Source organism: Streptomyces sp. NPDC026673, from assembly GCF_040638135.1.
In the GTDB taxonomy this organism is placed as follows: Bacteria; Actinomycetota; Actinomycetes; order Streptomycetales; family Streptomycetaceae; genus Actinacidiphila.
The window spans coordinates 1-113,796 of record NZ_JBEZXR010000003.1; the positions used below are offsets into that span (position 1 = coordinate 1).

General features: G+C 74.2%; 97 protein-coding genes and 2 pseudogenes (1 of these 99 only partly in view). 37 read left to right on the plus strand and 62 right to left on the minus strand.

Annotated features, from left to right (window positions below):
* Positions 1-480: 480 nt before the first annotated feature.
* Positions 481-930 carry a PTS glucose transporter subunit IIA gene (locus tag AB0F62_RS03055; protein WP_361791519.1) on the plus strand — a complete coding sequence of 150 codons (450 nt, stop codon included), beginning with the start codon at positions 481-483 and terminating at the stop codon, positions 928-930.
* 79 nt (positions 931-1,009) lie between these two features.
* Positions 1,010-2,680: a phosphoenolpyruvate--protein phosphotransferase gene (ptsP, locus tag AB0F62_RS03060; protein WP_361791521.1), complete on the plus strand. Its 1,671-nt coding sequence runs from the start codon at positions 1,010-1,012 to the stop codon at positions 2,678-2,680.
* Between the two features lie 64 nt (positions 2,681-2,744).
* Here ptsP and AB0F62_RS03065 read toward each other — a convergent pair whose 3' ends face one another.
* Both AB0F62_RS03065 and AB0F62_RS03070 read right to left on the minus strand, forming a co-directional pair.
* Positions 2,745-3,680, minus strand: coding sequence for a hypothetical protein (locus AB0F62_RS03065; protein ID WP_361791523.1), 936 nt, complete (start codon positions 3,678-3,680; stop codon positions 2,745-2,747).
* A gap of 31 nt (positions 3,681-3,711) precedes the next feature.
* Positions 3,712-5,061, minus strand: a complete 1,350-nt coding sequence (locus tag AB0F62_RS03070; RefSeq protein WP_361791525.1) for an MFS transporter — start codon at positions 5,059-5,061, stop codon at positions 3,712-3,714.
* Between the two features lie 48 nt (positions 5,062-5,109).
* Between AB0F62_RS03070 and AB0F62_RS03075 the strand changes: the two genes are divergently transcribed.
* Positions 5,110-6,429: an aminotransferase class I/II-fold pyridoxal phosphate-dependent enzyme gene (locus tag AB0F62_RS03075; protein WP_361791527.1), complete on the plus strand. Its 1,320-nt coding sequence runs from the start codon at positions 5,110-5,112 to the stop codon at positions 6,427-6,429.
* A 32-nt stretch (positions 6,430-6,461) separates the two neighbouring features.
* Here the strand turns inward: AB0F62_RS03075 and AB0F62_RS03080 are convergent, their stop codons facing one another.
* A complete protein-coding gene (locus AB0F62_RS03080) occupies positions 6,462-8,477 on the minus strand; it encodes an acetoacetate--CoA ligase (protein WP_361791529.1) in 2,016 nt (671 codons plus the stop codon).
* Between the two features lie 221 nt (positions 8,478-8,698).
* On the opposite strand from AB0F62_RS03080, the gene AB0F62_RS03085 reads away from it, so the two are divergent.
* Positions 8,699-11,053 (plus strand): glycoside hydrolase family 31 protein, encoded by a 2,355-nt coding sequence (locus AB0F62_RS03085; RefSeq protein ID WP_361791531.1) that lies wholly within the window; start codon positions 8,699-8,701, stop codon positions 11,051-11,053.
* Between the two features lie 64 nt (positions 11,054-11,117).
* Here the strand turns inward: AB0F62_RS03085 and AB0F62_RS03090 are convergent, their stop codons facing one another.
* The gene (locus AB0F62_RS03090) at positions 11,118-11,627 is read right to left on the minus strand and encodes an NUDIX domain-containing protein (RefSeq protein WP_361791533.1); all 510 of its coding nucleotides are present in this window, start codon (positions 11,625-11,627) and stop codon (positions 11,118-11,120) included.
* A 203-nt stretch (positions 11,628-11,830) separates the two neighbouring features.
* Here AB0F62_RS03090 and AB0F62_RS03095 point away from each other — a divergent pair, with 203 nt between their 5' ends.
* Positions 11,831-13,279 carry a VWA domain-containing protein gene (locus AB0F62_RS03095; RefSeq protein WP_361791535.1) on the plus strand — a complete coding sequence of 483 codons (1,449 nt, stop codon included), beginning with the start codon at positions 11,831-11,833 and terminating at the stop codon, positions 13,277-13,279.
* Here AB0F62_RS03095 and AB0F62_RS03100 read toward each other — a convergent pair.
* Genes AB0F62_RS03100 through AB0F62_RS03115 form a run of 4 tightly spaced genes read right to left on the minus strand, consistent with a single transcriptional unit; the run spans position 13,210 to position 17,529 of the window.
* On the minus strand, positions 13,210-14,517 hold the full coding sequence (locus AB0F62_RS03100; protein WP_361791537.1) for an adenylosuccinate synthetase: 1,308 nt from the start codon (positions 14,515-14,517) through the stop codon (positions 13,210-13,212). The genes AB0F62_RS03095 and AB0F62_RS03100 overlap by 70 nt on opposite strands.
* Before the next feature lie 38 nt (positions 14,518-14,555).
* Positions 14,556-15,548, minus strand: coding sequence for a hypothetical protein (locus AB0F62_RS03105; protein WP_361791539.1), 993 nt, complete (start codon positions 15,546-15,548; stop codon positions 14,556-14,558).
* Positions 15,549-15,592: 44 nt separating this feature from the next.
* Positions 15,593-16,618: a molecular chaperone DnaJ gene (locus AB0F62_RS03110; RefSeq protein WP_361791541.1), complete on the minus strand. Its 1,026-nt coding sequence runs from the start codon at positions 16,616-16,618 to the stop codon at positions 15,593-15,595.
* A complete protein-coding gene (locus tag AB0F62_RS03115) occupies positions 16,615-17,529 on the minus strand; it encodes an NUDIX domain-containing protein (protein WP_361791543.1) in 915 nt (304 codons plus the stop codon). The genes AB0F62_RS03110 and AB0F62_RS03115 overlap by 4 nt, the downstream gene beginning before the upstream one ends.
* Before the next feature lie 156 nt (positions 17,530-17,685).
* Between AB0F62_RS03115 and AB0F62_RS03120 the strand changes: the two genes are divergently transcribed.
* The 4 genes from AB0F62_RS03120 (at position 17,686) to glpK (ending at position 21,788) form a co-directional block, all read left to right on the plus strand.
* The gene (locus AB0F62_RS03120) at positions 17,686-18,147 is read left to right on the plus strand and encodes a zinc ribbon domain-containing protein (protein ID WP_361791545.1); all 462 of its coding nucleotides are present in this window, start codon (positions 17,686-17,688) and stop codon (positions 18,145-18,147) included.
* Positions 18,144-19,340 (plus strand): lipid-transfer protein, encoded by a 1,197-nt coding sequence (locus tag AB0F62_RS03125; protein ID WP_361791547.1) that lies wholly within the window; start codon positions 18,144-18,146, stop codon positions 19,338-19,340. Before AB0F62_RS03120 ends, AB0F62_RS03125 begins: the two co-directional genes overlap by 4 nt.
* Positions 19,341-19,492: 152 nt before the next feature.
* Positions 19,493-20,224: an MIP/aquaporin family protein gene (locus AB0F62_RS03130; RefSeq protein WP_361791549.1), complete on the plus strand. Its 732-nt coding sequence runs from the start codon at positions 19,493-19,495 to the stop codon at positions 20,222-20,224.
* 7 nt (positions 20,225-20,231) lie between these two features.
* Positions 20,232-21,788 (plus strand): glycerol kinase GlpK, encoded by a 1,557-nt coding sequence (glpK, locus tag AB0F62_RS03135; RefSeq protein ID WP_361791551.1) that lies wholly within the window; start codon positions 20,232-20,234, stop codon positions 21,786-21,788.
* A 76-nt stretch (positions 21,789-21,864) separates the two neighbouring features.
* Here glpK and AB0F62_RS03140 read toward each other — a convergent pair whose 3' ends face one another.
* The 4 genes from AB0F62_RS03140 to AB0F62_RS03155 all read right to left on the minus strand — a co-directional run bounded on the left by AB0F62_RS03140 (position 21,865) and on the right by AB0F62_RS03155 (position 26,289).
* Positions 21,865-22,470, minus strand: a complete 606-nt coding sequence (locus AB0F62_RS03140; RefSeq protein WP_361791553.1) for an ATP/GTP-binding protein — start codon at positions 22,468-22,470, stop codon at positions 21,865-21,867.
* Positions 22,471-22,830: 360 nt separating this feature from the next.
* Positions 22,831-23,223, minus strand: a complete 393-nt coding sequence (locus tag AB0F62_RS03145) for a DUF742 domain-containing protein (protein WP_361791555.1) — start codon at positions 23,221-23,223, stop codon at positions 22,831-22,833.
* 10 nt (positions 23,224-23,233) lie between these two features.
* Positions 23,234-23,656, minus strand: a complete 423-nt coding sequence (locus AB0F62_RS03150; RefSeq protein ID WP_361791557.1) for a roadblock/LC7 domain-containing protein — start codon at positions 23,654-23,656, stop codon at positions 23,234-23,236.
* Positions 23,653-26,289 carry a nitrate- and nitrite sensing domain-containing protein gene (locus AB0F62_RS03155; RefSeq protein WP_361791559.1) on the minus strand — a complete coding sequence of 879 codons (2,637 nt, stop codon included), beginning with the start codon at positions 26,287-26,289 and terminating at the stop codon, positions 23,653-23,655. Before AB0F62_RS03155 ends, AB0F62_RS03150 begins: the two co-directional genes overlap by 4 nt.
* Before the next feature lie 324 nt (positions 26,290-26,613).
* Between AB0F62_RS03155 and AB0F62_RS03160 the strand changes: the two genes are divergently transcribed.
* Positions 26,614-27,054, plus strand: coding sequence for a hypothetical protein (locus AB0F62_RS03160; protein WP_361791561.1), 441 nt, complete (start codon positions 26,614-26,616; stop codon positions 27,052-27,054).
* Between the two features lie 69 nt (positions 27,055-27,123).
* On the opposite strand, the gene AB0F62_RS03165 is transcribed toward AB0F62_RS03160, so the two are convergent.
* The 9 genes from AB0F62_RS03165 to AB0F62_RS03205 form a co-directional block, all read right to left on the minus strand.
* A complete protein-coding gene (locus AB0F62_RS03165) occupies positions 27,124-31,839 on the minus strand; it encodes a hypothetical protein (protein WP_361791563.1) in 4,716 nt (1,571 codons plus the stop codon).
* A gap of 73 nt (positions 31,840-31,912) precedes the next feature.
* Positions 31,913-32,794, minus strand: coding sequence for a hypothetical protein (locus AB0F62_RS03170; RefSeq protein WP_361791565.1), 882 nt, complete (start codon positions 32,792-32,794; stop codon positions 31,913-31,915).
* Between the two features lie 40 nt (positions 32,795-32,834).
* A complete protein-coding gene (locus AB0F62_RS03175; protein WP_361791567.1) occupies positions 32,835-34,385 on the minus strand; it encodes a hypothetical protein in 1,551 nt (516 codons plus the stop codon).
* A gap of 44 nt (positions 34,386-34,429) precedes the next feature.
* Positions 34,430-38,032, minus strand: a complete 3,603-nt coding sequence (locus AB0F62_RS03180) for a hydantoinase B/oxoprolinase family protein (RefSeq protein ID WP_361791569.1) — start codon at positions 38,030-38,032, stop codon at positions 34,430-34,432.
* Positions 38,033-38,036: 4 nt separating this feature from the next.
* Positions 38,037-39,038, minus strand: a complete 1,002-nt coding sequence (locus AB0F62_RS03185) for an SGNH/GDSL hydrolase family protein (protein WP_361791571.1) — start codon at positions 39,036-39,038, stop codon at positions 38,037-38,039.
* On the minus strand, positions 39,035-40,201 hold the full coding sequence (locus tag AB0F62_RS03190; RefSeq protein WP_361791573.1) for a glycosyltransferase: 1,167 nt from the start codon (positions 40,199-40,201) through the stop codon (positions 39,035-39,037). Before AB0F62_RS03190 ends, AB0F62_RS03185 begins: the two co-directional genes overlap by 4 nt.
* A complete protein-coding gene (locus tag AB0F62_RS03195; RefSeq protein WP_361791575.1) occupies positions 40,198-41,319 on the minus strand; it encodes a glycosyltransferase family 1 protein in 1,122 nt (373 codons plus the stop codon). The genes AB0F62_RS03190 and AB0F62_RS03195 overlap by 4 nt, the downstream gene beginning before the upstream one ends.
* A gap of 149 nt (positions 41,320-41,468) precedes the next feature.
* Positions 41,469-41,954, minus strand: coding sequence for a DUF6461 domain-containing protein (locus AB0F62_RS03200; protein WP_361792017.1), 486 nt, complete (start codon positions 41,952-41,954; stop codon positions 41,469-41,471).
* A 197-nt stretch (positions 41,955-42,151) separates the two neighbouring features.
* The gene (locus AB0F62_RS03205) at positions 42,152-43,576 is read right to left on the minus strand and encodes a HEAT repeat domain-containing protein (protein ID WP_361791577.1); all 1,425 of its coding nucleotides are present in this window, start codon (positions 43,574-43,576) and stop codon (positions 42,152-42,154) included.
* Positions 43,577-43,923: 347 nt separating this feature from the next.
* Here AB0F62_RS03205 and AB0F62_RS03210 point away from each other — a divergent pair, with 347 nt between their 5' ends.
* Positions 43,924-45,405, plus strand: a complete 1,482-nt coding sequence (locus AB0F62_RS03210) for a SpoIIE family protein phosphatase (RefSeq protein WP_361791579.1) — start codon at positions 43,924-43,926, stop codon at positions 45,403-45,405.
* Between the two features lie 277 nt (positions 45,406-45,682).
* Here AB0F62_RS03210 and AB0F62_RS03215 read toward each other — a convergent pair whose 3' ends face one another.
* Positions 45,683-47,158, minus strand: coding sequence for a hypothetical protein (locus AB0F62_RS03215; protein ID WP_361791581.1), 1,476 nt, complete (start codon positions 47,156-47,158; stop codon positions 45,683-45,685).
* A gap of 394 nt (positions 47,159-47,552) precedes the next feature.
* On the opposite strand from AB0F62_RS03215, the gene AB0F62_RS03220 reads away from it, so the two are divergent.
* The gene (locus AB0F62_RS03220; RefSeq protein WP_361791583.1) at positions 47,553-48,647 is read left to right on the plus strand and encodes an aminoglycoside phosphotransferase family protein; all 1,095 of its coding nucleotides are present in this window, start codon (positions 47,553-47,555) and stop codon (positions 48,645-48,647) included.
* A 320-nt stretch (positions 48,648-48,967) separates the two neighbouring features.
* Complete coding sequence (locus AB0F62_RS03225; protein ID WP_361791585.1) at positions 48,968-50,983, plus strand: peptidoglycan recognition family protein; 2,016 nt, start codon at positions 48,968-48,970, stop codon at positions 50,981-50,983.
* On the opposite strand, the gene AB0F62_RS03230 is transcribed toward AB0F62_RS03225, so the two are convergent.
* The 7 genes from AB0F62_RS03230 to AB0F62_RS03260 form a co-directional block, all read right to left on the minus strand.
* A complete protein-coding gene (locus AB0F62_RS03230) occupies positions 50,946-51,446 on the minus strand; it encodes a hypothetical protein (RefSeq protein WP_361791587.1) in 501 nt (166 codons plus the stop codon). The two genes, AB0F62_RS03225 and AB0F62_RS03230, sit on opposite strands and share 38 nt — an antisense overlap.
* Before the next feature lie 49 nt (positions 51,447-51,495).
* On the minus strand, positions 51,496-54,378 hold the full coding sequence (locus AB0F62_RS03235) for an AAA family ATPase (RefSeq protein WP_361791589.1): 2,883 nt from the start codon (positions 54,376-54,378) through the stop codon (positions 51,496-51,498).
* Positions 54,379-54,846: 468 nt separating this feature from the next.
* Positions 54,847-55,086, minus strand: coding sequence for a DUF397 domain-containing protein (locus AB0F62_RS03240; RefSeq protein WP_361791591.1), 240 nt, complete (start codon positions 55,084-55,086; stop codon positions 54,847-54,849).
* Positions 55,087-55,194: 108 nt separating this feature from the next.
* Positions 55,195-56,373 (minus strand): thiolase domain-containing protein, encoded by a 1,179-nt coding sequence (locus AB0F62_RS03245; RefSeq protein ID WP_361791593.1) that lies wholly within the window; start codon positions 56,371-56,373, stop codon positions 55,195-55,197.
* Positions 56,370-57,455 (minus strand): thiolase domain-containing protein, encoded by a 1,086-nt coding sequence (locus AB0F62_RS03250; protein ID WP_361791595.1) that lies wholly within the window; start codon positions 57,453-57,455, stop codon positions 56,370-56,372. The genes AB0F62_RS03245 and AB0F62_RS03250 overlap by 4 nt, the downstream gene beginning before the upstream one ends.
* On the minus strand, positions 57,452-58,402 hold the full coding sequence (locus AB0F62_RS03255; RefSeq protein ID WP_361791597.1) for an OB-fold domain-containing protein: 951 nt from the start codon (positions 58,400-58,402) through the stop codon (positions 57,452-57,454). Before AB0F62_RS03255 ends, AB0F62_RS03250 begins: the two co-directional genes overlap by 4 nt.
* 20 nt (positions 58,403-58,422) lie before the next feature.
* The gene (locus tag AB0F62_RS03260) at positions 58,423-59,226 is read right to left on the minus strand and encodes a crotonase/enoyl-CoA hydratase family protein (RefSeq protein ID WP_361791599.1); all 804 of its coding nucleotides are present in this window, start codon (positions 59,224-59,226) and stop codon (positions 58,423-58,425) included.
* 193 nt (positions 59,227-59,419) lie between these two features.
* Between AB0F62_RS03260 and AB0F62_RS03265 the strand changes: the two genes are divergently transcribed.
* Positions 59,420-61,051 carry an acyl-CoA synthetase gene (locus AB0F62_RS03265; protein WP_361791601.1) on the plus strand — a complete coding sequence of 544 codons (1,632 nt, stop codon included), beginning with the start codon at positions 59,420-59,422 and terminating at the stop codon, positions 61,049-61,051.
* Between the two features lie 25 nt (positions 61,052-61,076).
* On the opposite strand, the gene AB0F62_RS03270 is transcribed toward AB0F62_RS03265, so the two are convergent.
* Entirely contained in the window at positions 61,077-62,309 is a 1,233-nt protein-coding gene (locus tag AB0F62_RS03270; protein WP_361791603.1) for an ankyrin repeat domain-containing protein, read from the minus strand.
* Between the two features lie 172 nt (positions 62,310-62,481).
* On the opposite strand from AB0F62_RS03270, the gene AB0F62_RS03275 reads away from it, so the two are divergent.
* From AB0F62_RS03275 to AB0F62_RS03295, 5 genes are all read left to right on the plus strand, one after another.
* Positions 62,482-63,003 carry an isochorismatase family protein gene (locus AB0F62_RS03275; RefSeq protein ID WP_361791605.1) on the plus strand — a complete coding sequence of 174 codons (522 nt, stop codon included), beginning with the start codon at positions 62,482-62,484 and terminating at the stop codon, positions 63,001-63,003.
* Entirely contained in the window at positions 62,994-63,659 is a 666-nt protein-coding gene (locus AB0F62_RS03280) for a phosphotransferase (protein WP_361791607.1), read from the plus strand. Before AB0F62_RS03275 ends, AB0F62_RS03280 begins: the two co-directional genes overlap by 10 nt.
* Positions 63,660-63,696: 37 nt before the next feature.
* Complete coding sequence (cpt, locus tag AB0F62_RS03285; RefSeq protein WP_361791609.1) at positions 63,697-64,239, plus strand: chloramphenicol phosphotransferase CPT; 543 nt, start codon at positions 63,697-63,699, stop codon at positions 64,237-64,239.
* Positions 64,240-64,455: 216 nt separating this feature from the next.
* On the plus strand, positions 64,456-65,043 hold the full coding sequence (locus tag AB0F62_RS03290) for a cysteine dioxygenase family protein (protein ID WP_361791611.1): 588 nt from the start codon (positions 64,456-64,458) through the stop codon (positions 65,041-65,043).
* On the plus strand, positions 65,040-65,465 hold the full coding sequence (locus tag AB0F62_RS03295) for a rhodanese-like domain-containing protein (protein WP_361791613.1): 426 nt from the start codon (positions 65,040-65,042) through the stop codon (positions 65,463-65,465). Before AB0F62_RS03290 ends, AB0F62_RS03295 begins: the two co-directional genes overlap by 4 nt.
* Here AB0F62_RS03295 and AB0F62_RS03300 read toward each other — a convergent pair.
* From AB0F62_RS03300 to AB0F62_RS03320, 5 genes are all read right to left on the minus strand, one after another.
* Positions 65,431-66,132 carry an alpha/beta fold hydrolase gene (locus AB0F62_RS03300; protein ID WP_361791615.1) on the minus strand — a complete coding sequence of 234 codons (702 nt, stop codon included), beginning with the start codon at positions 66,130-66,132 and terminating at the stop codon, positions 65,431-65,433. The two genes, AB0F62_RS03295 and AB0F62_RS03300, sit on opposite strands and share 35 nt — an antisense overlap.
* 81 nt (positions 66,133-66,213) lie before the next feature.
* On the minus strand, positions 66,214-67,035 hold the full coding sequence (locus AB0F62_RS03305) for a universal stress protein (protein WP_361791617.1): 822 nt from the start codon (positions 67,033-67,035) through the stop codon (positions 66,214-66,216).
* A gap of 82 nt (positions 67,036-67,117) precedes the next feature.
* Positions 67,118-68,686 carry an acyl-CoA synthetase gene (locus AB0F62_RS03310; RefSeq protein WP_361791619.1) on the minus strand — a complete coding sequence of 523 codons (1,569 nt, stop codon included), beginning with the start codon at positions 68,684-68,686 and terminating at the stop codon, positions 67,118-67,120.
* 13 nt (positions 68,687-68,699) lie between these two features.
* Positions 68,700-69,803, minus strand: coding sequence for a nitronate monooxygenase family protein (locus AB0F62_RS03315; RefSeq protein ID WP_361791621.1), 1,104 nt, complete (start codon positions 69,801-69,803; stop codon positions 68,700-68,702).
* A 54-nt stretch (positions 69,804-69,857) separates the two neighbouring features.
* Complete coding sequence (locus tag AB0F62_RS03320; RefSeq protein ID WP_361791623.1) at positions 69,858-70,484, minus strand: hypothetical protein; 627 nt, start codon at positions 70,482-70,484, stop codon at positions 69,858-69,860.
* Between the two features lie 48 nt (positions 70,485-70,532).
* Between AB0F62_RS03320 and AB0F62_RS03325 the strand changes: the two are divergent.
* A pseudogene (locus AB0F62_RS03325) lies at positions 70,533-70,631 on the plus strand (LysR family transcriptional regulator); the annotation flags it as partial.
* Between the two features lie 6 nt (positions 70,632-70,637).
* On the opposite strand, the gene AB0F62_RS03330 reads toward AB0F62_RS03325, so the two are convergent.
* From AB0F62_RS03330 to AB0F62_RS03385, 12 genes and pseudogenes are all read right to left on the minus strand, one after another.
* On the minus strand, positions 70,638-72,659 hold the full coding sequence (locus tag AB0F62_RS03330; protein WP_361791625.1) for a tetratricopeptide repeat protein: 2,022 nt from the start codon (positions 72,657-72,659) through the stop codon (positions 70,638-70,640).
* Positions 72,660-72,735: 76 nt separating this feature from the next.
* A complete protein-coding gene (locus AB0F62_RS03335) occupies positions 72,736-73,602 on the minus strand; it encodes an oxygenase MpaB family protein (RefSeq protein WP_361791627.1) in 867 nt (288 codons plus the stop codon).
* 140 nt (positions 73,603-73,742) lie between these two features.
* Positions 73,743-74,198: a hypothetical protein gene (locus AB0F62_RS03340; RefSeq protein ID WP_361791629.1), complete on the minus strand. Its 456-nt coding sequence runs from the start codon at positions 74,196-74,198 to the stop codon at positions 73,743-73,745.
* A gap of 225 nt (positions 74,199-74,423) precedes the next feature.
* On the minus strand, positions 74,424-74,798 hold the full coding sequence (crcB, locus tag AB0F62_RS03345) for a fluoride efflux transporter CrcB (RefSeq protein WP_361791631.1): 375 nt from the start codon (positions 74,796-74,798) through the stop codon (positions 74,424-74,426).
* Positions 74,795-75,142, minus strand: coding sequence for a DUF190 domain-containing protein (locus AB0F62_RS03350; protein ID WP_361791633.1), 348 nt, complete (start codon positions 75,140-75,142; stop codon positions 74,795-74,797). The genes crcB and AB0F62_RS03350 overlap by 4 nt, the downstream gene beginning before the upstream one ends.
* Positions 75,139-75,612 (minus strand): CrcB family protein, encoded by a 474-nt coding sequence (locus AB0F62_RS03355; RefSeq protein ID WP_361791635.1) that lies wholly within the window; start codon positions 75,610-75,612, stop codon positions 75,139-75,141. The genes AB0F62_RS03350 and AB0F62_RS03355 overlap by 4 nt, the downstream gene beginning before the upstream one ends.
* A 364-nt stretch (positions 75,613-75,976) precedes the next feature.
* A pseudogene (locus AB0F62_RS03360) lies at positions 75,977-76,252 on the minus strand (N-acetylmuramoyl-L-alanine amidase); the annotation flags it as partial.
* Positions 76,253-76,342: 90 nt separating this feature from the next.
* Entirely contained in the window at positions 76,343-76,756 is a 414-nt protein-coding gene (locus AB0F62_RS03365) for a hypothetical protein (RefSeq protein WP_361791636.1), read from the minus strand.
* Between the two features lie 207 nt (positions 76,757-76,963).
* Positions 76,964-78,154, minus strand: coding sequence for an acyl-CoA dehydrogenase family protein (locus tag AB0F62_RS03370; protein WP_361791638.1), 1,191 nt, complete (start codon positions 78,152-78,154; stop codon positions 76,964-76,966).
* A gap of 89 nt (positions 78,155-78,243) precedes the next feature.
* Complete coding sequence (locus tag AB0F62_RS03375) at positions 78,244-79,107, minus strand: biotin-dependent carboxyltransferase family protein (protein WP_361791640.1); 864 nt, start codon at positions 79,105-79,107, stop codon at positions 78,244-78,246.
* Positions 79,104-79,733: an allophanate hydrolase subunit 1 gene (locus AB0F62_RS03380; protein ID WP_361791642.1), complete on the minus strand. Its 630-nt coding sequence runs from the start codon at positions 79,731-79,733 to the stop codon at positions 79,104-79,106. The genes AB0F62_RS03375 and AB0F62_RS03380 overlap by 4 nt, the downstream gene beginning before the upstream one ends.
* Entirely contained in the window at positions 79,730-80,494 is a 765-nt protein-coding gene (locus AB0F62_RS03385; RefSeq protein WP_361791644.1) for a 5-oxoprolinase subunit PxpA, read from the minus strand. The genes AB0F62_RS03380 and AB0F62_RS03385 overlap by 4 nt, the downstream gene beginning before the upstream one ends.
* 232 nt (positions 80,495-80,726) lie before the next feature.
* Here AB0F62_RS03385 and AB0F62_RS03390 point away from each other — a divergent pair, with 232 nt between their 5' ends.
* From AB0F62_RS03390 to dhaM, 4 genes are all read left to right on the plus strand, one after another.
* Positions 80,727-81,437, plus strand: a complete 711-nt coding sequence (locus tag AB0F62_RS03390) for a GntR family transcriptional regulator (RefSeq protein ID WP_361791646.1) — start codon at positions 80,727-80,729, stop codon at positions 81,435-81,437.
* Between the two features lie 424 nt (positions 81,438-81,861).
* Positions 81,862-82,854: a dihydroxyacetone kinase subunit DhaK gene (gene dhaK / locus AB0F62_RS03395; protein ID WP_361791648.1), complete on the plus strand. Its 993-nt coding sequence runs from the start codon at positions 81,862-81,864 to the stop codon at positions 82,852-82,854.
* 22 nt (positions 82,855-82,876) lie between these two features.
* On the plus strand, positions 82,877-83,548 hold the full coding sequence (dhaL, locus tag AB0F62_RS03400) for a dihydroxyacetone kinase subunit DhaL (protein WP_361791650.1): 672 nt from the start codon (positions 82,877-82,879) through the stop codon (positions 83,546-83,548).
* Complete coding sequence (dhaM, locus tag AB0F62_RS03405) at positions 83,545-83,943, plus strand: dihydroxyacetone kinase phosphoryl donor subunit DhaM (protein ID WP_361791652.1); 399 nt, start codon at positions 83,545-83,547, stop codon at positions 83,941-83,943. The genes dhaL and dhaM overlap by 4 nt, the downstream gene beginning before the upstream one ends.
* Positions 83,944-84,008: 65 nt before the next feature.
* Here the strand turns inward: dhaM and AB0F62_RS03410 are convergent, their stop codons facing one another.
* Together AB0F62_RS03410 and rpmG are read right to left on the minus strand one after the other, a co-directional pair.
* A complete protein-coding gene (locus AB0F62_RS03410) occupies positions 84,009-84,266 on the minus strand; it encodes a type B 50S ribosomal protein L31 (protein ID WP_361791654.1) in 258 nt (85 codons plus the stop codon).
* Between the two features lie 58 nt (positions 84,267-84,324).
* The gene (gene rpmG / locus AB0F62_RS03415) at positions 84,325-84,489 is read right to left on the minus strand and encodes a 50S ribosomal protein L33 (protein WP_319664230.1); all 165 of its coding nucleotides are present in this window, start codon (positions 84,487-84,489) and stop codon (positions 84,325-84,327) included.
* A 153-nt stretch (positions 84,490-84,642) separates the two neighbouring features.
* Between rpmG and AB0F62_RS03420 the strand changes: the two genes are divergently transcribed.
* Both AB0F62_RS03420 and kstD read left to right on the plus strand, forming a co-directional pair.
* A complete protein-coding gene (locus tag AB0F62_RS03420) occupies positions 84,643-85,734 on the plus strand; it encodes a PP2C family protein-serine/threonine phosphatase (RefSeq protein WP_361791656.1) in 1,092 nt (363 codons plus the stop codon).
* Positions 85,735-85,917: 183 nt separating this feature from the next.
* Complete coding sequence (kstD, locus tag AB0F62_RS03425; protein ID WP_361792019.1) at positions 85,918-87,621, plus strand: 3-oxosteroid 1-dehydrogenase; 1,704 nt, start codon at positions 85,918-85,920, stop codon at positions 87,619-87,621.
* A gap of 13 nt (positions 87,622-87,634) precedes the next feature.
* Here kstD and AB0F62_RS03430 read toward each other — a convergent pair whose 3' ends face one another.
* From AB0F62_RS03430 to AB0F62_RS03440, 3 genes are all read right to left on the minus strand, one after another.
* Complete coding sequence (locus AB0F62_RS03430; RefSeq protein WP_361791658.1) at positions 87,635-88,177, minus strand: PadR family transcriptional regulator; 543 nt, start codon at positions 88,175-88,177, stop codon at positions 87,635-87,637.
* A gap of 26 nt (positions 88,178-88,203) precedes the next feature.
* The gene (locus tag AB0F62_RS03435; protein WP_361791660.1) at positions 88,204-90,225 is read right to left on the minus strand and encodes an NADPH-dependent 2,4-dienoyl-CoA reductase; all 2,022 of its coding nucleotides are present in this window, start codon (positions 90,223-90,225) and stop codon (positions 88,204-88,206) included.
* A 95-nt stretch (positions 90,226-90,320) separates the two neighbouring features.
* On the minus strand, positions 90,321-90,905 hold the full coding sequence (locus AB0F62_RS03440; RefSeq protein WP_361791662.1) for a TIGR03086 family metal-binding protein: 585 nt from the start codon (positions 90,903-90,905) through the stop codon (positions 90,321-90,323).
* 73 nt (positions 90,906-90,978) lie between these two features.
* On the opposite strand from AB0F62_RS03440, the gene AB0F62_RS03445 reads away from it, so the two are divergent.
* Both AB0F62_RS03445 and AB0F62_RS03450 read left to right on the plus strand, forming a co-directional pair.
* On the plus strand, positions 90,979-91,788 hold the full coding sequence (locus AB0F62_RS03445) for a helix-turn-helix domain-containing protein (protein ID WP_361791664.1): 810 nt from the start codon (positions 90,979-90,981) through the stop codon (positions 91,786-91,788).
* 925 nt (positions 91,789-92,713) lie between these two features.
* Positions 92,714-93,001, plus strand: coding sequence for a hypothetical protein (locus AB0F62_RS03450; RefSeq protein WP_361791666.1), 288 nt, complete (start codon positions 92,714-92,716; stop codon positions 92,999-93,001).
* A gap of 18 nt (positions 93,002-93,019) precedes the next feature.
* Here AB0F62_RS03450 and meaB read toward each other — a convergent pair whose 3' ends face one another.
* From meaB to AB0F62_RS03470, 4 genes are all read right to left on the minus strand, one after another.
* Positions 93,020-94,003: a methylmalonyl Co-A mutase-associated GTPase MeaB gene (gene meaB / locus AB0F62_RS03455; RefSeq protein ID WP_361791668.1), complete on the minus strand. Its 984-nt coding sequence runs from the start codon at positions 94,001-94,003 to the stop codon at positions 93,020-93,022.
* Between the two features lie 4 nt (positions 94,004-94,007).
* Entirely contained in the window at positions 94,008-96,209 is a 2,202-nt protein-coding gene (scpA, locus tag AB0F62_RS03460) for a methylmalonyl-CoA mutase (RefSeq protein ID WP_361791670.1), read from the minus strand.
* Positions 96,209-98,113, minus strand: a complete 1,905-nt coding sequence (mutA, locus tag AB0F62_RS03465; protein WP_361791672.1) for a methylmalonyl-CoA mutase small subunit — start codon at positions 98,111-98,113, stop codon at positions 96,209-96,211. The genes scpA and mutA overlap by 1 nt, the downstream gene beginning before the upstream one ends.
* Positions 98,114-98,210: 97 nt before the next feature.
* Positions 98,211-98,969 (minus strand): potassium channel family protein, encoded by a 759-nt coding sequence (locus AB0F62_RS03470; RefSeq protein ID WP_361791674.1) that lies wholly within the window; start codon positions 98,967-98,969, stop codon positions 98,211-98,213.
* 199 nt (positions 98,970-99,168) lie between these two features.
* Between AB0F62_RS03470 and AB0F62_RS03475 the strand changes: the two genes are divergently transcribed.
* A complete protein-coding gene (locus AB0F62_RS03475) occupies positions 99,169-101,226 on the plus strand; it encodes a phosphocholine-specific phospholipase C (protein ID WP_361791676.1) in 2,058 nt (685 codons plus the stop codon).
* A gap of 31 nt (positions 101,227-101,257) precedes the next feature.
* Here AB0F62_RS03475 and AB0F62_RS03480 read toward each other — a convergent pair whose 3' ends face one another.
* Both AB0F62_RS03480 and AB0F62_RS03485 read right to left on the minus strand, forming a co-directional pair.
* Positions 101,258-101,635 (minus strand): nuclear transport factor 2 family protein, encoded by a 378-nt coding sequence (locus AB0F62_RS03480; RefSeq protein ID WP_361791678.1) that lies wholly within the window; start codon positions 101,633-101,635, stop codon positions 101,258-101,260.
* A 2-nt stretch (positions 101,636-101,637) separates the two neighbouring features.
* On the minus strand, positions 101,638-102,099 hold the full coding sequence (locus tag AB0F62_RS03485) for an Lrp/AsnC family transcriptional regulator (RefSeq protein WP_361791680.1): 462 nt from the start codon (positions 102,097-102,099) through the stop codon (positions 101,638-101,640).
* 93 nt (positions 102,100-102,192) lie between these two features.
* On the opposite strand from AB0F62_RS03485, the gene AB0F62_RS03490 reads away from it, so the two are divergent.
* The gene (locus AB0F62_RS03490; protein ID WP_361791682.1) at positions 102,193-103,044 is read left to right on the plus strand and encodes a TIGR03619 family F420-dependent LLM class oxidoreductase; all 852 of its coding nucleotides are present in this window, start codon (positions 102,193-102,195) and stop codon (positions 103,042-103,044) included.
* Positions 103,041-103,475 (plus strand): nucleoside deaminase, encoded by a 435-nt coding sequence (locus AB0F62_RS03495; protein WP_361791684.1) that lies wholly within the window; start codon positions 103,041-103,043, stop codon positions 103,473-103,475. The genes AB0F62_RS03490 and AB0F62_RS03495 overlap by 4 nt, the downstream gene beginning before the upstream one ends.
* 34 nt (positions 103,476-103,509) lie before the next feature.
* Here AB0F62_RS03495 and AB0F62_RS03500 read toward each other — a convergent pair whose 3' ends face one another.
* From AB0F62_RS03500 to AB0F62_RS03510, 3 genes are all read right to left on the minus strand, one after another.
* Entirely contained in the window at positions 103,510-104,556 is a 1,047-nt protein-coding gene (locus tag AB0F62_RS03500; RefSeq protein WP_361791686.1) for an ABC transporter permease, read from the minus strand.
* A gap of 2 nt (positions 104,557-104,558) precedes the next feature.
* Positions 104,559-106,133 (minus strand): sugar ABC transporter ATP-binding protein, encoded by a 1,575-nt coding sequence (locus AB0F62_RS03505; RefSeq protein ID WP_361791688.1) that lies wholly within the window; start codon positions 106,131-106,133, stop codon positions 104,559-104,561.
* Positions 106,134-106,202: 69 nt separating this feature from the next.
* A complete protein-coding gene (locus AB0F62_RS03510; RefSeq protein WP_361791690.1) occupies positions 106,203-107,255 on the minus strand; it encodes a sugar ABC transporter substrate-binding protein in 1,053 nt (350 codons plus the stop codon).
* Positions 107,256-107,487: 232 nt separating this feature from the next.
* Here AB0F62_RS03510 and AB0F62_RS03515 point away from each other — a divergent pair, with 232 nt between their 5' ends.
* From AB0F62_RS03515 to AB0F62_RS03540, 6 genes are all read left to right on the plus strand, one after another.
* On the plus strand, positions 107,488-108,828 hold the full coding sequence (locus tag AB0F62_RS03515; protein ID WP_361791692.1) for an enolase C-terminal domain-like protein: 1,341 nt from the start codon (positions 107,488-107,490) through the stop codon (positions 108,826-108,828).
* Positions 108,825-109,592 carry an SDR family oxidoreductase gene (locus AB0F62_RS03520; protein ID WP_361791694.1) on the plus strand — a complete coding sequence of 256 codons (768 nt, stop codon included), beginning with the start codon at positions 108,825-108,827 and terminating at the stop codon, positions 109,590-109,592. Before AB0F62_RS03515 ends, AB0F62_RS03520 begins: the two co-directional genes overlap by 4 nt.
* Before the next feature lie 14 nt (positions 109,593-109,606).
* Positions 109,607-110,599 (plus strand): aldo/keto reductase, encoded by a 993-nt coding sequence (locus AB0F62_RS03525; RefSeq protein WP_361791696.1) that lies wholly within the window; start codon positions 109,607-109,609, stop codon positions 110,597-110,599.
* Complete coding sequence (locus AB0F62_RS03530; protein ID WP_361791698.1) at positions 110,596-110,907, plus strand: L-rhamnose mutarotase; 312 nt, start codon at positions 110,596-110,598, stop codon at positions 110,905-110,907. The genes AB0F62_RS03525 and AB0F62_RS03530 overlap by 4 nt, the downstream gene beginning before the upstream one ends.
* Positions 110,904-111,758 (plus strand): amidohydrolase family protein, encoded by an 855-nt coding sequence (locus AB0F62_RS03535; protein WP_361791700.1) that lies wholly within the window; start codon positions 110,904-110,906, stop codon positions 111,756-111,758. Before AB0F62_RS03530 ends, AB0F62_RS03535 begins: the two co-directional genes overlap by 4 nt.
* A gap of 79 nt (positions 111,759-111,837) precedes the next feature.
* Complete coding sequence (locus AB0F62_RS03540) at positions 111,838-113,478, plus strand: PucR family transcriptional regulator (protein WP_361791702.1); 1,641 nt, start codon at positions 111,838-111,840, stop codon at positions 113,476-113,478.
* A 36-nt stretch (positions 113,479-113,514) separates the two neighbouring features.
* Here AB0F62_RS03540 and AB0F62_RS03545 read toward each other — a convergent pair whose 3' ends face one another.
* Positions 113,515-113,796: the final stretch of an NCS1 family nucleobase:cation symporter-1 gene (locus tag AB0F62_RS03545; protein WP_361791704.1), read on the minus strand. It continues 1,251 nt past the right edge of the window; the window shows 282 of its 1,533 coding nt (coding positions 1,252-1,533); the start codon falls outside the window, past its right edge; it ends in the stop codon at positions 113,515-113,517.

Sequence of the window (113,796 nt, forward strand, 5' to 3'; positions counted from 1 at the left end):
CATATCTGGCGTTGACTTTTGGCACGCTGTTGAGTTCTCAAGGAACGGAAGCTTCCTTCGAGACCGTTTCACCGGCCCCTCCGGGCTTTCCCTTCTGTGTTTCCAACCTTACCAGATCCGTTTCGCGTTTCCGCTCTTCGTTTCCGGCCCCCTGCTGGAGCGGGGTTTTTGTCTCCGGGCTTTCGCCTTTCGACGTCTCCGACTTTATCAGACTCTTTCGGGCCCGATTCCCGCCGGCGGGAATTTCCTGCTTTTGCGTTTCGGCCTTTCGGCTTTCGCGCTCCCAGACTTTAGCAGATGCTTTCCGTCTGATTTACCGCACCGCTGTGAGGGCACACGTTTCCGTGGCGTTCTCGTCGCGGGGGTTGTGCCAACGTACTGGAGGAGCCCGGTCGGAGCAAATCGGCGGTGCCGTGGTGTGCCCGCGCTCGCGGGGGTGGCAGACTGAGTGGTCTGGACCACTTGCTTGGAGGCTTCATCATGACGACTGTCTCGTCGCCCCTGAACGGGCGCGTCATCGGGCTGGCCGCGGTGCCCGACCCCGTATTCTCGGGGGCCATGGTGGGGCCCGGAACGGCGATCGACCCCGTGCGTGAGCCGTCGGTGGCCGTGTCGCCGGTGGACGGTGTGGTCGTGTCGCTCCACGCGCACGCCTTCGTCGTGGTCGACGCGGAGGGGCACGGAGTGCTCACTCACCTCGGTATCGACACCGTGCAGCTGAACGGCGAGGGCTTCGAGGTGCTCGTCAACAAGGGCGACACCGTCGTGCGCGGCCAGGAGATGGTGCGCTGGAACCCGGCGGCCGTGGAGGCGGCGGGCAAGTCCGCGGTGTGCCCCGTGGTGGCGCTCGAGGCGACGGCCCAGGCGCTGACCGGTCTCGTCGAGGACGGCGAGGTGACCGCCGGGGCCGCGCTCTTCTCTTGGACGTAGCCTTTCGGCAAGGCCACTCCCGACGCATATACACAGGCAACGCGGTCGCGAGCGTCCGCGACAACCGGAGACGGGTGAGATGGAGACAACGCTGCGAGGCGTCGGTGTCAGCCACGGTGTGGCGATCGGCGAGGTACGGCACATGGGAACCGCGGTTCTCGAGCCCCCGGCCAAGCAGATTCCCGCCGACGAGGCGCCGCGCGAGCAGGCGCGGGCGCGTCAGGCGGTCGATGCCGTGGCCAACGACCTGATCGCCCGCGGCAACCTGGCGGGCGGCGAGGCGCAGGCGGTGCTGGAGGCCCAGGCGCTGATGGCGCAGGACCCCGAGCTGATGGCCGACGTGGAGCGCCGTATCGCGGTGGGCAGCTCGGCGGAGCGCGCGGTGTACGACGCCTTCGCCTCCTACCGGGCGCTGCTGGCCAACGCGGGCGAGTACCTGGCGGGACGGGTGGCGGACCTGGACGACGTCCGCAACCGGATCGTGGCCCGGCTGCTCGGGGTGCCGATGCCGGGTGTGCCGGACAGTGACGAGCCGTATGTGCTGATCGCACGCGACCTTGCGCCGGCGGACACGGCGCTGCTGGACCCGTCGCTGGTGCTCGGCTTCGTGACCGAGGAAGGCGGGCCGACCAGCCACAGCGCGATCCTCGCGCGGGCGCTGGGCGTGCCGGCGGTGGTGGCGCTGCCGGGCGCCACCGAACTGGCGGAGGGCACGGTCGTCGCCGTCGACGGCAGCACCGGCGACATCTATGTCGACCCCAGCCGTGACCGGCGGGCCGAGCTGGCGAAGGCCGCGGAGGAGCGCAGGGCCGCGCTGGCCGCGTCCTCGGGGCCGGGTGCCACGTCGGACGGGCACAAGGTGCCGCTGCTGGCGAACATCGGCGGCCCCGCCGATGTCGAGGCCGCCGTGAAGGCCGGCGCCGAGGGTGTGGGCCTGTTCCGTACCGAGTTCCTCTTCCTGGACGACTCGAAGAAGGCGCCGTCGGAGGAGAAGCAGGTCGAGGCCTACCGGCGGGTGCTGGAGGCCTTCCCCGAGGGCCGGGTCGTGGTGCGGGTGCTGGACGCGGGGGCGGACAAGCCGCTGGAGTTCCTGACGCCGGCGGACGAGCCGAACCCGGCGCTGGGCGTGCGCGGTCTTCGTACGCTGCTCGCCCACCCGGACGTGCTGCGGACGCAGCTGACGGCGCTGGCCCGGGCCGCCGAGGGCCTGCCGGTGTACCTCGAGGTCATGGCGCCGATGGTGGCGGACCGGATCGACGCCAAGGCGTTCGCCGACGCGTGCCGGGAGGCCGGTCTGCACGCCAAGTTCGGGGCGATGGTGGAGATCCCGTCGGCGGCGCTGCGGGCGCGGTCGATCCTTCAGGAGGTCGAGTTCCTCTCGCTGGGTACGAACGACCTGGCGCAGTACACCTTCGCCGCGGACCGCCAGGTCGGTTCGGTGTCGCGGTTGCAGGATCCCTGGCAGCCGGCGCTGCTGGACCTGGTGGCGGCGGCCGCCGAGGCCGCGCGGGCCGAGGGCAAGAGCTGCGGGGTGTGCGGTGAGGCGGCCTCCGATCCGCTGCTGGCGTGTGTGCTGACGGGTCTGGGTGTGACGAGCCTGTCGATGGGCGCGGCGTCGATCGCCTATGTGCGGGCGACGCTGGCGAAGTACACCCTGGCGCAGTGCGAGCGGGCGGCGGCTGCCGCTCGGGCGACCGATACGGCCGAGGAGGCGCGCCGCGCGGCGCAGGCGGTGCTGTCCGGGGAGTGACCGCTGCCCGTCCTCCCGAGGGGCGTCCCACCAGTGGGTGGGACGCCCCGTGGTGTTCCGGGGATCAGCCGTCCTCCGGGGGCGGGAGGACGAATCCGGGGCGGTGGAGGACTCCGGGCTCCGGGGGGACGGGGTCGCCGGACGCGGCGTCCGTGCAGTAGGCGTTGAACACCTGCGCCTCGGTGAGGGGTTGGAGCCAGCCGTCGCGCAGGGTCCAGCCGCGGACCTCGTCCGGACGGCCCGGCGGGCTGCCGCGCCCGTCGCTCGTGCCGCTGCGCAGGACGACGCCTCCTGGGCTGTCCTCGGCGATCCCGGCGGCGAGGACGGTGCAGCAGACCAGGGCCTCGGCCTCGACGAGGTGGACCATGCCCTGGTCGTCGCAGCGGGCGTGCAGGGCGGCCAGGAGGGTGCCGCCCTCGGCGGGCACGCTGCACACCAGGTGGTGGTGGCCCGGTCCGGCGGCTTCGAGGAGGCGCATCAGGGCCTGGGAGGCGCGGTCGAAGGAGGTGCGGGCGAGGTCGTCGCCGCAGCCCGCGCACTCCCCGGCGGCGGCCAGGATGCCGGAGGCCCGTTCCCAGGTGGCCTGGCGGCCCGCCTCGTACTCGAGCTCGGTGACGAGGAGTTCGAGGGGCTGGCCCGTGTAGGGGACGGTGGGGCCGGCCGTGGTGACGTCGGCGGCGTACCGCGTCCGGGTGCGTGAGCTGTCGGGTTCGTGGCCGGTGTCGGCGCAGTACTCGGCGTACTCCCCGGGGTCGAAGGGACCGACGCGGACGTGGATCCCGCGGGAGGCGAGGGATCGCAGGAGGCCCTCGATCTGCCGCAGGTAGGTCGCGTGGTCGTCGAAGGTGAAGCTGCGGTAGGCCCGCATGGCGGCGAAGTCACCGGGATCGGTGAGGACGGCGACGGTGGTCGGCGCCTCGCGGCGCAGGGCGCGGCGGCCGGTCCTCGCCGCGCGGCGGGCGGGGCGGCTGGTCTGCTTGCGGTGCTTGGTGTGTGCCATGACGGCTCCCCCTCGGTACGGCGGTCAACTGTCACTCACCGTAATCGACGCCACTGACAGTGACCGTTCCGTTGGGGACCGCGGGGGTCTTCGGGGCGGCGTCCGCAGGGCGTTCCCGCTGGTCGAGCCGGTCCAGGCGGCGGCGCACGAGGGCCCGCTGGCCGACGGACACGGCGGCGAGCCCGGTGCCGAGGCCGAGCCAGCCGAGCGGCCCCGCGGCCATGACGGCGGAGGTGAGGAGTACCGGGCCCGCCGAGCGCTGGGCCGACTGCGCGAGTCCGTGGACGCCCAGATAGGCGCCCTGGGAGCGTTCGGGGGCGAGTGCCAGGGACAACTCCCAGGAGATCGCGGCATGGACGATCTCCGCGGCGGTGAAGGCCGTGGCGGCGACGACGAGGGCGGCTATCGCGATCCCCTCCGAGTCCGCGGTCGAGACGGCCATGGCCACTCCCGCGACGAGGAAGGCGGCGCCGAGCAGTGGCAGGGAGGCGGCCGCCTTGCGGGGCTCCTCGCCGAGGCGGCTGAGGCGGACCTGGAAGAGCACGACGAGGATGTTGTTCAGGACGAAGAGCAGGGCGACGAGGCTGTGCGGCGCGACGGTCGCGGTGGCGATCCACAGGGGCAGGCCGACGTTGAGCGCCGTGTCGTCGAGGAGGAGCAGGGTCTCGGTGGCGGTGTACGCGAGGTAGCCGCGGTCGCGCCAGGGGCTGGTGGCCGGGGCCTCGCTCCGGGGCGGTGCCCCGCCGACGGCGGTGGACGCGGCGGTCACCACCCGCGTGGGGGACGGGGGTTCGGCGCAGCGCAGGACGAGCAGGGCGGCGCCGGCGAAGGAGAGGGCGTCCCCGGCGAGCATGACGCGGTAGGCGGTGTCGGTGCCGACCGCGAGGGCGACGGCGGCGGCGAGTCCGCCGAGGCCGAATCCGATGTTCACGACGGTGCGCTGCAGCGCCTGGTAGCGGACGCGGTCCGGGCCCGCGACGCGCGCGGCGTACAGCTTGGTGAGGACGGAGGCGGCGCGGTCGCCGAGGCTGCCGAGCGCCGCGATGGGCAGCAGCAGCCAGAACGTGCCCGTGAGCAGGATCCCGAGGGCGGCGGCGGCACGCAGGGCGTGGACGGCGGGGAGCAGCCGGGTGAGCGGGACGCGGTCGGCGACTCGGCCCGCGACGGGCGTGCCGGCGACGCCGACCGCGCCGGCCACGCCGAGCAGGAGGCCGATCTGGTGCGGGGCGAGCCCGGCCACATAGGTGTAGTAGAGCGCCGAAGTGCCGTACCAGAGGCCGGATCCGGCCTTGTCGGTGAGGCTGACCCACAGCAGGCGGCGGCCGTCGCGGCCGCCCGGTATGAGGTCCTCGATGTCGCTGCGGCTGCGAGGGAATCGCATGCACTGCCCCCTTGACCCCGAAGTTTGTATCGGTACATACTTTCGAATGTGGCAGCACAATATGCGATCAGCGGCACGAGCGCCAAGGCCATTGCCGCGTCCGTCGAACGGGGCGTGGCCGACGGCGCGTTGTCCCCCGGGGCCGCGCTTCCGCCGGTGCGGACGCTGGCCGAGCGGCTGGGCGTGAGCCCCGGCACGGTGGCGACCGCGTACAAGGAGTTGCGCGGGCGCGGCATCGTCGTGACGCGCGGGCGCGGCGGCACCGTCGTCGCGGAAGCCCCGGCCGTGGCCTCCAGAAGGCCGCCGAAGGTGCCGGCCGGACTGCGGGACCTGGCGGGCGGGCATCCGGATCCGGCGTTCGTGCCGGAGCTGCCGCCATCGGTGAGTGTGGAGCCCGGGGTGCGGTCGCACCGCGCGGCCCCGCGCCTGCCGGAGCTGGAGGAGCTGACCCGCGCGTGGTTCGACCGCGACGGGGTGCCGGCGCGGGACGTGACCTTCGCGCACGGTGCGCTCGACTGTGTCGGCCGCCTGCTCTCCGTCGAGTCGCGGCCCGGCGACGCGGTGGCGATGGAGGATCCGGGCTACCACCACCTGCTCGACCTCGTGCCCGTGCTGGGGCTGCGCATGCTGCCCGTCGCGGTCGACGACGAGGGCATGCGGCCCGACGCGCTCCGCGACGCGCTGCGGGCCGGGGCTCGGGCGGTGGTCTGCAGTCCGCGCTCCCAGAACCCCTACGGCGGCTGCTTCTCGCCGGAGCGGCGGGACGCGCTGCTCTCCGTCCTGCGGGAGGCGCCCGACGTGCTGGTGGTGGAGAACGACCACGCCGCGGAGATCGCGGGCGTGCCGCTGAACAGCCTGACCTCGGGAGGGCTGCCGCGCTGGGCACAGGTGCGCACGGTCACCAAGTACCTGGGTACGGACCTGCGGTGGGCGGCCCTGGCCTGTGACCCGACGACACTGGCCCGGCACGACGGGCGGCTGCTGCTGACCTCGGGGTGGATCAGCCATGTGCTGCAGGGGATGGTCGCGCGGCTGATGACGGACGCGGCGGCGCAACTGCTGGTGGCCGGCGCCCGGAACGCGTACGCGGAGCGCCGGGTGGCGCTCATCGGCGAACTGGGGCAGCTCGGGATCACCGCGCACGGGGCGAGCGGGCTGAACGTGTGGGTGCCGGTGCGCGACGAGGCGGCGGTGGTGAACGGGCTGCGGTCGCGCGGGTGGTGGGTGGCCGCGGGGGCGAGGTTCCGGCTGGCGGCCGGGCCCGGGGTGCGCATCACCACCGCGGAACTGCGGCCCGCGGACGCGCGTGCGCTGGCCGCCGACTTCGCCGGCGTGCTCGGGGAGTTCGGTGCGACGTACGGGGGGTGAGGCGAGCCGGGCCCGCCCCACCCCGGCGGCGCTCAGCCCCGCGTGCGGGCCAGCTCCTCGTAGAACCTGAGCAGGTCCAGGTTGTCGACCGAGCCCGGGTTGACGGCCTTGTCCAGGGGCGTGCCCTGGAGCAGCTTCTTCACCGGGACCTCGATGCGCTTGCCGGTGAGGGTGTGCGGGATGCCGGGGACCGGGACGATCTCGTCGGGGACATGACGGGGGGAGAGCTGCTCGCGGATGGTGCGCTTGACCTTGTCGCGGAGGGCGTCGTCGAGGACCGCGCCCTCGGCGAGCTGGACGAACAGCGGCATCCAGTAACCGCCGTCGGGCTGCTCGACGCCGATGACGAGCGACTCGCGGATCTCCGGGAGCCGTTCGACGGCCTCGTAGATGTCCGCGGAGCCCATGCGGACGCCCTGGCGGTTCAGCGTCGAGTCGGAGCGGCCGTGGATGACGACCGTGCCGCGCGAGGTCAGGGTGATCCAGTCGCCGTGCCGCCAGACGCCGGGGAACATCTCGAAGTAGCTGTCCCGGTAGCGCGCGCCGTCGGGGTCGTTCCAGAAGTGGACGGGCATCGACGGCATGGGGTTGGTGACGATCAGCTCGCCGACCTCGTCGGTGACGGGCTTGCCGTACGCGTCCCACGCCTGGAGGTCGGTCCCGAGGCAGGGGGCCTGGAGCTCGCCGATGTACACCGGGAGGGTGGGGACGCCGCCCGCGAAGCAGCTGCAGACGTCGGTGCCGCCGCTGACGGAGGCGATCCAGACGTCCTCCTTGACCTCGTCGTGGATCCAGCGGAAGCCGTCCGGCGGGAGCGGGGAGCCGGTGGTGGCGACGCACTTGACGGCCGGCAGGTCGTGGTCGCGGCCGGGGTGGACGCCGGCCTTGCGGCAGGCGATGACGTACGCGGCGGACGTGCCGAAGACGGTGGTGCCGGTGCGCTCGGCCACGCCCCACTGGGCGCCGGTGTCGGGGAAGCCGGGGCTGCCGTCGTACAGGACGATCGTGGAGCCCGCGAGCAGGCCGCCGACGAGGAAGTTCCACATCATCCAGCCGGTGGAGGTGTACCAGAAGAACCGGTCACCCGGCCCGAGGTCGAGGTGGAGGCCGGTCTGCTTCAGGTGCTCCAGCAGGATGCCGCCCTGGGACTGGACGATGGCCTTGGGCAGGCCCGTGGTGCCGGAGGAGTAGAGCACCCACAGCGGGTGGTCGAAGGGGACCTGCTCGTAGACGGGCTCGTGGTCGCCGGAGACCACGGCGTCCCACTCCAGGGTCCCCTCGGGGGCGGGAGTGCCCAGCAGCGGGATGTGGACGACGGCGCGCAGCGAGGGCAGTTCGGCGCGCAGCTCGGCGACGACGCCGGTACGGTCGTGCTCCTTGCCGCCGTAGCGGTAGCCGTCGACGGTGAACAGGACGACGGGCTCGACCTGCTGGAAGCGGTCCAGGACGCTGCGGGCGCCGAAGTCCGGGGCGCAGGAGGTCCACACGCCGCCGACGGCCGCGGTGGCCAGCAGGGCGACGACGGCCTGCGGGATGTTGGGCAGGTAGCCGCTGACCCGGTCCCCGGGGCGGACGCCGAGGGCGCGCAGCTCGTGGGCGAGGGAGGCGACCTGGCGACGCAGTTCGGCCCAGCCGGTCTCGCCGATCTCGTGGCGCTCGTCGAGGTGGAGCAGCGCGGGCGCCTGCGCGCGGGCCTCGTCGTCGGCCGGGCGCAGGGCGTGCTCGGCGTAGTTGAGGGTCGCCCCGGGGAACCACTTCGCGCCCGGCATGGAGGCGTCGGCGAGGACGGTCTCGTACGGGGACGAGAAGCGCACGTCGAACCACTCGACGACGGAGCGCCAGAAGGTCTCGGGCTCGCGCACCGACCAGGCGTGCAGCGCGTGGTATCCGGCGACGGGGTCCGCGAGGTCGGCGGCGGGCGCGCCGTGGTGCTCGGCGGCCCAGGTCTGGAAGCGCGTCACCTGGGCACCGGAGACACGGTCCGGGCCGGGCTGCCAGAGGGGCTGCTCGGTCGCCGGGTCGGCGGTGGACTCAGGTGTGGTGCTCATGGGGCGACTCCCGGACGGTACGCGACGCTGCGTGATGTGCGGCTGGACCCCGGCCGGGCGGAATGTCCCCGGTCGCGGCTGGGCAGGACGATGCCACGTGATCGTCTCGGGCGCCAGGGCACACCCCACACATTCGGGGGTGGAACCATGTGCCGGGCCGCCAGGTGGAAGGTGGCCGGCCGGCGGCGGGGGCGGCCGGGAACGGTGAAAGGGTGGGCCTTATGGATGCTCGGGACCTGGTGCGACAGGTACGGCAGGTCGGATCGGCGAACGGGCTGAGGGCGGTGCGTGCGGCATGGCGGCGGCAGCGCACCGACGCGAGGGACCTGCCGCGGCGCGGGCCGGAGCGGGCGAGGGTGCCGGGACCTGCCGAGGGCGCGGATCCGCTGCCGGGCGGCGGGGTGGTCCGCTTCGCCCGGTCGAGCCTTCGGGTGCGGGTCGCGGTGGGCGGCGCGGTGTTCTGCGGCTGGGACGGTGCCGAGCCGGAGCCGTCGTACGCGCTCGACGGCGGGTGTCCCGACGCCGACACGCGGGCGGTCATCGAGCCCGACAAGGACGGCTGGCGGGTGGTGTCGGAGCGGATCACCGTCCTGGTCTCCCGCCACGGGGCGGTGGAGTTCCGCACCCCTGGCGGTCTGCTGCTGCGGCGGGACCTGCCGCCGCGCTGGTGGGATCCGCTGACCGCGACGGAGGGCGCGGAGCCGCGCTGGGTGCAGCGGTCGGAGACGGCCGCGGACGCGGCGGTGTTCGGGCTCGGCGGGCGGGCCTCGGGACCGCGGCTGGGCGAGGGGACGTACCGGCTGTGGAACACCGACCCCGGCGGTGCCTTCGAGCCAGAGACCGATCCGCTCTACATCACGATGCCGGTGCAGCTGGTGGTCGCCGACGCGGGCGGCCATCTGGTGTTCCACGACAACACCTGGGACGGCCGGGTCACCCTGCGCGACGGGGAGGAGGGCGCGGGTTCCGGCCACGACCGGCCCGGCGGCTGCGAGGTGCGGATGGACGGTGGCCCGCTGCGCTACTGGGTGATCCCCGGCACGCCCGCGCGGATCCTCGCCTCCTGGACCGCGCTGACCGGGCGGCCCGCGCTGCCCCCGCGGTGGGCGCTGGGCTACCAGCACTCGCGCTGGGGCTTCGGCACGGCGGCGGAGGTGCGGCGGGTCGCGGCCGGTTACCGCGAGCGCGAACTGCCGCTGTCGGCGCTGCACCTGGACATCGACCACTACGACGGCCACCGGGTCTTCACCGTCGACCGCGAGCACTTCCCCGACCTGCCCGCGCTCGCCGAGGAGCTGCGCGGGCACGGGGTGCGCCTGGTGTCGATCGTGGACCCGGCGGTCAAGCTGGAGCCGGGGAACCCCGTCCACGACAGCGGGGCCGCGGCCGACGCCTTCGTACGCGACGCGCAGGGGCGTCCGGTGCGCGGCGTGGTGTGGCCGGGCGACGCGGTCTTCCCCGACTTCACCGACCCGCGGGTGCGCAAGTGGTGGGGCGGGCTCTACGCGGAGCGGCTGACGCAGGGCTTCGCCGGGGTGTGGCACGACATGAACGAGCCGGTGTCCTTCGCCGCGTTCGGGGACACCACCCTCCCCCGGTCCGCCCGGCACTCCCTGGAGGGCCGCGGCGGAGACCACCGCGAGGCGCACAACGTGTACGGGCTGGCCATGGCCCGGGCCGGGCACGAGGGGTTGCGCGAACTGCGCCCGGACGCCCGGCCGTTCCTGTTCTCCCGCTCCGGGTGGGCGGGCATGCAGCGGTACGGCGGGACGTGGTCGGGCGACGTGTCGACGGGGTGGCCGGGGCTGCGCTCCTCGCTGTCGCTGGTGCTGGGGCTCGGCCTGTGCGGGGTCCCGTACTCGGGCCCGGACGTGGGCGGCTTCACCGGGAGCCCGTCGCCGGAGCTGTATCTGCGCTGGTTCCAGATGGCCGCCTGGTTCCCGTTCTTCCGCACCCATTCGGCGCTCCACGCGGGGCACCGTGAGCCGTGGGAGTTCGGGCCCCGGGTGCTGGAGGCCGCGGGGGCGGCGATGCGCGAGCGCGAGCGGCTGATGCCGTACCTCTACACGCTGGCGCACACCGCACGGCACTCCGGGGCGCCCTATGTGCGGCCGGTGTGGTGGGGCGATCCGGAGGACCGCAAGCTGCGTGCCTGCGGGGACGCCTTCCTGCTGGGGGACGCGCTCCTGGTGGCCCCGGTGCTGGAGCAGGGGGCGACGGAGCGGGCGGTCCGGCTGCCGCGGGGCCGGTGGTACGACACGGCGACCGGTGCGGCGTACCAGGGGCCCGGGCAGGTGCTGCTGCCCGCGCCGCCGGAACGGATCCCGGTCCTGGCGCGGGCGGGCGCCGTGGTGCCGGTGGCGGAGGAGGACGGCACGGTGGCGCTGGAGGTCTGGGCGCCGGCTCCCGGGCGTACCGGGGGCGGCACGCTGATCACCGACGCCGGGGACGGCTGGGCCGACCCGCGGGTGGAGCGCTTCACCTCGCGGGTGGCGGACGGGGAGGTCGTCGTCGTCCGTGAGGAACACGACGAGGTGGGGTACCCCGTGCGGGTGCGCGGCACGGTCGACGGGTAGCGGCCGCTCAGCGATGGGCCGTTCCGTGGCGGCGGCGCAGTAGTGGCGGTTCCGTGGCGGCGGCTCAGTAACGGCCGTCGAACCAGTTGCGCACCGCCTCGGTGTGCAGCGGGAAGGCCAGTTCCACGGGGGCGAGGATGAGTTCCCGGCCGTCGGTCTCGTCGGTGACGGCGGCGGGCGGGAGGTCCTCGGCGGCGCGCTCGGGCAGGAGGCCGAAGACCAGCAGGTGCCCGGTGTCGCCGCTGAGGGCGTCCGCGAGGCGGACGTCCCCGGCGGCGGCCTTGATGCCGGTCTCCTCGTCGAGTTCGCGGACGACCGCCTCCTGCCAGGTCTCGCCGAGATCGACGAACCCCCCGGGCAGCGCGAGCAGTCCGCGCCGCGGCTCGATGGCCCGGCGCACGACGACCAGCCCGGTGCCCTCGGCGGTCCGTACCGGGAGCAGGGCGACGGCGACGGGGAGCGGATTGCGGTACGTGACGCCACCGCAGGCGGCGCAGGTGCGCGACCAGCCCGCGTCGGGGGCGAACTCCGTACCGCAGGAGGAGCAGTGGCTGTCCTTCTGACGAGTGGTCACGCGCGGACTGTATCCGATGGGAGTGCCGGGCACGGGTGGCCCTTCCGGACCGGGTGCCGTGCCGGACCCTGTCCGTCGTGTCGGGGCGGAGAGGGCAGACGCAGCGGAACCGCGGCGAACGACGACGACGCCGGGCGAGAGCCGGCGGCACGCGACGCCCTCCCGCCTATCCGCGCGGCCTCCAAGAGGGCACACTGGCGTCCGTGACACCCGAATCCCTCGGCAAAGGCGCCAATCTCCCGGTTCCCGTGCCCGCCGTGCGGGCCGTGCTCGACTGGACCGCGGGGCCCGGCGTGCCCGACGTCGACGCCTCGGCGCTGCTGCTGGCCGGCGACGGACGGGTGCGCTCGGACGCCGACTTCGTGTTCTACAACCAGCCCGCGCACGCGTCGGGTGCCGTGCGGCACACCGGGAAGCAGGTGGGGCCGGGGCCGGCGTCGGACGCCCTCGACGTCGACCTGGCCCGCGTGGAGCCGGCGGTCGAGCGGATCGTGCTGTGCGCCTCCGCGGACGGCGGGACCTTCGGGCAGGTCCCGGGGTTGCGTCTACGGCTGCTCGACGCCCGCAACGGGGCCGAGATCGCGCGGTTCGACATGGGGGCGACGACGGAGACGGCGTTCCTCGGCGGTGAGCTGTACCGGCGCAACGGGGTCTGGAAGTTCCGGGCCGTCGGGCAGGGCTACGCCTCGGGGCTGGCCGGACTCGCCACGGACTTCGGCATCTCCGTGGACACGCCGCGGACTCCCGAGGCGCCCGCGGCGCCGGTCGCACCTGCAGCCGCGCCGCCACCGCCACCGCAGTACCCGCGGCCCCCGCTGCCCGTGACGGTGCCCCCGCCGGCGCCCTTCCCGGCCGCGGCCGCTCCCCCGCCGCCGGCCGTACGGCTCACCAAGGGCGAGGAGCACCTGCCTCCCGACATGCGCAAGCGGCTCAGTCTGCGCAAGGAGCAGGTGGCCGTCAGCCTGCGCAAGCACGGCGCGACGGACGTCGTGGCGCGGGTGATCCTCGTGCTCGACGCGTCGGGCTCGATGAGCGGCCTGTACGCGCGCGGGGTCGTCGCCGACGTGGTCGAGCGCATGGCCGCCGTCGCGGCGCAGCTGGACGACGACGGCGAGATGCAGGCATGGACCTTCGCCTCCCACCCGGCGCGCCTGCCGGACCTGACGATCGCGGAACTGCCGCTGTGGCTGCGCCTGCACGTCCGGGTGGGCGAGCTGAGCCTGTTCGGCCGCCCCAAGAAGCCCCGGCACGGGCTGCAGCCGGGCCAGGTCGACATGCGGTTCGTCGGCATCCAGAACGAGGAGCAGAAGGTCATCGCCGAGGTCCGGGGCTATGTGCGGGCCAACCCGACGGCGGCGCCGACGCTCGTGCTGTTCTTCTCCGACGGCGGCGTCTACCGCAACGCCCAGATCGAGCAGCAGTTGCGGGAGGCGGTGGAGGAGCCGGTTTTCTGGCAGTTCGTCGGGATGGGCCGGGCCAACTACGGGGTGCTGGAGCGCTTCGACACCCTGCCGGGCCGGCGCGTCGACAACGTGGGGTTCTTCGCCGTGGACGACATCGCCACCGTGCCGGACGCCGAGCTCTACGACCGGCTCCTGTCGGAGTTCCCCTCCTGGCTGACGGCCGCGCGGCAGGCCGGGATCCTTCGCTGAACCTCCCTTTTGTCGGCGGCCGTGGGCCCGTACGACTCCAGGACGACCGGCGCGCCGAGCGCCTCACCGACCGCCTCCGACCAGGCGGCCGGGTCGGGGCCGGGCACGTCCCAGCGGGCCGGACGCGCCTTCAGCAGCCGTGCGGTGAGGGCCGCCTGGCGGTCGAGGTCCCCCGGAGGGGCGGTGGGCAGCCGCGTCTCACCGGTGTCGTACGCGCGGACGAGCCGCAGCTGCGGGCAGCGGCGGGGCGTGTCGAGGTGGGTCACGGCGAGGGCGTCCACTCCGCCGCAGACGTCGACGGCGTAGCGGTGGGCGACGGCGTCGAAGTGGCCGGTGCGGAAGGCGCCCTGCCACGGGCCGTGGCCGTTGTGCGGTTCCGGCAGCAGCGGCGCGAGTTCCGGGTCCTCGGTGACATGTGGTCCGGGGCCGTGCCGGGTGGTGTACGTCCGTACGACGCCGAGCCGCCGGGCCTCACGTCCGGCTTCGGCGAGCAGGGTCTCGGCATTGGCGAACGTGGTCGTGGACCAGGTGGTGTACGGGTGGAAGCCGTGCCACTCGTCCAGGAGCACGCCCTGGGCGCCCTCGAGGACGACGGTGCCCTCGCGCAGGACCCGGGCGAGGTGGCCGTCGCCGGTGAGGGTGACGGCGCGGGCGAAGGCGGTGAAGGCGTCGGCGCAGTCCTCGGGCGGCGGGGCGGGCAGGCGCCGGCCGAACTCGTCGGCGAGGCGGTCGCGCAGGAGGCGCAGCTTGCGCAGCAGGCGCGGGCGTGAGGCGCAGTCGCCCGCGGTGGGGGCGTCCTCGGGGTGGGCGAGGGCGTAGCCGGCGGTCTCGCCGATGCCCATGCCGCAGGAGCCGTGCCGCGCCGCGCCGCGTGCCTGCTCCCGCAGCCGGTTGGCGGCTGCGTGGTACGGGGTGGTGAGGCGGGCCGCCCGGTCGACGCTGAGCAGGGCGTACGGCGCGCGGACCCCGAGGGCGGTGAGGTGGTCGGCCTCGGCGGCCAGCGCGAGGGGGTCCACCAGCATGAAGCGGGACAGGTGGGTGGGGACGCCCTGGAGGGTGCCGGAGCCGAACTGGGCGAAGGTGTGGTGGCGTCCGTCGGTGGTGACGACGTTGTGCGCCGCTTGGGCTCCGCCGTTGAAGCGGACGACCGCGCGGACCGGCTCGGTGGCGCAGAGCCGGTCCACGACGGTGCCCTTGCCGGCGTCGCCGTAGCCGAGGTCGACGACGATGGTGTGCACGGGTCCTCCAGGGTCCTCCGGGGCTCTCCGGGACGGGCCTACAGGCGGGTGGTGCCGGTCGCGGTGTCGTCGCCGTCGATCAGCGGCGTGTCCGTCACCGCGACGGCCGCGCGGTCGCGGTCGAGGGCGGCGAGGGCCTTGCCGACGGTGGCGGTGGCCGTGGAGCCGAGGTCGGCGAGGTCGTCGAGGCCCTCGGCAAGGTCGATGGCCTCCTCGCCGAGCCCGATCGTCAGGGCGATGGTCTCGCAGACGGCGTCGAGGTCGTCGAGCTCGATGACGTTCTGGCCCAGCAGCTTGCGCCAGGTCCCGAGCACTTCGGCGTTGCCGACGTAGGAGGAGCCGGCCGGAAGGATGTAGTAGACGTCGAACTTCCGCTTGAGCTCGGCGACGATCCGCGTGACGGGGATGTCCTCGGCGAGGTCGTCCCCGATGACATCGCGCACCTCGCGGGCCTTGACCTTGCCGTAGGGCAGTTCGTCGCCGATCAGGAAGAGGTAGCCGCGGCGGCCGCGCTTGTCGTGGCAGTCGATCGAGGTGTGCCGGGCCATCGCGTACATGGCGAGCTCGTACGACTCGGTCATCTGCCCGCCGCCCCCGCCCTCGAGCAGGATGTTGCCGAGGTCGTCGTCCATGCGGTTGTCGGACTCGAACTGCCCGAGCTGGAGCGGGACGCGGTCGCAGGTGGCGTCGCCGACCGCGCCGAAGAGGATCTGGGGGTGCTCGGTGTATCCCTTGCGCAGCAGCAGGCCGAAGAGCTCGGGGAGCTTGGTCTGCAGGACCTGGGGGACGGTGCGCATGGAGCCGGTGACGTCGAACAGGACGGCGATGGCGAGCGAGGTGGGGTGTTCGTCGGAGTCGCGGCTCTCGCGGACGGCGATGTCCCTCGGGTCGAGCGAGGGGTGCGCGGTCCAGGAACCGCGCGGCGCGGACGAGGTGACGCGGTCGCTGTAGGCGAAGGCGCCGGTGCCGCTGGCGGCGCGGTAGCGCGCGGCGGCGTCGTAGACGTTGGTGGACCAGCTTCCGCTGCCCATGGTGGTTCCCCCTTGGTGAGTCAGGCGTGTCAGGTGCAGGCGTGTCATATGTGTCGGTTTCCGCTGCCCGGCATGGTGAACGGGCGGAAGGTGCGCGGGCCGTAGAGGCGCTCCAGGACCTCGTCCAGCTCCGCGAGGAGCCGCCACGCGTCGTGCGGGCGGCGGGACTCCGCCGGGAGCGTGCAGCCGCGGAGGAAGGCACGCAGTGGACGCGGCGCGCGATCCCCCATCAGCTGCTCGACGCAGCGGGAGGCGAGGTGGATGTCGGTGGCCTCGGTGGCGGGGCGCCGGCCGGTGACCTCGGGCGGATAGAGGGCGCGGTGCCGCTCCACGAGGGCGGGGACGGACGCGCCGCGTTCGGTGGCGTAGCACCAGTCGACCAGTACGAGGCCGTGCTGTGCGGGGTGGATGAGGACGTGCTCGGGCAGGACGGCGCCATGGACGACCCCTGCCCGGTGCGCCCAGCCCAAGGCGACCAGCAGCCGGCGCCACATCCAGGCGGCGTCGCGCGGGTCGAGGCCGCCGGGGTGGAGGGCGCGGACCTCGGCGAGGGTGTGGAAGCCGCGCAGCCGCTGGAGCGCGTTGACGCGGCGTTCGGTGCCGTCGGGGCCGCGGTGACGGAAGGATTCGGCCAGGCGGGGGGCGTAGGCGCGGTGCCGGGCGTCGGCAACGGTGTGCAGCCGGGTGAGGGCGTCGGCCTCCCGCTCCATCAGGTCGTTGTCGGCCGGCCGCCGCGGAATCTTCAGTACGGTGTCCGGCCCGCCGGCGCGCAGCACGGCCAGGTCACCCTCGGCGAGGACGGGCCCCAGCGGGTACGCGCCCCGGGCGGTGGTCAGGGTCGGCCCGTCGCCCGTCCGCCGTCGCCACAGGGTGGCGAGGCGGACGAAGGCGGCCTCGGCCTCGTCCGCGCGGCCGGGCGGGGCGGTGTCGGGGTGGAGCAGCCGGGCGAGTCTGCGGTAGTGCCGGGCGGCCTCGCCTGGGTCGGCCGGGAAGGGCCGGCCGAGGGCGGCCAGGGCCTCGTCGAAGGTGCGGGCACGCGGTGCGGACGCGGGGCGCGTCGTCGCGGTCATCGGACACTGTCCTCACGGTCGGGGCGGAGCAGTGCGGGGTGCAGGAGGCGGGCGTCGCCGGCGCGGTAGAGGCGGGCCCGGGGGCCGCCCTTGGAGCCGCCGCGGCCCGCGGTGGTGCCCGTGGACTCGACGAAGCCCGGCACCGACAGGACCTTGCGGTGGAAGTTCCCGGCGTGCAGGGTGCGACCCCAGACCGCCTCGTAGACCGAGCGGAGCTCGGTGATGGTGAACTCCTCGCCGAGGAAGGCGGTGGCCAGCGGGGTGTACTCGATCTTGGCGCGGGCCCGGTCGAGGGCCTCGGCGAGGATCGTGCCGTGGTCGAAGGCGAGGTCCGAGGCGAGGTCCGAGGCAAGACCGGCGTCCGTAGCGGCGTCGATGCCCCGCGCCTGGCCGGACCGGCGGCCGGAACCACCCCCGTGGGCCCCGGCCGGCCGGTCCTGCTCCATGGGACGCGCCGTGGCGGCGTCCGGTTTCCCCCTCTGTGCCGGCGCCTCGACGGGGACCCACTCGGCCGCCGCGGCGTCGCTGCCGGCTTTCGCCTCCGGGAGGTCCGGGGCGAAGGCGAGGTAGGCGACGGAGACGACGTGCATACGCGGGTCGCGGTCGGGGCGGCCGTAGGAGCCGAGCTGTTCGAGGTGGACGCGGCCCAGGCCGCGCGCCGCGTCGAGCCCGGTCTCCTCGGCCAGTTCGCGGGCCGCGGCCTCGTCCAGGGACTCGCGGCCGGCCTGGACGAAGCCGCCGGGCAGCGCCCAGGCGCCCTCGTACGGCGGTCCGCCGCGACGCACCAGCAGCACGTGCAACGCGCCTTGGCGGAGCGTCAGGGCGACGACGTCGACGGTCACGGCGATGGGCTCGAAGGCACGCGGGTCATAGGCGGCGAGGAAGGCGTCCTCACCCTGCCGGTCTGCCATCGTGCGCCACCCCTGCCAGTTGTTCTCACTTCGAGTATTTCTCGATACGAGAAGAACTTAGCACCGGGCACCGACAGCGTCCACCCTGTTTCGCCGCACGGACCGCCCATGGCACACTTCTGACGATCCGTCACCTACGGCAGGCAGGGGGCGCACATGGCGCGGGAGCGCAAACCCGTGGTGGCGGGCTGGTTCACCGCCGACCCGGCGGACGAGGGGGGCTTCCGGCTGCTCGGCACCCGCTGCCGCGACTGCGGCGCGATCTTCTTCCCCCGCGAGGACCACGCCTGCCGCAACCCGGCCTGCGACGGCGCCGGCGAGGCCCTGGAGGAGGTCCCGCTGTCCGGGCGGGGCACGGTCTGGTCGTACACCGACGCCCGGTACCGTCCCCCCGCCCCGTACGCCTCCGACGCCGGGCGCCCCTGGGAGCCGTTCGCCCTGGTGGCGGTGGAACTGACGGCGGAGCGCATGATCGTGCTGGGACAGGCCGCGCCCGGAACGGGTGTCGCCGACCTGGCGGTCGGCATGGAGGTCGAACTGGTACCCGGTGTGCTCCACGAGGACGCGGAGCACACCTGGACCACCTGGCACTGGCGGCCCGTCGGGGGCGCACGATGAGCCGCGACGTGGCCGTGCTCGGTGCCGGCATGCATCCCTGGGGCAAGTGGGGCCACCCCTTCACGCGCTACGGGGTCGTGGCGGCCCGCGCGGCGCTCGCCGACGCGGGACTGGAGTGGCGGGACATCGGGCTGGTCGTCGGCGCGGGCACCGTGCGCGGCGGCTACCCCGGCTACGTCGCGGGGGCGGCGTTCGCCCAGGCGCTGGGCTGGCAGGGCTCCCGCGTGGCCAGCGTGTACGCCGCCTGCGCCTCCGGAGCGCAGGCCGTCGACGCCGCCCGCGCGCAGATCCTCGCCGGCATGGTGGACACCGCCCTGGTCGTCGGCGCGGACGCGGCCCCCAAGGGCTTCTTCGCGCCCGCCGGGGGAGAGCGGCCCGACGATCCGGACTGGCTGCGCTTCCGTGTGCTCGGCGCCGCCAACCCCGCCTACTTCGGGCTCTTCGCGCGCCGCCGCATGGCCCTGCACGGGGACACGCCCGAGGACTTCGCCCAGGTCAAGGTGAAGAACGCGGCCGCGGGTGCCGCCAACCCGCTCGCCCGCTACCGGAAACCGGTCACGGCGGCGGAGGTGGCCGCCTCCCCGGTCGTCGCCGACCCGCTGCGGCTGCTCGACATCTGCGCCACGTCCGACGGCGGCGCCGCCCTGGTCCTGTCGAGCCTGGACTTCGCCCGGCGCCGCGGGGCGTCCGATCCGGTGCGGATCCGCGCGGTGTCCACCGTCACCCCGCGCTATCCGCGGACGGTGCCCGACCTCCCGGACATCGCCACCGACTCCGCCCTCGCCGCCGCACCCGGGGAGCCCACCGGGGGCTTCCGGGCGGCGATCGCCCGCGCGGCGTACGAGGAGGCGGGCATCGGCCCGGAGGACCTGGACGTCGCGGAGGTCTACGACCTGTCGACGGCGCTGGAGCTGGACTGGTACGAGGATCTCGGCCTGTGCCCGCCGGGCGGGGCGGTGAAGCTCCTGCGCGAGGGCGGTACGGCCATCGGGGGGCGGATTCCGGTCAATCCCAGCGGCGGCCTTTCCTCGTTCGGGGAGGCGGTGCCCGCCCAGGGGCTCGCCCAGGTGTGCGAACTGACCCGGCAGTTGCGCGGCCGTGCGGGGTCCCGGCAGGTCGCCGGGGCCCGCGTGGGGGTGACGGCGAACCAGGGCCTGTTCGGGCACGGCTCGTCGGTGGTCGTAATCAGGTGATCTGTCCGATACCTTGACGCTCCATCACCCCGGGACAACACTGCCGGGTGGCGCGGAAGCCGGGTGGGAGGCGGGACCCTCCGCACTCGTGTCTCCGTGCGAACTCTCTGGCGGCGCATGCCCGACACGTGCGCCCGCGCGAAGGAGCCGTCATGTATTCCAACGGAGACGTCTTTGTCGGCGAGATCATCGGGACGGCGATCCTGATCCTGTTCGGCGCCGGCGTGGTGGCCGGGGTACTCCTCCATCACTCCAAGGCTCGGGCATCCGGGTGGATCGTCATCTCTTTCGGCTGGGGCTTCGCCGTCCTGGCCGGCGCGTACACCGCGGGCCCGCTGTCCGGCGGGCAGCTGAACCCCGCCGTGACCTTCGGCGTCGCCATCAGCTCGGGCAAGTGGAACCAGGTGCCGTTCTATCTCGCCGGGCAGATCATCGGCGCGATGCTGGGCGCCGTCCTGTGCTGGCTGGTGTACTACGGCCAGTTCGCGGCGAACGCCACGGAGGAGACCCGCCAGCCGACTCTCGCCGTCTTCTCCACCATCCCGGAGATCCGCGTCTGGTGGCAGAACCTCATCACCGAGGCCATCGCCACCATGGGTCTCGTCCTGCCGATCCTGGCCTTCGGCCTCAGCAAGGGCCTCGGCGAGACCGGAACCGGCACTCTGATCGTGGCCCTGCTCGTGACCGGCATCGGGTTGTCGCTGGGCGGCCCCACCGGCTACGCCATCAACCCCGCCCGCGACCTCGGGCCGCGCATCGTCCACTCCGTCCTGCCGATCCCGTTCAAGGGCACCTCGGACTGGGCGTACGCCTGGATCCCGGTGGCCGGCCCGCTGATCGGCGGCGCACTGTCCGGTCTCCTCTACAACGCAGCGTTCAAGTGAGGCGGTCATGACCGAAACGTCCGACCAGGCCACGCGATACGTGGCCGCCATCGACCAGGGAACGACCTCCAGCCGTTGCATCATCTTCGACTCCGAGGGGTCGATCGTGGCGCTCGACCAGCGCGAGCACCGCCAGATCTTCCCCAAGCCGGGCTGGGTGGAGCACGACGCCACCGAGATCTGGTCCAAGGTCCAGGCCGTGGTGGCGGGCGCGCTCGCCAAGGCCCGGCTGCGCGCGGACCAGCTCAGCGCGCTCGGCATCACCAACCAGCGCGAGACCACCGTGCTGTGGGACCGCGCCACCGGCCGCCCGGTGCACAACGCGATCGTGTGGCAGGACACCCGGACCGCCGCCCTGTGCGAGCGGCTCGGCGGCCAGGACGGCCAGGACCGCTTCCGCGAGTCCACCGGGCTGCCGCTGGCCAGCTACTTCTCCGGTCCCAAGGCGGCCTGGCTGCTGGACAACGTGCCGGGGCTGCGGCGCCGCGCGGAGAACGGCGAGATCGCCTTCGGCACCATGGACTCCTGGCTGATCTGGAACCTCACCGGCGGCACGGAGGGCGGCGTCCACGTCACGGACGTCACCAACGCGAGCCGCACGATGCTGATGAACCTGGAGTCCCTGGAGTGGGACCCGGCGATCCTCGCCGCGATGAACGTCCCCGAGGCCCTCCTCCCGGAGATCCGCTCCTCCTCCGAGGTGTACGGCACGGCGGTCGGCCAGCTCGGCGGCGTGCCCGTGGCCTCGGCCCTCGGCGACCAGCAGGCCGCGATCTTCGGGCAGGCCTGCTACGAGACGGGCGACGCCAAGAACACCTACGGGACGGGCAGCTTCCTGCTGCTCAACACCGGCAACCGGCCCGTCCCGTCGAAGAACGGCCTGCTCACCACGATGGGCTACCGGCTGGGCGGGGAGGCGCCGGTCTACTGCCTGGAGGGGTCGATCGCGATCACCGGCGCCCTGGTGCAGTGGTTCCGCGACAGCCTCGGCATCATCACGTCGGCGGACGAGATCGAGCCGCTCGCGGCGAGCGTGCCGGACAACGGCGGCGCGTACATCGTCCCCGCCTTCTCCGGCCTCTTCGCCCCGTACTGGCGCTCCGACGCGCGCGGCGTGATCACCGGCCTCACCCGGTACGTCACCAAGGCGCACCTGGCGCGGGCGGTGCTGGAGGCGACCAGCTGGCAGACCCGCGAGGTGGTCGACGCCATGTACCAGGACTCCGGGGTGCACATCACCGGGCTCAAGGTCGACGGCGGCATGACGGCCAACAACCTGCTGATGCAGCACCAGGCCGACGTCCTGGGCGTACCGGTGGTACGACCGCGGATCTCGGAGACCACGGCGCTGGGGGCGGCCTACGCGGCCGGGCTCGCCACCGGTGTGTGGGACGGCCTGGACACGCTCAAGGCGCACTGGCAGAAGGACGCCGAGTGGCAGCCGCAGATGGACGAGAAGACCCGGGAGAAGGGCTACCGCCGCTGGAAGAAGGCGGTCGAGCGGAGCTTCGGCTGGCAGGACGAGGACGAGGACGACGGCGCCGAGCCGGCCGCCGAGGGCTGATCCGCCCCCGCCGTCCGAACCTCGCCATCGGACCCCGCCACCGGACCTCGCCCTCGAGCCGCCCGTGCCGCGCGGCTCAGTTGGCCGCGGCCGCCCGCCGGTCGCCCGCCACCTGGGCCGCGTGCTCCACCACGGTGATGAGCACCTTCTTGGCCGAGGCGCGGTCGCGCGCGTCGCACATCACCAGCGGCACTTCGGGGTCCAGGTCCAGTGCGTCGCGCACGGTCTCGGCGGGGTGCCGTTCGGCGTCGTCGAAGACGTTGACGGCCACGGCGAAGGGGATCCCGCGGCGCTCGAAGTAGTCGACCGCGGAGAAGCAGTCCTCCAGGCGCCGGGTGTCCGCGAGGACGACCGCGCCCAGCGCACCCTGCGCCAGCTCGTCCCACAGGAACCAGAAGCGGTCCTGCCCCGGCGTGCCGAACAGGTAGAGCACGAGGTCGTCGCGGAGGGTGATCCGCCCGAAGTCCATGGCCACGGTGGTGGTGCGCTTGCCCTCCACCCCGGCCGTGTCGTCGACGGGGCGGCCGACCTCGCTGAGCGTCTCCTCGGTGCGCAGCGGGCGGATCTCGCTCACCGCGCCGACGAGCGTGGTCTTGCCGACGCCGAAGCCACCCGCCACCAGGATCTTCAGCGTGACGGGCTCGACGACGGAAAGCCGGCGTTCAGAGCGTCCGAAGGCCATGGCTCACTCCTCCGGTCGTGCCGTTTACACAGGTCAGAGGCATCCTGGGTCCTAAGGACTGCATCGGGCGATCAGCTGTGGCAGTGGAACATTACTACGATCGGACCGCACAACTACCAGCGGTCCCCGAGGCGTTACACGCCCGCGGGCTCACCCGGCGGCCCGGGAGGCGCTCCTGGCGCACCCTCAGGCCGTCCCCGGTGGCGGCCGGGACCCGCCGCCGCGGATGCGGCTCGGCCCGGTCCCGCGGCGCGTCGCCGGCCGCCGGGACGGCGGAGCGGGCGCTGCCGGGCCGCCCGGCCTCCCGTACCGGCCGGGGCCGGGGCGGGGAAGCGTGGGACGACCCGGCACCGCGCGGGCTCAGAGCGCGCGCAGGCCGTCGATCACGTCGCGCAGCAGCCCCGCGTTGGGCAGCTCCGCGGGCGGCACGGGCCGGGTGATGTGCACCAGTCCGGCCTCCAGGACGTCGCCGATCAGCACCCGGACGACGCCCACGGGCAGGTCCAGGTCGGCCGCCAGCTCGGCGACCGACATCGGCTGCTCCCGGCAGAGCTCGACGATGTCGAGGTGCTCGGGCGACAGGGTGCGGTCGGCGTCGGCATCGGTGTCCGCGCTGCGCGACTCGGCGATCACCAGGGCGATCAGGTCGAGCCGGCCTTCCGCGGCGTGGCTGGTACGGCCGCGCGTCATGGCGTAGGGCCGCACCACGGGCCCGGCGTCGTCGTCGTACCAGCGGTCCGCTTCGGAAGTCATGACGCCCTCGTCACACCGCCTGCGCCGCGTCGTCGTCGGTCCGCGGGGCGGTCGCGAGGTGGACGCCGACGCGCTTGACCAGCAGCGCCATCTCGTACGCGACCTGGCCGACGTCGGAGTCCGCGTCGGCGAGCACGGCGAGGCAGCTGCCGTCTCCGGCGGCGGTGACGAACAGGAAGGCCTCGTCCAGCTCCACGAGCGTCTGCCGGACCTTGCCCGCCTCGAAGTGCCGTCCGACGCCCTTGGCGAGGCTGTGGAAGCCGGAGGCGACGGCGGCGAGGTGCTCGGCGTCCTCACGAGTGAGGCCCTCGGACGCGCCGGTGGCGAGTCCGTCGCTGGAGAGCACCAGCGCCTTGCGGATGCTGGCCACGCGGCCGACCAGTTCGTCGAGTAGCCAGCTGAGCTCGCGGGTCGGGCTCGATGGTGCGGTCATGGACCGTTCCCCTCCGTGGTGGATCTGGTTGCGCTGTCGCCCTTCCGCTCCGCCGGGGTGTCTCCCGTGCGGTCGGCGGGGCGAACGTCGTCGGTGCCGTCGCTGTCGTCGGCACTGTCCGCGCGGCCGCGCACCCATCCCCGCTGCAGGGAGGCCATGCGGTCGCGCACCTCCTCAGGGGAGCGCTCGCGCCCTCCGTCGTCGCCGGCGTCGCCGGAGGCGGCCGCACGGGTCTGGGTGGTGGAGTCGCTCCGCAACTGCGGCGCGAGACTGGCCTGACGCACCCGGCGGGGCAGCCCGGCGGCGACGGGCTCGTCGGACCCGGAAGCGGGCCCGGAAACGGGCCCGGGCACGCGCCCGGACGCGGGATCGGGCTCGGGCTCGGGTTCGGGCCTCTCGGTCCCGGGCGCCTCGCTCACCGGCCGGCCGTTCTCGGCGACCAGCACGGGGGTACGGCGGCGGCGCGGCAGGATCGTGGGCCCGTCGGCCGGTGCCGGGGCGTCGGCCGCGGACGGGGCCGCGCTCCGCGCGACGGGCAGCGCCCGCGGGCCGTCGGGCTCGGTCACGTGCGGGCGGTGCTCGCGCGGCTCGTCGTCCGGCTCCGGGGCCAGGCCCCACTGGCGGAAGCTGTGCTCGGTGGCGGCCGACATGGGGGCGAGCCTCGGCTCGTCCCGCTCGGCCGGCGGCTCGGCGTCCGCGTCGGCCCCGGCGGCCCCGCCGTCCTCGTCCGCGTCTTCGCCGGGCTCGGTGAGGAGCGTCGCCGGGACGAAGACGACCGCCGTGGTGCCGCCGTACGGGGACGGGCGCAGGGAGACGCGCACGCCTTGGCGCTGGGCGAGCCGGCTGACCACGAACAGGCCGAGCCGGTCGGTGTCGGAGAGCTCGAACTCGGGGGTCTCCGCGAGGCGGAGGTTCGCCTCGAACAGGGCGTCGGGGGTGAGGCCGAGGCCCCGGTCGTCGATCTCCAGGACGAAGCCGTTGGCGACCGACTCGCCGTGCACCTGGACGCCGGTGTGCGGGGGCGAGAAGACGGTGGCGTTCTCGATCAGCTCGGCGACGAGGTGCGTGAGGTCGGCGACGGCCTGACCGGTGACGGCGAGGCGGGGCAGCCGGCGGACGTCGACGCGTTCGTAGTCCTCGACCTCGGCGACGGCGGCCCGGACGACGTCCATCAGCTGCACCGGCTTGCGCCACTGCCGGGACGGCACGGCGCCGGAGAGGATGACCAGGCCCTCGGCGTGGCGGCGCATACGGGTGGTCATGTGGTCGAGGCGGAACAGGTCGGCGAGTTCCTGCGGGTCCTCGGTGCGCCGCTCCATCGCGTCCAGCAGGGTGAGCTGCCGGTGCAGCAGCACCTGGCTGCGCCGGGCGAGGTTGACGAAGACCTCGGAGACGCCGCGGCGCATCTCGGACTGGCGCACCGCGGCCTCGACGGCCGCCCGCTGAAGGGTGTTGACGGCCTTGCCGACCTGGCCCACCTCGTCGTCCGGGTAGTCCAGGCGGGGTGCCTCGGTCTCGACGTCGACCTCCTCGCCGGCGGCGAGACGGCGCATGACGCGCGGCAGGCGCGTGCCGGAGACTTCCTGCGCCTCCTTGCGGAGCCGGGACAGGTCGCGGATCAGGCTGCGGCCGATGCGTATGGAGACGATGACGGAGGCGACGACCGCGATCAGGCCGAGGCCGCCGGCGGCCGCGGCGATCGCGACCAGCCGCATGGCGATCGGCTCGGCGCGCTTCTTGTGCAGGTCGCCGGCCTGGGTGCCCATGTGGTCGAGGTCGGCGAGGGCGGTGGTGGCGGTCGACTGCCAGGACGCGCGGTCGGCCGCCCGGGGCGCGCCGGACGCGCCGGCGTCGATGACCGCGTCCTCGGCGGCGCGCAGGGCACGGCCCGAGGGTCCGCGCCAGTAGGCGTCGTAGATGGCGCGCTCGTCGTCGGTCAGCAACGGCAGGTTGTCCGCGTAGTAGGCGCGCTGCTCGGCGACGGCGAAGGTGAAGGACCGCATCTCCGCCCGGCTCATGTGGCCGGCCGTGATGGCCGCCACCATGAGGGCGTCCTCCTGGCTGATCGCCTCGCGGGCCCGGGTGACCTGGATGAGGGCCCGGCCCTGCTTGTCGATGGCGACGTTGTTGAGCGGGTTGAGCGAGTCGAGGAAGGCGTAGGCCGAGTGGAAGAGGCCGCTGTAGGAGCGGAAGGCCTCGTCGCGGCTGATCGTTCCCTTGCCGACCTTGTCGCGGAGGGACTCCAGGCCGCCGAACTCGCGCACCACGAGGTCGAGTCGGCGCAGCGCGTCAGGGCTCAGCCGCTCCCGGTTGGCGCCGGAGGCCGCGTTGATGCGGAGCCGGGCGATCACCTTGTCCGTCTCGCGCTCGCGGGCCAGCAGGTTGCCGCGGGCGTCGGACCGTCGGGGATCGGCCAAGTAGAGCATGGCGGTACGGCGTTCCTGCTGGAGCGCCTGGATGCCGTCCTCGACGGGGTAGCCGACTCCGTTGACGGTCTGCTCGACGCCGAAGAGACCCCAGACCTGACGTCCGGTCAGAGTCGCGGCGAAGGCCCAGATGGCCGTGAGGGACACCAGCGGAATGAGCAGCAGTGCCACGATCTTCCGCCGGATCGTCGTACCGCGAAAGCGCATGGCCTCCCCAACGTCAAACCCGGTCAAGGGCTGTCGTGTTCCGACTGCAAACGGCGCGAGCCTACTACTGCCGGATGACCAAACCGAAAGCCCGCCTTCCGCCCTTGCCCCGGGACGACCCGTTTCGTACGGATGAACAGGGCCCCCGGCTGGCCGAAATGCAGCGCACAGGGAACTTCGCGGGCCCGCCGTTCGTGTTTCCCCGGGGGAGGGGCGTTCCGGAATGCGGAGGGCATTCATCGGCGGAAACCGGGCAGCCACTCTGGAGTCGGACATCGGGGATCCGGCATCGCATCACCGGTATCCCGCAGGGGAGCGGATTTCATGGACGACCTTGTCGAGGACGCACTGGATCGCGACATCCCGGCGCGCAAGGGCCGGCGGCCGTTGTGGGTCGAGGAGCCCGTCGGGCGGCCGCGCATGCCCGATCCGGTTCGCCGGGCGGCCGTGCGCGCCGTGCTCATCGTGTCACTGACCTTGATCGCGGCGGTGATCGCCACGCTCGGGGCGGCCGGTCAGTCCTGGCTGGCCGCGCCCGCGACGCTCACCGCCGTGGCCTTCACCGTCGCCGCCACCTGGGCGGTGCTGGACGTGTGGATCACCCGTCAGGTGTGGAACCAGCGCAACGGCGTGGTGTCCAGCCCGAGCAGCGCGGCCCGCCGACTGCGCCGGGAGCGCAGGCGGGAGCGGCGCCGGGCCCGCGCGGAAGCCCGTGGCGCCGCCCGGAGCCGGCGGCTCTCCGGTACCGGCGCCCGTACGGCCTGAGGACGCGGCGCCCGCAGGGCGTGACGTCCCGGTTCCCGTACGGCCGCCCGACGTCCCGGTTCCCGGCGGTCAGCCGCCCTGCGCGGCCGGCTGGTCCGCCGGGCGGCGGAACATGCGCGTCGCCGTGATCTCGCCGTGCACCGGCTCCGACTCGGGGTCCCGGACAGGGAGTCCGGGGCGCAGGTGCTCTTCGACGCTGATGTACTTCAGGCCCGCCCGCAGGTCGGCGTCATTGCGCAGCCGTACCACCAGCGGGAACTCGGCGAGCGCCGTGGTGTCGAACAGGCCCGTGGTGTAGATCAGCTGGACGCCCAGCGCGTCGGCGACGGCCCGTTGCAGCTCCAGCAGATACGTGGCGTTGGCGCGGCCGATCGGGTTGTCGAGGAAGAGGGTGCCCGCGTGCCGGTGCCGGTCCCGGCCCCGGTCGTTGCTGCGCAGCGCGGCCATGGTGCAGTACAGCGCGATGGCCGCGGTCAGCAGCTGCCCGCCGGAGAAGACGTCGCCCATCTGCCCGACGGGGACGCGCTCGGCGCGCAGCACGGCGTCCGGCTTGAGGATCTCGACGGCGACGCCCCTGGGTTCGAGGGCGGCCCCGACCCCGCGCAGCAGCAGCGACATGCCGTCCCGGCGCAGGTCGGAGTTCTTGCGGACGGCCGCCCGGGTGGCCTCGTCGATCACCTCGCCGAGGCGCTCGTCGAGGACCGCGTGGTCGGGGTCGTCGAAGCGGATGCGCAGGAATTCCTGGCCCGACCACTCCCCCAGCCCCTCGGGCAGACGGGACAGCCGCTGGGCCGACCGCAGGGTGGTCAGCGAGGACTCCACCAGGCCGCGCAGCCGGTCGACGATGCTGTCGCGGTTGCGTTCGAGCTGCTCCAGCTCGTCGGTCAGGACGCGCAGCCGCGGTGCGAAGGCCGTGTGCCAGGCCGCCGCGTGCTCGGGCAGCGCGGAGGCGGGCAGCTCGCGGATCTGCTGCCGGGCCGGGGTCCGCACCTGCTCGTACCGGGCCGCGTTGGCGTGGCGTACGAGGACGTCGCAGGCCTCGCGCAGCTGCGACTCGGCGGCCGACAGGTCCGCGGCACAGCCGCGCAGGCTCCGGCGGGCCTCGGCGGCGGCCGTCCGGGCCTCCTCCAGGGAGCCGGAGTGCGGCTCGGGCTCCTCCTCGCCGTCCTCAGGCTGCCGGTCGCCGTCGCGGAGCAGGTCCCGCAGCAGGGCGGCGAGTTCGTCGAAGCCGGTCGCCGCGTCCTCGGCGGCGCGGTGTGCCCGCACGAGATCGCCGTGGCCCTCGCGGGCGGCGCCCAGCGCGTCGGTACGGGCCGCGAGTTCGGCGTTGGCGCCCCGCAACAGCTCCTGGGCGTGCTCGGCATCGCGGGGCTCCAGCTCCTCGGGGAGCCCGGTATGCGCCGCGCCGTCCGCCGGGGAGTGCCGCTCGGCCTCGCCGCGCAGCCGGCCGAGCTGCTCGCTGGCCGCGGAGGCACGGGAGTCGAGGGTCGCCACCAGCTGTTCGGCGCGGGCGGCCGCGGCCTGGCGGGCCGGTCCGTCGGCGCCGTCCGGTCCCTCGAGCAACTGCGCGGCGCGGGTGCGGACCTTGTTGGTGAGGCGCTCCAGCTCCGCGAGCGCGGACTGCTCGGTGCTCTCGGCCCGGGCCTGCTCGGCCCGCAGGTCGGCGCCGACGCCCACCTTCTCGTACACCTGGGAGGCGGCGCGGTAGGCCTCGCGCAGGGCGGGCAGCGAGCCGGCGGGCTCGCCCGCGGTGTCGTCGTCCTCCGCCCCGTCGGGGGCGCCGGTGATCTCCGAGCGCTCGGCGCGCAGCACACGGGCGGTACGGCGGGCGTCGTCGGCGGCGCGCTGGGCGGCGCGGCGGTCCTCGTCGGCGGCGCGGGCCAGGGTCAGACACGCCTCGGCGCGGGTCTCGGCCTCGACGGCGTCCTCGGCGAGTTCGCGCGTCCTGCGCTGCCAGTTGGCCCGCTCCCGCAGCCGGAAGGCGAGACCGGCCAGCGCGTCGGCCGCCCGGCGGGCCTGCTGCGCCACCTCCTGTCGCTCGTCGCGCAGGGCGGTCGCCTCCGCGGCCGCCTCGTCGGCCTCCACCCGTACGGCGCGGGCCTCGGCGAGTTCCTCGCGCGCGGCGCCGGCGGTGCCGCGCGCGGTCTCCACCGCCTCGGCGAGCTCCTCGAGCCGGCCGCTCGGGCAGCCCGAGCGCCACGAGGAGAGCCGGGCGGCCAGGGTGCGGTCCTCGGTCAGACGGGCCGCGAGCCCGCGGATGTCCTCCTCGCGGGCGGTCGCGCGGGCACGCAGCGCCCGGCGCTCTCCGTCGGCGGCCAGTTCGTCGTGCATGGCCGGGTTCGGCGGGACGAGGAAGAGCTCGGTCCCGGCACCGGCCGGGGGCGGCGGGGCGAGCAGCGCGGCGGAGGTACCGACCGCGACGGTCGACCGGGGCAGCAGCGCCGCCTGGGCCAGCGCCTCGCGGGCCCGTGTGTAGCTCTGGGGGTCGGTGACGACCACGCCGTCCACGAGCTCCGGGCGGGCGGCGAGCACGGCGGCGTGGTCGGCGGGGTCGACGGCCTGCGCGAGGTAGCGCCAGCCGGGGAGCGCGGGAATGCCGTGCTCGCCCAGGTACTCGACGGTGGCGAGGACGTCGGGGCCGGGCGGCAGCAGTCCGCCGTCGCCGAGCGCGGCCAGGATGCGGGCGTCGTCCGCGGCGGCGGTGCGCAGGTCGAAGAGCTGCCGTTCGGCGGAGGCCACCGCGCCGTCCAGCATCTCCTGCAGCGGTTCGGCGAAGCCGTCGAGTTCGGCCGCGGTCAGCGGGCCCTGCTCGGCGGGCCGGCGACCGGCCCCGGGGGTGCTCCGCCGGGCCGCGGAGGTCTGCGCGGGGATCGCGGGGGCGCGGTCGCCCGCGGCGTCGGGCGCGGGGCCGGTCCCGAGCGCGGTCCCGGGGGCCTCCGCGGGCAGCAGGCTGAGCAGTTCGGCCAGGCGAGGCTCCGCCGCGAGGGCGTCCGCGACGCGCGACTCGGCGGCATGGGCGGCCTCGGCGGCCGCGAGGGCGTCGGCCGCGCGGGCGGCCGACAGTTCGGCACGCGATTCGGCGGCGGCCGCCTCGCGGGCCCGGTCCCCGGCCCGGCGGGCGGCATCGCGGGCGGCCTCCGCGGCGGTGGCGGCGGCCTTCTCGGCGTCGGAGGCCTCCAGGGCGGCGCGGGCCGGATCGGCGTCGGGGGCGGAGTCGTCCAGCCAGCCTGCCCGGACCGCCTCGGCGGTCTCCTGCTCGACCTCGGTCAGCCGCTGGGCGAGGTGCCCGGACTCGCTGCGGGCCCGCTGCGCCTCGGTCGCGGCGGCGGTGGCGTCGCGGTGTGCGGCCTCGGACCGCGCCTGGAGCTCCGCGGAGCGCTCCTCCTCCGCGTCCGCGCGCTCGTCGGCGGTGTCCGCGGCGGCCCGCAGGGCACGGACGAGGTCGCCCGCGGCCTTGGTACGGGCGGCGAGGGCGGGTGCGGCGTCCCGTTCGGCCTCGCGGATGGCGGCGGTGACCCGGGCCAGCCGGTCGGCGGCGGCGCGGTGCCGGAGCACGATCTCCGCCGCATGCCAGGCCGACTGCAGCGTACGGGCGTCGTTGAGCTCGCGGCGCAGCACGGTGGCGCTCTTCTCGCCGACGGCCAGGGCCAGCGAGGCGTGCCGGTAGGCGAGTTCGGCGGCCACGAGGGCGCTGCGACCGCGGGCGGCCTCGGCGTCGGTGACGGTGTGCGCGGCGCGGGCCGTCTCCTGGGCGAGCTCGGCGGCCCGGCCGCGCTCCTCGCGGGCGCGTGCGGACAGCCTGCGGGCCAGGCCCCGGGTACGGCGCTCGGACTGGGCGTGGACGCCGCGTGCCCGGTCGCGGGCGGCGGTGGTGTCGACGATGCGGCCGAGGAGCTCCAGGGAGCCCGCGGTGAAGTCCCGTTCCGCGGTGAGCTCGGCGCGGCGGCCGAGCTTGCCCGCGAAGCCCTGCACGAGGTCGGCGAGGCCGTCGGTGTCACGGGTGTCGGTGACCGCGCGCAGCAGCAGGTCGGTGAAGTCGGAGTCCTTCTTCACCGCGAACAGGCCGGCCGCCTCGCCCTCGTCGGCGTTCATCTCCCTCTGGTAGCGGAAGAGTTCGGGGTCGAGGCCGAGTTCTCCGAGGTGCTCGTTCCAGCGGTCGTGGATCTCCTCCCACATCACTTCCAGGTGCGGGTAGTAGCGTCCGGCGTCGGTCACGGCGTCGCGGAAGCCCTTCATCGTGCGACGGCGGCCGCGGGCGCCCGAGGTGCCCTCGGCGGACGGCCGCACGGCGGTCGACTCGGCGACCGGCAGCGAGTCCAGGCTGAGCCCGGGGCCTGGCCGGAAGGAGTACCAGGCCTCCGCGAACTTGCGGGGGTCGGAGGACACCTGGCGTCCGCGCCACTCGCTGACCTTGCCGACGACGACCAGTTCGCCGGTGACGGTGTGCTGCCACTCCAGGGCGACATGGCCGCAGTCGTCGGCGAGCAGGAACTTGCGGAGCACTCCGGAGCTCGCGCCGCCCAGGGTGTTGCGGTGACCGGGCAGCATGACCGAGAAGATCAGCTTGAGCAGGACGGACTTGCCGCCGCCGTTCTCCAGGAACAGCACGCCGGCCGGCGCCGGGCGGCGCGGTGGGCCGGTCGGCTCGTCCTCGAAGAACTCCGCCTGGGCGGGGGCCGGTTGCGGCACGGGCTCGCCGACTCCCCGCAGGTCCAGCACGGTGTCGGCGTAGCGCGCGCCGGCAGGCCCGATGGAGTAGAGGCGGACCCGGGACAGCTCGTACATGGAGGGCTCTCGTGGTGGTGGTCTGTGGTCGGGACGATCGGGTGGATCCAGGCGGTCGGGGGACCGGGCCCGGTCAGGAGTGGAAGGGCAGGCCGGCACCGGCCACGAGGTCGAGGTCGTCGCCCTCCTCCGGCGGCAGGAGCGCCGCCGAGTCGCCGGCCCGGGGCACGATGCCCAGGTCGAGGAGCTCGGCCATGGCGGCGCTGCCCGCCATGTCGCGCACCTGGAGCTGGTAGCGGGCGGTGGTGCGGTACGTGCCGCCCGACTCGTCGCCCGTGCGCTGCAGGAAGCCGGAGTCGACGAGGAAGGAGACGGCCTTGCCCACGATGCCGGTGGTGGAGCCCGCCAGCCGCCGGGCGTCCTTGGTGGCGCCGGTGGAACTGCGGCGAACGTAGACCCGCCAGGCGGCCTCGAGTCCGGGGGCGTCGCTGGCCGGGTCGGTGTTCTCGCCCTGCTCCTCCGCGCGTTCCTCCAGGCGGCGGCAGGCCTGGCGGAGGAAGCCGTCGATGCCGTTGACGGTGACCCGGCCGATGTACCCGTCGTCGGCGAGGTCCTCGGGACGGGGGAACGCCATGGCGGCGGTGGCGAGATGGGCCAGGCCGTGCAGGAAGCGGTCGCCCGCGTCGGAGGCGGCGCGGCGCGAGTAGTCGCCCATGCGGACGGCGAAGACCGAGTCCTCGGCGGCGGCGAGCGCCATGCCGGCCCGCGGCGACACCTCCAGCACGACCAGGCCGAGGCCGGCGGCGACGGCGTCGGCCAGGCGCGCGAAGAACGGGTCCTCACGGTGGCGGCGGATCAGCTCGGCGTACTCGGCGTCACGTGCCGGCAGCAGCTTCGGCTGGAGCCCGAAGGCGACGAGGCGGGCGGCGTCCGCCGCGTCGCCGGGGGTGAGGACCGCCGGGCCGGGGGCCGCTGCGGTCGGCTGCGCGCTCTCGCCGTCGCGGTGGTCGGTCACGGGGTCGTCTCCTGGGTACGGATGGTCGGTTCGCTCATGGTCACGCCGCCTCCGACCGCTCCGCGGCCATCCCGGCGGCGTCCAGCCGGGCGGTGCCGACGATCAGGTCGGCGCCGCCGAACTCGGGGTCGTCCAGTTCGGTGCCGTCGTCCACGGCGAACAGCAGCCGCTCCTCGCCCTGCCGGTAGGCGGTGCCGACCGGCGGGCTGGCCGCGTGCACCGCCAGCAGGGCGACCAGGTAGGGCAGTTCCGGATCGAGGCGGCGGGCCTCGGCGAGCAGCCCGGACAGCCGGCGGGGGGCGTCGTGTGGGAGGTCGAGGAGTTCCAGGGCGGTCTCGAGCTGCTCCTCGCTGAACCGGCTGTCGTCCGGTGTGGCCACGAGGTCGGGCTCGGGCATCTCGGCACCGAGGTGCTCGCGCTCCAGCGGCGGGGTGAGCAGGGCGTCCACCAGGTCCGTGACGCGGACGGAGACGGGGGTGCGGAATCCCGTGCCGCGGGAGAACCAGGCGTCGGTGACGCGGGTGGCCTGCTCGACCGGGAGCGGCAGGACGGGCGCGACCAGTTGCCCGTACAGGTCGAGCATGCCGACGAGCGCGCTGCCGCGCGGCGCGGCGAAGGCCTGCCGGTCCTGCTCGGCGCGGAAGATCGGGCCGGCCTCCAGCAGCCGCGACTGCAGCTGGGTGTGGCGGCGGATGCAGTCCTTGACGATGTCGACGAGCTCGGCGGCGCGCCGCTTGTGCTCCTGCTCCTCGGACTCGTCCCTGGCCTTGCGGATGTTGGTGAGGATGGCGTTCTCGTGCCGGTAGCGGTCGGCGACGTGGTCGAGCGCCTCGGCGATCATGTCGGGGACGGTACGGAGCCAGTCGACGGCCCGGACGTTGCGGCGGGTGGCGTCCAGGGCGCGGCGCAGCGTCTCGGCGTACTGCACCGTGCGGTACCGGGCCTGCTCGGCGGCGAGCTGCGCGTCGGCGAGACGGCCGCGGTTGATCAGCACCTCGAGCTTCACCTCGGCGGCGATCTGGGCGCTGGTCACGTCGGTGTCGAGGGCGCCGACGAGCACGTTGACGGCCTCGTCGGTGGTGCGCAGATAGACCGTGCCGTCGCGGCCCGGGACCTCCTCGATCAGCTTGAAGTCGTAGTCACGGCGGACATATGCCCCGTCGGATCCGAAAGTGCCGTAGACCGCGCGGAAACCGCGGTCGACGCTGCCGACGTTGATCAGGTTCTCCAGGACCCAGCGGCCCACGCGCTCGTGCTCGGCGACGGGCCGGGCCGGGGCCTGGGCGGCGATGCGGGGCAGCAGCCGGGCGATTATCTGGTCGTGGTCGGCGCCGGTGTCGAAGTCCATGTTGAGCGTGACCAGGTCGATGGCGGCCAGGGCCACCTCCGCCATCGCGTACACCGAGTACTCGCCCGCGAGGTTGGCCTTGCGCGCGTCCAGGTCGTGCAGCGGCGCGGTGCAGGCCAGGGCCTTGAGCCGGCGGGCCAGGCCCTCGTCGGCGGCCGGGCCCGGCGCGGGCCGGACACCGCCGCTGAGCTGGTGCGGAACGGTCGTGGTCACGACGCACAGACTAGGCGGTCGCACCGACATCGGCCCAAACGGCGCGGCCCGGGCGGCCCCGGCGCACCGGCGGCTCAGGTGCCGGCGGCCCCGTAGCCGCCCCCGCCCGGTGTCGCCACCACCAGGACGTCACCGGGGCCGACGTCGGCGGAGTCGACCCCGCCGAGCGGGGTCACGGTGCCGTCGGCCCGCTCGATCCGGTTCTCCCCGAGCGCGCCGGGCCCGCCGCCGGCGAGGCCGTACGGGGCGACCCGCCGGTGGCCGGAGAGCAGGGCCACGGTCATGGGCTCCAGGAACCGGATGCGGCGGACGGCGCCGCTGCCCCCGTGCCAGCGGCCCGGGCCGCCGCTGTCGTCGCGGACGGCGAAGCCGTCGACGCGGACGGGGTAGCGCCACTCGAGGATCTCGGGGTCGGTGAGCCGGGAGTTGGTCATGTGGGTCTGGACGGCGTCGGCGCCGTCGAAGCCGTCCCCCGCGCCGGAGCCGCCGGCGACCGTCTCGTAGTACTGCACGCGGTCGTTGCCGAAGGTGACGTTGTTCATGGTGCCCGACCCCTCGGCCTGCACGCCGAGGGCGGCGTACAGGGCCCCCGTGACGGCCTGGGAGGTCTCGACGTTCCCGGCGACGGTCGCGGCCGGGTACTCCGGCGCCAGCATCGAGCCGTCGGGGATGCGGACGTCCAGGGGTTTCAGGCAGCCGCTGTTGAGCGGGATGTCGTCGGCGACGAGGGTCCGGAAGACGTAGAGCACGGCGGCCATGACCACCGACCGGGGGGCGTTGAAGTTGCCCTCCTGCTGCGGCGAGGTGCCGGTGAAGTCCAGGACGGCGGAGCGCGCCTCGCGGTCGACGCGGACGGCGACGCGGATGACCGCGCCGTTGTCGGTCTCGTAGGCGCGCTCGCCGTCGCCCAGCCCGGCGATGATGCGCCGGACGGACTCCTCGGCGTTGTCCTGCACGTGCCCCATGTAGGCGTGGACGACGTCGAGGCCGAACTGCCGGGTCATGCGGCGCAGCTCGGCGATGCCCTTCTCGTTGGCGGCGATCTGGGCGCGCAGGTCGGCGATGTTGGTGTCCGGGTCGCGCGAGGGGTACGGGGCGCCGGTGAGCAGGGCGCGGGTCTCGTCCTCGCGCAGCCGGCCGTCGCGGACCAGGAGCCAGTTGTCGAACAGGACGCCCTCCTCGTGCACCGTGCGGCTGAAGGCGGGCATGGAGCCCGGTGTGAGGCCGCCGATCTCCGCGTGGTGGCCGCGCGAGGCGACGAGGAAGAGCAGCGACCGCCCCTCGTCGTCGAAGACGGGGGTGACGACCGTGACGTCGGGCAGGTGGGTGCCGCCGTGGTAGGGGTCGTTGACGGCGTAGGCGTCGCCAGGGCGCAGGGTTCCCTCGTTGCGCCGCAGCACCTCCTTGATGGACTCGCCCATGGAGCCCAGATGGACGGGGATGTGGGGGGCGTTGGCGATGAGGTTGCCCTCGGGGTCGAAGAGCGCGCAGGAGAAGTCCAGGCGCTCCTTGATGTTGACGGAGTGGGCGGTGTTCTCCAGGCGGACGCCCATCTGCTCGGCGATCGACATGAAGAGGTTGTTGAAGATCTCCAGCATCACGGGGTCGGCCTCGGTGCCGACCGCCACCCTGCCGGGCCGCGGCCGCGCCCGGGTGAGCAGGAGGTGGCCGTGCTCGCCCACCGCGGCCCGCCAGCCGGGGTCGACGACGGTCGTCGCGTCGGCCTCCGCGATGACGGCGGGCCCCTCCACGGTGTCGCCCGGACGCATCCCGTCCCTGCGGAACAGGGGGCTGTCCTGCCACCGGCCCTCCGCGTACAGCGTCACCTCGGCGGCCGGGCGCAGGGCGCCCTCGCGGGGCGGCAGCTCCACGAAGTGCCGTCCCGGGGGCCCCGCGGCGCCGATCGCCTCGACGGAGACGGCCTCGGCGACCAGGGGCTTGTCCATGGTGAAGGCGTACCGCGCGCGGTGGTCGGCGGTGAACGCCTCGCGCATCCCGGCGACCGTCCCCATCGGCACCGGCAGCGCGGCATCGGTGCCGGCGTAGCGGATGTGGACGCGCGTGACGGTCCGGACCGTGGTGTCGGGGACTCCGTCCTCGCGCAGTTGCGCTCGGGCCAGGCCCTCGAGCTCGTCGCGGACCGCCCGCAGGCCGGGAAGGTCCCCCTCGGTGAGCGCGGTCTCCACGGAGCGCTCCCGCATGGCGGTGGCGTCCGCCAGGCCGATCCCGTACGCGGACAGCACTCCGGCCAGCGGGGGGACGACGACGGTGTCGACGGACAGGGCGTCGGCGACCGCGCAGGCGTGCTGGCCGCCGGCTCCGCCGAAGCTGGTGAGCGCGTAACGCGTGATGTCGCGGCCGCGCTGCACGGAGATCTTCTTGACGGCGTTGGCCATGTTCAGGACGGCGATCTCCAGGAAGCCCGCGGCGACCTCCTCCGGGGTGCGGCGGTCGCCGGTCGCGGCGGCTGCCTCGTCGGCGAGCCGCGCGAAGGCGGCGCTGACGGCCTCGGTGTCCAGCGGCTGGTCGCCGTCCGGGCCGAAGACGGCCGGGAAGTGCGCCGCCTGGACGCGTCCGAGCATCACATTGGCGTCGGTGACGGTGAGCGGGCCGCCCCGTCGGTAGCAGGCAGGGCCCGGGTCCGCGCCCGCGGAGTCGGGGCCGACGCGATAGCGCTGCCCGTCGAAGTGGAGGACGGAGCCGCCGCCGGCCGCCACCGTGTGGATGTTCATCATGGGCGCCCGCATCCGCACGCCCGCGAGCTGCGTGCCGAGGACCCGTTCCGGTTCGCCCGCCCAGTGGGAGACGTCGGTGGACGTGCCGCCCATGTCGAAGCCGACGACCCGGTCGAAGCCGGCCTGCCGCGACGCGCGCGCCATGCCGACCACTCCCCCGGCCGGGCCGGACAGCACGGCGTCCTTGCCCCGGAAGTGGCCTGCCTCGCGGAGACCGCCGTTGGACTGCATGAACATCAGCCGGACGCCGCGCAGCTCGGCGGCCACCTCGTCGACGTAGCGGCGCAGGATCGGCGACAGATAGGCGTCCACCACGGTGGTGTCGCCGCGTGGGATGAGCTTGATCAGCGGGCTGACCTCGTGGGAGCAGCTGATCTGGGCGAACCCGGCCTCCCGGGCCGCCCCTGCGACGGCCCGCTCGTGGGCGGGGTGGCGGTAGCCGTGGAGCAGGACCACGGCGACGCCGGTCAGGCCGTCCCGGCGTGCCTCGCGCAGGGCGGCGCCGACGGCGGACGGATCGAGGGGGCGTACGACGTCGCCGTGCGCGTCGATGCGTTCGGCGACCTCGATGACACGGTCGTAGAGCGCCTCGGGAAGGACGATCCGGCGGTCGAAGAGCCGGGGGCGGTTCTGGTAGGCGATGCGCAGCGCGTCGCGGAAGCCCTCGGTGACGACGAGGACGGTCGGCTCCCCCTTGCGCTCCAGGAGGGCGTTGGTGGCGACCGTGGTGCCCATCTTGACGGCGGAGATCCGGTCGGCGGGGATCGGTTCGCCGGGGCCCAGGCCCAGCATGCGGCGGATGCCCTCGACGGGGGCGTCCCGGTAGCGCCCGGGGTCGTGGGAGAGCAGTTTGCAGGTCTCCAGGCGGCCGTCGGGCCGTCTGGCGACGATGTCGGTGAAGGTGCCGCCCCGGTCGATCCAGAACTCCCAGCGTCCGGTCACGTCCTCATTGTCCCAGGGACGTCCCCTCCAGGCGGGCCAGCGCGCGGGCGGTGGCGTCGCGGGAGCGCAGGTCCAGCAGGCCGTCGGTGCCGGCCAGCCGGTGCCTGGTCTCCCGGCCGGCGAGCCGCAGCAGATCGGGCAGCAGATCGGTGCAGCGGTCGGCGACCCAGCGGGTGCCCTTGGTCGCCATCCACCGGACGCTCGCCGCCGCGCCCGGTCCGGGCCCGCCGGGGGTCGTGGACGGCGGTTCGCCGTCCGACAGGCCCCGGGTGGCCAGGAGGTCGTGGAACTCCCGTGCCAGCAACCGGTGCCCCAGCTCGCTGGGGTGCAGCCGGTCGGCGCTCCAGGCGGCGCGGTCGGCCACCCACGGATGGCGGGCGGCGTGCAGGTGCACGGCTCCGTACCGCTCGGACAGGGCGTGCACGACCTGGTTCAGCGCGGCCATCCGGCGGCCCAGCGGACGCGCGAGCGGCCAGGGCAGGCCGAGCATGCGTCCCGGGTCCGGCAGGCAGGCGGTGAGCACCTGCGCGTCGTGGGCGCGCAGTTCACCCACGACGGCGTCCAGCCGGCGGGCCACCGTCTCGATGTCGAAGGTGCCGCGCAGTGTGTCGTTGGCCCCGATGACCACCGAGGCCAGGTGCGGCCGGTGGTCCAGGGCCCGCGGGAGCTGCTCCTCGACGACGTCCTTGGTGAGCGCGCCGCTGCGGGAGCAGTTGAGCAGGCTCACCGCCGAGGGCTCGGCGGCCAGTCCCGGTGCCAGCAGCGCCGCCCAGCCGCGCCATCCGCCGGCGACGGGGTCGCCCAGGCCCGCGGTGAGCGAGTCGCCGAGCGCGGCGAAACGTATCTCCCCGGTGCCGTTGGACGCGGCACCGGCGTGCAGCGGCGCCGGCACCCCGGCCGGGACCGACGATGGGACCGGCGGCGGGGCCGGGATCCCGGCCGGAACCCGGGCCGCGGGTCTGGCGCGTCCGGGGGCGATGGGGGTACCCGTGCCCGCCGTCGTCATGGCCTGACCTCCGAGGCGGTCGGCGAGGCGGTCGGCAGCGGCGCGGCGTCGTGGGCCGCGAGGAAGGCGTTCACGGCGGTCGGCCAGCCGTAGCGCTCGGCCTGGGCGCGGGCGATGGCCCGGCGCATCCGCTCCGGGCGGGACAGGAGGTGGCCGACGGCGTCGGCGAACGCGGGGCCGTCGTCGGTGGCCGCGGCGCCGGCCGGACCGAGGATGTCGGGCAGCGCGGAGAGCACGCTGGCGACGACGGGGGTGCCGCAGGCGAGGGCCTCCAGGGCGGACAGGCCGAACGTCTCCACCGGGCCCGGCGCCAGGACCACGTCGGCGGTGGCCTGGAGGGCGGAGAGGGTACGGCGGACCGGGACGTGCCCGAGGAAGGTGACCGGCAGCCGGGCCTCCCGGGCCCGCGCCTCCAGACGGGCGCGCATCGGCCCGTCCCCGGCGACGACGAGGACGGCGTCCACGCCCTGCCGCCGCATGTGCGCGAGGGCCTCCAGAGCGCGCCCGGGCCGCTTCTCGGGCGACAGACGCGAGCACATCACCAGCAGCACCTCGGCGCCGCCCGCGTACCGGGCGCGCAACTCCGGGTCGTGGTGCGCCGGGTGGCACGCCTCCAGGTCGACGCCGAGCGGTGCCCGTACGACATTGCGGGCCCCGATCCGCTCGAACTCCGCGGCCGCCCAGGCGGTCGTGCAGACGATGCGCGAGTACCCGTACGCACTGCGCCGGTTGAGCCCGTCCGCGGCGCTGCGGGCGAGGCGGCCGGGCACGCCCCAGGTGCGCAGCACCCCGTCGACGCTCTCGTGGGACACCATGACGGACGGCACCCGGCGGCGGCGCGCCCACTCCCCGGTCCAGCGCAGCGTCGTGCGGTCGGAGACCTCCAGCCGGTCGGGGCGCAGGCCGTCCAGCACCGCCTCCAGCCGCGCCCGGCCGGCCAGCACGCGGTAGCCGCCGGTGCCGGCCACGAGGGGACCGGGGAGGGTGACGACCCTGCCCTGGGAGGTGCTCTCGTCCCGGGCGGCGGGTCCCGGAACGACCAGGACGGGGTCGTGACCGGCGGCGAGGTAGCCCTCGCCAAGGTGGCGCAGCGCGGTACGCAGGCCCCCGGAGGTGGGCGTGACGAAGTTCGCCAGCCGGACGATGCGCAGCGGGCCGGTCATGCGGCAACCGCCGTACGTGCGTTGAGGACCTGCGCGTAGTGGTGCAGCAGCAGGTCGCCGACGGCCTCCCAGGTGCGCGCGGCCACGTCGGCGCGCCCCTCGGCGCCGAACTGGTCGCGCATCGCCGGGGCACCCGCCAGGAGCCGCACGGCGCCGGTGACGGCGTCGATGTCGCCGGGCGGCACCAGCAGCCCGGTGCGGCCGTGGTCGACGAGGTCCAGGGGGCCGCCGGCCGCGGGGGCGATCACGGGCAGCCCGCTGGCCATCGCCTCCTGGACGGTCTGGCAGAACGTCTCGAACGGCCCGGTGTGGACGAAGACGTCGAGGGAGGCGTAGATCCGCGCCAGGTCGTGCCCGGTGCGGCGGCCGAGGAACACCGCGTCCGGCAGCGCCTCGCGCAGCCCCGGGGCGCTCGGACCGTCGCCGACGACGACCACCTTCACCCCGGGCATCCGGGACGCGCCGGCCAGCAGCTCCACGTGCTTCTCCGGGGCGAGACGGCCGATGTAGCCGACCAGGACCTCGCCGTTCGGGGCGAGTTCGCGGCGCAGCGCCATGTCGCGGTGGGCCGGGTCGAAGCGGACGGAGTCCACGCCGCGCGGCCACAGGTGCACGCGTGGGACGCCGTGCGCCTCCAGGTCGCGCTGGGACGCGCTGGACGGGGCGAGCGTGCGGTCGGCGGCCGTGTGCACCGCGCGGATGCGGCGCCACGCGGTGCTCTCGCCGAGGCTCAGGTAGGTGCGGGCGTATCCCGCGAGGTCGGTCTGGTAAACGGCGACCGCGGGGATGTGCTGCCGGGTGGCCGCGGCCATGCCGCGCACCCCGAGGATGAACGGGCTGGCGAGGTGGACGAGTTCGGCGCGGTGGGCGGCGATGGCCGCCGCGGTCCTGCGGCCGGGCAGCGCCACCCGCACCTGCGGGTAACCGGGCAGGGGCAGCGACGGGACGCGCACGACGGGGCACGGCTCGTCGCCCGGCGTCGCGTCCTGCGGACCCGCGGGCGCGATGACCAGCGGCTCGTGGCCCCTGCGGACCAGGTGCTCGGCCGTGCGCAGCGCGCAGTGGGCCACTCCGTTGACGTCGGGAGGGAAGGACTCGGTGACGATGGCTACTCGCATAGGGACGTTGTCGGCTCCCCGGGCGTTGTCAGGGCCACGTGGATCTTTCTCCTTGTGGAACGTGCCGTGAGCGTTGGCCCCGGATCGGGCCTTCCGGCCGCGGCGGCGCCCCTCGGTCTCCCCCGGATGTCGCGCCGCGCCGCGTGGCGTCAGGCGCCGTCGGCCGGCCCGGGCGGGAGTTGCGCGACGAGCACGGGGCCGGCCGTCAGGTCGGCGTGCGGGAGGCCGGCGCCGAGTCCTTCGGCGAGGCGGTGGAACAGGCCGCGCGGGCCCAGGGGGCCGTGGTCCTCGGCCTCCGGTACGGCACCCAGGGCGCGCGGGGCGGGGGTGAACCGCCGGGGATCGCGGCCGGTGTAGCGGTCCGGGTGGAGGCCCGGCAGGGTGTTGATGCCGGTGACCAGGTGCCCGTCCTCGGCATAGCGGAACTCCACCATCGGCTTCTCGTCCGCGTGCAGCACCAGGGCCCGGGTCCCCGCCGAGACGTCGAGGACCGGCCGTTCGTCCTCGACGCAACGCCGACTGCCGTGCTCCCAGGCCGAGGCCCACTCCCCGGACCGGCCGGCGCTGACGAGGTACCCGTCGTCGGCGTACGGCAGGTCGCCGTAGGTGCCGGCGAGTTCGTCCCGGCCGAGCAGGGCCGGGGGCCGTCCACGCCCATCCGCTCCAGGAGTTCCCGCGGCGGGATGCCGCGGGCGAAGGTCAGGCTCAGCGGCGGCAGGTCACACCCCTAGGTCCAGTCCAGCCCCGGCATGTGCCACCCTCCCGCTCGGTGTTCCGGCCCCGGGGACGCGGTGGGCGGGGGCGCCGGCACCCTCGGCCGGGGGGCCGCGGCCTACCGCGCGGGATCGCCCGAACTGAGGCGGCCTCGGACGGCCGTCTGGACCTCGGCCTCCTCCGCGGGATCCGCGGCGAGCCGGCGCAGTTGGGCCAGGACGCGGACGTCCGAGGTCGTGGCCGTGCGGGCGGCGAGTTCGCGGGTGGTCTCCTCGCAGTCCCAGAGGCACTCGACGGCGAGGCCGGCACCGAAGCACGGATCGGTGCGGGCGAGTGCGTGGGCGGCGACGCCGCGCACCTGCGAGGAACTGGTCTCGCGGTAGACATGGCGCAGGACGGGGGCGGCGCACTCGATGGAGAGCCGGCCGGCGCCCTCGACCAGGCCCGCTAGGCCCTCGGCGTCGGCGCCCTCGCGCTGGACGAGGCGGCGCAGCGCGCCGAGCACGTGGTCGGCGTCCTGGGCTCCGCCGCGGCAGGCGAGCATACGCGCCGCCGCGGCCCCGAGGACGTCCTCGCGGTGCGACCAGGCGCGGGCCCGGGTGAGGGCGGCGACGCTGCGCATCCGCTCGAAGGACTCGACGGCGGCGCGGACGACGATCTCGGACTCGGCGACGGCGGCGGCCTCGATGAGGTCGAGGGCGTCGCGGTCCTGGCGGTCGGACAGGTGGCGGACGGCGGCCGCGCGGGCCGCCTCGGGACCGCCCCGGGCCGCTTCGAGCAGTTCCTCGCGGTCCTCGGGTGCGGCGACGGCGGCCAGGCAGCGGGCGGCGGGGGCGTCGCGGTGCTGTGGCGGATAGGCGGCCAGGCCCTCCTGGGCCCATTCCAGTACGGCCCGCACGCTCCAGCCGGGGGTCGGCCCGGCGGGCCGCATCTGGCGCTGCCACCGGTCGAAGGCGGTCTGTTCGGAGGCCTTGCGCACGCGTTCCGAGACGGCGGGGTCCGGATCCTCGGCCCACAGTCGCCAGGGCCGCGGCTCGTACGCCTCGCGGAGCGCGGCGGCGAGCTGGGCGTCACCCTCCGTGGTGCGGGGGAACCGGGCGAGCACGGCCGGGCCGAGCGCACGCAACGCGTCGTCGTCGTCACGCACGGCGAGCTCGTCCAGGGCCCACTCCCAGTTGCCGCCGGTGGCGGCGTAGCGGCGCAGCAGAAGCAAGGCGTCGCGGCGGCCGTAGCCCGCGAGGTGGCCGAGGACGGACAGGGCGAGGCCGCAGCGGTGCTCGTCGGGGCTGACGATGTCGTCGGGGTGGAAGAGGTGCTGTTCGATCCCGTCGAGCGGGCCCTCGAGCTCGGAGTACAGGCGCGCGTAATAGAGGGAGCGGGACTCCACGCGCCAGTCGTGACGGGGGTCGCGCAGGACGCACTGCTCCAGCGCGGCGAGCGCGTCGGCTCGCTGCGCGGCGAGGGCGTGCAGGGTCCCGTCGCCGCGTCCTCGCTGGAGGAGGCCGAGAAGGGTACCGCTGGGCGCTATGTCGGGGTCGAACATGAGGTCAGCATCCGGTGCGGGGGGTCGGTTGGCAACGGGATTTTCCGTTACCGGCTGCGAGGTATCTTCGCAGATCGTCCCGGGTTCAAACCCTTTGCACGGCACCCGGGCGGCTGACGAAGTACGCCCGCGGGGGGCGGCCCGCAGCTTACCCGGACCGCGGCATTCCGCCGAGTCGTCCGGCCGCGAGAGCCCCGAAGGCTTCTGGCATATGCCAATAGCACCACCGGATCGGGTATTGCGGAAACCCTTACGGGCCATCACTCCTTGTGCAACAGTCGTGACTGGCCCATCCGTACGGCCCGTTGAGGCCGGCGTCCGGTTCGGAGACATGTTCGGAGAGCGTCATGCCGCCCCATTTGCATGAGGATCGCGCCGCCGCGAAGCCTGAGCCCGGCACCGTGGACGCGCTCATCTCCCAGACCCGTCAGCTGCGCGGCAAGGTCGACGCCGTGCGCCGCGACGCCGCCGCGGACGACGAGGAGGACCCGCAGCTGCGCTGGCAGCGCGCGCTGTGCGACCTCGCCGTCCACCAGCTCGACGACCTGGGCGCGCAGCTCGGGCAGCTGCGCGACGGCCTGCCCGCGACCGGCGACCGGGACCCGGGCGCCGAGCCGGGCGGTGCCGCCTACGCGTCGCGGGCGGCCCGGGAGGTCTCCGTTCCCGCGCCGGTACCCGGCGCCGTCCAGGCCCTGGGGCGGGCCGGCAGCGCCGAGTGGAATCTGGTCACGGACGGTGTCCAGTGGTCGGACGAGCTGTACCGAATCTTCGGGCGCACCCGTGCGGAGGGACCGCTGACCCTGGACGAGCTGCCCTCGTGGCTCTTCGCCGAGGATCAGCAGACCCTCACCGCGGCCGTCACCGGCTGCCTGGTGGACGCCCGGCCGATCGACTGCGAATTCCGCATCGTCCGCCCGGACGGTGCCGTGCGCACGGTGCACATGGTGGGCGAGCCGGTGCTCGACGCCGTCGGCGCCACCGCCTCGATGTGGGCGGTGCTCCGCGACGTCAGCGAACTGCGCCGCAGCCAGCGGACACTGCGGGAGACCCGTGACTCGCTGCAGCGCGAGCGGCAGATCGCGCAGACCGAGCGCCGGCTGGCGGTCGAGCTGCAGGAAGCCGTGCTGCCGCCGTGGCGCGGGTCCCTGCGGTTCCCGCAGGACGGCGGCCCCACCACCGTCGACCTCGCCGCCCACTACCTCCCCTCCTCGACCGGCGCCCTCGTCGGCGGCGACTGGTACGACGCGCTGCAACTGCCCGACGGCTCCGCGCTGCTCACCGTGGGCGACCTGACCGGGCACGGGGTCTCCGCCACCTCCGGCATGGCCATGCTGCTCGGCGCGCTGCGCGGCATGGCGATGACGGGGCTGGAGCCCGCTCCACTGCTCAACGGGCTCAACCAGCTGCTGGACGGCTCGGCGCAGCCCGTGCTGGGCAGCGCCCTGTGCTGCCGTTACCGCCCCGAGGACCGTTCGCTGGTGTGGGCCCAGGCAGGGCACCCCGCCCCGCTGCTGTTCCGCGACGGGACGGGGCGGCTGCTCGACGCGCCCGAGGGCGTGCTGCTGGGCGCCACATCGGGCGCCCGGTACGGCCAGGCGACCGAGCGGCCGGCCCCCGGCGACCTCCTGGTACTGCACACCGACGGCCTGCTGCCGCGCCGGGCCGGTGCCGCCTCGGCCGCGGCCACCGCCGTGCGGCGGCTGCTCGACCTCGGTCCGAGGTTCGCCCTGGCGCGCACGCCCCAGGAGTGCGTGCGGATCGTGGTGGAGGAATTCGGCGCCCCCGAGCGCGAGGACGACGCCTGCGTGCTCATCGCCGCGTTCCACTGATGTCCGTGTACCACCGACCGCCGCGCGAGTACCGCGCCGCACCGGAGGCGGTGCGGGCGGTCGACGCGTGGGGTCGTCTCGGCGAGTTGCCGATGCAATGTCGATAGATGGACATGGGGACGGCATCCGGGAGAGCCGGCTCATTCGGCGTCGAGTCGGCTGATCCCATCGATGGGTGTCCGCGACCCCATCGCGCGGCCCTTCGTCCGCGGGTCGTACGCGGGCTCGCCCACTGACGTGTTCGCGGGCTCGTCCGCGGGCTCCGCGGGGACTCCGCTCAGATGGCGGGGCCCTTGCGCTTGGGGCCGCTCGGCAGCGCGATCTCGATCTCCTCGCGCAGATCCTGGATCCCGATGAAGTCGGAGTACCGGGCCGTCAGCCGGTACATCTCCCGCAGCCGGTCCCAGGTCCGCAGTGACGAGTTCTGCCTTATGGTCAGCAGCGCCAGCCGCGCGTAGCGGTCCGCCTGCTCCGGATCGTCGGCGATGAAGCACGCGGAGGCCAGCGAGATGTAGTCGAAGATGTTCGACCGGTCCCGGCCCTTGCCGCGCAGCTCCAGCGCCTGTTTGGCGTGGTGCTGCGCCGTCCGGGCCGCGAGCGGCTCGTGCTCGGCGAGCGTGCGGTACGCGAGCGCCTGCATGCCGTGCAGGTCGGCCTCGTCGAACATCTGCATCCAGCTGGGCGGCGGCACGTCGCCCCGGTCGGAGGCGAAGAGGTCCTCCGCCTTGCCGAGGGTCCGGCGCATGGCCTGGCCGCGGCCCAAGGACGCCTGTGCCCACGCCTCGATGGTGCAGAGCATGGCGCGGGTGCGCGGCAGGGCCTCCTGGCCGGAGCCGGACTGCGCCAGCTTCATCAGGTCGAGGGCCTCGTCCGGCCGGCCCAGGTGGACCATCTGCCGGGCGGCGCGGGAGAGCGCCTCACCGGCCCGCGGCCGGTCGCCGCCCTCGCGGGCGGCGTGTGCCGCGATGACGAAGTACTTCTGCGCCGTGGGCTCCAGGCCGACGTCATGGGACATCCAGCCCGCCAGGACGGCGAGGTTGGCGGCCACACCCCAGAGCCTGCGCTTGAGGTGCGGAGGGTGCTGGTAGGCGAGCATGCCGCCCACCTCGTTGAGCTGGCCGACGACCGCCTTGCGCTGCAGACCGCCGCCGCGGGACGCGTCCCAGGCGCGGAACACCTCGACCGAGCGTTCCAGGGCCTCGATCTCCAGGGAGCCGATGGGGGCGGCCTCGTAGCGGTCGTAGGAGGCGGGGTCGACGGTGAAGGGGTTGTCGGTGGTGGGGGCGTCGGCCGCGAGCGCCGGATCGGTGTGCAGCCAGTCGTACATGGCACTGCTGAGTGCGGAACCCGCGGCGAGCGCGGCTCCCGCGCCCACCAGACCGCGTCGGTTGAGCATGAGGTCCATTCCCGTGAATTCGGTGAGGACCGCGGCTGTTCGCTCCGGTGGCCAGGGCAGCCCGTCGGCGCTGACGGACTGCTTCCTTCCCGTACGCCGATGCCGGCCGAACCCGAGATCCTCGATGGTTACGACACGGCCGAGACGCTCGGTGAACAGGGCCGCCAGCACGGTGGGTACGGGTTCGCGGGGGGATTCCCCGGTATCGATCCAGCGGCGCACGCGCGAGGTGTCCGTCGCCAGCTGCGGGTGGCCCATGGCCGCCGCCTGCCGGTTGACGAGTCGCGCGAGCTCCCCTTTGGACCATCCGGTGAGTGCGAACAGGTCCGCTAGCCGTGAGTTGGCTTCCTTGTCCATTCAAGCCCCCAGGTTCCTCGGCACCTTTGACACTAACGGCCGGTCAGCGCCGCCGCGAGCATTCGCCAGGGTTCGCCAGGGTGCGCCAGATGGTCTGCCACCCGCACGCGGTGGTCAGGTAGGAACGCGCCACCCGGCCCGGCAGTCGCCGGCTCGCGAACGGTCGCATATGAACAACTTTCGAAAAACGCCGATCAGCGTTGAACACCTCGAGAGCCATGTGCGTACTGGTACGCGAGGGGCGTACGGCGCGTGGACAGTTCGGACCGCCGGCCCGAGCCCGCATTCCCCAGGGTGCGGGACCGGACGCCGACTCCGGCTCCGGATCGTCCACGCGCCGGCCCCGCACCCTCGTCAAGAGCTCGTTGGCACACGAAGGGATCTGTCTCCCCATATGTATTCAGCATCGTCCTCCGTGTCCGCACCGCCCCGGCCGACCCAGATCCCGGGATTCACCGGGACCGGGACCGCCATACGGCCCCGCCCGGTGCTGCCCGCGCCGCGCAGGGGCGCGCCGGGTACCTCCCATCCGCTCGGCGGGAGGCTCGACTTGACCGGCCCCCAAGGCGCGCAACTGCGCTCGGCCATCGCCTCGGTGCAGCGCATCTGTCCCGAATTCACTCCCCTCCAGATGCTGCGGCGCAGCGGCCGCTCGGTGCTGCTGGTCGGCACCTCGGGCCGCGCCCCCGCCGTCGCCAAGTGCCTGCTGGACCACTCCCCCGCCTGGGTGGAGCGGTACCGGCACGAGATCGCCGCGTACCGGGCGTTCGTACGGCACCGTCCGCCGGTCCGGGCGCCGCGGCTGATCGCCGCCGACCCAGAGAGCTGCACCCTCGTCCTCGAGCGGATGCCCGGACGGGTCGCGGCGCTGCAGCGGCACCCGTCGGAGGCCCCGCCGCGGGCGGATGTGCGGATGGCGCTCAGCGCGATCTCCCGGGTCAACATGTGGCGCCCGCCGGCCGGGGTCTTCGACGCCCCGGTCGACTACGCGGCGCGGCTGTCCCGCTACCACGAGCTCGGGCTGCTCACCGACCGCGACATGGGCGACCTGCAGAAGCTGCTGCACGGACTGGCGCACGCACAGGGCCAGTTCAATCACGGCGACGCCCTGCTCTCCAACATCCTGCTCTCGCCGGCCGGCCCCGTGCTGGTCGACTGGGAGCACGCGGGCTGGTATCTGCCCGGATACGACCTGGCGGTGCTCTGGATGATCCTGGGCGACGACCCGGTCACCCGGCGGCAGATCAGCCAGATGGCGCAGGCCGCGGGGCCGATCGCGCGTGACGCCTTCCTGGTCAACCTGATGCTGGTCGTCACCCGCGAGATCCGCACCTACGAGACGGCCGTGCAGCGCACGATGCGCAGCACCGTCCCGGTGGGTCCGGGCGCGGCCGAGGCCGGGGAGGAGCAGCGGCTGCTGCTGCGCCGGCTGCACGACGACGCGGGCCTCGCCCGGCGGGCCGTCCGGGCCGCCGTCGGTACGCGGTGATCCCGGGGCCGGTTCCCGGACGGAAGAGCAGGAACCGGTGTGTGGCGGACGGGACATCACCGCGGTCACGGACCCGGGGGCCAGGGGAGGGTCCTCCGGTGCCGTCGCGGTGCCGCCGCGCGGCCATCGGGCCGGAGCGGCACCGCCGGTGGTCCAGTCCACTGACGCACCGCAGGCCATGGCGCCCGTGCGGGGAAAGCTCCCGGCACGGGCGCTGACATGCGTAAACCGCTGTCTCGGCGCGTAGTTGACGGATCGTCGAGCAAGGGATACCTCTGTGGTTTCCGAACGGGCCCCGTGCGTCACCACAGGAGGCTGCAGTGCGAGGAACCACCCCCCACAACGCGAGACGCCCGCGCAAGGTCGTCACCGCCGCCACGGTCTCGGTGGCCGTCGGCGCCCTGCTCTCCGCGCTCGCGCCGCTCCCCGCGGCCGGCGCGACCACCCCGGACGAACCGGACGCACCGCTCCAACGGGCCTTCACGGAGGCCGCCGAGCGGTACCACGTGCCGGAGAGCGTGCTGATGGCCGTGGCGTACATGGAGTCGCGCTGGGACACCCACCGCGGACTGCCCAGCGTCACCGCCGGATACGGGCCCATGCACCTCACCGACGCCCGTACGGCCCTCGCCGACTTCCCCCGCAGGGGTGACGGTGGCGACGACCCTCGCGGTGACGTCGGACGCCCCCTCGTCGACGTCGGTCTGCCCGCCGTGGACACCCGTGCGCTGCCCTCGACGCTGACCACGCTGGAGCGCGCCGCCTCACTGACCGGGCTGAGCGCCGGACAGCTGCGCGAGGACCCCGCCGCCAACGTGGCGGGCGGCGCGGCGCTGCTCGCCCAGGCCCAGAAGTCGCTGGGGGCGACGCCGAGTTCCGACCCGGCGCGCTGGTACGGCGCGGTCGCCCGCTACTCGGGCGCGGACGACACCGCCACGGCCGCCGTCTTCGCCGACGACGTCTTCCAGGTCGTCCGGGAGGGCGCCACGCGCACGACGGACGACGGGGAGACCCTCGTCCTGGAGGCGCACGCCGGCCTCGCGCCGGACACCGCCCAGCTCCGCTCGCTGGGCCTGCGCACCGTCGCCGCGGACGGGACCGAGTGCCCGCGCACGATCGCCTGCGAATGGCTGCCGGCCCCGTACGAGGAGTACGGCACCGGGGACTACGGCAATCACGACCTCGCCGACCGGCCGCACAGCCAGAAGATCGACTACATCGTCGTCCACGACACCGAGGCCACCTGGGACACCACCCTCCAACTGGTCCAGAAGCCGGACTACCTGGCCTGGCACTACTCGATCCGCTCCGCGGACGGCCACGTCGACCAGCATGTGAAGACCAAGGACGTCGGCTGGCACGCGGGCAACTGGTACGTCAACGCCAAGTCGGTCGGCATCGAGCACGAGGGCTTCCTCACCGATCCGGGCACCTGGTACACCGAGGCGATGTACCGGGCGTCGGCCCGGCTGGTCCGCTACCTGGCCGCGCGCTACGGCATCCCGCTGGACCGGCAGCACATCCTGGGCCACGACAACGTCCCGGGCCCGACGGCGGCGAACATCCCCGGCATGCACACCGACCCCGGCCCCTACTGGGACTGGGCGCACTACTTCCGGCTCCTGGGAGCGCCCTTCGGGCCGACCGCAGGGCCGGACAGCGCCCTGGTGACCATCGCCCCGGAGTACGTCTCCAACCGGCCGCTCTACACCGGCTGCGCGACCGCCGGCGACACCTGCCCGTCGCGCGGCTCCGCCGCGGTCCGGCTGTACACCGAGCCGCGCGAGGACGCCCCGCTCGTCAAGGACGTCGGTCTGCACGGGGAGGCCCCCTCGACGACCGGGGTGAACGACACCGGCGCCCGCGCCTCGACCGGCCAGCAGTTCGCGGTGGCCGAGCGGCGCGGCGAGTGGACCGCGATCTGGTACCTGGGCCAGAAGGCATGGTTCCACGACCCCCGGGCGCACCGGACCGCCGTGCCCGCCACGGGCTGGGTGGTCACGCCCAAGGAGGGACGCGCCGACGTCCCGGTGTACGGACGCGCCTACCCGGAGGCCGCCGCCTATCCCGCGGGCGTCCCGGTGCAGGCGGACTCCCCGCTGCCGTACAGGCTGCCGGCGGGCCAGAGCTACGCCGTGGGGCAGGTCACGCGCGGCGAGTACTACCGGGCGGTCACCTTCGACGCCTCCCAGCACGTGGTGGTACGCGGGAAGCAGCGCTACTACGAGATCCAGTTCGGCCACCGGGTGGCCTGGGTCAAGGCCGAGGACGTGACCCTGCGTCCGTCCTGGGCCCGGCTCAGCCCTGCTGGAACATCTCCGCGGGGAGGGGCTTGAGCAACTGGTAGAGGTCGTCGGTGATCGGCCGGTCCCAGGTCGCGATGGTGACCAGGACGCCGTCGCTGCGGTCGAACTGCGTACAGGCGATGCGCCCCTCGGAGAGCTTCACCTTGCGCACGATCAGCAGGTTGTCACCGTGCATGACCGGGGTGTCCTCGGTGCCGACGACCTCGACCGGCTCGTCGTTGCCCAGGGCCAGCAGCAGCTGCGCCACCTCGAAGGGGATCTGGCCCTCTTCGAGGTCGCGGGCCGGCGAGCCCTCGGGGAGGTTGCCGATCAGCATGGCGGGGCCGCGCCCGCCGAAGAGGTCGTAGCGCAGGAAGATGCCCTGGCAGCTGCCGTCCTCCCCGGGCAGCAGCCCGGCGCCGAGTTCGCCGGGCCAGTCGCCCGGGTCCATGGCCAGGACGTCGAATTCCGGCCCTGTGGGCGTTGCGGCGCTGCGGCGGCGGAGGAACGACATGGGGCCATCGTACGGTCCCCGGGCCGCCCGCGTGCCCGGGGCCGCGTCGCTACGGCGCCAGCGCCCTGGCGAGGCCCGCCCGGTCGGTGCCGATCTTGCGGTAGACGGCGGAGAGCAGCCGCGTGACGCCCTCCGGGTCGGTGTCCAGACCGGCGGCGATCTGCTCGTCGTCCTCGCCGCGGGCGGCACGGGTGGCGGCCGCCCGCTCCTGGGCGGTGAGGGCGTCGGTCTCGGTCGTACGGAGTCTGCGGGGGCGCAGCCCCGCGGCGGCGAGTTCGTCGCGGGCCCGCTCGGCCAGGCCGTCTGCGCCGCAGTGGACGGCGGTCTCCAGGCCCCGGTAGAGCTGCTCGGCGGCCTCGTGGAGCCGGGCGTCGCGGCGCAGGGCGGCGCCGTGGTCGACCAGGGCGCGGGCCAGTTCGTATCCGGCGGGTGACCGCTCCAGGTGGCCGACCGCCTCGTGCAGCAGTTTGAGCCGGTCGGGTTCCGCGGCCACTTCGGCGGCGACGCGCAGGGCCTGGCCGATGGCGGACGAGGTGCCGTACTGGCGGGCGCGATCGACGGCCTCGGCGGCCGTGGCGCGGGCCCGGTCCGGGGTGTCCTGGGCCTCGGCGAGCGCGAGGTGGAGCTGCCAGGGGCACCACGCGGGGTTGCGTATGCCGCGCGGATCCAGCCGGCGGCCGACCATCTCGAGCTGGGCGATGGCGTCCTTGGTCATCCCGCGGGCGAGCAGCAGTTCGCCGTAGACGGCTTGCGCGTCGGGGAAGACCACGGCGGCCGGGAACGGCTCGCAGAGTTGGTACTCCTCGGCGAGGGCGGTGGCCTCGCGGACCCGGCCGCGGGCCACCAGGATCGCGACCAGGATGGCGACCCCGTACCACTGCACGGGGATCCCGCGTCCGACGCGGTCGGCGAGGCGCAGCCCGTCGCGGGCGAAGTCCTCGGCCTCGGCGAGGCGGCCGCGGCGGTAGCGGATGTAGCCGAGCAGCATGTATCCGAAGGCGAGGTGGGCGCCGCGCCAGCCCTTGCGCTCGTAGTCGCCGATGCCGATGGCGAAGAGCTCCTCGGCGCGGCCGGGCCGGTCGGCGTACATGTAGGTCATCGCGACGAGGGTGGGGACCTCGAAGCCCCAGTTCTCGTCGGCCCAGGGCAGCCCGCCCACCAGGGCGCGGTCGGAGTGGCGCAGGGCCGTCTCGGCGGGCTCGCCGCGCAGGGTGGCGTCCCAGGCGCGCAGGCCGATGATGTAGCGCTCGGTCAGGTCGCGTCCGGTGAGCCGGTCGGCCAGCCGGGCCAGCCGGCGGGAGCGGGCCGGGGAGTCGGGTTCGTCGGAGCGGAAGGCGTCCCACATGAACTGCTCTTCCTGCATCCGCAGCCGGGTCCGCGCGTTGGTGGCGGTGCGGGCGGCCTGGCCGACGGTGTCGGCGGCCTCGCCCAGCCGGTCGGAGTGGGCCAGGGCCTGGGAGAGCCGGTAGGTGATCGCGGCGCGCAACTCGGGGTCGACGACCGGCTCCTCGAGCGCGGCGCGCAGGTGGTTGACCGTGGTGGCCGGCTCGGTGAGCAGGGAGGAGCAGCCCAGCTCGAAGAGGACGGCGGCCCGGTCCTCGAAGGGCGGGGGTTCGCGCAGCGCCCGCGCGAGATAGCGGCGGGCCGCGTCGGGGGCGCCGGCCCGCGCGGTGTCCCGGGCGGCCTGGCGCAGCTGGCCGACGACCCAGGGATCGCCCTCGGGGTGCGTCTCCAGCAGGTGCCGGGCGGCGGCGGACGGGCCGAGTCCGGCGTCCACGACGGACCAGGCGGCCTGGCCGTGCAGGGCGACCCGGACGGCGTCGGGGATCGCCCGGTAGACGGCGGTGGCGATGAGGGGGTGGACGAACTCCAGGACGTCGCTGCCGGTGAGGATGCGCGCCTTGCGCAGCCGGTCCGCGGCGTCGGCCGCCTCCTCGCCGCCCAGGCCGGCCACGCTCGCGGCGATCGCCGGCGAGATGGACGTGCCGAGCACGGCGGCGGCCCAGGCCATGCGGACGGTGGAGGTGCCGAGCCGTTCCAGTCGGGCGATGAGGCCGCTGCCCTTGGCCGCGGCGGCGAGGTCGCGCAGCAGGTGCGCGCTGGTCTCGTCGGGGCGCAGCGCGCGGTCGAGGACCTTGGCGGTGAGCTCGACGGCCTCGAAGGGGTTGCCGGCGGTGACCGCCCATGCCTCGCGGCAGAAGGCGTCGTCCGCGTGGTCGCCCACGGCATCGCGGACGAGCCGGCCGATGGCGGTGGCGCTGAGCGGCTCCAGGCCGATGGGGCGGGTGCCGGAGCGGCCGGGCAGACCGCGGAACGCCTCGGCGTGGACGGGGAGTTCGTCGGGCCGGTAGGCCACGACGACGAGCATCGGGAGCTCCTCGGCGCGGGGCGCGAAGGCGGAGAGCCAGCCGAGGGACTCGGGGTCGGCCCAATGGGCGTCGTCGAGGACGAGCACCACGGGAGCGCGCCGGACGGCGATGTGGGTGAGCACCCAGTCGAGTCCGTCCCCGAGGCCCTGCGGGTCGGGGGGCGCGCCCTCGCCGTCGGTGCACAGCCCGAGGGCGGGGCCGACGATGCCGTACCAGCTGCCGAGGGTGGACCGCAGCGCCGCGTCGCCGGCTCCGGCGAGCTGCGGCTGGAGCAGTTGACGGGCCACGTGGAAGGCGACGCCCTGCTCCTGGTCGCCGCCCCGGGCGTACAGGACGGTGCAGCCGAGGGCCGCGGCCTTGCGGCGGGTCTCCGCGAGCAGGGTCGTCTTGCCGAGGCCGGCCGGGGCCGCGAAGGCGAGCACGCCGCCGCGCCGTGTGCCGGCAAGGGGCCGGCCCCCTTCGGCTCGAATTCCCGTGAGCTCGGCCAGCGCCTCGTCGACCGCGACGAGTTCCGTCTCGCGTTCGAGGAGCGGCCGTCGGGACTTCGGTGTGCGCCGCGCCATCGTGCACCCCCTGCCCCTGATCCGGCGCGCGCCGGGAGCGCGCCGATGATGCTCGGACGCCTGTCCGGTGGCACCTCAGCGTACGCCACCGAGGACCCTGAGTGAGTGGATAAATGCGAACTGGTGACGCCTGTTCAAAAGCGTCCGCGGAATGATCGGCTGTGCTCGTTCGGGTGAGACCACGTGCGGGAACGCGCCGGCGCACGCCTGGGCCGCGCCCATCCCGACGGGGCGCCGGCCGGCGGCCGTCACCCCGGCGGACCGGTGTACGGCGCCCCCGTTCCGGGAGCGCTGTCCCGGGCCCTGGTGCCGGACGGGCTGAGGGCGAGGGGCCGGCCCGGTGGGGCCGGCCCGGCCCCGGTCCGCACATGGCGCGCCGGGGCCGCGCCGCCCGTCCGGTGAAATGCCGTCGGTGAGGCGTCGGCGGGTGAGGCGCCGGCAGGTAAGGCGCCGTCAGGTAAGGCGCCGTCAGGTGAGGTCGAACTCGCCGTCGCGGGCACCGAGGACGAAGGCCCGCCACTCCGCCGGGGTGAAGACCAGCGAGGGACCCTCGGGGTTCCGCCCGTCCCGCATGGCGATGTAGCCCTCGATGAAGGCGATCTGGACGTCTCCCGTGCCCTGGCTGCTCGACTGCCACTCCGCGTTGGCCAGATCAAGCTGCGGCTTCTTCCCGTTGGCCAACGGCGATCCGATCGTGCTCTCGGCCACGTCCGCTCTCCTCCCGACTGCGTCGTCCGGGCCAGCCTAGCGACCGTGCCGGGGCCCGGACAGGTCATGGAAGAACCTGCCCGGGCCCGGTGGCGGTTCATGCCCGCTTCACCCTCCGGGGTGGTCGGATCCGACCACCCACATGGCGAAGAACTGCGAACCGCCGCCGTAGGCGTGCCCCAGCGCGATCCGCGCCCCGTCCACTTGGTGCCCGCCGGCCGTGCCGCGCACCTGGAGGGCGGCCTCGGCGAAGCGGATCATGCCCGAGGCGCCGATCGGGTTGGTGGACAGCACACCACCCGAAGGGTTGACGGGCAGATCGCCGTCGAGCTCCGTCACCCCCGACTCCGTCAGCTTCCACCCCTCCCCCTCCTGGGCGAAGCCGAGGTTCTCCAGCCACATCGGCTCGTACCAGGAGAAGGGCACGTACATCTCGACGGCGTCGATCTGGCGCCGCGGATCGGTGATGCCGGCCTGCCGGTAGACGTCCGCCGCGCAGTCGCGGCCGGCCCGCGGGCTGACGAAGTCCTTGCCCGCGAACATCGTGGGCTCGCTGCGCATTGCCCCGCCGTGCACCCAGGCCACCGGTCCGGGGGCCCGGCGCCCGCCCGCCTCGTCGGTGAGCACCATCGCGCAGGCCCCGTCGGAGGAGGGGCAGGTCTCGGAGTAGCGGATCGGGTCCCAGAGCATGGGCGAGGAGCGCACCTTCTCCAAGGTGACGTCCTTCTCGTGCAGATGGGCGTACGGGTTCTTCAGGGCGTTGCGCCGGTCCTTGTACGCGACGAGGGCGCCGATGGTGTCGGGAGCGCCGGTGCGCCGCATATAGGCGCGCACGTGCGGGGCGAAGAAGCCGCCCGCGCCCGCCAGCAGCGGCTGCTGGAAGGGGATCGGCAGGGACAGGCCCCACATGGCGTTGGACTCGGACTGCTTCTCGAAGGCGAGCGTCAGGACGGTGCGGTGCACGCGGGCGGCGACCAGGCTGGTCGCGACGAGCGCGGTGGAGCCGCCCACCGAACCGGCGGTGTGCACCCGCATCATGGGCTTGCCGACCGCGCCGAGGGCGTCGGCGAGGTAGAGCTCGGGCATCATCACGCCTTCGAAGAAGTCCGGGGCCTTGCCGATGACGACCGCGTCGATGTCGGCCCAGCCCATCCGGGCGTCCGCCAGGGCGCGCTGCGCGGCCTCGCGGACGAGTCCGGCGATGGAGACGTCGTGGCGGGCCGAGGTGTGGTGGGTCTGGCCGACGCCGACGACCGCCACGGGCTCCTTGCCGGTCACCGCGCTCATCGGTCCTCTCCTTCCAGGACGGCAACCAGGTTCTGCTGCAGGCAGGGCCCGGACGTGGCGTGGGCGAGCGCCCGGCGGGACTCGCCGCGGTGGATGCGGGCGGCCGCCTCGCCGAGCCGGATCAGACCGGCGGCCATCACGGGGTTGGCGGCCAGCGGGCCGCCGGAGGGATTCACCGTGACGTCGCCGCCCAGGCCGAGCGCCTTGCGGAGCACGACCTCCTGGGAGGTGAAGGGGGCGTGCAGCTCCGCGGTGTCGACGGGGGCCTCGAAGGCCCCGGCGCGTTCGGCGGCCAGCCGTGTGGAGGGGGAGTCGGTCAGGTCGCGGACCCCGGGCGCGTGGGCCTCGATGCGGTGGTCCATGCCGCGGATCCAGGCCGGGCGCGCGCACAGCCGCCGGGCGGCGTCCCCGGCGGCCAGCACGACCGCGGCCGCGCCGTCCCCGACCGGCGGGCAGTCCCCCCGGCGCAGCGGTTGGACCACGTAGTCGCCCTGCGGCCGGTCGCCCGGCTCCTGGGCGTACGGATTGGCCTCGGCGGCGGTCCTGTTGCGGGTCGCCACGGCGGCGAGGGCCGCCTCGTCCGTGTCGCCCGCGTCGATCAGCGCCTGGGCCTGGAGCGCGGCAAGGGAGACGGCGTCCGGCCACAGCGGTGCCAGGTAGTACGGGTCGAGCTGGCGGGTCAGCACGTCCCTCAGACGACCCGGCGAGGACTTGCCGTAGGAGTAGACGAGGGCGGTGTCGGCCTCGCCGGTGAGGAGCTTGACCCAGGCCTCGTACAGCGCCCAGGCGCCGTCCGTCTCCACGTGCGACTCCGAGATCGGCGGCCAGGCCCCGACTCCGTCGAGCGCCATGGTGAAGGAGAAGGCCCTGCCCGCCAGGTAGTCGGAGGAACCCGAGCAGGTGAAGCCGATCTCGCCCGCGGTGAGCCCGACCTGGCCCAGCACCTCGTGGAGCACCGGCATGAGCATCTCGACCTCGGAGAGCGCGGCGCTGTCGCGCACGTGCCGGGTCTGGGCGAAGGCCACGATCGCCACCTCGCGCCGCGCGTCGCGCACCGCCTCCCGCCTCGTCGCCGTGGTCACAGCAGCTCCTTGTAGGTGTCGTAGTCGGCGTCGGGCTCGCCGGTGGGCCGGTAGTGGTCGGGGTAGCGGCCGTCGCCGGTCCAGACGGGCTCGACGCGCAGGCCCATGCGCACCTGGTCGTACGGAATGCCGCCGATCCGTCCGTGCAGGGCGAGGCCCGCTCCGTCGAGGGCGATGTGGGCGTAGACGTAGGGCACGTCGATGTCGACGCCCTTGGCCTTGATGTTGACGATGCAGTAGGTGGTGACCGTGCCGCTCGGGCCGACCTCGACCTGTTCGTCGGTGGCGACGCCGCAGGTGGGGCAGGCGCCGCGGGGCGGGACGTAGACCTTGCGGCAGGAGGGGCAGCGCTCCCCGAGCGTGCGGCGCTCGGCGAGGCCGGCCAGGTAGCGGGTCTGGGCACGGCCGGGGGCGTAGGTGTACTCCAGCCGCGCGGGAACGGTGATGCCGGTGACGGCGCCGGCGAACTCGCCGGTGTGCGGGGTGGCTTCGGCCGACGCGGGCGGCTCCTCCGCGGCCGGCTCGAAGCACGCGATGTCGGTGATCGCCCCGGTCCGTGTCGCCGCCCAGCGGACGCGGACGCGCATGCCGGTGCGCACGACCTGCGGGCCGGGCGCGTCCAGGACGTGCAGCAGTGCCGTGTCCGCGCCGTCGAGACGGACCAGGACCCAGGCGAAGGGCGTGGACAGCGGCTGCTGTGGCCGCGGGGCCGGATTCCAGGCCCAGGTGGTGACGGTTCCCGTGGTGCCGACCTCGACGAGCTCGCGCAGTTCCTCGGCGGTGACCGGGTCGTACTCGACGGGCGGGAGCAGGACCCGCCCGTCGCCGGTGCGCACGCCGAGCACGGTCCGCTCGCGCAGCCCGGTGAGGAAGGCGCTCTGCACCGGCCCCAGGGACCGGGTGAAGGGGAACTCGACGACGAGGGGCGCGGTGAGCGGTTCGGGCATGGCGGTGGTGACCTCCCGTGTCAGGCGCGGCGGTAGACGGGCGGGCGCTTCTCGCCGAAGGCCTTCGCGCCCTCCTTGGCGTCGGCGGTGGAGAAGACCGGCCAGCCGCGATCCAGTTCGGACTTCAGCCCCTCGGCCTCGGTCATCTCCGCGGTCTCGTAGACCGACGCCTTGACGGCCTCGACGGCGAGCGGGCCGTTGGCGTTGATCAGTTCGGCGATCTCCAGCGCCTTGTGCAGCGCGGTGCCGTCGGGGACCACGTGGCCGATCAGCCCGATCCGCTCGGCCTCGGCAGCGGTGTAGGGGCGGCCGGTGAGCAGCATCTCCAGGGCGTGCGTGCGCGGGATCTGGCGGGCGAGGCGCACGGTGGAGCCGCCGATGGGGAAGAGCCCGCGGCGGACCTCGAACAGGCCGAAGACGGCGCTCTCGCCCGCGACGCGGATGTCGGTGCCCTGGAGGATCTCGGTGCCGCCGGCCACGCAGGGCCCCTCGACGGCGGCGATCACGGGCTTGCGGGGGCGGTGGTGGCGCAGCATGGCCTTCCAGTGCAGGTCGGGGTCGGCGGCGAGGCGCTCCCGGTACTCCTGCCCCGTCATCCCGCCGTTCGAGGCCAGGGCCTTGAGGTCCATGCCGGAGCAGAAGGCCCCGCCGGCGCCGGTGAGGACCACGGAGCGGATCGCGTCGTCCCGGTCGGCCTCCAGCCAGCCGTCGTGGAGGCCGACGAGCATGGGCAGGGAGAGCGCGTTGCGCGCCTCCGGCCGGTCGAGGGTGAGGACGAGTGTCGCGCCGACGCGCTCCATCGTGAGGTGTTCGGTGCCGCCCATCGCCGTCCTCCCCGCGTCGCGTACCGGACCTAGAACAGGTTGCAGTAGGCGCAGGTCAAGTTCAATACTTTTCTGACTGTCAGTCAGATTGTTGTCGCGGGACCCCTTCACAGCCCCCGCACGGGGTGCTCTGATGACCGGCTGGGAGCCGGTCGCGCACCCGGTCCCCCGGCCCCCGGTCAGGAGGAGAGCCGTGGAGTACAACCTTGCCGACCTCTTCGAGTCGGTCGCCGACACCGTGCCCGGCCGCGAGGCGCTGGTCCACCTCGACCATCCCGGCACCGGGGCCGAGCGCCGCCTCACGTACGCGCAGCTCGACGCCGCGGCCAACCGCCTGGCGCACCACCTGGCTGCGCACGGCGTCACGCCGGGCGAGCACGTGGGACTGCACCTCCTCAACGGAGTGGAGTATCTGCAGACCGCGCTGGCCTGCATGAAGATCCGTGCCGTCCCGGTCAACGTCAACTACCGCTATGTGGCGGACGAGCTGGTCTACCTCTACCGCGACGCCGACCTCGCGGCCCTCGTCTTCGACGCCGGGTTCACCGACCGCGTCGCGGTGGCGCTCCCCCGGACCGAGCGCCTGCGCCACCTCGTACGCGTCGGCACGCCGCCCCCCGGCACACCCGAACCCGCGCTCGCCCCGGTCGACTTCGCCGCGGCCGAGGCCTCCGGGTCACCCGCGCGCGACTTCCCGGCACGCTCCGCCGACGACCGCTTCATCATCTACACCGGCGGCACGACGGGCATGCCCAAGGGCGTCATGTGGCGCCACGAGGACCTCTTCTTCTCCGGCATGGGCGGCGGCGCCCCCACCGGCGTCCCCGTCTGCCGCCCCGAGGAGCTCGCCGAGCGGGTCGCGGCCGGCGGCGAGGGACTGGTCTTCTTCCCGACCGCGCCGCTGATGCACGGCACCTCCACGCTGACCGCCTTCATCGGCTTCCACTACGGCCAGAAGGTCGTCGTCCACAGCAAGTACGTCCCCGAGGAGGTGCTGCGCACCATCGAGCACGAAAGGGTCACCAGCGTCTCGCTGGTCGGCGACGCCATGCTCCGCCCGCTCGCCGACGCGCTGGCCGGGCCGCTCAAGGACACCGACGTCTCCTCGCTGTTCAGCCTCTCCAGCTCGGGCGCGATCCTGTCGGAGACCGTACGCGACCAGTTCCAGGCGCTCGCCCCGAACTGCCTGATCCTCAACAACTTCGGCTCCTCCGAGTCCGGCTTCAACGGCACCGCCACGGACGACTCCGGCCCGCGCAGGGGGTTCCGGGTGCGCGTCAACACGCACATCGCCGTGGTCGACCCCGCCTCGCTCAAACCCGCCGCGCCCGGCGAACCGGGCCGCATCGCGCTCCGCGGCCATGTGCCGCTCGGCTACTACAACGACCCCGGCAAGACCGCCCAGACCTTCTTCGAGCGCGACGGCGAACGGTGGGTGCTCCTCGGCGACATGGCCACCGTCGACGACGAGGGCATCGTCACCGTGCTCGGACGCGGCTCCCAGTGCATCAACACCGGAGGGGAGAAGGTCTACCCGGAAGAGGTGGAGGAGGCGCTCAAGGCCCACCCCGACGTCTACGACGCCCTGGTCGCCGGCGTCCCGGACGCCAAGTGGGGCCACCACGTCTCGGCCGTCGTCCAACTGCGCGAGGGCGCCCCCGCCCTCACCCTGGACGAGATCCAGACCCACTGCCGGGCCCGCCTCGCCGGCTACAAGGTGCCGCGCAGTCTGGTCGTCACCCCGCTCATCCAGCGCTCCCCCAGCGGCAAGGCGGACTACCGCTGGGCCCGCGCGGTGGCCGCGGAGGGCGCGGCTGCGAACTGACCCGTGCCACGCGCCCGGGCGCTCGTCAGCGGACCCGGGCGCGGTGCCGGTACACGTCGTACAGGAGCCAGTGGTACGGCCCGCCCTCGGCGGCGGCGTCCGAACCGTCGAGGGCGGCGATCACGTCGTCGCCGCGCGGGTCGTCGCGCAGGGCGAGCCGGACGGCGGCCTCCACGCGGACGCCCTCGTCCGCGTCGGCGAGGCGGGCGGCCAGCGCCTGCGAGGCGGCTTCCGCTGCCGGCGGCGCCGCGCCGAGGACGGTGCAGGCCACCCGGCGGACCGCCGCCTCGGCGTCCGCGGCGCGCTCCACGACCGCGGCAAGCGCGTCCGCCGCGCCCTCCGCGACCGCACCGTACAGCCCGCCGACCGCCCGCTGACGGACCCTGGCGTCCGGGTAGGCGGTGAGGGCCGGGAGCCGCCCCACGGCGCGGGGGTCCCGGGCTTCCGCGAGCCCGGCGGTGAGCGCCCGAACCACCCGGGGGTCCGTCTCCTCCGCCACCCAGGGCAGGAACAGGTCGGTCAACGGCTCGTCGCACACCTCCTCGTCGCTCTCGTCGAGGAGGTGGATCAGCCGCAGCAGTTCCGCGCCGAAGTACCGTTCGCGCGGGTCCGGCCGGGCCCGTAGAGCGGCGGCCGCGGTCCACACGCCGACGTCGTGACGCTGCTGCAGCACGTACGTCGTCTCCCACCAGACGCCGTGGTCGACGTCCGGCTCGGCGAGAGCGCGGGAGAGTAGTTCGGCGAAGGGCACGGTGATGCCGAACCGCGGCTCCAGGTCGGTGAGGATCGCGCCGTGCCCGGTGCGGACGGTCGGCGCGTCACCCGAGGACAGCTCCTCCCAGACCGTCTCCTCGCCGGACACGACGGTCCTGCGGCCGACGGGCCCGCGGCCGCCCGTCCTGCGGCGCAGCACCTCGACGGCGCCCGTCTCGTGCCAGTACCGGGCCAGCGCCAGAGCGTCGCGGCCTTCGGCGTCCGTGTGCCACATCGCCGCGCCGTGGGCGATCAGTTGCTCCGTGATCGCGTGGGCACCCCGGTCGACGGCGCGCAGCAGGGCGGTCCTGCCGTCCGGGGCGACGCGGTCCAGCCGGGCCGACGTCACCAGCGCCTCGACGACCTCGAGGTCGAAGGTGTCCACCGCAAGGCAGAGGACCGGAGTGCCGTGCTCTTCGGTGGTCTCCGGGTCGGCACCCGCGTCCAGCAGCGCGTGGACCGCACGCGCGTCCCCGCCCCGTACCGCCGCCCGCAACGGCTCCACGCCCGCGCCCCCGTCCGCTCCGCCCGTGGTCCCCGTGGCCCGTGCGCTCGTCGCGGCGAAGGGGCCGCGGCCAGCGTAGTCCCCCGGGCCCGGCGGGCCGGGAGGGCGGCGGCCTCCTCCCGGCGCGGGCGAATCCGGGACGTCCGCGGGCCCCGGTACCTAGGGTGGGCCCATGACGCGTCTCGAGGCCCAGCGCACCGCACTTGTCGTGATCGACCTGATGGACCGCATCGTGGAACTGCCCTTGGCGCCGAGGTCCGGGGAGGAGGTCGTGCTGGCCTCCCGCGGGCTCGCGACGGCCTTCCGGGAGGCGGGGGCACCGGTGGTGCTGGTGCGCGTCGAGCGTCCCGGGGTGGACGAGCAGCCGGCGGGCAGCGACCTGGTCGAGGGGCTGGCCCGGGAGGGCGACCTCCTGATCGTCAAGCGGACCGTGGGCGCCTTCCACGGCACCGGCCTGGACGAGGAGTTGCGCGCCCTCGGCGTCGACACCCTGGTGCTCGCCGGGATCGCCACGAACATGGGGGTCGAGTCCACCGCCCGGGCCGCCGCCGACCACGGGTACGAGCTGTACTTCGCGGAGGACGCGATGACCGCCCTCACGGGGGCGGAGCACGAGGCGGCGGTGACGCTCGGCCTCCCCCGCTTCGGCACCCTCGCCCCGGCCGCCGACCTGGTGAAGGCGCTGTGGAGCTGATCGGCGCGGGCCGCGAGGCCGACGTCTACGCCCTCGACGGCGCACGTGTCCTGCGCCGTTACCGGCGCGGCCGCACGGCCGAGGAGGAGGCCCGGCTGATGGCCCATCTGTCCGGCCTCGGGGTCGCCGTACCGCGGGTGCACGACGCGGCCGGCGCCGACCTCGTCATGGACCGCCTCACGGGGCCCACCATGGCGCAGGACCTGGCCCGGCGGCCCTGGCGCGCCCATGCCCACGGCCGGCTGCTGGCCGGGCTGCAGGCCTCCGTGCACGCCGTGCCGGCGCCCGGCTGGCTCCCCCGCCGCTTCGCCGGCGGGGGTCCCGGCACCGATCGCGTCCTCCACCTGGACCTCCACCCGGAGAACGTGATCCTCACCGCGGACGGCCCGATGCTGATCGACTGGAGCAACGCCGCCGGCGGCGACCCCGCCGCCGACAGCGCGCTGACCGTCGCCATCCTGCGCGGTGTCAGCCTGGGCCGGGCCCAGAGCGCCGGGCTGCGGGTGTTCCTCGCCGGCTTCCTGCGCGCCTGCCCCACGGACCCGGCCCCGCGCATGGCCGAGGCGGTCGCCGCCCGCCTGGCGGACCCCCACCTGCTGCCCGCGGAGGAACGACGGCTCAGGCGCCTCGCGAGCCGCGCCGCGGGCCGCAATTGAGTCGCGGACCGGCGCGAAGGCCGCCTAGCCTGGCCCGATGGCTCACCGGGTGATCGTGCTCAACGGCGGCTCCAGCTCCGGCAAGTCGGGCATCGCCCGCTGCCTGCAGGCGGTCCTCCTGCCGGACGCGTGGCTGACGTTCGGCACCGACACCCTCGTCGAGGCGATGCCCGCCGGGCTCAGGGGCTCCGGCTCCGGCATCGATGTCAGAGCAGACGGCAGCGTGTCGGTCGGCGACGCCTTCCGCGCCCTGGACGAGGCGTGGGCGCTGGGCGTCGCCGCCGTGGCACGGGCCGGGGCGCGGGTGATCGTCGACGAGGTGTTCCTCGGCGGCCCCGCCTCGCAGGACCGCTGGCGCCGGGCGCTGGACGGCCTGGAGGTGCTGTGGGTCGGCGTCCGCTGCGATCCCGGGGTGGCGGCGGGCCGGGAGACCGCACGGGGCGACCGGGCGGTGGGCATGGCGGCGGCGCAGGCCGAGTCGGTGCACCGGGGAGTCGGGTACGACCTCGAAGTGGACACGACACACACCGAGTCGATGGAGTGCGCGCGGCTCATCGCCGCTCATGTGTCACCCATGTGACGTGCGCGACGGTGACCGCGACGGGACCGCCGGTCCTGTGCTTTCATGGCCACATGCGCACGAACATCTGGAACCTCGGCCCCCTGTGGCCGGGTCGTCGCGCGCACCACTTCGACCAGAGCTGTCGCCGGGGCTGACCTCCGCCGTCCCGACCATCCCCATGGCCTGCCCCCGCCCAGCCGGGGCACGTCGTGTTTCCGCTCTGGAGCCCATCCCATGGCCCTGCACGACCGGGCGAGCGGCCCCACCCCGCTCGTCCTCCCCCAACTGCGCGCGCTCGTCAGCGGCTACGCCGCCGCCGTCGAGGCCGGGGTCCACCTGCCCGTCCACCTGCCCGACCGACGCTGGTACACCCGGCTCCACCAGGACCCGTACGTCGACGTCTGGCTGATCACCTGGCCCCGCGACACCTCCACCGAACTGCACGACCACGCGGGCTCGCTCGGCGCCCTCACCGTCGTCGGCGGCACGCTCACCGAGCACCGCTGGCTCCAGGACGGCCGGGGCGACGCCGGGATCGCCACCCGCGCACTCGGAACCGGCGGCGGCGCGGCCTTCCCGCTCGGGCACGTCCACGACGTGGTCAACGCCTCGGCCACGCCCGCGGTGAGCGTGCACGCCTACTCGCCGCCGCTCACGGCGATGTCGTACTACGCGGTCGACGACACGGGTTCCCTGCGGCGTACGCGTACCGTGCTGACCGACGAACCGGAGCCGTCGGCGGTGCCCCGCGCCCTGCCCCGGTCCCGACCCCTGTCCGCGACCGCGTCCGCGACCGCGACCGCTACGGAGGCCCTGCGATGAACCGACCCACCACCGTCCGGTCCGGGATCGACCGGCTGCTCGCCCGGGCGCGGGCGCGCCTGGAGCGGATCGGGCCCGAGGAGGCCGCGGCCGAGATCGCGGCGGGCGAGGCGCTGCTGGTCGACATCCGCCCGGCGGCCCAGCGCGCCCGCGAGGGCGAGTTCGCGGACGCCCTGGTCATCGAGCGCAACGTTCTGGAGTGGCGGCTCGACCCGCTGAGCGACGCCCGCATCACCGAGGCCACCGGGCCCGACGTGCGCTGGATCGTGGCTTGCTCCGAGGGCTACACCTCCAGCCTGGCCGCGGCCTCGCTGCTGGACGTCGGCCTGACCCGGGCCACCGACCTGGAGGGCGGCTTCCAGGCCTGGCTGCGGGCCGGACTGCCGGTCAAGGGCGCCGGGGCGCCGGGAGGAAGCTCCTGAGCTCGGCGAGGAAGTCCGCGGGGCGCTCCTGGTGGACCAAATGCCCCGCCTCCACGGTGACCAGCCGCGCCCCCGGCACCCGGGCCGCGATCGCGGCGATCCCGTCCTGGGGGATGTGGCTGCCCGCTCCGCCGGCGAGGACCAGGGTGGGGCAGGCGATCCCCGCCAGCAGGTCCCACCAGGCCGGATCGGGGTCGTTGCGCCAGCGGTTGACCGCCGCGATGACCCGCCAGTCGCAGGTCTCGTCCCCCTGGGGGCCGGACGGCACGACGCGCGGCGGCACCTCCGGGTCCGGCGGCACCGGTTCCTCCAGGACGAGGGCGGCCGGCCGCGCCGACGGCTCCGCGGCGACCAGGTAGGCGACGACCGCGCCCATGGAGTGCCCCGCCAGGACCGCCCGGTCCAGGCCGAGCGTGTCCAGGAACGCCACGACGTCGTCCCGCATGGCCTCGAACGCGTACTCCCCGGGCCGGTCGCTGCCGCCGTGGCCGCGCAGGTCGGGGGCGTACACCCGGTGCGTCTCGGCCAGCGCGGGGGCGACCGGATCCCAGTCGGCGCCGTCCGAGCCGCGTCCATGGAGCAGGACCAGCGGTGGCGCGTCCTCGTCACCCCACGTGCGGTAGGCCAGCCGGATTCCGTTCGCGCGCAGGGTGTGGAGTTCGCTCACCCGGGCGACGCTACCCGCCGCCGGGGACGTCACCCGTACGGGCGTCGCCCATTCCGCTGAGGGCTGACGCGGTCCGCGTGCTCAGTGGGGGACGACGGCCACCGGGCAGGCGGCGTGGTGCAGGACCGCGTGCGCCACGGGGCCGAGGTGCGGGCCGACACCGGGGGCCCGGTTCCGGCACCGTCCGACGACCAGCAGCGATGCCCCGGCCGCCGCGTCCACCAGGGGCTGCGCGGCGTTGCCCGCGGCGACCTCCTCCGTGATCTCCACTCCGGGCGCCTGCTCCCGCCACGGCAGCAGGGCGGCCTGCACCGCGTGCCGCTCCGCCGCACAGATCTCCGCGCCGCACGTGGGGTCCATGGCCGCGGGGACGTATCCGTAGGTGGGCGGGTACGACCACGCGTGGACGACCCGCAGCTGCGCCCCGCGACGCCGCGCGTCCTCCACCGCGAAGGCGATCACCTCCTCGGCGCCCTTGCGCAGGCTGAAGCCGAGCACCACCGGCCGCCGGTCGTCCCCGGCCGCCTCCTCCTGGCCGGTGCGGACGACCACGACCGGTCCCTCGGCGCGGGCCAGCGTCATCTGGCCCACGGAACCGAGGAGGAAGCCGCGCACCCCGCTGAGCCCCTGCGAGCCGAGTGCCAGCAGTTCGCTGCGTCCCGCCTCCGCGACCAGCAGCTCGGCCGGCGGGGCGTCGGCCACGTCGGTCGTCACGGGCAGGTCCGGGTGCCGCTCGGCGAGCTCCTGTGCGGCGTCGCGCACCAGCGCGTCGCCGTACGGGTGTCCCCCGGCGTGCACCAGCCGCAGCTGCACCGATCGCCGCAGCGCCTCCCCCGCGGCCCAGTGCATGGCGGCGCGGCTCTCACGCGAGCCGTCCAGGCCCACGGTGACGGGTCGGGTCATCGGATGTGCCTCCCTCGCCTCGCCTCCACAGTAGGCGCCGCCGCCCCGCCCGGCGCCCCGGCGGGGCCGGGCGACCCCGCCGTCACACGGATCGCGCGCGGCCCTCCCAGTGGGGTTCGCGCAGGCGGCGCTTGTAGAGCTTGCCGTTGGGATCGCGGGGCATCTCGGCGACGAAGTCCACCGACCGGGGGCGCTTGTAGCCCGCCAGCCGCTCCTCGCAGTGGGCCAGGAGCGCGGCGGCCAGTCCGGGCCCCGGTTCGTGGCCGGGAGCGGGCTCGACGACCGCCTTGACCTGCTCACCCCAGTCGTCGTGCGGGATGCCGAAGGCCGCGGCGTCGGCGACGGCGGGGTGGGTGAGGAGTGCGGCCTCGATCTCGGCGGGATAGATGTTGACGCCACCGGAGATGATCATGTCGATCTTGCGGTCGCGGAGGAAAAGGTAGCCGTCCTCGTCGAGATAGCCCAGGTCACCTACGGTGAAGAAGTCGCCGATGCGGTTGGCCCGGGTCTTGGCCTCGTCCTTGTGGTAGCGGAAACCCGGGGTGTTCATCTTGATGTAGACGGTGCCGAGTTCGCCCGGCGGCAGGAGCCGGCCGTCGTCGTCGTGGACGGCGATCTCGCTGATCGGCCAGGCCTTGCCGACGGTGCCGGGCTTCTTCAGCCATTCCGCGGCGGAGGCGAAGGTGCCGCCGCCCTCGCTGGCCGCGTAGTACTCCTCGACACACGGCCCCCACCACTCCAGCATGGCCCTCTTGATGTGCTCGGGACAGGGCGCGGCACCGTGGATGGCGTGCCGCATCGAGGACACGTCGTGGCGGCTCCTGACCTCCTCCGGGAGGGCGAGCAGCCGGTGGAACTGGGTCGGCACCATGTGGGTGTGCGTGCAGCGGTGGACGTCGATCAGCCGCAGCATCTCCTCGGGCGTCCACTTGTCCATCAGGACGACCGGGTGGCCGATGTGGAGGGCGGCGCCCGCGAACTGCAGCACGGCCGTGTGGTAGAGCGGCGAGCAGACGAGGTGGACGTTTCCGTCGAAGGGGCGGATGCCGAAGATGCCGAGGAAGCCGCCGAGGTACGTCTCCTCGGGAGGCCTGCCGGACAGGGCGCGCCGGATGCCGCGGGGGCGGCCGGTGGTGCCGGAGGTGTAGTTCATGACCCAGCCGGTGGTGCGCTCCGCGGGCGGGGTGGCGGGCCTGCCGGCCGACAGGTCCGCGTAGGGGCGGAAGCCCTCGATGCCCGTGGCGCCGACGGCGTAGCGGCCCGTCCCGGGCAGTCCCGCCTCGTCGGCGGCGGCGCGGGCCTGGCCGGCGAAGCGCTCGTGGGCGATGAGCACCTTGGCGCCGGAGTCGGCGACGATCCAGGCGATCTCGGGCCCCACCAGGTGGTGGTTGACCGGGACGAGGTAGAACCCGGCCTGGAAGGCGGCGAGGTAGGCCGTGAAGAACTCGGCGCCGTTGGGCAGCACGACCGCGAAGGCGTCGCCGGTCCGCAGGCCGGCGGCGCGCAGGCCGTGGACGAGGCGGTTGGACTCCTCGTGCAGCCGCCGGGCGCTCCACCGGTCGCCGTCGGGCGCGGTGAGCACGATCCGCTCCGGGTCGGCGACGGCCTGGGCCCAGAATCCGTTGGGGGCACTCGCCGTGGTCGATGTCATGGGTGCCGCCTCCTCAGCTGCGTCCGGCGATGCGGTTCATTCGGTCGACGGCTCGTTCGAAGCCGCGGGTCAGGTCGTCGAAGATCGCCTGGACGCTGCGCACTTCGCGCATCTGGCCGACGATCTGGCCGACCGGTGTGCCGAGCAGCGGCTCCACCTCGTATTTCTGGATCCGGGTGATCGCGTCCGCGACCAGCAGGCCCTGCAGGGGCATCGGCAGCGCCCCCGGCCCGGCGGGGCCGTCCCAGGCGTCGGTCCACTCGGTGCGCAACTGGCGGGCCGGTTTGCCGGTCAGGGCGCGCGAGCGGACGGTGTCCCCGGAGCCGGCCGCGAGCAGCTTGCGGATCAGGGCGGAGGAGGGGAGTTCGGCCTCCGTGGTGGTCAGCCACACCGAGCCGAGCCAGACCCCTTGGGCGCCGAGCGCCAGTCCTGCGGCGACCTGCTCGCCGGTGCCGATGCCCCCGGCGGCGAGTACGGGCAGCGGGTCGACGGCACGGACGACCTCGGGCACGAGCACCATGCCGGCGATCTCGCCGGTGTGGCCGCCGGCCTCGTAGCCCTGGGCGACGACGATGTCGATGCCCGCCTCCTGGTGGTGCCGGGCGTGCCGGGCGCTGCCGGCGAGGGCGGCGACGGGGACGCCGCGGTCGTGGGCACGTCGTACGACGTCGGCGGGCGGCGAGCCCAGCGCGTTGGCGAGCAGGCCGATCGGGAAGTCGAAGGCGACGTCGAGCTGCGAGCGGGCCACCTGCTCCATCCAGCCCGTGATGCGCCAGCCGGTGGGATCGCCCGGCTCCAGCTCGGGCACGCCGTGCTTGGCCAGCACCTCCCGGACGTACTGGCGGTGGCCCTCGGGGATCATCGCCTCGACGTCCGCCTCGGTGACGCCCTCCACCTTCTTGGCCGGCATGACGACGTCCAGCCCGTACGGCCGGCCGTCCGTGTGCGCCTCCAGCCACTCCAGGCTCCGGGCCAGCTCGTCGGGCGCGGTGTAGCGCACCGCCCCGAGGACGCCCATGCCCCCGGCCCGGCTGATCGCGGCCGCGACGGCGGGGAACGGCGTGAAGCCGAAGATGGCGTGCTCGATGCCCAGCCTCTTGCTCAGCTCCGTCTCCATGGGGGCAGGATGCCCCAGCGGACCGGCCGGGGGAAGAGATTTTCTGATGCAGCGTCAGATTTTAGGCAGCCGCGTCTCACGGCCGCCGTCGCGCAGGACCCGTACGAGAACGTGCCCGGGGCCCGCGGGCTCCGCGCACTCCGGTCCGCACGGATCGAGCCGTCCGGGCTCCGCGGCGAGGGCGGCACCCGGCGCGAAGTACTCCGTGTCCAGGACGAATTCCCACCGGGTCCCGCTCCCCGCGGGCGCGGCGAACTCCCGCGGCGCCGAGCGGGGCCGGATCCCCCGCAGTTCCTGCCGGAAGCCGCGGCCGCCGCACCACATCTCCACCACCGTGCGCGTGCTCAGCGCCGCGGCGGCGGCCGGGTAGCGCCACTCGGGACCGAGCAGGGCCCCGAAGTAGCCTGCGGCAGGCCCCTGTCGCCCCTCCCAGGTGTGCGGCTCGTCGAAGGTCACCGTGAAGGCGAGGTCACCGGTGATCTCGACGAGCGCGCTCAGGGAATGCGCCGGAGCGACCGCCGTCGCCGGATGCAGGACGTGCCCGGCGACGGCGGACAGCACGGCGGTCGGCAGCCGCGGGTCACCCTGCCCGTACCGGAAGTACATCCCCGGCCACGCGCGCACCGAGGCGTCGAACTCCAGGAGGGTGATGCGCGCCGCGTCGTACGGGTTCCCGGTCATGACCGCAGGCTATCCGCGGGACCTCCCCGCCCTGGATCAAACGCCGGACCCAGCCACGTCGTGCTCGCGACCCGCGCCGGCGACGGCAACCGGCTCGTGGCGGCGTTCCGCAGGGCGGCCCGGGCGCGGCTCACCGGCCGTCCCTGAACCGGGTCAGTCGCGCAGGCCCAGGTGCTCCCGGCAGCGGGCGCAGTCCTCCCGGCTGGCCTCCGTGTCCGGGTGGTCCGGGCCGAGGACGCGCTCGCGTGCCTCCGCGACCGCGCCGTGGAGGGCGAGGGCCTCGCGCCAGTCGCCCAGCCACCCCAGGGCGACGGCGATCTCACGGCGGCTGACAAGCGTGTCCGCGTGGTCGGCGCCGAGCACCCGGGTGCGCACCGCCGCGACGTCGCGGGCCTCGGCCAGGGCGTCCCGCCAGCGGCCGAGCCGCCCGAGGTTGACGCCGAGGCCGTGCCGGGCGCGGAGGGTGTCGGGATGGGCGGGGCCCGAGACGCGGGTGCGGAGGGCGACCAGATCCTCGTAGAGCTCGTGGGCCTCGGCGCCGAGACCCATCCGGCCCAGGCAGATGCCCAGTTCGTGGCGGGCGGCGAGGGTGTCGGGATGGTCGGCCCCGAGCAGCCCGGCCCGGACGGCGGCGACGTGGGCGTATGTGGCGCGGGCCTCCGGCCAGCGGCCGAGCAGCCCGAGCAGGTGGCCGGCCTCGCAGCGGGTGGTCAGGGTGTCGGCGTGGGCGGGGCCCAGGACGCGGGTGCGGGAGTCCGCGACCTGGGCTGCCAAGGCGTACGCCTCCTGCGTACGGCCGAGCCGCCCGAGCGTGACGGCGAGATTGTGGCGGCAGTGCAGGGTGTCGGGGTGCTCGGGACCCTGCCGCCGCTCGCGGGCGGCGAGCACGGCCGCGTACCCCTGGCGGGCCTCCTCGTGGCGGCCGAGGCGCCCCAGGGCATAGGCGGCCTCCTGGCGCGCGGCGAGCGTACCGGGGTGGTCGGCGCCCAGCGCCGTCGCCCTGGCCGCCGCCACCTCCTCGTACGCACGCAGCGCCTCGGCGGGCCTGCCGCCGCGGCTGAGGCAGAGGGCCAGTTCGTAGCGGCTGGCGAGGGTGTCGGGATGCGCCGCGCCCAGCAGCCGTTCGCGCTCCTCGGCCACGGCGCGATGCGACCGCTCGGCCTCCGACCAGCGGCCGAGCCGCCCGAGGCCGACGGCGGCGGTGTGCCGGCTCGCCAGCGCCCCGGTGCCGTGCACACTGGGCGCTCTCGACTGCAGTTCCAGACGCCGCGCCCACGACGGCAGTCCGGGTTCGGGGCGGGTGCCCCCGTCCCGCAGCGTCTTGAGCCGGCCCGCGACGTCCGCGGCGTTCTGCGGGCGGTCCTCCGGGCTCTTGGCGAGCAGGTCGAGGACGAGCTGCTCGAGTTCGCCCGGCAGGTCGGGCCGGAGCTCGCTCGGCGGGCGGGGCGGGGTGTCGCGATGACCGACGAGAACCGCCCAGGTGTCGTCGAGGTCGAAGGGCGGGGCGCCGGTGGCGAGCTCGTACAGCACGCAGCCGAGCGAGTAGAGGTCGCTGCGGTGGTCGACCCCGTCCTCGCCGCCGATCTGCTCCGGCGACATGTAGTGCGGCGTGCCCATCGCCACCCCGGTGCCGGTCAGCCGGGAGGTGAAGCCGATGTCGTGGCCGAGGCGGGCGATGCCGAAGTCGCAGATCCGCACGTCGCCGTCGGTGAGCCGCATGACGTTCGCCGGCTTCAGGTCGCGGTGCACGATCCCGCGCGCGTGGGTGTACGCGAGGGCCGCCGCGATCTGCGCGGCGATGTCGACGACGTCGGGGAGGGGAAGCGGCCGGCCCTCGTTGTCGCCGAGCAGCTGACGCAGGTTGCGGCCCTCGAGCAGCTCCATGACGAGGAAGAGCACGCCCTCGCTCTCGCCGAAGTCGTGGACGACGGTGATCCCGCGGTGCTGGAGCGCCGCCGCGACCCGTGCCTCCCTGCGGAACCGCTCCCGCAGCACGCGGTGGACGGACGGATCCAGCGAGGGGCTGGTCGGTTTGAGGCACTTCACCGCGACCTCACGGCCCAGCGACTCGTCGACCGCCTTCCACACCTCGCCCATGCCGCCGCGCCCGATCCGCTCCCGCAGCCGGTACCGCTCGCACAGCAGTGTTCCCCCGATGTACTGACCCGCCGTCATGGTGCACGCCGCCCCCGGTCGTCCGCCTCTCCCCGCACCCAGTATGGCCGCGGAAGCCGCGGTTGGGGACCCGGCGTTACCCCCGGGAACGCGCTTGTTCGCGCAACCGGTGGGCGGACGGGTGCGTACCGGGGCCGAGCCGCCCGACCGCCTTCAGGATGTGCCCGGGCGGCAGCTGCCAGCGCAGGTAGCAGGGGACGGTCCGCAGCAGCAGGCCGGTGCCGCGCAGCCGCCGCCCGGTGACGGGCACGGCCGGGGCGGGCCGTCCGTACAACTCATGGGCGTAGGGCGGCAGCGCCGCGTAGGCCAGGGCCGTGGCACGGCTCCACAGCGCGAACCGCAGCGGGAGCAGCGCCCTGGGCACGGGCGGCCCCTGCAGGAAGGCGAAGACCTCCAGTGCCTCGGGGGTCGCGGCCAGCACGGGCCTGACCTTCTCGAAGTACGCGGCCAGCGACCCGGTGTCGTCCGGTACCTCCGCCGGGTCCAGGCCCACCAGCCGGGCCGCCTCGCGCTGCTCGTCGACGTAGGCGTCGGCCTGCGCGTCGGTGAGGGGGAAGCCGGAGCGCCGGGCGACCTCCAGATAAGAGTCGATCTCCGCGCAGTGCACCCACAGCAGCAGCTCGGGATCGTCGACGGGCAGGCGCTCGCCGCTGGCCGGGTCGGTGACGGACAGCCGCCGGTGGATACCCCGCACCTTGGCGCCCGCCCGCTCGGCCTCCAGTGTGGTGCCGTAGGTGATGGTGCCGACGAAGTCCGCGGTGCGCAGCAGACGGCCCCACGCGTCCCGGCGGAAGTCCGAGTTCTGCGTGACGCCGCGCACGGCACGCGGGTGCAGCGCCTGCAGGTAGAGCGCCCGTACGCCGGCGACCCACATCATGGGGTCGCCGTGCATCTGCCAGGTGACCGAGGAGGGCCCGAAGAGCCCGGGGTCGGCGTCGCGCATCGCAGCCTCCTGTCGCCGTGCGACCACGGCCGGCCGCCGCCCGGAACCGGGGCCGCGGCCTGGCGTGTTGCCCGCAGCGCCGAGCATAGGGCCGCGCCGCCCGCCGGGTCTGCCCCGCGCGGCTGCCCTCCGGAAACGCGTCAGCGGGCGGGCGCCGCCTCACCCGGCGGATGGGTCCGCCGCCGCTCGATCAGGGCCAGGCTGACGGCGCCCAGGACGATCAGGCCGATGCCCGTCACGATCTGGTTGAGCGGCGCGAGACCGGCTCCCGGGTCGTCGTAGTAGCCGAAGACGAACGGCGAGGCGACCAGGCAGGCCCCGGACACGATCGTGATGACGTCGCTGCCGGGCCCGCGGGTCCGCGCCACGCGCGCGATGGCGTTGAGCAGGATGATGATCGAGAAGACGAGGTCGACGAGGCGCACGTTGTTGCCGATGGGCGTGTCCGGATACGCGAGCGCCCAGCCCGCCGCGAACAGCCATCCGCCGATCAGCAGCAGGGGCGCCGTGAACAGCGAGTCGCGGACGTCGGCCGGTGGGGTCTCGGTGTGCCCCGCTGTGCGGATTCCGGTCTCGGGACGCTGAGCCAGGGACATGGTGCCCTCCCGCGGTGGGAGCCTCGTCGCCCGGCACTCGGCGCGCGCATCGCGGCGCCCGACGGCGGTGATGACACCGGCGTCCGCTCCGGGGCGACGGGCCGGAGTGTGGACCTCTCCCATTTTAGGTGGGTTGCCGGGTACGTCCTGTCCGGCGGCGCCTCCCCGGCGAGGAGGTCCCCGGGGTGCGGCCCGGAGGCGCCGGGTACGGCGCCGCGGACGCTTTCAGGCCCAGATCGCCTCGGCCAGGGCGGCTCCGATGAACGCCGCGCCGGCGCCGGCGACGACACTGGCCACCACATTGGCGGCGGCGAAGAACCGCGCACCCGTCTCGGCCAGCCGCAGCGTCTCGTACGAGAACGTCGAGTAGGTGGTCAGCGCCCCGCACAGCCCGGTGCCGACGAGCAACTGGACCGAGTGGGAGGCGGCGCCGTAGGCGACCGCGCCGGTCAGGGTACCCAGGACGAGGCAGCCGACGACGTTGACCACGAACGTGCCCCAGGGGAACACGGTGTCGTGCCGGGCCTGCACCGCGCGGTCGGTGAGGTATCTCAGCGGCGCTCCGACGACGGCACCGGCGACGACCAGCGCCCAGTTCACCGGTGGTCCCCCCGTCCCACGTAACGGATGACCTCGACCTCGTCGAGGGTGACCAGCCCTTCCGTGACCAGCTCGTCCAGTTGCGGCAGGAACGCGCGGACGCGCTCCTCGTGGTCGACGATGACGACCGCGACGGGGAGGTTGTCGCTCAGGGAGAGCAGCCGGCTGGTGTGGATCAGCGAGGAGGCCCCGAAGCCCTCGACTCCGTGGAACACGCTCGCGCCCGCCAGGCCGGCTTCGTGCGCCCGGCGCGTGATCTCGGAGCACAGCGGCTTGTGGTGCCAGGTGTCGTTGTCGCCGATCAGGATCGTCAACCGCAGCGCGGTGCCGTGCAGCCGTGTCATGTCTGCCTCCGTGCGATCAGGCGGCGCGCCGCGTGCGCCGCGCCCCACACCGCGCCCAGGGCGATGAGCGGCGTGGCGGCCAGGTAGGCCAGACCGGTCGCGGCGTGACCGCCCTGGACCAGGCCGTGGATGTCGACGGCGTAGGTGGAGAAGGTGGTGAAGCCCCCGAGCACCCCGGTGCCGAAGAACGGGCGCACGAGCCGGTGCACGGACCACATCTCGGTGATGGCCACCATGAACAGGCCGATCACGGCGCAGCCGACCGCGTTGACGCCCAGCGTGGTCCAGGGGAAGGCACCCGGCGCGGTCGGCCACAGCAGGCCCGCGCCGTAGCGCGCGCACGCTCCCAGCGCACCGCCGATCGCGACCACGCCCACCACGGGCGCCTGGTCGCGCACACGCGCGGACAGCGGTGGCGCGGGCGCCTGAGGGTCGGGGTCCACGGGGTCGGGGTCCACGGGCTCGGTCATCGGAGGGAGCGAGGCCGGCGAGGTCATGTGTCTCCTACTCGTGCGGCGCCCTGCGTCGGGCGCGGATCCTCACAAGTAGGGACCGTTGGCGGCATCCTCACCGCGGTTCGGGTACGGCGGGCCCCACCGCCGCGCGACGGTCACCGGGGAGGGACCACCGCTGGTCACAGGATACCCGGGGGCTCCCCGCCGAGTCGCGACGGCCGTCGCCGCCGGGGCGTGCGGACGCGCCCCCGCCGCGGCGGCCGCCGTGTGCCGCGAACCGGGGATACGACCGTCGGGATCCCGCCGCGGACCGGGGCACGTCCCGGGCTCTCCGGGGGCGGGTCCGCCGTCTGCGGACCGCCCCCGGACGGGCGTCATCTCATCGACCGGTGCCCGGGCCGTCGTGCGCCGGACGGGACGTCGCGGTGACGTCGGCGGCGTAGACGAGGGCGGTGCGGTGGTTGTACTGGACGGTGTACATCTTCTTCGCGCCGAAGACGACCTTGCCGCTCGAGGCGAAGAAGTCGTCGGTCGGGGCGGGGGCCGCGGTGGCCACGTACGCCTGACCCGCCGGAATCGTGTACATGCTCAGCGGGGCCTGCGTGGCGGGCGACAGACCCGCCGGGTACTCGGCCGCGTCGGGGTGGCCGGAGCCGCAGTGGCCGTCGACGGCGGCGCGCACGGCGCCCAACCGCAGGCCGACTGGGCGCAGTTCCCGCGGACCGCTCGGCGGCCGAACCGACCCTCAGCCTGGATGGCGACCTCGAAGCGCCTTGTGGGCGCCGTACGCCTCGATGAACCCCTGAATCGTCCGCAGGTTGCCCGGGAAGGAGGCGGATCGCCACTTCGCCTTTCTGCCGTCGCGATGAACAAGGTCGACCCATACGGTGAGATTCACCATGGTGCTGTCGGAGAAGCTTTGCCCCGACGCTTGCAGCGCTATTTCCATCAGATCGCTGAAATCGACGACGATCAGCGGCTTCCGTTCGTTCGTGTACTCGACGGAACCCTCCGGGGTGATGACCAGCAGCGGGTCCGGGTCGTGCGTCGTCCCACGCAGGAATCCGGATACTTTGCCCCGCTTCTTGGTGAAAACATGCCAGTCCGCAGGTACAGGGCCTTTGCGCGCCTGCTCGATGATCGATCGCGGATCGGTCATGCCACCTCCGGGGTTGCCATCGCCGGCCGGCATGCGTCGCCGAACATCGCAGAGTCCGGGTGAACGAAGATCTTCCGGCCGCTCGCGCGTGAACGAGGACGCTCAGAGCCAGGAAGATACTCCACCCCCACACCTGGCGCCGGTCACCACCCGGACCACGGCGCCGGGCGGCCTCATGAGGGCCCGTCACCGGTCGCCGCACCCCGGTCACCTCCGTACGCGCGGCATCCCCAGTCCGATCCAGGAGATGATCTCGCGCTGGATCTCGTTGTTGCCGCCGCCGAAGGTGAAGATGACGGCGCTGCGGTAGCCGCGCTCCAGTTCGCCGTGGAGGACGGCGCCCGCGGAGCCCTCCTTCATGGGGCCGATCGCCGCGGTGATCTCCATCAGCCAGGCGTACGCGTCGCGGCGGGCCTCGGAACCGTAGACCTTGACGGCGGAGGCGTCGTGCGGGGTGAGCGCGCCGCGCTGAAGGGCGTCGACCATCTGCCAGTTGAGCAGTTTCATGGCGTCCAGGCGGACGTGGGCGCGGGCGAGGCGGCCGCGGACCCAGGCGAGGTCGATGACCCGGCGGCCGTCGGCCAGTTTGGTGTCGGCGGCCCAGCGGCGCACGTCGTGGAAGGCGCGGATCGCCATCGTGCCGTGGGCGGCGAGGGTGACGCGTTCGTGGTTGAGCTGGGTGGTGATCAGCCGCCACCCCTGGTTCTCCTCGCCGACGCGGCGGTCGACGGGGACCCGGATGTCCTCGTAGTAGCTCGCGGTGGTGTCGTGGGAGGCGAGGGTGTTGATGATCGTGCAGGAGTAACCGGGCGCGGTGGTCGGCACCAGGAGGATGGAGATGCCCTTGTGGGGCGGGGCGTCGGGGTCGGTGCGCACCGCGAGCCAGACCCAGTCGGCGGTGTCGCCGTTGGTGGTCCAGATCTTCTGGCCGTTGACCGTGTAGTGGCCGGTGGCCCCGTCGCCGTCCCGCACCGCGCGGGTGCGCAGCGCGGCCAGATCGGTGCCGGCGTCCGGCTCGGAGTAGCCGATGGCGAAGTCGATCTCGCCGGAGAGGATGCGCGGCAGGAAGTACGCCTTCTGCTCCTCGGTGCCGAACTGCATGATCGTCGGGCCGACGGTGTTGAGCGCCATCAGCGGCAGCGGGACCCCGGCCTGGGCGGCCTCGTCGAAGAAGATGAACTGCTCCATGGGGGTCATGCCGCGGCCGCCGTACTCCTCGGGCCAGCCGACGCCCAGCCAGCCGTCGGCGCCCAGCCTGCGGATGGTCTCGCGGTAGAAGCGCTTGGCGGCGGCCCGGTCGAAGTGGCGGGCGTAGGCGTTGTCGGGCACCAGTCCGGCGAAGTACGACCTGAGTTCGGCGCGCAGCCGCTGCTGCTCCGGCGTGTGGTCCAGGTGCACGGCCCCTCCAGAGGTCCGGTCGCGTCCCTGAGCGACGACGGCGCAAGAGTAGAACGCGTTCCAGAAATCCGGAAGGGCCGTGACCGGTCTCAGCGGTGCGGCACGAAGCGGACCGGGAGGCCGGGGACGGCCTGCGCGGCCGCGGCCAGCCCGCTCCGGCGGACGACGCCGATGACCGGATAGCCGCCGGTGGTGGGTGAATCGGCGAGGAAGACCACCGGCCTGCCGTCGGGCGGCACTTGCACCGCGCCCACGACCATGCCCTCGCTCGGCAGTTCCCCCTCGACGGCACGCTCCAGCGCGGGCCCGGCCGTACGCAGCGCGATGCGGTTGCTCCGCTCCGACACGGAGAAGCGGCCCGCCGCGAGGGTTCGCACGGCGGCGGCCGTGAACCAGTCGTCCCGGGGCCCGAGCCGCAGCGGCAGCACCAGTTCCCGGGGCGGCCCGGCGTGCGGTGCCAGATCGGCGTGGACGGGGAGACCGGGCTCCGGGCCCAGTGGCAGGACGTCACCGTCCTTCAGGGGCGGGGGCCCCAGTCCGGACAGCAGGTCGGTGGACCGGCTGCCGAGCACCGCCGGCACGGCGACGCCGCCGCCGACCGCGAGGTAGCTGCGCACGCCCCGCGTGGCGGGCCCCACCGCGAGCACCGCTCCGGCGGCGAGCCGCACGGGGCTGCCCCAGGGGGCGGGGCGGCCGTCCAGCAGCACCGGTGCCGGGGCGCCGGTGACCGCGGCGACAGCGGGACGGGTGAACCGCACGGTCACCCCGGTCAGCGTGGTCTCCAGGGTCGCGGCGTCCTCGGGATTGCCCACCAGGCGGTTGGCCAGCCGGTGGGCCGGCTGGTCGAGGGCCCCGGAACGGGCGACGCCGAGGGCCGCGTGACCGTACCGGCCGAGGTCCTGGACGGTGGTCAGCGCACCGGCCCTGATCACCTCCAGCCCGCCCTCGCTCATCCGCGGGCCCCCGCCTGCTCGGGGACGAACCGCACCCGCGTGCCGGGCGCGAGCAGCGCCGCCGGTTCGCGTTCCAGGTCCCACAGACGGACGGACGTGGTGCCGATCAACTGCCAGCCGCCCGGCGAACTCCTCGGGTAGATGCCCGTGTAGTGACCGGCGACGGCCACGGCACCGGCCGGGACGGCGGTGCGCGGCTCCGCCCGGCGCGGTACGGCGTACCGCCCGCCGAGGCCGGTCATGTACGCGAACCCCGGGGCGAACCCGCAGAAGGCGACGCGGTGTTCGGCACCGCTGTGCACCCGGGCCACCTCCTCCCGGCCCACCCCCCACCGCTGGGCGACCACCGCCAGGTCGGGCCCGTCGTAGCGCACGGGGATCTCCACCAGCGGGCCGCTCTGCGCCGCCCGGGCCGTCACGGACCAGCCGCGCAGCGCGGCGCGGAGTGCGCCGGTGTCGGGCACGCCGTACAGCAGCACGGTCCGCTCGCCGGGAACGATCTCGCGCACCGGCCCGAGGACGCCGTCACCGCGCCGGCGCAGGAGTTCGGCGTGCCAGGCCTGGGCCTCCTCGGCGGTCGCCAGATCGATGAGGAGGGAGTCCTCCCCGACCGCGAGGATCCTCACGCGAACGCCTCCAGCCGCACGCCCGCGTCCTCGAGCGCGGCCCGCACCCGCAGGGCCGTGGCCACCGCGCCCGGGGAGTCGCCGTGCAGGCACAGCGACCGGGCCCGCACGCTCACCCGCTCGCCGGTCAGGGCGGTGGTGGCACCGTCGCGGGCGAGGGCGACCGCCTGCCGGGTGACCTCGTGGGGATCGTCGATGAGCGCGCCCGACGTGCCGCGCGGCACGAGGGTCCCCGCGGCGGTGTAGGCCCGGTCGGCGAAGGCCTCCCCCACCACGCCGAGTCCCGCCCGCCGGGCCGCGCGTTCCATGGCCGAGCCGGGGAGGCAGAGCACCGGCAGCGCCGGATCCGCCAGCCGGGTGCCCGCGGCGACGGCGGCCGCCTGCTCCTCGTCGACGACGACCTTGTTGTAGAGGGCGCCGTGCGGTTTCACGTACGCCACCTGGGCCCCGGCGGCGCGGGCGAAAACCTCCAGCGCGCCGATCTGGTAGGTGATCTCGTCGGCCAGCTCGTCGGCGGGCACGTCCATCGCCCGCCGGCCGAACCCGGCCAGGTCCCGGTAGGAGACCTGGGCGCCGATGCGGACCCCGCGCTCGGCCGCGGTGTCGCACACCCGGCGCATGATGCCGGGGTCGCCCGCGTGGAAGCCGCAGGCGACGTTGGCGCTGGTCACCACGGAGAGCAGGGCCTCGTCATCGGTGAGGACCCACCGTCCGTAGCCCTCCCCCAGGTCCGCGTTGAGATCGATCACGAGGTCGGTCATGGGTATGGCTCCGGCTCCTTGGCGGGATCGCGTCCGGTCGGGCGACGCGAAGGACGGTGTCGGGCGCGTCGGCCTGGCCTGGACCGGCGTCGGAAGAGCTGCGTCCCCACCGTAGATTATCGTTGAACAATCCAACAAGAGTTGTGTTGTCTTGTTCCCCGCTTTTCGGTTGACTGGCCCCGGGCGGCGAGCCCGGGGCCGCCCCCGGAGCGGAGCGAATGAGGTGGGGACCATGGCAGCCGGCGTCGATCCGGCCGTTCTCGCGGGAGACCGCGCGCTGCTCGGACGCGCCAGCACCGCCGACCGCGTCGCCGACATCCTGCGCACCCGGATCTCCGAGGGGTACCTGCCCCCGGGGAGCAAGCTCTCCGAGGACGTGATCTCCGGGGCGCTGGGCGTGTCCCGCAACACCCTCCGCGAGGCGTTCCGGCTGCTGACGCACGAGAAGCTGCTGGTGCACGAGCTCAACCGCGGGGTCTTCGTCCGGGTCCTGGCCGTCCAGGACGTCGTCGACATCTACCGGGTACGGCGCCTGATCGAGTGCTCGGTCGTCCGGCACCTCGGGGCGCCGCCGTACGACCTGGCCGGGGCCGGGGACGCCGTCGCCGCGGGCGAGCGGGCCGCCGCCGGAGCGCAGTGGCGCGAGCTGGGCACGGCCGACATCCACTTCCACCAGGCGGTGGCCGACCTCGCCCGCAGCACGCGGCTCAGCGAGCTCATGACGGGCGTCCTCGCGGAACTGCGCCTGGCCTTCCACGTGATGGACGATCCGCGGGAGTTCCACGAGCCCTACCTGGGCGGCAACCGGCGGATCCTCTCCGCCCTCGAGGCTGCCGACCTGGTGAAGGCCGAACTGCTGCTGGCGTCCTACCTCGACGACGCCGAGAAGCAGCTCGTCCGGCGGTACTCGGAGACCGTCGCGGGCGGGGACGGTCCCCGCTAGGCCGTGTCGTCAAATGAGCGCCGGCCGCCCGAAGGGCGGGCCCAGCGGCGTCTGGTGCGGTGCATCGCAAGGCGGAGAGTCGTCCTCGTAGTGGGCTACTCGGACGATTCGACAACGCAGCGAGGTGCCGTGCCGGGCGTCGCTGGGCAGGCGGGCATTTGACGACACGACCTAGGCCCCGCGGGCAGGCGGCAACGGGTGGTGCACGGCGAAGCCGCGCGTCCCCGGATTGTTCAACAATCCATCCCCGCCCGGGCGAGTCACTGCAAAGAGCCGCGCGGCCGCCCGCTCCGGCGGGCCCGGCGACCCGTGCACGGCGCAGCCGAGACTCATGCGTCATCGGGACTGCCCGCGGCGCGGCGGATCCGTAGGCTGATGTCACAGCGCAGCACCGCCAGACCCAGCCTTTGGACGGAGCCGTTCGATGAAGATGCTGATCAATGTCCCGGAGACCGTGGTGGCCGACGCGCTGCGGGGATTCGCGGCCGCGCACCCGGAACTCGCGGTGGACGTGGAGAACCGCGTGATCGTGCGCCGGGACACCCCGGTCGCCGGGAAGGTCGGGCTGATCTCCGGCGGCGGGTCCGGGCACGAGCCCCTGCACGGCGGGTTCGTGGGGCGCGGGATGCTCGACGGAGCGTGCCCCGGAGAGGTGTTCACCTCCCCCGTCCCCGACCAGATGGTGCGCGCCGCGGCCGCCGTGGACAGCGGCGCCGGTGTGCTGTTCATCGTGAAGAACTACACGGGCGACGTGCTGAACTTCGACATGGCCGCCGAGCTGGCCGAGGACGAGGGCATCGTGGTCGCCAAGGTCCTGGTCAACGACGACGTCGCGGTGACCGACAGCCTCTACACGGCGGGGCGGCGCGGTACCGGCGCCACGCTCTTCGTGGAGAAGATCGCGGGCGCGCTGGCGGAGGAGGGCGCGCCGCTGGAGCGCGTCGAGGCGGTCGCACGGCGGGTCAACGAGGTCTCGCGGAGCTTCGGCGTGGCGCTGACCGCGGTCAGCACCCCCGCCAAGGGCGCCCCGACCTTCGACCTGCCGGCCGGCGAGCTGGAGCTGGGCATCGGCATCCACGGCGAGCCGGGCCGGGAGCGCCGGGCGATGATGACCGCGGGCGAGATCGCGGAGGTGGCGGTCGACGCGCTCCTCGACGACTTCCGGCCGGACGGGCCGGTGCTGCTGCTGGTGAACGGCATGGGCGGAACCCCGCTGCTGGAGCTGTACGGGTTCAACGCCGACGTGCACCGCGTGCTGGCGGCGCGCGGCGTGACCGTCGCCCGCACACTGGTCGGCAACTACGTGACGTCGCTGGACATGGCGGGCGCGTCGGTGTCGCTGTGTCAGGTGGACGAGGAGCTGCTGCGGCTGTGGGACGCGCCGGTGAGTACGCCGGGCCTGCGCTGGGGCGCCTGAGCGAGCAGAAGGAGCGGGAGAGATGAGCGACGCATCGTCCACCGGAGCGGGCCAGGTGATCGACACGGCCTTCCTCCGCCGCTGGCTCACCGCCGCGGCCTCGGTGATCGAGCGTGAGGCGGACCGGCTGACGGAGCTGGACTCCCCCATCGGGGACGCCGACCACGGCGCGAACATGCGGCGCGGCTTCGTCGCGGCGCGCACCGCGGTGGAGAAGGAGCCGCCGGACACACCGGGCGGCGTGCTGGTGCTGGTCGGGCGGCAGCTGATCAGTACGGTCGGCGGGGCCTCGGGGCCGCTGTACGGGACGCTGCTGCGCAAGGCGGGCAAGGCCCTTGGCGACGCGGCGCAGGTCGCTCCCGAGCAGTTCGCGCAGGCACTGCGGGAGGGGGTGGACGGGGTCGCGCAACTGGGCGGCGCGGCGCAGGGCGACAAGACCATGCTGGACGCGCTGGTGCCGGCCGTGGAGGCCCTGTCCTTCGCCCTGGACAAGGGCGCGGGGCTCACCGAGGCGCTGTCGGCCGCCGCCATCGCCGCCGACGAGGGGGCGTTGGCCACGGTGCCGATGCAGGCCCGCAAGGGACGGGCGAGCTATCTCGGGGAGCGCAGCATCGGCCACCAGGACCCCGGGGCGACGTCCTCCTCGCTCCTGGTGGGCGCGCTGGCCGACACGGCACGGGGCGGTGGCGCATGACGGTCGGGGTGGTGCTGGTCTCGCACAGCGCCGCCGTCGCGGAGTCGGTGGCCCGCCTGGCGACCGGTCTGAGCGGCGGCGGGGCCGAGGTGCCGGTGGCCGCGGCGGGCGGGACGCCCGACGGCGGGCTCGGCACGGACGCCGAGAAGATCGCCGCCGCCGCGCGTTCGGTGGACCGGGGTGAGGGTGTCGCCGTCCTCGCCGACCTGGGCAGCGCGGTGCTGACGGTGAAGGCGCTGCTGTCCGACGAGGACGAACTGCCGCCGGGCACCCGGCTGGTCGACGCGCCCTTCGTCGAGGGCGCCGTGGCGGCGGTGGTCACGGCGTCGGCGGGCGCCGATCTGGACGCGGTGGCCGCGGCGGCTCAGGACGCGTACACGTTCCGCAAGACCTGAGCGGCACCGCGGCCGCCGGCGGCGGTCGGCTGCCGCCGGCAGGCGTCATCGGGCGCCATCGGGTGTCAGCGCCGGTGGGCGCCGGTCCCGTACCGGCGCTCGAAGCGCTCGACGCGTCCGGCGGTGTCCAGGACACGGGCGTTGCCGGTGTAGTAGGGGTGGCTCGCGGAGGAGATCTCCACGTCGACCACCGGATAGGTGCTGCCGTCCTCCCAGACCACGGTCTTCTCGCTGGTCATCGTGGAGCGGGTGAGGAAGGCGTGGTCCGCGGCGCGGTCGCGGAAGACGACCGGGCGGTAGGCGGGGTGGATCGTGTGCTGCACGGTGTGCTCCAAGTCGCGGAAGGGACGGGTGGACGGGGGACGGGGGTCCGGGTCGCGGTCAGCGCTCCTCGCGGAACGGCACGTGACGGCCGACGGCCGGGTCGTACTTGCTGAGGACCATGCGGTCCGGGTCGTTGCGCCGGTTCTTGCGGGTGACGTAGGTCGTCCCGGTACCGGCGGTCGACCGGAGCCTGATCACCGGGCGCTGCTCACTGCGTGCCATGCGGGGCCCTCTCTGCTTCCGTAATGGTTTTCATTTCCTTCGGACGTACCCCTCAACACGGGGGCCGGGCCGTCCATTCCCGCCGTTCGCCGCCCGGTGCGGCGAAGATGGAGACAGGGGGCGTCCCGCACGGCGACAGGAGGGCCGGCACCGATGGCCCGAGGCCCGCACCGGCACACCGCGGCGGCCCCGCTCGCCCTGTCCCGCGGGGCGCTCTGCTTCCTGGCCATGGCCTACCTGCTGATCGCCGGGTGCGTGATCCTCGACCTGACCAGCGGTCCGCAGACCACCCTGGCCCCCGTGCTGGCGGCCCTTCCGGTGCTCGCCGGTGCGCACTCCCGCCGCGCCCGCGGGCCCCTGGCGGCCGGGGCGCTCGCGATCGGCCTGGTCTTCGCCCTCGCGGCGGCGAACCACGGGGTCCCGGCCCTGGTCCACGTGGCGTCCGCGATCACCGTGCTCGCGGTGACCTTCACCAGCACCGGCGCCGTCGTCCTGATCACGGGGCGGGAACGGGAACTGGCCCGGGTGCGCGGGGTCGCCGAGGCGGCGCAGAGCGCCCTGCTGCGCCCGCCGCCTCCCCGGGTCGGCCGGCTGCGCGTGGCGGTGCGGTACGTGGCGGCCGAGGCGGAGGCCAGGATCGGCGGGGACCTGTACGAGGTGGTGCCGACCGACTATGGGGTGCGGGTACTCCTGGGCGACGTGCGCGGCAAGGGGCTGGCCGCCGTGGAGACCGCCGCCGACGTCCTCGGCGCCTTCCGGGACGCGGCGCGCACCGAACCGGGCCTGGACGCGGTGGCCGCCCGGCTCGACGGCGTACTCGCCCGGCGCGGCGGCGCCGAGGACTTCGTCACCGCCCTGCTGCTCACGGTGCCGGAGACCGACGACGCCGCCGTCCTCGTCGACTGCGGCCACCCCGCCCCGCTGCTGTGGCACGACGGCACCGTGACCGAGGTGGCGTCCGAGGCCCCGGGGCCGCCGCTGGGACTGCTCGGGCTGACCGCGGGCCGCTACCGCCCGCAGACCGTCCCCTTCCACCGCGACGACCTGCTACTGCTCTTCACCGACGGGGTCGTCGAGGCCCGCGACCGGCGGCGCCGCTTCTACCCGCTCACGGAGCGCGTGCGGGAGATGCCCGAGCAGGACCCGGACGCCCTGCTCGACCGGGTGCTGGCCGACCTCCGCTCCTGGACCGGCGGCGGACTCGACGACGACGCGGCGCTGCTGGCCCTGCGCCGCACACGGTGACGTCCGCGCGTGTCTTGACTTCCCCGGCCCCCGGCCCCACATTTCTGACGCAATGTCAGATTCCAGCACCGGAGGTCCGCCGTGTCCCTGCCCGCCGCCCCGGCCCCCGTCGCCGACGAACGTACGGAGCGGCCCTCCCGCCGCCGGGTGCTGCGCGGCGCGGCCGCCGGCACCGGCGCCGGGCTGCTGTTCGCCGCCGGGCTGACGGCGGCGGCACCGGCGCGGGCCGCGGACGTGCCGGTGGTGGGCGAGTACGACGTCGTGGTGGTGGGATCGGGAGCCGCCGGGATGACGGCGGCACTGACGGCCGCGGCACGCGGGCTGAGCTGCGTCGTGGTGGAGAAGGCCGGCACGTTCGGCGGCTCCGCGGCGCGCTCGGGGGCCGGGATCTGGATCCCCTGCAATCCGGTGCTCCTGGCCGCCGGGGTGCCGGACACCCCGCAGAAGGCCGCCGCGTACCTCGCGGCGGTGGTCGGCGGCGAGGTGCCGGCGGATCGGCAACGGGCCTTCCTGACCCACGGTCCGGCCATGATCGCCTTCGTCATGGCCCACAGCCCGCTGCGTTTCCGCTGGATGGAGGGGTACAGCGACTACTATCCGGAGCTGCCCGGCGGGCTGCCGAACGGCCGCTCCATCGAGCCCGACCAGCTCGACGGGAATGTGCTCGGTCCGGAGCTCGCCCGCCTCAACCCCCCGTACCTGCCGGTCCCCGACGGGCTGGTCGTCTTCAGCTCGGACTACAAGTGGCTCAACCTGGCCGCCGTCAGCGCCAAGGGCCTGGCCGTCTCCGCCGCCTGCCTCGCCCGCGGCACCGAGGCCGCTCTCAAGGGGCAGAAGCCCCTCACCATGGGCCAGGCGCTGGCCGGCGGGCTGCGCGCCGGTCTGCTGCGGGCGGGGGTGCCCGTACGGCTGAACACCCCGCTGGTGGACCTGGAGGTCGAGAACGGGGCCGTCACCGGGGTGGTCGTCGCGGCCGGCGGCGACCCCGGCCTGATCCGGGCCCGGCGCGGCGTCGTGATCGGATCCGGCGGCTTCGAGCACAACGCGGCCATGCGCGCGCAGTACCAGCGACAGCCCATCGGCACCGCCTGGACGGTCGGCGCGAAGGAGAACACCGGCGACGGCATCCGCGCCGGGGAGCGCGCCGGGGCGGACCTGGACCTGATGGAGGACGCGTGGTGGGGCCCGGCGATCCCGCTGCCCGGCCGGCCGTACTTCTGCCTCGCCGAGCGGACCCTGCCCGGCGGGCTGATCGTCGACCAGGCCGGCGAGCGCTTCGTGAACGAGGCCGCGCCGTACAGCGACGTCGTCCACGTGATGTACGACCGGAACGCCGCCGACCCCACCATCCCCGCATGGCTGATCACCGACCAGAACTACCGCAACCGCTACCTCTTCGGGGACATCGCCCCGGCGCTGCCCTTCCCCGACGACTGGTACGGCTCCGGCGCCGTCCGCAAGGCCTGGACCCTGAGCGCGCTCGCCGGGGAGATCGGGGTACCGCCGGCGGCCCTGCGCGCGACGGTCGGCCGCTTCAACGGCCAGGCGCTCACCGGCCGCGACCCCGACTTCCACCGCGGCGACAGCGCGTACGACCACTACTACACCGACCCCGCCGTGCTGCCGAACTCCTGCCTGGCTCCGCTCTGGCTGCCGCCCTTCCACGCCTTCAAGATCGTCCCCGGGGACCTCGGCACCAAGGGCGGCATGCGCACCGACGCCCGGGCCCGGGTGCTGCGCCCCGACGGGACGGTCATCGCGGGCCTGTACGCCGCGGGCAACGCCAGCGCGGCCGTCATGGGCCACAGCTACGCGGGGGCCGGCTCGACCATCGGACCCGCGATGACCTTCGGCTACATAGCGGCCAACGACATCGCCGACCACTGAACCCGGCGGCCGTTCAGGACCGCTCCACCGCCTCGACCTCGGCGATCGCCTCGCCGAGCCACTGCGACCAGAAAGTCTCCAGCTCGATGCCCGCGCGCAGCACCACATGCCGCAGGCGGTCCTCGTCGGCCCCGCGCCCCGGCGGGAAGTCTCGCCGCTCGATCTCGGCATATTCCGCCAACTGCCGCTCGTGCAACTCCAGATGGCGGCGCAGTTCCGCGGCGAGGCCGTCCGTCCCGACCACCGCCGCGGCACGCAGCCGCAGCAACAGCGGGTCGCGGATGGGCTTGGGGTCCTCCGCGGCCGCCACCCAGCCGGTCAGCTCGGCGCGGCCCGCGGGCAGCACCTCGTACTCCTTGCGCTGCCCGCGGGCGGGCTGCGCCGCGGGCAGGGCGCGGATCAGTCCCGCCTCCTCCAGCCGCCCGAGCTCGCGGTAGATCTGCTGGTGCGTCGCCGACCAGAAGTAGCGGATCGAGCGGTCGAAGCGCCGCGCCAGCTCCAGGCCCGAGGACGGCTTCTCCAGCAGGGCGGTGAGGATGGCGTGCGGCAGCGACATGCCCGCATCCTACGGAGCGGCCGGGGTCACAGCGCCGCGGCCACTTCGGTCCCCTGGCGGATGGCGCGCTTGGCGTCCAGCTCGGCCGCGACGTCGGCGCCGCCGATGAGGTGCACGGAGTGCCCGGCCGCGCGCAGCGCCTCGTACAGGTCGCGGCGCGGCTCCTGACCGGCGCACAGCACGACGGTGTCGACGGGCACGGTGCGCCGCTCGCCGTCCACCGTGATGTGCAGGCCCTCGTCGTCGATGCGCTCGTAGACGGCGCCCGCGACCATGGTGACGCCGCGGTGCTTGAGCTCGGTGCGGTGGATCCAGCCGGTGGTCTTGCCCAGCCCCGCACCGACCTTGGTGGTCTTGCGCTGCAGCAGATGGACGGTGCGCGGCGGCCTCGGCCGCTCGGGCGCCCGCAGCCCGCCGGGCCCGCGGTACTCGGTGTCGACGCCCCACTGCCGGAAGTACGTCTCCGGGTCCCGGCTCGCGCCCTCGCCGCCGTCGGTGAGGAACTCCGCGACGTCGAAGCCGATGCCGCCCGCGCCGACGACGGCGACCCGCTCGCCGACCGGGGCACCGTCGCGCAGCACGTCGAGGTAGCTCAGCACGCTCGGGTGGTCGACGCCGGGGATCTCCGGGGTGCGCGGGGTGACGCCGGTGGCCAGGACGATCTCGTCGAAGCCCCGGTCCGCCAGGGACTCCGCCGTGACGTGGGTGCCCAGGCGGAGTTCCACCCCCTCCTCGGCGAGCCGGGTGCGGAAGTAGCGCAGCGTCTCGTCGAACTCCTCCTTGCCCGGCACCTTGCGGGCGATGTTCAGCTGCCCGCCGATCCTGTCGGCGGCGTCGAAGAGGGTGACCGCGTGGCCGCGCTCGGCCGCCGAGACCGCGCAGGCGAGCCCGGCCGGCCCGGCGCCGACGACGGCGACGTTCTTGCGCAGGCGGGTGGGGAGGAGCACGAGTTCGGTCTCGTGGCAGGCCCGGGGGTTGACCAGGCAGGAGGTGAGCCTGCCGCTGAAGGTGTGGTCCAGGCACGCCTGGTTGCAGCCGATGCAGGTGTTGATGGCGTCCGCGCGGCCCTCGCGGGCCTTGGCGACGAAGTCCGGGTCGGCCAGCATCGGGCGTGCCATCGACACCATGTCGGCGAAGCCCTCGGCGAGCAACCGCTCGGCCACCTCGGGGGTGTTGATGCGGTTGCTGGTGACCAGCGGCACCGAGACCGCGCCCATCAGCTTCCTCGTCACCCAGGTGTAGGCGCCGCGCGGGACGGAGGTGGCGATGGTGGGGATGCGCGCCTCGTGCCAGCCGATGCCGGTGTTGATGATCGTGGCGCCGGCCGCCTCGATCTCCTTGGCCAGGGAGACGACCTCCTCCAGCGTGGAGCCGCCGGGCACCAGGTCCAGCATGGACAGCCGGTAGACGATGATGAAGTCGGGGCCGACCCGCTCGCGGGTGCGGCGGACGATCTCCAGCGGGAAGCGGGTCCGGTTCTCGTAGGAGCCGCCCCAGCGGTCGTCGCGGTGATTGGTGGCGGAGGCGAGGAACTCGTTGATCAGGTAGCCCTCGGAGCCCATGATCTCGACGCCGTCGTAGCCGGCCCGCTGCGCGAGCGCCGCCGCCCGCACGAAGTTCTCGACGGTCTGCTCGACCTCCTCGTCGGTGAGGGCGTGCGGGACGTAGGGGCTGATCGGCGCCTGCAGGGCGCTCGGGGCGACCAGGTCGGGGTGGTACGCGTACCGGCCGAAGTGCAGGATCTGCATCGCGATGCGGCCGCCCGCGCGGTGCACGGCGTCGGTGACGACGGCGTGCCGCGCGGCCTCGGCCTCGGTGGTCATCCGGGCGCCGCCCGGATAGGGGCGGCCCCGGTCGTCGGGGGCGATGCCACCGGTCACGATGAGGCCGACGCCGCCGCGGGCCCGGGCGGCGTAGAACGCGGCCATCCGCTCGAAGCCGCCCTCGGCCTCCTCCAGCCCGACGTGCATCGAGCCCATGAGCACCCGGTTCGGGAGCGTGGTGAAGCCGAGGTCGAGCGGGCTCAGCAGGTGCGGGTACGGGCTCATCGCGGGGTCTCCTCGGGCGGCGGCGCGCGGTGTCGTCGCGACTTTTGTAGACCACCCGAAGGGGATTGTGCAACCAGTTGCAAAAGTGGCCCTCGCTACTCCTCCCGGCGGTTCCACCGCGGATCGCGGCCGGTGCTCGCCAGCAGCGCCTCGAAGGCGGACGCCCCGGCGGGTACGGGGGCGGGCTCGCCGAAGACCCCCATCGTGCGGGCGGTCGGCCCCATCGCGGCCACCAGTTCCTCCAGCGCCCGCAGCCCGTCGGCGTCCGGCGCGTACGGCAGCCCGGTGGCGCGGGCGAGGTCCCAGGCGTGCACGGTCAGATCGAGCAGGGCCATCGCGCCGACGGTGTGGGCGGGCAGGTTCATGGATCCGGCCACGCCCTCGTCCGCGCCCGGAACCGACCAGGCGTCGGCCAGCAGCGCGGTCTCCTTCTCGAAACGCTCGCGCCAGCCGTCGCCGTACTCGGTCAGCCGGTCCGGGGTGACCGAGAAGTCGGCCTCTTCGCGGGCCGCGAGGGCCTGGAAGCCCACGACCACGTGGAAGAGGTGGTTGAGCAGGTGTCTCACGTCGTACTCGGCGCACGGCGTCGGCACGTCCAGGGCGTCGTCCGGCAGCGCGCGCACCACGGGCAGCGCCCGGTCGCGGGCGGCGGCGATCAGTTCACCGGTCCTCGTCGTCATGGGACCGACGCTAGGGCGGGGCGGGCTCCGGCGGCTTGAAGAAATGCGACACGGGGCCCGTAGGATCGCCGGTATGGCAGGTCCGGACAGCCCGCGCCGCGACACCCGGGGCATCGTCGACGCCCCGGAGCTCTTCGCGCGCGTCCGCTTCCGGCGCCGGACGCCGGCGCCGGCGCTGCGGCCGTACCTGGAGCACTACTGGCTGATCGACTGGGACCTCGCCGAGCCGTACGCCTCGCATGTCGTACCGCACCCCTCGGTCAACATCGTCTTCCAGCGCTACGGCACCGCACCGGGCTTCGGAGAGGTCGCGGGCATCGGCCTGGAGCTGTTCACGCAGAAGTTGGAGGCGTCCGGGCGCGTCTGCGGGATCCAGTTCCGGCCGGGCGGCTTCCGGCCGTTCGCGCCCGCGGTGCCCGTGTCGCACTGGACGGGGCGTCGGGTCCGGCTGGACGAGGCGCTGCCCGGACTCGGTACCGCACCCGGGGAGGTGCTCGGCCCGGAGGACGAGGACGCCCGCGTGGCCGCCCTCGACGCCTTCCTGCTGTCCCTGTCCCCCACGCCCGACCCGCAGGCGGACCTGGCGACGGCGCTGGCCGACCGCGTCCGCCACGACCGGTCCATCCTGCGCGTCGACGACTTCGCCCGCGCCGAGGGCATGTCGCCCCGCTCACTGCAGCGGCTCTTCGCCGCGTACGTGGGCGTCAGCCCCAAGTGGGTCATCCTCCGCTACCGGATCCACGAGGCCCTGGAGCGCGCGGAGTCCGAGGCGTCCGTCGACTGGGCCGCCCTCGCCGCGGAGCTCGGCTACAGCGACCAGGCCCATCTGGTGCGGGACTTCACCGCGACCGTGGGCGTGCCGCCCACCGCCTACGCGGGCTGAGCACCGGCGCCCGCGGACGGTGCCGTCGCGGCGGCACCGTCCGGGAGCGGTCGTCAGGACGCGGGCGCGAGGGCCTGGGCGTCGGCGGCGATCAGGGCGGCCCGTCCGGCGTCGAGGCCCTTGCCCGACCGCACCCGCGCCCCAGGTGGCGAGGGTGGAGTACCGCTTCTGGCCGAGCAGGGTGGCCATGGCGCCGATCGAAGCGTCCGCGGCGCCCGAGGTGAGGATGACGTGGGTCGGACCGGTCGCGTCCGCCCGGAGGGTGAAGACCGACGCGCGACCGCGGTGCCGCCCGGCCCCGCCGGCCCCGACGCCTCGGCGCGCGGGATGTGCTCCCCGGCGGCGAGTGCGGTCAGGTCCAGCGGGGGATGGCGTCCCGCCAAGTGGTGTAACCGATCAAGCCGACGGAATCCCCGGGTCGTGTCCCGAATCGCTGTCGCCGGAGGCGGTGTTGAGGCTCCCCGAGCCGGGACCAGCGGTGATCGCACGACGGCGCGCAGGGGCACGTGCCGGACCGCTCCGAAGCGGAGGCGATGGACCGTGATCGGCTACACCACGACGGGGGACACGACCCAGCGGGGCGCCCGTCGCGACGGGACGTGGGTCAAGGGTGAGCGCCACCTTCCCCGCGTCCCGGCTCTGTGCCGCCGACACCGGGACCTGGTCCCGGTCGAGGTCCGCGCCGGGCGCCGGGGAGGTGACCGTCACCGCGGGCTTGCCGGGGCCTGCGGCAGGAACGAGGACGACACGACGTGCGGGCGCCTTCCCCGTCCCGGGGCGGCGCGGTTGCCAACTTCAGCCTCCTGCGGAGGCGTCGGGGAGGCCCATCACGGGGCATACCGACATCGAGTGCGCGCAAGCGGCTCGATCCCCCCACACAGGTGCCCAGATGTCGTCGCGTCACGCGGCAGAGGAGGCCTGCCCCATGGCCGATCCCATCACTCCCCGGCTCACCCCGATCCCCATCGACGGCATGACGCCCTGCGGCCGCATCGCGACCGGCGCGGCGGCACCGTGCGGAGAGCCCGCGCGGTGGCACATCCAGTGGCTCCCCGGGCACGGCTCGTTCGCGTGCGCGGGACACATGGCGGAGGCGCGGCGGCTGTTCGCGTACATCGACCGCCACCAGGTCGGCCCGGACTGCAACATGCCCGGGGCACTGTGGTCGGCGGGGCGGTGCGCGGTGCCCCGGGGCCAGGCGCGGGCGGCCTGACCAGGGGGCCGCACGTCCTCACCCCGAGAAGGCCTCGAGGATGCGCGCGGCGGCCAGGGTGGGCGTCAGCGTTCCCTCGCGGACCTGCCGTTCGATCTCCGGGGCCAGCCGGCGCACCTCGGGATGGCCTCGGAGCCGGCCCAGCAGTTCGTCGCGGACCATGCTCCAGGCCCACTCCGTCTGCTGGTCGCGCCGCTTGGCCGCCAGCCGGCCCGTGGACTCCAGCAGGGTGCGGTGCTGCTCCAGCCGCTCCCACAGGGTGTCGAGGCCGGTGCCCTCGCGCGCGCTGCAGGTCAGCACGGGCGGGGTCCACGCCGCGTCCACCGGGGTCATCATCCGCAGGGCGCCGGACAGTTCGCGGGCGGCGGCGCGGGCGTCGCGCTCGTGCGGGCCGTCGGCCTTGTTGACCGTGATGACGTCGGCGAGTTCCAGCACGCCCTTCTTGATGCCCTGGAGCTGGTCGCCCGTGCGGGCCAGCGTCAGCAGCAGAAAGGTGTCGACCATCCCCGCGACGGCGGTCTCCGACTGGCCGACGCCCACGGTCTCCACGAGCACGACGTCGTAACCCGCCGCCTCCACCACGACGATGGACTCCCGGGTGGCCTTGGCCACGCCGCCGAGCGTCCCGGCCGACGGGGACGGCCGCACGAAGGCGGAACGGTCCACCGACAGGCGCTCCATCCGGGTCTTGTCGCCCAGGATGGAGCCGCCGGTGAGCGTGGACGAGGGGTCGACGGCGAGCACCGCCACCCGGTGGCCGAAGCCGGTGAGCAGAGTGCCGAAGGCGTCGATGAAGGTGGACTTCCCCACCCCCGGCACTCCGCTGATGCCGATCCTGCGGGCCTTGCCCGCGTGCGGCAGCAGCTCGGTCAGGAGCCGCTGGGCGAGCTCCCGGTGGTCGGGCCGCGACGACTCCACCAAAGTGATGGCACGCGCGATCCAGGCCCGGGAGCCGTCCAGCACGCCCTTGACGTAAGCGTCGAGATCGATGGTCGGCGGCATGGGCTCACAGTTCGTGGCCGAGCGCGGCGGCGAGCCGCGTGACCAGGTCGTGGGCGGAGTCCGGGATGACGGTGCCGGGCCCGAAGACGGCGGCCGCGCCCGCGGCGAGCAGTTCCGGGACGTCCTGCGGCGGGATGACGCCGCCGACCACGATCATGATGTCCTCCCGGCCCTCGGCCGCCAGTTCCTCGCGCAGCGCGGGCACGAGCGTGAGGTGGCCGGCGGCGAGCGAGGAGACGCCGACGATGTGCACATCGGCCTCCACCGCCTGGCGGGCGACCTCGGCGGGGGTCTGGAAGAGCGGTCCGACGTCCACCGTGAACCCGAGGTCGGCGAAGGCGGTGGCGATGACCTTCTGACCGCGGTCGTGGCCGTCCTGGCCCATCTTGGCGACGAGGATGCGCGGGCGGCGGCCCTCGGCCTCCTCGAAGCGGTCGACCAGCGCGCGGGTGCGCTCCACCGACGGCGACTCCCCTGCCTCGTTGCGGTACACACCGGAGATCGTACGAATCTGCCCGGCGTGCCGGCCGTACACCTTCTCCAGGGCGTCGGAGATCTCGCCCACGGTGGCCTTGGCGCGGGCCGCGTCCACCGCGAGTGCCAGCAGGTTGCCCTCCAGGCCCTGTCCCGCGCCGCGCTCGGCGGCGGTGGTCAGCGCGGCGAGCGCGTCCTGGCAGGCGGCCTCGTCGCGCTCCTCGCGCAGCCGGCGCAGCTTGGCGATCTGCCGGCCGCGCACGGAGGAGTTGTCGACCTTCAGGACCTCGATCTGCTCGTCGCTGTCCACCCGGTACTTGTTGACGCCGATGACCGGCTGGCGGCCGGAGTCGATACGGGCCTGCGTACGGGCCGCGGCCTCCTCGACGCGCATCTTGGGGATGCCCGCGTCGATGGCCTGCGCCATGCCCCCGGCGGCCTCGACCTCCTGGATGTGCTGCCAGGCGCGGCGCGCGAGGTCGTACGTCAGCTTCTCGACGTAGGCGGAGCCGCCCCAGGGGTCGATGACCCGGTTGGTGCCCGCCTCCTGCTGCAGCAGCAGCTGGGTGTTGCGCGCGATGCGCGCGGAGAAGTCGGTGGGCAGGGCCAGCGCCTCGTCGAGGGCGTTGGTGTGCAGCGACTGGGTGTGGCCCTGGGTGGCGGCCATCGCCTCCACGCAGGTGCGCGTGACGTTGTTGAAGACGTCCTGCGCGGTCAGCGACCAGCCGGAGGTCTGTGAGTGGGTGCGCAGGGAGAGCGACTTGGCGCTCTTCGGCTCGAACTGCCGGACCAGCTTCGCCCACAGCAGCCGGGCCGCGCGCAGCTTGGCGACCTCCATGAAGAAGTTCATGCCGATCGCCCAGAAGAACGAGAGCCGCGGGGCGAAGGCGTCCACGTCCAGGCCGGCGCCGAGCCCGGCGCGGAGGTACTCCACGCCGTCGGCGAGGGTGTACGCGAGCTCCAGGTCGGCCGTGGCCCCGGCCTCCTGGATGTGGTAGCCGGAGATGGAGATCGAGTTGTAGCGTGGCATCTTCTGCGAGGTATAGGAGAAGATGTCGGAGATGATCCGCATCGAGGGCTTCGGCGGATAGATGTAGGTGTTGCGGACCATGAACTCCTTGAGGATGTCGTTCTGGATGGTCCCCGCCAGCTTCTCGGGCGGTACGCCCTGCTCCTCCGCGGCCACGATGTAGAGCGCCAGCACCGGCAGCACGGCACCGTTCATCGTCATCGACACGGTCATCCGGTCCAGCGGGATGCCGTCGAAGAGCTGCCGCATGTCGTAGATCGAGTCGATGGCGACGCCCGCCATGCCGACGTCGCCGGTGACGCGCGGGTGGTCGCTGTCGTAGCCGCGGTGGGTCGGCAGGTCGAAGGCGACCGACAGGCCCTTCTGGCCGGCGGCGAGGTTGCGCCGGTAGAAGGCGTTGGACTCCTCGGCGGTGGAGAAGCCCGCGTACTGCCGGATCGTCCAGGGCTGGTTGACGTACATCGTCGGATAGGGGCCGCGCAGATAGGGCGCGATGCCCGGATAGGTGCCCAGGAAGTCCAGGCCCTCCAGGTCGCGGCCGGTGTAGAGCGGCTTGACGCCGATGCCCTCGGGCGTCTCCCACACCAGGTCCTCGGCGCCGCGGCCGGTGGCCTCCTTGACCGCGGCGCGCCACTGCTCCTCTCCGGCGCCGTTCCCGGCGGCCGGTCCCAGCTCGATCTCCGAGAAGTCCGGGATCCGCATCACGCCACTCCCATCCGGTCGAGAACGGAGGTCAGGACGGCGACCGCGTCGCCGCCCGCGAAGACGAAGCCGTCGACGCCGGCCTCCGTGTAGGCCTGCTCGCGTTCGCCGGGGCGCCCGGCCAGGAACACCCGGCCGGCGCCGGCCGCCTTCAGCGCCGCGGCGACGGCCGCCGCCTGCTCCTCGTACAGCGCGTCACTGGAGCACAGGCACGCGACGCCGGCGCCGCTGCGGGCGAAGGCCTCGGCCGCGGTCGCGGCGTCGACGGAGACCGGCTCGTGGACGGGCTCCACGCCGCCGGCCTGGAAGAGGTTGGCGGCGAAGGTCACGCGGCCGGTGTGCGCGGCGGCGGGGCCGAGGGCGGCGAGGAAGACCCTGGGGCGGGACCCGGTGGCCGCCAGGTGGGCGTCCGAGCGGGCGCGGAGTCCCTCGTACGCCTCGTCGCGGCGGACCTTCGGCAGACCGCCGGAGGGGGCGGCCGGGGCCGGATCGCGCACGACGGGCGGCTCGGACAGCAGCGGGAACTCGCTGACCCCGGTGATGGGCTCACGCCGCTTGGCCAGCGCCTGGGTGCGCTTCGCCCAGGTCGCGGCGAGACGTTCGCCGGCGAGGCCGCAGGCGAGGGCGGCGCCCTGGCCGCCGGCCCGCTCCAGCTCCCGGAACCAGTCCCAGGCGGCCTCGGCGAGTTCCTCGGTGAGCCGCTCCACGTACCAGGAGCCGCCCGCCGGGTCGACGACCCGGGCCAGGTGCGACTCCTCCAGCAGGATGGTGGAGGTGTTGCGGGCGATGCGGCGCGCGAAGGCGTCCGGCAGGCCGAGCGCGTGGTCGAAGGGCAGCACCGTGACCGAGTCGGCACCGCCGACTCCGGCGCCGAGCGTCGCGACGGTGGTGCGGAGCATGTTCACCCACGGGTCGCGGCGGGTCATCATCACCGGCGAGGTGACGGCGTGCTGGCGCTGGGCCGCGGCGGCCGTGCTCGCGCCGCACACCTCGGCGACGCGGGCCCACAGCCGCCGGGCGGCGCGCAGCTTGGCGATCGTCAGGAACTGGTCGGCGGTGGCGGCGTAGCGGAACTCCAGCTGCCCGCAGGCCGCGTCGACCGGCAGACCGGCCTCGGTGAGCGCCCGCAGGTAGGCCACGCCGGTGGCGAGGGAGGCGCCGAGTTCCTGCGCGGCCGAACCGCCCGCCTCGTGGTACGGCAGGGCGTCCACGGTCAGCGCGCGCAGCCCGGGGTACTCCTCGTGCGCCCGGCGGGCGAGCCGTACGGCGGCGGCGGTGAGCACGGGGAGGGCGTCGGCGTCCCCGGTACGGGCGACATGCCCGAGGGGGTCGGCGCCGAGGTTGCCGCGCGCCGTCTCGCGGGACACGCCGCGCCGCTCGTACAGCGCGAGCAGCGCCTGCCCGGCCGCCTCGAAGTCCGCGCCCGCGTCGAGGACGACGGGGGCCAGGTCGAGATAGACGCCCTCGAGGGCCGCGCCGAACGCGGCCACCGGCAGGCCGGCGTCGCCCAGCACGAGCCAGAGGGAGGTGACGCCGTTCTCCAGGTCGGCGAGCACGGCCTCGTTCGCGCGGGCCGCGTCGGGACGGGCGTGGCGCTGGCGTACGTCCCACCCGCCGAGGACGCCGCCCGCCGGGGCGCCGCCCCGGGTGAACGGCGCGAAGCCGGGCAGGCCGACGCGGTCGCCGAAGTCGTCGGGCGCGCCGGGCGCGCCGGGCGCGGTGTACAGCGGGCGCGTGGTCAGCCCGTCTTCGAGAGTGGTGGACAGCGCGTCCTCCGCCGCCTGACCCGAGACGTCCTTGCCCGCCTTGCGCAGGACACCCTCTACGAGGCGCTGCCACTGCTCGTGGGTCGCATCCGGGAATTCGGCGGCCAGAGAAAGCCCGTCATCAGGCAGGACCGTCATGCTCAGAGGTTAGTGCCCGTTAGCAGGTGAGCAGCAGGGGGCACACCTGTGACCTTGCCCATTCCGGTGCGCCCTTGATCCGTTCGGGCGCGATGCTCTATTCGAGGACCCGTTCGGACGCCCCGGCGCGCGTGCCGGTGGCGGCCTCCGTGAGGTCGGCCACCTGGCGGCGCAGCTCGCGGACCTCGCGCAGCAGTTCCTCGGTGATCTCCTGGGCGCGCCGGTTCTCCGCCTCGTCCTCCTGGAAGCGGGCCAGGAACCAGGCGGCGATGTTGGCGGTGACCACACCGAGCAGGGCGATGCCCGAGAGCATCAGCCCGACCGCGATGAGCCGGCCCACGCCGGTGGTGGGTGAGTGGTCGCCATAGCCGACCGTCGTCATGGTGGTGAAGGACCACCACAAGGCGTCGCCGATGGTGCGGATGTTGCCGTGCGGAGACTGCCGCTCGGCCTCGAGGACGGCGATCGACCCGAACGCCAGCAGGGTGAGCACCGCGCCGACGACATACGTCGTCAGACGGACCTGCGCCGCCATCCGCATCCGCTGGCCGACGAGGAAGAGCGCGGACACGAGCCGGAGCAGGCGCAGCGGCTGCAGCAGCGGGAGGAGGACCACGGCCAGGCTGAGCGGCTGGCGCCTGATGAACTCCCACCGCCGCTCGCTGAGGCCGAGGCGGACGACGTAGTCGCCGGCGAACAGGGCCCAGATGCCGCGCTCCGTCCAATGCGCGGCGGTGACGAGCGCGGGGTCGGCGGCCGGTTCCAGGATCGGCAGGGCGTAGGCGGCACCGAAGATCACGGCCAGGGCGAGCAGCGGCGCCCTGGTCTGCTGCTCCCAGCGTTCGAGACGGTTCATGGGCTCAGTGTGCACGCTCCCCCTGCACGCCCCTGGCGGCACGGCGGGGCTCCGAGCACGGCGCCGCCCACCGGGAGCGGGTTGGGGCAGGTTTTCCGAACGGTTCGCACACTGGCCCCCACTTGTTCGGACAAGTTGAAGAAGCTGACGGCTCCGTACATCCGACGGCCCATCACAACGCCTGGGAGACAGACCCTTCATGAACGCCCTCGACCGCAGAAGGTTCATGCAACTGGCGGGCGGCACCGCCGCCCTGACCGCGCTGTCCACCAGCATCGCCCGCGCGGCGGAGATCCCCGCGCACCGGAACAGCGGGTCCATCAAGGACGTCGAGCACATCGTGGTCCTGATGCAGGAGAACCGCTCCTTCGACCACTACCTCGGCACCCTGCGCGGCGTCAGAGGGTTCGGGGATCCGCACCCCGTGACGCTGCCGAGCGGCAAACCGGTCTGGCACCAGTCGGACGGCACGAAGGAGGTGCTGCCCTTCCACCCGGACGCCGACGACCTCGGCCTGGCCTTCCTGGAGGACCTGCCGCACGGGTGGAAGGACACCCAGGCCGCCTTCGACAAGGGCAGGTACGACCAGTGGATCCCGGCCAAGTCCGCCACGACGATGGCGCACCTGACCCGCGAGGACATCCCGTTCCACTACGCCCTCGCCGACGCCTTCACGGTCTGCGACGCCTACCACTGCTCCTTCATGGGCTCCACCGACCCCAACCGCTACTACATGTGGACGGGCCACACCGGCAACGACGGCAAGGGCGGCGGCCCGGTCCTCGGCAACGACGAGCTGGGCTACTCCTGGACGACCTATCCCGAGCGGCTGGAGAAGGCCGGGGTCTCGTGGAAGATCTACCAGGACGTCGGCGACGGCCTGGACGCCGCCGGCGGCTGGGGCTGGATCGACGACGCCTACCGCGGCAACTACGGCGACAACTCGCTGCTGTACTTCGACCAGTACCGCAACGCCAAGCCCGGCGACCCGCTGTACGACAAGGCCCGCACCGGCACCGACGCCCGCAAGGGCGAGGGCTTCTTCGACCTCCTGCGCGCCGACGTCAAGGCCGGGAAGCTGCCGAAGGTCTCCTGGGTGGTCGCCCCCGAGGCGTTCACCGAGCACCCCAACTGGCCCGCCAACTACGGCGCCTGGTACATCTCGCAGGTCCTCGACGCGCTCACCTCCAACCCCGAGGTGTGGAGCAGGACCGCGCTGTTCATCACCTACGACGAGAACGACGGGTTCTTCGACCACGTCGTGCCGCCGTTCCCGGCCGGCTCGTCCGCGCAGGGCGCCTCCACCGTCGACGTCGGCCGCGATGTGTACCCCGGCGACAGCGGGCGCCCGGCGGGTCCGTACGGGCTGGGCCAGCGCGTCCCGATGTTCGTCGTCTCCCCCTGGAGCAGGGGCGGCTACGTCTGCTCGCAGACCTTCGACCACACGTCCATCATCCGGTTCATGGAGCGCCGCTTCGGCGTGACCGAGCCCAACATCTCCCCCTGGCGCCGCGCCGTCTGCGGCGATCTGACGACGGCCTTCGACTTCCGGCACAAGGACAGCCGCACCCCGCGGCTGCCCGACACCGACGGCTACCTCCCGCCGGACGGCGACCGTCACCCCGACTACTCGCCGGTCCCGCCCGCCAAGGGCTCGCTGCCCCGCCAGGAGCGCGGGCTGCGCCCCGCGCGGCCCGTCCCGTACGACCTCTCCGCGGACGGCGGGATCAGCGCCGCGGGCGCGCTGCGGATCGAGTTCGCGTCCCACGGCGAGGCCGGCGCCGGCTTCGTCGTCACCTCCACGACGGACGCCTCCGGCCCGTGGACGTACACCGTCGGGTCGGGGCACTCGCTCACCGGCACCTGGAAGGTCCCCGCGGACGCCCACGGCGACTACGACGTCACCGTGCACGGCCCCAACGGCTTCCTGCGCCGCTTCGCCGGCCGGACCGCGGCGGCGGGTGCCGAGGTCGTCGCCCGCCACGACGGCAGGAGCGGCGCCGTGCGCCTGGTCCTGACCAACAACGGCCACTCGACGGTCACGCTCACGGTCCGGGACGGCTACGGCGGGCACAAGCCGGCCTCCCACCGGCTGCGGCCGGGCGCCAGCGCGGTCCACGTCGCCGGGACCGAACGCGCCCACGGCTGGTACGACCTGACCGTCACCGCCGACCACGACGGCGGCTTCGAGCGCCGCCTCGCCGGTCACGTCGAGACGGGCCGGGAGAGCACCAGCGACCCGGCGATCGGCGGCTGACCGTCCCGCCCAGTACGAGGGCGCGCGCCCGCTACATCGGCTCGACGTAGCGGGCGCGCCACTCCGGGCGGGGGTCGGCGCCCGGGCTCGTCCAGTACTCGCGGCCGGCGACGACCCGCCCGTCGCGGACGGTCCAGAACGACGCCGCGTGGAAGAGTCCGAGATCCGTGTGCGGGACCTCCACCTCGGAAGCGACCTCGTCGCCGTCGGCCACGACCCTGAGCACGTGGATCGACCAGCCCTCCGGGTACTCGCTGTTGACGGCGAGGAAGTTGGCCCTGCCGACGATGCGTTCGCCGCTCACGGGCCACTCCACCACGGCGTCCTCGGCGATCAGTTCGCCGGCACCCGCCCAGTCCCGTGCCTGGATCCGCTGCCACAGTTCTTCGACGACCTTCGCTGCCTCCATGCTCACAGCATGCCCGAAGGAGCGCCGCCGGGCCCCCGGTACGGGAGGGTCTGCCGGTAGACCACGCTGGTCGTCACGCTCCCGAACTGCGCGAGTTGGTCCATGACGTCCTCCAGGTGGCCCATGGAGGCGGTGGCGACCTTGAGCACGTAGCACTCCTCCCCCGTGGTGCGCAGGCACTCCAGGATCTCCGGGCGCTCGCCGAGCAGCCGGTGCAGGGGCTCGTGCCGGCTGCCGGGGTACTTCAGCCGGACGACGGCGAGCACCGGGTAACCGGCCTTGCCGAGGTCGACCTCGGCGCGGTAGCCCGTGATGACGCCCAGGGTCTCCAGCCGGCGCACCCGCTCGGTGGTCGCGGAGGCGCCGAGGCTGACCCGGCGGGCCAGTTCGGTGAAGGGGACCCGGCCGTCGCGCTGGAGCTCGCTGAGGATCGCCCAGTCGGTCGCGTCGAGATTCTCGGCCATCCGGCGAAGATACCGGTGGATCCACGCCCGGGGGGCGGGTACTCCGGGAGGAATCCCTTCCGGCCGGGAGGAGCCGCTGGATAGCCTGACGGGGTGCGAATCGGTGTGAACGTCCCGAATTTCGGGCCCGGTACCGACCCCGGCATGCTGCGCGACTGGGCGCGGACGGTGGAGGGTCTGGGCTTCGACCTGCTGATGGTCTCCGACCACGTCGTGGTGACGCCGGACGTGGCGGAGCAATACCCGGCGCCCTTCTACGAGCCGTTCACCACCCTGTCCTGGCTCGCGGGCGTCACCGACCGGATCCTGCTGGGCACGACGGTGCTGATCCTGCCGTACCGGCATCCGCTGCTGACGGCCCGGATGGCCGCGAACCTCAACATGCTCAGCGGCGGGCGGCTGGTGCTCGGCGTGGGCGTCGGCTGGGCGCGGCAGGAGTTCGCGGCGCTCGGCGTCCCGTACGGGCGGCGCGGCGCGCTGACGGACGAGTACCTGGCGGCCCTGCGCGAGGCCTGGAAGGACGAGGCGGACTACGCCGGCGGCCCCGTGCCGCTGTGGATCGGCGGCAACAGCGCGGCGGCCCGCCGGCGGGCGGTCCGCGTCGGCGACGCGTGGCATCCGCTGCGGTTCACCCTGCCGTGGCTGCGCGAGACCGCCGCAGGCCTGGCGTCGGAGGCGCACGAGCAGGGCCGGCCCGTACCGTCCCTCGCCCCGCGCATCGCGCTGCGGCTCACGCCGGAGCCGGTGACCGGGCCGGACCGGCTCGCCGGCGAGGGCACCCTCGACCAGATCACCGCCGACCTCGACGGACTGCGGGCGCTCGGCGCGGACACCGTCGTCCTGGACCCCTTCAACGGCGACCCCCGCGAGACGCTGCGCCCGCAGGCGGCGTGGCAGGCGCTCGCGGCCGTCGCCGCCCACCGCTCACGAACGGAGTGCACATGACCGACGAGATGACGACCCGTCTGCTGCGCCGGGCGATCGAACTGGCCGCCGAGGCCCGCGCGTCCGGCAACCCGCCCTTCGGCTCGCTGCTGGCCGGGCCGGACGGAACGGTGCTCGCCGAGGACCGCAACAGCAGTCTGAGCGACGGCGACATCACCGCCCACCCCGAGCTGAAGCTGGCGCGGTGGGCGGCCCGGGAGCTCGATCCGGCCACCGCGGCCGCCACCACCCTGTACACCAGCTGCCAGCCCTGCGGGATGTGCGCGGGCGCCATCGAGCGCTCGGGCCTGGGCGGGGTCGTCTACGCCCTGTCCACCGACCAGCTCACGGGGCTCAAGTCGCCCGCCGCCAAGGCCGGTTTCCCGCAGGTGCCGCAGAACGGCCCCGCCCTGTACGACGAGGCCCGCGTCCCGGTCGAGGGCTACTACTGATCCCGCCGGCCCCGGCTGTCCCGCCCCGGCCGCCTCACTCCTGCTTCTCTCCCGAGGCGAAGCGGGAGATGATCAGGGCGACGATGATGATGGCCCCGTTGAGGAACTGGTTCCACAGCGGGGGCACGCCCGCCAGGGTCATCACGTTGACCACGAGCTGCAGGGTGAGCACGCCGGTCAGCGCCCCGAAGAGCGTGCCGCGGCCGCCGTTGAGGCTGACCCCGCCGATGACGGTCGCGGCGAAGACCTGGAAGATCCATCCGCTGCCCTGGTCCGCCGAGATCGAGCCGTAGTGCCCGCTGTAGAGCACGCCCGCGAAGGCCGCGAGCACGCCACCCACGATGAGCACCACCCAGGTGATCCGGTCCACCCGGATGCCGGCGGTGCGCGCGGCCTCGGGGTTGCCGCCGATCGCGTACAGCGCCCGGCCGTGCCGCAGCCAGGCGAGCGCGCAGCCGCCGACCGCGAAGAGCAGGGCGCAGATCCAGATCGCGGCGGGCACCCCGGCCCAGGAGGCGTGGCCGAGGTAGGTGAAGGAACCGGGCAGCTCGACGATGGAACGGCCCTCGGAGATGGCGATCTGCAGCCCGCGCAGCATGGTGAGCGCGCCGAGGGTGACGATGAAGCCGTTCAGCCGCAGCTTGAGGATGAAGAAGCCGTTGACGGCGCCGATGACCGCGCCCACCAGCAGGCACACCGGTATCGCCGACCAGACCGGCAGCAGTTCCAGTCCGGTGAAGCGGCCGCCCGCGGCGGGCAGCACGAGCCAGACGGCGATGACCGGCGCGACGCCGATGGTGGACTCCAGCGACAGGTCCATCCGGCCCGCGATGAGGATCAGCGCCTGGGCCAGCACGAGCAGGCTGAGCTCGGTGGACTGCTGGGCGACGCCGATGAGGTTGTCGGAGGTGAGGAAGGCCGGGGAGACGATGAAGCCGATGACGCCCAGCACCAGGATGGCGGGGACGAGGGACAGTTCGCGGAAGCGGGCGAGCCCGCCCGGTACGCGCCGCGGCGTCCCGTCCGCGGCCGCCTCGGCGGCGGGCACCGGCGGCTCGGTGACGTCAGTGGTGGTGGACATGGCTACCCTTCCCGTTCCTCTCCCTGCTCGGTGTCCCGCTCTCCGGCGGCGGGACCGGCGGCCACGCCCTCCATGGCGGCGACCAGTTCCTCGTCGCGCCAGCCCCGGCCGAACTCCGCCACGACCCGGCCGTGGAACATCGCCACGATCCGGTCGCACGCCCTGAGGTCGTCCAGCTCGTCGGAGACGACCAGCGCCGCCCGGCCGTCGTCGGCGACCTTGCGGATCCTGCCCAGCAGGAACTCCTTGGAGCGCACGTCCACCCCGTTGGTGGGACGCACGGCCACCAGCACGTGCGGGTCGGTGGCCAGGGCGCGGGCGACCACGACCTTCTGCTGGTTGCCGCCGGACAGCGCCGAGACGGAGGTGGCCGCGCCCGGCGTCCTGATGTCCAGATCCTTGATCATGCGCTCGGCGAACTCGCGGGTGCGCGAGGGCAGTACGGTGCCGAAGGGCCCCAACTGGTCGGTGACCGTGAGAGTGGCGTTCTCCGCCACGCTGCGCGTGCCGACCAGGCCCTGGTGGTGCCGGTCCTCGGGGACCAGGCCCACCCCGGCGGCCAGGGCGGCGGGCACGCCGGCCGCGCGCACCTCCCTGCCCGCCACGGCGATCCGCCCGGCGTCCGCTCGGTGCAGCCCGGCGAGGGTCTCCGCCAGGCGGACGTTGCCGCTGGCGGTCGCCCCGGCGAGGCCGACGACCTCGCCGGCCCGGACCTCCAGGGAGACGTCCGCGTAGGCGCCGCGCAGGGTCAGCCCCGTCACGTCGAGGAGCGGCGTCCCGCCGGTGGCCGCGACGCGGCCGCCCGTCGGGGCACCCGCCGCGGGCGCGGCGGCGCTCTCCCCGGTCATGGCTTCGACCAGGGCGTCGTGGTCGAGGTCGGCCACGGGGGCGGTGACGATGTGGCGGGCGTCCCGGTAGACGGTGACGGTGGTGCAGAGGTCGTAGACCTCCTGCAGGTGGTGCGAGATGAAGAGGAAGGCCACGCCCTGCCGTTGCAGGTCGCGGAGCTTGTCGAAGAGCCGGGTGATGCCCCGGGCGTCGAGCCGGGCGGTGGGCTCGTCGAGGATGATGAAGCGCGCGCCGAAGGAGAGGGCGCGCGCGATCTCCACGAACTGCCGCTGCTCGACGGTGAGGTCGCGGGCGCGTACGGCGGGGTCGATGTCGACGCCGTACTCGCCGAGCAGTTCCGCCGCGCGCCGGCGCAGTGCCGTCCAGCGGATCGGGCGCAGCGCGCCGGGGCTCTGCCGGTTGAGGAAGAGGTTCTCGGCGACGGAGAGTTCGCCGATGACGGTGGAACGCTGGTAGACGCAGGCGACCCGGGCGCGCCATGCGTCGGTGTCGCCGAAGGAGGGCGCCGGGTCGCCGGAGAAGCGCAGGGTGCCGGTGTCGGGCTGCTGGAGGCCGGTGAGGATGCCGACGAGGGTGGACTTGCCGGCGCCGTTGCGGCCCACGAGTGCGTGCGACTCGCCCGGGGCGACCGAGATGCCGGCGTCGCGCAGCGCCACGGTGGCGCCGAAACGTTTGCCGATCCCGGTCGCCTCGGCCACGGCCGGCGGCGCGGTGGCGGGGTCCGCCATGGTGGGTTTCCGTTCTTCGGTTCGGACGGTGCGGACGGTGCGAGGGGGCGGACGGCCGCGTGTCCGGCGTCAGCCGATGTTGTTGCCCCACAAGGCCTTGTCGTCGACGTTCTCCTTGGTCACCAGCGGCGCGGGGAGCTGGTCCTCCAGACCGTTGGGGATGCTGATGATCGTCGAGTCGTGGTCGGTCGGCCCCGCCTTGAAGGTCTTCCCCTCGGCTGCGGCCTTGGCGTAGTACAGCGCGTACTTGGCGTAGAGGTCGGCGGGCTGGGAGACGGTGGCGTCGATCTCGCCCTTGCGGATGGCGTCCAGCTCCTGCGGGATCCCGTCGTTGGAGACGATGGTGATGTGGCCCTTCTGCCCGGCCGGCTTGAGCAGGCCCTTCTGCTTGAGCAGGGCCAGCGTCGGCTGCAGGAAGACACCGCCGGCCTGCATGTAGATGCCGTTCAGGTCGGGGTGCTGCGCCAGCAGGCTCTGCAGCTTGGCGGAGGCGACGTCGCCCTTCCAGTCGGTGGGCAGCTCGAAGACCGTGATGCCGGGGAACTTCTCCTTCATGCAGGCCGCGAACGCCTCGGAGCGGTCGCGTCCGTTGATGGAGTCCAGTGCGCCCTGGAACTCGGCGACCTTGCCCTTGCCGCCCAGCTGCTCGCCCAGGAACTCGCAGGCCTTGGTGCCGTACGCCTTGTTGTCGGCGCGGACGACCATGTAGACGTCGCCCTTGTCGGGGCGGGTGTCGACGCTGACCACCGGGATCTTCTTGCCGGCGAGGGTGTCGAGGGTGGAGGCGATGGCGCCGGTGTCCTGCGGGGCCATGACGACGGCCTTGGCGCCGGTGTTCTGGAAGACCTGGACGTTGGCGACGAGCTTGGTGATGTCGTTCTGGGAGTTGCTCCGCGGCAGCGCGTTCAGGCCCTCGTCCTCGATGCCCTTCTCGATGTACTGCGCGTAGGAGTTCCAGAAGTCGGAGTCGGAGCGCGGCAGGTCGACGCCGATGGCGGGCTTGTCCCCGCCGGAGCCGGCGGCGGTGCCGCTGCTGCCGCGGTTGCAGGCGGTGGCGAGCGCGGCCGTGACGAGAACGGCCGCGGCGATCGCGGCGGTGGAGCGCGTGCGGGCGGGCTTCATGCCGTGTTCTCCCTGTCCGGGTGAGCCGGGGCGATTCATCCGAGGTATCCCGGACGACAGGAAGGTAAGTCCGTCCCGCGACCCTGACAACCCCTTATACGGACACGATCGAATGGAGTTCGACGGACGAGACATCCGAGGAATGGATTGCCAGTCCCGTCCCGGGGGCCTAGAGTCACCGTGGCGCGAGACCTCCGATGTCTTGGCCAGGCCGAGCGTGAAAGGCAGCCACTTGTCCGCAACCTCCGCCCGCATCACCGCGATCGACACCCACGACATCCGCTTCCCGACCTCACGGGAACTGGACGGCTCGGACGCGATGAATCCGGACCCCGACTACTCCGCCGCGTACGTGGTGCTGCGCACCGACGCCGACGACGGCCACGAGGGGCACGGCTTCGTCTTCACCATCGGACGTGGCAACGACGTCCAGGTCGCGGCGATCGAGGCGCTCCGCCCCCATCTCGTCGGCCGGCCGGTCGGTGAGCTGTGCGCCGACCCCGGCTCCGTGGCGCGCGACCTGACCGGGGACAGCCAGCTGCGCTGGCTGGGGCCCGAGAAGGGCGTGATGCACATGGCGATCGGAGCCGTCGTCAACGCCGTGTGGGACCTGGCGGCCAAGCGCCGGGGCGTGCCGCTGTGGCGGCTGCTGGCCGAGGCCGACCCGGAGTGGCTGGTCACCCAGATCGACTTCCGCTACATCGCCGACGCCCTCACCCCCGAGCGCGCCCTGGAACTGCTGCGCGCGGGCAGGGAAGGCGCGGCCGACCGCACCGCCGCGCTGCTGGAGCACGGCTACCCGGGTTACACCACCTCGCCCGGCTGGCTCGGCTACTCCGACGAGAAGCTGACCCGGCTCGCCGAGCAGGCCGTGACCGACGGCTTCACCCAGATCAAGCTGAAGGTCGGCGCCGACCTGGGCGACGACATACGGCGCATGCGCGCGGCCCGCGCCGCCGTGGGCCCGGACGTGCGCATCGCGATCGACGCCAACCAGCGCTGGGGCGTCGCCGAGGCGGTCGAATGGGTCACCGCGCTGGGCGAGTTCGAGCCGTACTGGATCGAGGAGCCGACCTCGCCCGACGACATCCTCGGCCACGCCGCGATCCGCAAGGCGGTCGCCCCGGTCCGGGTCGCCACCGGCGAACACGTGCAGAACCGGATCGTCTTCAAGCAGCTGCTGCAGGCCGGCGCCATCGACGTGCTGCAGATCGACGCCGCACGGGTCGGCGGGGTCAACGAGAACCTCGCCATCCTGCTGCTGGCCGCGGCCTTCGGCGTGCCGGTGTGCCCGCACGCGGGCGGTGTCGGGCTGTGCGAGCTGGTGCAGCACCTGTCGATGTTCGACTACGTGGCGCTCTCCGGGACGACCGAGGACCGCGCCATCGAGTACGTCGACCATCTCCACGAGCACTTCGCCGCCCCGGTCGTGATGCGCCGCGGCCATTACACCGCCCCGGTGACGCCCGGTTTCTCCGCGCAGATGAGGCCGGAATCGATCGACGCGTTCCGCTACCCCGACGGTACGTTCTGGGTGGCCGACCGGGCACGGCAGGAAGGTGGAACGGCATGAGCGAGTCACTGCGTGATCTGGAGGGCCTCGGTGCCCTGGTGACCGGCGGGGCGTCGGGGATCGGCCTGGCGACGGCGCGGCTGCTCGCCGCGCGCGGCGCCCGCGTCGCCGTACTGGACCTGGCACCGGACGGACTGCCCGCGCAGCTGCTGCCGTTCAAGGCCGACGTCTCCGACGACGGGTCCACGCGCGCCGCCGTCGACGCGGCGGCGGAGGCGCTCGGCGGTCTCGACGTCCTGGTCAACAACGCCGGAATCGGCGCGGCGGGCACCGTCGAGGACAACCCCGACGAGCAGTGGCACCGCGTACTCGACGTCAACGTCCTCGGCATGGTGCGCACCACCCGCGCCGCGCTCCCGCACCTGCGGCGCTCGGCCCGCCCCGCGATCGTCAACACCTGCTCCATCGCCGCCACCGCCGGGCTCCCGCAGCGCGCCCTGTACAGCGCCAGCAAGGGCGCCGTGCTCTCGCTGACCCTGGCGATGGCCGCCGACCACGTCCGCGAGGGCATCCGGGTCAACTGCGTCAACCCCGGCACCGCCGACACCCCGTGGGTGGCCCGGCTGCTGGACGCCGCCGACGACCCGGAGGAGGAGCGCGCCGCCCTCAACGCCCGGCAGCCGATGGGCCGTCTGGTGACCGCCGACGAGGTCGCCGCCGCCATCGTCTACCTGGCGAGCCCGGCGGCGGCCTCCGTCACGGGCACCGCGCTCGCCGTGGACGGCGGCATGGCCGGCCTGCGGCTGCGCCCGGCGGGGAATTGAGGGGCCGGACGACGATGCGCACCGGCACCCTGGGCCGCAGCGGAGTGGCCGTCACGGAGGTGGGCTTCGGCGCCGCCCCGATCGGCAACCTCTTCACCCCGGTCACCGACGACGCCGCCCACGCGGCCGTGGACGCCGCCTGGGACGCCGGCGTCCGCTACTTCGACACCGCCCCGCACTACGGGCTCGGGCTGTCCGAGCGGCGGCTCGGCGCCGCGCTGCGCGGCCGGCCCCGGGCGGAGTACACCGTGTCCACCAAGGTGGGGCGGCTGCTGGAGCCCGGCGGGGCGGGCGGGGACGACCTGGCGAACGGCTTCGCCGTGCCCGCCGCGCTCCACCGGGTCTGGGACTTCAGCGCCGACGGCGTACGGCGCTGCCTGGACGCCAGCCTGGAGCGCCTGGGCCTGGACCGCGTCGACGTGGTCTACCTCCACGACCCCGACGAGCACGCCGAGGAGGCCTTCGGGCAGGCGTATCCGGCACTGGAGAAGCTGCGCTCGGAAGGCGTGGTCGGCGCCATCGGCGCGGGCATGAACCAGACGGCCATGCTCGCCCGCTTCCTGCGGGACACGGACGTCGACGTGGTGCTGATGGCCGGCCGCTACACCCTGCTGGAGCAGGAGGGGCTGGCCGAGGTGCTGCCGCTGGCCGCGGCCCGCGGCGCGAGCGTGGTCGTCGGCGGCGCCTTCAACTCGGGCCTCCTGATCGACCCGGGCGAGGACGCCACCTACGACTACGCCCCCGCCCCGGAGCCCGTCCTCGCCCGCGCCCGTCGCCTGCGGGCGGTGACCGGCCGGCACGGCGTGCCGCTGCGCGCGGCCGCGCTGCGCTTCCCGGCGGCCCATCCCGCCGTCGCGAGCACACTGGTGGGGCTGCGCTCCGCCGCCGAGGTGCGGGACACCGCGGCGATGCTGCGGCTGCCGCTCCCGGCCCCGATGTGGGCGGATCTGCGCACCGAGGGCCTGCTGGGCGCGGACGTACCCGTACCGGACGAGGAGGCGTCATGAGGGTCGCCCTGCACACGAAGGTGCGAGCGGACCGGATCGCCGCCTACGAGGCGGCGCACCGGGAGGTGCCCGCCGAGCTGACCGCCGCCATCCGCGGCGCGGGCGTACGCGAGTGGACGATCTGGCGCAGCGGCGGTGACCTCTTCCACCTGCTGGACGTCGACGACTACCCGGCGATGCTCGCCGCACTGGAGCGGCTGCCCGTCAACATCGCATGGCAGGCGCGCATGGCGGAGCTGCTGGAGGTCGCCCACGACTACTCCGCCGAGGGCGCCGGGGCGCCGCTGCCGGTGGTGTGGCGGCTGTGACCGCGGTGGAGGGCATCGTCGACGCGCACCACCACCTGTGGGACCTGTCGGTGCGCGACCAGGACTGGATCACCGGGGAACGCCTGGCCCCGCTGCGCCGCGACTTCTCCCTCGCCGACCTGGAGCCGGAGGCGAAGGCCGCCGGGGTCACCGCGACCGTCCTCGTCCAGACCGTCACGGTGGCGGAGGAGACCCCCGAGTTCCTGGCCATGGCCGCGGGCAGCGATCTGGTGGCCGGGGTCGTCGGCTGGACCGACCTGACCGATCCCGCGGTGGCCGACCGGCTGGCGGCGCTGCGCGAACTGCCCGGCGGGGAGCTCCTGGTGGGGATCCGGCACCAGGTGCAGGGCGAGCCCGACCCGGAGTGGCTGCTCCGCCCCGACGTCCTGCGCGGGCTGCGCGCGGTGGCCGACGCCGACCTGGTCTACGACCTGGTCGTCCTCGCCTCGCAGCTCCCGGCCGCCACCAGGGCCGCCGCCCTCCTGCCCGGGCTGGTGTTCGTCCTCGACCATCTGGGCAAGCCCCCCATCGCGGCGCGCGGGACGCAGCCGTGGGCCCGCGACCTGCGGGCGCTGGCGGCTCTGCCCAACACGGTGTGCAAGCTCTCCGGCATGGTCACCGAGGCCGACTGGGACACCTGGACCACGGCCGACCTCGCGCCCTACGCCGCCACCGCGATCGGCGCCTTCGGTCCCGCCCGCCTGATGTTCGGCTCCGACTGGCCGGTGTGCCGGCTCGCCGCCGGCTACGCCGAGGTCGTGGACTCCGCCCGCGCCCTGACGGCCGGGTTGAACGAGGCCGAGCGGCGGGAGGTCTTCTCGGGTACGGCGCGGCGCGTGTACGGGCTCTGACCTCGGCACGGCCGGCGCCGTACGCCGGACGGGTGACTAGACTCCCACCCCTGGCGGCACGAGGGACGGGCGTGGGCGCGTGAGCGACGAGAGACCGGACACACCTCAGCGCGGCGCGGGGCGGCTCACCGTGCGCGACATCCTCGACCTGGACCTGGTGGCGCCGTGGGTGCCGGAGGTCGTGGCCGGTTCCGCGCACCTGCACCGCGCGGTGCGCTGGCTGCACGTGGCCGAGGCGCTGGACGTCGGCGTCATGCTCAGCGGCGGGGAGATGGTGCTGACCACCGGCCTGCTGCTGGCGGGTGACGAGCGGGCGCAGCGCGAGTACGTCGAGTCGATGCAGCGTGCCGACGTCGCGGCGGTCGTCCTCGGGCTCGGCCGCGCGTTCCGGACCACCCCCGAGCCGATGCGCCGGGCCGCCGAACGCTGCGGGGTGCCGCTGATCGTGCTGCACCGGCCGGCGCCGTTCGCCCGGCTCACCGAGGAGGTGCACGCGCGGCTGGTGCACGGCCGGTTCGCCGCCCTCGACCTGTCCGACCGGATCCGCTCCTCGCTGACCGCGCTCAACCTCTCCGGTGCCGGCCTCCAGCAGGTCCTGGACGAGATCGCGGCGCACAGCGGCTGTCCCGCGGTCGTCGTCAACCTCGCGCAGCGCGTGCTGGCCTCGGCCGGCGACAAGGGCTCGCTCAACGATCTGCTGCGCGACTGGGAACGGGTCTCCGGGCAGGTGGCGGAGGTGGCCGGGGACGGCGCGGTGACGGTCGGCCCGGACGGCTGGATCGTTGCGCCGCTGGAGGCGCGCGGCCGGCAGTGGGGGCGGCTGGTGCTCTTCGGCTACCAGGGACCGGAGGAGTTCGGGCGGGTGCTGGGCGCCCGTGCCTCCGAGGCGCTGGCCATGCACCGCCTCCTCGGCGACCAGGACCGGGGCTGGGAGGACCAGGCCGCCGAGTCGCTGCTGCACGACCTGGCGACGGGCACCGCCCGCCCCGAGCAACTGGTGACCCGGGTGCGCGCGGCGGGACTCCCCGTCAACCGGCGCACCTTCGTGCCCGTCGTCGTACGCCTCCTCGGCACGGTGCCGGACGGGCGGGACGACATGCCCGGACTCATCGAGCACGCCCTGGCCGAACACCCCGGCGTGGCCGGGCTGGTGGCGCGGATCGGCGCCGCCGGCACGGCGGTCCTGCTGAGCATCCCGCACGACCGCGACGCCGACGCCGCCGTGCACAAGGTGGCGGTACAGGTGCACGAGGAACTGGCCGGGCGCGGCCGCACCGCGGTGGTCGGCGCGGGATTCGGCTGCCGGGACCTGGACGAGGTCCGGCGGTCCTTCGTCGAGGCGGTGCATGTGGCGGACGCGGCGGTCGCCGGGCCGCCCGACGCCCCGGTGGCCCGGCTGCGCGACGTCCGGCTGCGCGGGCTGGTACGACTGCTGCGCGACGAGCCGGAACTGCAGGCGTTCATCGGGCGGGAGCTCGGACCGCTGCTGGGGAACCCGGCGCTGCTCGAGGTGCTGCGCACCTATCTGGCCACCGGCCGCAACAAGTCGGCGGCGGCCCAGGTGCACCATGTCAGCCGGCCCGCCCTCTACCGGCGGCTGCAGAGCATCGAGTCGCTGCTCGGCATCGACCTGGACGACTGGGAGCAGCTCACCTCGCTGTACGTGGCGCTGCTCGCGCACGAGGCGCAGCGCGCCGCGGGGCCCGGACCCGGCCGCTGAGCGCGGCGGGCCCGGACCCCGGGGTTGGTCGCGCGGTCAGCTCCTGCGGTCGGGCGCGAGGCGGGTCAGCAGGAGGTAGACCAGCAGGGAGGCGGCGAGGCCGACGGCCCATCCGTAGTCCGCGAGCGGCTTCAGGAAGGGGATCAACCCGTCGACCGGGAACGGCCCCTGCTTGACGCCGTTGCCGTCGAGTACGGAGTGGGAGCCGCCGATGGCGAGGACGCCGCCGACCGCGAACGCGGCCAGCGCCCGCCAGTTCCAGCCCCCGTCGTACCAGTAGCGGCCCTCGGAGCTGTACAGCTCGGCGAGTTCCAGGCG

Coding starts and splice junctions, on each gene's coding strand:
- glpK (WP_361791551.1), top strand. CDS start 20,232: ATGACCGAAACGTCCGACCAGGCCACGCGATACGTGGCCGCCATCGAC.
- dhaK (WP_361791648.1), top strand. CDS start 81,862: ATGAAGATGCTGATCAATGTCCCGGAGACCGTGGTGGCCGACGCGCTG.
- AB0F62_RS03165 (WP_361791563.1), bottom strand. CDS start 31,839: ATGTACGAGCTGTCCCGGGTCCGCCTCTACTCCATCGGGCCTGCCGGC.
- AB0F62_RS03445 (WP_361791664.1), top strand. CDS start 90,979: ATGGCAGGTCCGGACAGCCCGCGCCGCGACACCCGGGGCATCGTCGAC.
- AB0F62_RS03160 (WP_361791561.1), top strand. CDS start 26,614: ATGGACGACCTTGTCGAGGACGCACTGGATCGCGACATCCCGGCGCGC.
- scpA (WP_361791670.1), bottom strand. CDS start 96,209: ATGCGGATCCCGGACTTCTCGGAGATCGAGCTGGGACCGGCCGCCGGG.
- AB0F62_RS03125 (WP_361791547.1), top strand. CDS start 18,144: ATGAGCCGCGACGTGGCCGTGCTCGGTGCCGGCATGCATCCCTGGGGC.
- AB0F62_RS03205 (WP_361791577.1), bottom strand. CDS start 43,576: ATGTTCGACCCCGACATAGCGCCCAGCGGTACCCTTCTCGGCCTCCTC.
- AB0F62_RS03440 (WP_361791662.1), bottom strand. CDS start 90,905: ATGACGACGAGGACCGGTGAACTGATCGCCGCCGCCCGCGACCGGGCG.
- AB0F62_RS03450 (WP_361791666.1), top strand. CDS start 92,714: ATGGCCGATCCCATCACTCCCCGGCTCACCCCGATCCCCATCGACGGC.
- AB0F62_RS03215 (WP_361791581.1), bottom strand. CDS start 47,158: ATGGACAAGGAAGCCAACTCACGGCTAGCGGACCTGTTCGCACTCACC.
- meaB (WP_361791668.1), bottom strand. CDS start 94,003: ATGCCGCCGACCATCGATCTCGACGCTTACGTCAAGGGCGTGCTGGAC.
- AB0F62_RS03315 (WP_361791621.1), bottom strand. CDS start 69,803: ATGGAGACGGAGCTGAGCAAGAGGCTGGGCATCGAGCACGCCATCTTC.
- AB0F62_RS03355 (WP_361791635.1), bottom strand. CDS start 75,612: ATGACCGAGCCCGTGGACCCCGACCCCGTGGACCCCGACCCTCAGGCG.
- AB0F62_RS03275 (WP_361791605.1), top strand. CDS start 62,482: ATGACGCGTCTCGAGGCCCAGCGCACCGCACTTGTCGTGATCGACCTG.
- AB0F62_RS03305 (WP_361791617.1), bottom strand. CDS start 67,035: ATGACCCGACCCGTCACCGTGGGCCTGGACGGCTCGCGTGAGAGCCGC.
- AB0F62_RS03480 (WP_361791678.1), bottom strand. CDS start 101,635: ATGGAGGCAGCGAAGGTCGTCGAAGAACTGTGGCAGCGGATCCAGGCA.
- AB0F62_RS03130 (WP_361791549.1), top strand. CDS start 19,493: ATGTATTCCAACGGAGACGTCTTTGTCGGCGAGATCATCGGGACGGCG.
- AB0F62_RS03420 (WP_361791656.1), top strand. CDS start 84,643: ATGGCCCGAGGCCCGCACCGGCACACCGCGGCGGCCCCGCTCGCCCTG.
- AB0F62_RS03190 (WP_361791573.1), bottom strand. CDS start 40,201: ATGACCGGCCCGCTGCGCATCGTCCGGCTGGCGAACTTCGTCACGCCC.
- AB0F62_RS03120 (WP_361791545.1), top strand. CDS start 17,686: ATGGCGCGGGAGCGCAAACCCGTGGTGGCGGGCTGGTTCACCGCCGAC.
- AB0F62_RS03390 (WP_361791646.1), top strand. CDS start 80,727: ATGGCAGCCGGCGTCGATCCGGCCGTTCTCGCGGGAGACCGCGCGCTG.
- dhaM (WP_361791652.1), top strand. CDS start 83,545: ATGACGGTCGGGGTGGTGCTGGTCTCGCACAGCGCCGCCGTCGCGGAG.
- AB0F62_RS03080 (WP_361791529.1), bottom strand. CDS start 8,477: ATGAGCACCACACCTGAGTCCACCGCCGACCCGGCGACCGAGCAGCCC.
- AB0F62_RS03365 (WP_361791636.1), bottom strand. CDS start 76,756: ATGACCGATCCGCGATCGATCATCGAGCAGGCGCGCAAAGGCCCTGTA.
- AB0F62_RS03530 (WP_361791698.1), top strand. CDS start 110,596: ATGAGGGTCGCCCTGCACACGAAGGTGCGAGCGGACCGGATCGCCGCC.
- mutA (WP_361791672.1), bottom strand. CDS start 98,113: ATGACGGTCCTGCCTGATGACGGGCTTTCTCTGGCCGCCGAATTCCCG.
- AB0F62_RS03375 (WP_361791640.1), bottom strand. CDS start 79,107: ATGAGCGAGGGCGGGCTGGAGGTGATCAGGGCCGGTGCGCTGACCACC.
- AB0F62_RS03340 (WP_361791629.1), bottom strand. CDS start 74,198: ATGTCCCTGGCTCAGCGTCCCGAGACCGGAATCCGCACAGCGGGGCAC.
- AB0F62_RS03115 (WP_361791543.1), bottom strand. CDS start 17,529: ATGGCAGACCGGCAGGGTGAGGACGCCTTCCTCGCCGCCTATGACCCG.
- AB0F62_RS03235 (WP_361791589.1), bottom strand. CDS start 54,378: ATGGCGCGGCGCACACCGAAGTCCCGACGGCCGCTCCTCGAACGCGAG.
- ptsP (WP_361791521.1), top strand. CDS start 1,010: ATGGAGACAACGCTGCGAGGCGTCGGTGTCAGCCACGGTGTGGCGATC.
- AB0F62_RS03385 (WP_361791644.1), bottom strand. CDS start 80,494: ATGACCGACCTCGTGATCGATCTCAACGCGGACCTGGGGGAGGGCTAC.
- AB0F62_RS03320 (WP_361791623.1), bottom strand. CDS start 70,484: ATGACCGGGAACCCGTACGACGCGGCGCGCATCACCCTCCTGGAGTTC.
- AB0F62_RS03520 (WP_361791694.1), top strand. CDS start 108,825: ATGAGCGAGTCACTGCGTGATCTGGAGGGCCTCGGTGCCCTGGTGACC.
- AB0F62_RS03470 (WP_361791674.1), bottom strand. CDS start 98,969: ATGAACCGTCTCGAACGCTGGGAGCAGCAGACCAGGGCGCCGCTGCTC.
- AB0F62_RS03085 (WP_361791531.1), top strand. CDS start 8,699: ATGGATGCTCGGGACCTGGTGCGACAGGTACGGCAGGTCGGATCGGCG.
- AB0F62_RS03485 (WP_361791680.1), bottom strand. CDS start 102,099: ATGGCCGAGAATCTCGACGCGACCGACTGGGCGATCCTCAGCGAGCTC.
- AB0F62_RS03230 (WP_361791587.1), bottom strand. CDS start 51,446: ATGTCGTTCCTCCGCCGCCGCAGCGCCGCAACGCCCACAGGGCCGGAA.
- AB0F62_RS03070 (WP_361791525.1), bottom strand. CDS start 5,061: ATGCGATTCCCTCGCAGCCGCAGCGACATCGAGGACCTCATACCGGGC.
- AB0F62_RS03065 (WP_361791523.1), bottom strand. CDS start 3,680: ATGGCACACACCAAGCACCGCAAGCAGACCAGCCGCCCCGCCCGCCGC.
- AB0F62_RS03110 (WP_361791541.1), bottom strand. CDS start 16,618: ATGACCGCGACGACGCGCCCCGCGTCCGCACCGCGTGCCCGCACCTTC.
- AB0F62_RS03185 (WP_361791571.1), bottom strand. CDS start 39,038: ATGACGACGGCGGGCACGGGTACCCCCATCGCCCCCGGACGCGCCAGA.
- AB0F62_RS03495 (WP_361791684.1), top strand. CDS start 103,041: ATGACCGACGAGATGACGACCCGTCTGCTGCGCCGGGCGATCGAACTG.
- dhaL (WP_361791650.1), top strand. CDS start 82,877: ATGAGCGACGCATCGTCCACCGGAGCGGGCCAGGTGATCGACACGGCC.
- AB0F62_RS03505 (WP_361791688.1), bottom strand. CDS start 106,133: ATGGCGGACCCCGCCACCGCGCCGCCGGCCGTGGCCGAGGCGACCGGG.
- AB0F62_RS03155 (WP_361791559.1), bottom strand. CDS start 26,289: ATGCGCTTTCGCGGTACGACGATCCGGCGGAAGATCGTGGCACTGCTG.
- AB0F62_RS03310 (WP_361791619.1), bottom strand. CDS start 68,686: ATGACATCGACCACGGCGAGTGCCCCCAACGGATTCTGGGCCCAGGCC.
- AB0F62_RS03335 (WP_361791627.1), bottom strand. CDS start 73,602: ATGCGCGACGCCGACCCCGGGCTCTTCGGGCCCTCCTCGGTCACCTGG.
- AB0F62_RS03295 (WP_361791613.1), top strand. CDS start 65,040: ATGAACCGACCCACCACCGTCCGGTCCGGGATCGACCGGCTGCTCGCC.
- AB0F62_RS03105 (WP_361791539.1), bottom strand. CDS start 15,548: ATGGGCAGCGGAAGCTGGTCCACCAACGTCTACGACGCCGCCGCGCGC.
- AB0F62_RS03510 (WP_361791690.1), bottom strand. CDS start 107,255: ATGAAGCCCGCCCGCACGCGCTCCACCGCCGCGATCGCCGCGGCCGTT.
- AB0F62_RS03330 (WP_361791625.1), bottom strand. CDS start 72,659: ATGACGGCGGGTCAGTACATCGGGGGAACACTGCTGTGCGAGCGGTAC.
- AB0F62_RS03435 (WP_361791660.1), bottom strand. CDS start 90,225: ATGAGCCCGTACCCGCACCTGCTGAGCCCGCTCGACCTCGGCTTCACC.
- AB0F62_RS03475 (WP_361791676.1), top strand. CDS start 99,169: ATGAACGCCCTCGACCGCAGAAGGTTCATGCAACTGGCGGGCGGCACC.
- AB0F62_RS03430 (WP_361791658.1), bottom strand. CDS start 88,177: ATGTCGCTGCCGCACGCCATCCTCACCGCCCTGCTGGAGAAGCCGTCC.
- AB0F62_RS03350 (WP_361791633.1), bottom strand. CDS start 75,142: ATGACACGGCTGCACGGCACCGCGCTGCGGTTGACGATCCTGATCGGC.
- rpmG (WP_319664230.1), bottom strand. CDS start 84,489: ATGGCACGCAGTGAGCAGCGCCCGGTGATCAGGCTCCGGTCGACCGCC.
- AB0F62_RS03210 (WP_361791579.1), top strand. CDS start 43,924: ATGCCGCCCCATTTGCATGAGGATCGCGCCGCCGCGAAGCCTGAGCCC.
- AB0F62_RS03255 (WP_361791597.1), bottom strand. CDS start 58,402: ATGCCCGAACCGCTCACCGCGCCCCTCGTCGTCGAGTTCCCCTTCACC.
- AB0F62_RS03290 (WP_361791611.1), top strand. CDS start 64,456: ATGGCCCTGCACGACCGGGCGAGCGGCCCCACCCCGCTCGTCCTCCCC.
- cpt (WP_361791609.1), top strand. CDS start 63,697: ATGGCTCACCGGGTGATCGTGCTCAACGGCGGCTCCAGCTCCGGCAAG.
- AB0F62_RS03525 (WP_361791696.1), top strand. CDS start 109,607: ATGCGCACCGGCACCCTGGGCCGCAGCGGAGTGGCCGTCACGGAGGTG.
- AB0F62_RS03220 (WP_361791583.1), top strand. CDS start 47,553: ATGTATTCAGCATCGTCCTCCGTGTCCGCACCGCCCCGGCCGACCCAG.
- AB0F62_RS03150 (WP_361791557.1), bottom strand. CDS start 23,656: ATGACCGCACCATCGAGCCCGACCCGCGAGCTCAGCTGGCTACTCGAC.
- AB0F62_RS03500 (WP_361791686.1), bottom strand. CDS start 104,556: ATGTCCACCACCACTGACGTCACCGAGCCGCCGGTGCCCGCCGCCGAG.
- AB0F62_RS03175 (WP_361791567.1), bottom strand. CDS start 34,385: ATGTCGGTGCGACCGCCTAGTCTGTGCGTCGTGACCACGACCGTTCCG.
- AB0F62_RS03245 (WP_361791593.1), bottom strand. CDS start 56,373: ATGAGCGCGGTGACCGGCAAGGAGCCCGTGGCGGTCGTCGGCGTCGGC.
- AB0F62_RS03260 (WP_361791599.1), bottom strand. CDS start 59,226: ATGGGCGGCACCGAACACCTCACGATGGAGCGCGTCGGCGCGACACTC.
- AB0F62_RS03055 (WP_361791519.1), top strand. CDS start 481: ATGACGACTGTCTCGTCGCCCCTGAACGGGCGCGTCATCGGGCTGGCC.
- AB0F62_RS03140 (WP_361791553.1), bottom strand. CDS start 22,470: ATGGCCTTCGGACGCTCTGAACGCCGGCTTTCCGTCGTCGAGCCCGTC.
- AB0F62_RS03145 (WP_361791555.1), bottom strand. CDS start 23,223: ATGACTTCCGAAGCGGACCGCTGGTACGACGACGACGCCGGGCCCGTG.
- AB0F62_RS03195 (WP_361791575.1), bottom strand. CDS start 41,319: ATGCGAGTAGCCATCGTCACCGAGTCCTTCCCTCCCGACGTCAACGGA.